At 63.6% G+C, this 115,343-nt stretch carries 80 protein-coding genes, 1 tRNA gene and 4 pseudogenes (1 of these 85 only partly in view); 42 read left to right on the top strand and 43 right to left on the bottom strand.

What is annotated here, in order from left to right; translation table 11 throughout:
* On the bottom strand, positions 1-204 hold the 5' portion of the coding sequence (gene tnpA, locus BUS42_RS11305) for an IS66 family insertion sequence element accessory protein TnpA (protein ID WP_410001703.1). The gene continues 57 nt to the left of window position 1, outside the view; 204 of the gene's 261 nt are visible here — the first part of the coding sequence; its start codon is at positions 202-204; its stop codon lies off the left edge, out of view.
* 850 nt (positions 205-1,054) lie between these two features.
* Here tnpA and BUS42_RS11300 point away from each other — a divergent pair.
* Genes BUS42_RS11300 through BUS42_RS11290 form a run of 3 tightly spaced genes read left to right on the top strand, consistent with a single transcriptional unit; the run spans position 1,055 to position 3,182 of the window.
* Positions 1,055-1,483, top strand: coding sequence for a cupin domain-containing protein (locus BUS42_RS11300; RefSeq protein WP_074307004.1), 429 nt, complete (start codon positions 1,055-1,057; stop codon positions 1,481-1,483).
* A gap of 57 nt (positions 1,484-1,540) precedes the next feature.
* Positions 1,541-2,380, top strand: a complete 840-nt coding sequence (gene sigJ, locus BUS42_RS11295; protein WP_074310967.1) for an RNA polymerase sigma factor SigJ — start codon at positions 1,541-1,543, stop codon at positions 2,378-2,380.
* Between the two features lie 46 nt (positions 2,381-2,426).
* The gene (locus tag BUS42_RS11290; RefSeq protein ID WP_074307003.1) at positions 2,427-3,182 is read left to right on the top strand and encodes an SDR family oxidoreductase; all 756 of its coding nucleotides are present in this window, start codon (positions 2,427-2,429) and stop codon (positions 3,180-3,182) included.
* A 112-nt stretch (positions 3,183-3,294) separates the two neighbouring features.
* Here BUS42_RS11290 and BUS42_RS11285 read toward each other — a convergent pair whose 3' ends face one another.
* The 5 genes from BUS42_RS11285 to BUS42_RS11265 all read right to left on the bottom strand — a co-directional run bounded on the left by BUS42_RS11285 (position 3,295) and on the right by BUS42_RS11265 (position 11,768).
* Positions 3,295-4,653, bottom strand: coding sequence for a DUF1552 domain-containing protein (locus BUS42_RS11285; protein WP_074307002.1), 1,359 nt, complete (start codon positions 4,651-4,653; stop codon positions 3,295-3,297).
* Entirely contained in the window at positions 4,650-7,034 is a 2,385-nt protein-coding gene (locus tag BUS42_RS11280; protein WP_074307001.1) for a DUF1592 domain-containing protein, read from the bottom strand. The genes BUS42_RS11285 and BUS42_RS11280 overlap by 4 nt, the downstream gene beginning before the upstream one ends.
* 201 nt (positions 7,035-7,235) lie before the next feature.
* Entirely contained in the window at positions 7,236-9,989 is a 2,754-nt protein-coding gene (locus BUS42_RS11275; RefSeq protein WP_074307000.1) for a c-type cytochrome, read from the bottom strand.
* Positions 9,990-10,168: 179 nt separating this feature from the next.
* Positions 10,169-11,050 carry a polysaccharide biosynthesis/export family protein gene (locus BUS42_RS11270; RefSeq protein WP_254053442.1) on the bottom strand — a complete coding sequence of 294 codons (882 nt, stop codon included), beginning with the start codon at positions 11,048-11,050 and terminating at the stop codon, positions 10,169-10,171.
* Between the two features lie 265 nt (positions 11,051-11,315).
* Complete coding sequence (locus BUS42_RS11265; protein ID WP_074306998.1) at positions 11,316-11,768, bottom strand: hypothetical protein; 453 nt, start codon at positions 11,766-11,768, stop codon at positions 11,316-11,318.
* Between the two features lie 445 nt (positions 11,769-12,213).
* Here BUS42_RS11265 and BUS42_RS11260 point away from each other — a divergent pair, with 445 nt between their 5' ends.
* The 8 genes from BUS42_RS11260 to BUS42_RS11225 all read left to right on the top strand — a co-directional run bounded on the left by BUS42_RS11260 (position 12,214) and on the right by BUS42_RS11225 (position 22,284).
* A complete protein-coding gene (locus BUS42_RS11260) occupies positions 12,214-12,972 on the top strand; it encodes a hypothetical protein (protein WP_143206292.1) in 759 nt (252 codons plus the stop codon).
* A 264-nt stretch (positions 12,973-13,236) separates the two neighbouring features.
* The gene (locus BUS42_RS11255) at positions 13,237-14,781 is read left to right on the top strand and encodes a YcjF family protein (protein WP_074306996.1); all 1,545 of its coding nucleotides are present in this window, start codon (positions 13,237-13,239) and stop codon (positions 14,779-14,781) included.
* Positions 14,782-14,825: 44 nt separating this feature from the next.
* Positions 14,826-15,014 carry a hypothetical protein gene (locus BUS42_RS11250; protein ID WP_074306995.1) on the top strand — a complete coding sequence of 63 codons (189 nt, stop codon included), beginning with the start codon at positions 14,826-14,828 and terminating at the stop codon, positions 15,012-15,014.
* 31 nt (positions 15,015-15,045) lie between these two features.
* Positions 15,046-16,413 carry an amidase gene (locus BUS42_RS11245; RefSeq protein ID WP_074306994.1) on the top strand — a complete coding sequence of 456 codons (1,368 nt, stop codon included), beginning with the start codon at positions 15,046-15,048 and terminating at the stop codon, positions 16,411-16,413.
* Positions 16,414-16,416: 3 nt separating this feature from the next.
* Positions 16,417-17,853, top strand: a complete 1,437-nt coding sequence (locus BUS42_RS11240; protein ID WP_074306993.1) for a GTP-binding protein — start codon at positions 16,417-16,419, stop codon at positions 17,851-17,853.
* Positions 17,850-18,335 (top strand): hypothetical protein, encoded by a 486-nt coding sequence (locus tag BUS42_RS11235; RefSeq protein ID WP_074306992.1) that lies wholly within the window; start codon positions 17,850-17,852, stop codon positions 18,333-18,335. The genes BUS42_RS11240 and BUS42_RS11235 overlap by 4 nt, the downstream gene beginning before the upstream one ends.
* A 266-nt stretch (positions 18,336-18,601) precedes the next feature.
* Entirely contained in the window at positions 18,602-19,900 is a 1,299-nt protein-coding gene (locus BUS42_RS11230) for a TIGR03067 domain-containing protein (protein ID WP_074306991.1), read from the top strand.
* A gap of 899 nt (positions 19,901-20,799) precedes the next feature.
* A complete protein-coding gene (locus BUS42_RS11225) occupies positions 20,800-22,284 on the top strand; it encodes a thioredoxin domain-containing protein (protein ID WP_074306990.1) in 1,485 nt (494 codons plus the stop codon).
* A 58-nt stretch (positions 22,285-22,342) separates the two neighbouring features.
* Here the strand turns inward: BUS42_RS11225 and BUS42_RS11220 are convergent, their stop codons facing one another.
* Positions 22,343-23,965 carry an adenylate/guanylate cyclase domain-containing protein gene (locus BUS42_RS11220; RefSeq protein ID WP_159452201.1) on the bottom strand — a complete coding sequence of 541 codons (1,623 nt, stop codon included), beginning with the start codon at positions 23,963-23,965 and terminating at the stop codon, positions 22,343-22,345.
* A 335-nt stretch (positions 23,966-24,300) separates the two neighbouring features.
* Here BUS42_RS11220 and BUS42_RS11215 point away from each other — a divergent pair, with 335 nt between their 5' ends.
* The 3 genes from BUS42_RS11215 (at position 24,301) to BUS42_RS11205 (ending at position 26,600) form a co-directional block, all read left to right on the top strand.
* Positions 24,301-25,194, top strand: a complete 894-nt coding sequence (locus tag BUS42_RS11215) for a MotA/TolQ/ExbB proton channel family protein (RefSeq protein WP_074306988.1) — start codon at positions 24,301-24,303, stop codon at positions 25,192-25,194.
* Positions 25,195-25,280: 86 nt separating this feature from the next.
* On the top strand, positions 25,281-25,715 hold the full coding sequence (locus tag BUS42_RS11210; RefSeq protein WP_074306987.1) for an ExbD/TolR family protein: 435 nt from the start codon (positions 25,281-25,283) through the stop codon (positions 25,713-25,715).
* Positions 25,716-25,916: 201 nt separating this feature from the next.
* A complete protein-coding gene (locus tag BUS42_RS11205) occupies positions 25,917-26,600 on the top strand; it encodes a DedA family protein (protein WP_074306986.1) in 684 nt (227 codons plus the stop codon).
* A 49-nt stretch (positions 26,601-26,649) separates the two neighbouring features.
* Here BUS42_RS11205 and BUS42_RS11200 read toward each other — a convergent pair whose 3' ends face one another.
* Entirely contained in the window at positions 26,650-26,946 is a 297-nt protein-coding gene (locus tag BUS42_RS11200) for a type II toxin-antitoxin system Phd/YefM family antitoxin (RefSeq protein WP_074306985.1), read from the bottom strand.
* Between the two features lie 149 nt (positions 26,947-27,095).
* Positions 27,096-27,168 (bottom strand) — tRNA-Ala (locus BUS42_RS11195).
* Positions 27,169-27,318: 150 nt separating this feature from the next.
* On the opposite strand from BUS42_RS11195, the pseudogene surE reads away from it, so the two are divergent.
* Together surE and BUS42_RS11185 are read left to right on the top strand one after the other, a co-directional pair.
* Positions 27,319-28,079 (top strand): annotated as a pseudogene (gene surE / locus BUS42_RS11190) (5'/3'-nucleotidase SurE).
* A 95-nt stretch (positions 28,080-28,174) separates the two neighbouring features.
* Positions 28,175-28,762 (top strand): FKBP-type peptidyl-prolyl cis-trans isomerase, encoded by a 588-nt coding sequence (locus BUS42_RS11185; protein ID WP_074306984.1) that lies wholly within the window; start codon positions 28,175-28,177, stop codon positions 28,760-28,762.
* 198 nt (positions 28,763-28,960) lie between these two features.
* On the opposite strand, the gene BUS42_RS11180 is transcribed toward BUS42_RS11185, so the two are convergent.
* Positions 28,961-29,455: a flavin reductase family protein gene (locus BUS42_RS11180; protein WP_074306983.1), complete on the bottom strand. Its 495-nt coding sequence runs from the start codon at positions 29,453-29,455 to the stop codon at positions 28,961-28,963.
* Positions 29,456-29,753: 298 nt separating this feature from the next.
* On the opposite strand from BUS42_RS11180, the gene BUS42_RS11175 reads away from it, so the two are divergent.
* The 4 genes from BUS42_RS11175 (at position 29,754) to BUS42_RS11160 (ending at position 35,205) form a co-directional block, all read left to right on the top strand.
* Positions 29,754-30,620 carry a serine/threonine protein kinase gene (locus BUS42_RS11175; RefSeq protein ID WP_074306982.1) on the top strand — a complete coding sequence of 289 codons (867 nt, stop codon included), beginning with the start codon at positions 29,754-29,756 and terminating at the stop codon, positions 30,618-30,620.
* Positions 30,621-30,829: 209 nt separating this feature from the next.
* Entirely contained in the window at positions 30,830-32,542 is a 1,713-nt protein-coding gene (locus tag BUS42_RS11170) for a DNA repair helicase XPB (RefSeq protein ID WP_074306981.1), read from the top strand.
* Between the two features lie 118 nt (positions 32,543-32,660).
* A complete protein-coding gene (locus BUS42_RS11165) occupies positions 32,661-32,885 on the top strand; it encodes a hypothetical protein (RefSeq protein WP_015249511.1) in 225 nt (74 codons plus the stop codon).
* A 13-nt stretch (positions 32,886-32,898) separates the two neighbouring features.
* Complete coding sequence (locus BUS42_RS11160) at positions 32,899-35,205, top strand: helicase-associated domain-containing protein (protein WP_254053440.1); 2,307 nt, start codon at positions 32,899-32,901, stop codon at positions 35,203-35,205.
* A 232-nt stretch (positions 35,206-35,437) separates the two neighbouring features.
* Here the strand turns inward: BUS42_RS11160 and BUS42_RS11155 are convergent, their stop codons facing one another.
* Positions 35,438-36,946 carry a class I adenylate-forming enzyme family protein gene (locus BUS42_RS11155; protein WP_074306980.1) on the bottom strand — a complete coding sequence of 503 codons (1,509 nt, stop codon included), beginning with the start codon at positions 36,944-36,946 and terminating at the stop codon, positions 35,438-35,440.
* A gap of 287 nt (positions 36,947-37,233) precedes the next feature.
* On the opposite strand from BUS42_RS11155, the gene BUS42_RS11150 reads away from it, so the two are divergent.
* Positions 37,234-37,716 carry a cupin domain-containing protein gene (locus BUS42_RS11150; RefSeq protein ID WP_254053439.1) on the top strand — a complete coding sequence of 161 codons (483 nt, stop codon included), beginning with the start codon at positions 37,234-37,236 and terminating at the stop codon, positions 37,714-37,716.
* A 309-nt stretch (positions 37,717-38,025) separates the two neighbouring features.
* Here the strand turns inward: BUS42_RS11150 and BUS42_RS11145 are convergent, their stop codons facing one another.
* The 7 genes and pseudogenes from BUS42_RS11145 to gatC all read right to left on the bottom strand — a co-directional run bounded on the left by BUS42_RS11145 (position 38,026) and on the right by gatC (position 45,407).
* Positions 38,026-38,343, bottom strand: coding sequence for a hypothetical protein (locus BUS42_RS11145; protein WP_074306979.1), 318 nt, complete (start codon positions 38,341-38,343; stop codon positions 38,026-38,028).
* A gap of 80 nt (positions 38,344-38,423) precedes the next feature.
* Positions 38,424-39,815, bottom strand: a complete 1,392-nt coding sequence (locus BUS42_RS11140; protein ID WP_074306978.1) for an IS701 family transposase — start codon at positions 39,813-39,815, stop codon at positions 38,424-38,426.
* 54 nt (positions 39,816-39,869) lie between these two features.
* Positions 39,870-40,823, bottom strand: a complete 954-nt coding sequence (locus tag BUS42_RS11135; RefSeq protein ID WP_074306977.1) for a leucine-rich repeat domain-containing protein — start codon at positions 40,821-40,823, stop codon at positions 39,870-39,872.
* A 243-nt stretch (positions 40,824-41,066) separates the two neighbouring features.
* Positions 41,067-41,924, bottom strand: a complete 858-nt coding sequence (locus BUS42_RS11130) for a TIM barrel protein (RefSeq protein ID WP_074306976.1) — start codon at positions 41,922-41,924, stop codon at positions 41,067-41,069.
* A 107-nt stretch (positions 41,925-42,031) separates the two neighbouring features.
* On the bottom strand, positions 42,032-43,513 hold the full coding sequence (gatB, locus tag BUS42_RS11125; RefSeq protein WP_074306975.1) for an Asp-tRNA(Asn)/Glu-tRNA(Gln) amidotransferase subunit GatB: 1,482 nt from the start codon (positions 43,511-43,513) through the stop codon (positions 42,032-42,034).
* A 57-nt stretch (positions 43,514-43,570) separates the two neighbouring features.
* Positions 43,571-45,063, bottom strand: a pseudogene (gatA, locus tag BUS42_RS11120) (Asp-tRNA(Asn)/Glu-tRNA(Gln) amidotransferase subunit GatA).
* 56 nt (positions 45,064-45,119) lie between these two features.
* Complete coding sequence (gene gatC, locus BUS42_RS11115) at positions 45,120-45,407, bottom strand: Asp-tRNA(Asn)/Glu-tRNA(Gln) amidotransferase subunit GatC (protein WP_074306974.1); 288 nt, start codon at positions 45,405-45,407, stop codon at positions 45,120-45,122.
* 304 nt (positions 45,408-45,711) lie between these two features.
* Here gatC and BUS42_RS11110 point away from each other — a divergent pair, with 304 nt between their 5' ends.
* Positions 45,712-46,974 carry a bifunctional UDP-N-acetylglucosamine diphosphorylase/glucosamine-1-phosphate N-acetyltransferase GlmU gene (locus tag BUS42_RS11110; protein WP_074306973.1) on the top strand — a complete coding sequence of 421 codons (1,263 nt, stop codon included), beginning with the start codon at positions 45,712-45,714 and terminating at the stop codon, positions 46,972-46,974.
* Between the two features lie 410 nt (positions 46,975-47,384).
* On the opposite strand, the gene BUS42_RS41845 is transcribed toward BUS42_RS11110, so the two are convergent.
* Positions 47,385-47,585: a hypothetical protein gene (locus BUS42_RS41845; RefSeq protein WP_083670143.1), complete on the bottom strand. Its 201-nt coding sequence runs from the start codon at positions 47,583-47,585 to the stop codon at positions 47,385-47,387.
* A gap of 59 nt (positions 47,586-47,644) precedes the next feature.
* On the bottom strand, positions 47,645-48,082 hold the full coding sequence (locus tag BUS42_RS41840) for a transposase (RefSeq protein WP_159452200.1): 438 nt from the start codon (positions 48,080-48,082) through the stop codon (positions 47,645-47,647).
* Between the two features lie 236 nt (positions 48,083-48,318).
* Here BUS42_RS41840 and BUS42_RS11100 point away from each other — a divergent pair, with 236 nt between their 5' ends.
* Positions 48,319-49,041: a YebC/PmpR family DNA-binding transcriptional regulator gene (locus tag BUS42_RS11100; protein ID WP_074306972.1), complete on the top strand. Its 723-nt coding sequence runs from the start codon at positions 48,319-48,321 to the stop codon at positions 49,039-49,041.
* A gap of 742 nt (positions 49,042-49,783) precedes the next feature.
* On the opposite strand, the gene BUS42_RS11095 is transcribed toward BUS42_RS11100, so the two are convergent.
* The 5 genes and pseudogenes from BUS42_RS11095 to dtd all read right to left on the bottom strand — a co-directional run bounded on the left by BUS42_RS11095 (position 49,784) and on the right by dtd (position 53,467).
* A complete protein-coding gene (locus tag BUS42_RS11095) occupies positions 49,784-51,355 on the bottom strand; it encodes an IS110 family transposase (protein ID WP_074306971.1) in 1,572 nt (523 codons plus the stop codon).
* 146 nt (positions 51,356-51,501) lie between these two features.
* A complete protein-coding gene (locus BUS42_RS11090) occupies positions 51,502-51,981 on the bottom strand; it encodes a type II toxin-antitoxin system VapC family toxin (protein ID WP_074306970.1) in 480 nt (159 codons plus the stop codon).
* Positions 51,981-52,265: a hypothetical protein gene (locus tag BUS42_RS11085; RefSeq protein ID WP_074306969.1), complete on the bottom strand. Its 285-nt coding sequence runs from the start codon at positions 52,263-52,265 to the stop codon at positions 51,981-51,983. Before BUS42_RS11085 ends, BUS42_RS11090 begins: the two co-directional genes overlap by 1 nt.
* Positions 52,266-52,472: 207 nt before the next feature.
* Positions 52,473-52,858, bottom strand: a pseudogene (locus BUS42_RS44995) (transposase); the annotation flags it as partial.
* 159 nt (positions 52,859-53,017) lie between these two features.
* Positions 53,018-53,467, bottom strand: a complete 450-nt coding sequence (dtd, locus tag BUS42_RS11075; protein ID WP_074306967.1) for a D-aminoacyl-tRNA deacylase — start codon at positions 53,465-53,467, stop codon at positions 53,018-53,020.
* Positions 53,468-53,662: 195 nt separating this feature from the next.
* Between dtd and BUS42_RS11070 the strand changes: the two genes are divergently transcribed.
* Positions 53,663-54,700: a Gfo/Idh/MocA family protein gene (locus tag BUS42_RS11070; protein ID WP_254053438.1), complete on the top strand. Its 1,038-nt coding sequence runs from the start codon at positions 53,663-53,665 to the stop codon at positions 54,698-54,700.
* Between the two features lie 16 nt (positions 54,701-54,716).
* Complete coding sequence (locus tag BUS42_RS11065; RefSeq protein ID WP_074306966.1) at positions 54,717-56,438, top strand: ArnT family glycosyltransferase; 1,722 nt, start codon at positions 54,717-54,719, stop codon at positions 56,436-56,438.
* A gap of 59 nt (positions 56,439-56,497) precedes the next feature.
* On the opposite strand, the gene BUS42_RS11060 is transcribed toward BUS42_RS11065, so the two are convergent.
* The 3 genes from BUS42_RS11060 to BUS42_RS11050 form a co-directional block, all read right to left on the bottom strand.
* On the bottom strand, positions 56,498-57,703 hold the full coding sequence (locus tag BUS42_RS11060; protein ID WP_074306965.1) for an amidohydrolase family protein: 1,206 nt from the start codon (positions 57,701-57,703) through the stop codon (positions 56,498-56,500).
* Positions 57,704-57,915: 212 nt separating this feature from the next.
* The gene (locus BUS42_RS11055; RefSeq protein ID WP_074306964.1) at positions 57,916-58,482 is read right to left on the bottom strand and encodes a hypothetical protein; all 567 of its coding nucleotides are present in this window, start codon (positions 58,480-58,482) and stop codon (positions 57,916-57,918) included.
* Between the two features lie 120 nt (positions 58,483-58,602).
* Entirely contained in the window at positions 58,603-59,169 is a 567-nt protein-coding gene (locus BUS42_RS11050) for a hypothetical protein (protein ID WP_074306963.1), read from the bottom strand.
* A 160-nt stretch (positions 59,170-59,329) separates the two neighbouring features.
* On the opposite strand from BUS42_RS11050, the gene BUS42_RS11045 reads away from it, so the two are divergent.
* Complete coding sequence (locus tag BUS42_RS11045; protein ID WP_074306962.1) at positions 59,330-60,103, top strand: ThuA domain-containing protein; 774 nt, start codon at positions 59,330-59,332, stop codon at positions 60,101-60,103.
* Positions 60,104-60,196: 93 nt separating this feature from the next.
* On the opposite strand, the gene BUS42_RS11040 is transcribed toward BUS42_RS11045, so the two are convergent.
* The 3 genes from BUS42_RS11040 to BUS42_RS11030 all read right to left on the bottom strand — a co-directional run bounded on the left by BUS42_RS11040 (position 60,197) and on the right by BUS42_RS11030 (position 64,872).
* Positions 60,197-63,121, bottom strand: coding sequence for a glycoside hydrolase family 38 N-terminal domain-containing protein (locus BUS42_RS11040; RefSeq protein WP_074306961.1), 2,925 nt, complete (start codon positions 63,119-63,121; stop codon positions 60,197-60,199).
* Positions 63,122-63,125: 4 nt separating this feature from the next.
* Positions 63,126-63,854, bottom strand: coding sequence for a YceH family protein (locus BUS42_RS11035; RefSeq protein ID WP_074306960.1), 729 nt, complete (start codon positions 63,852-63,854; stop codon positions 63,126-63,128).
* A gap of 229 nt (positions 63,855-64,083) precedes the next feature.
* Positions 64,084-64,872 (bottom strand): sugar phosphate isomerase/epimerase family protein, encoded by a 789-nt coding sequence (locus BUS42_RS11030; RefSeq protein WP_074306959.1) that lies wholly within the window; start codon positions 64,870-64,872, stop codon positions 64,084-64,086.
* Positions 64,873-65,332: 460 nt separating this feature from the next.
* Here BUS42_RS11030 and pabB point away from each other — a divergent pair, with 460 nt between their 5' ends.
* From pabB to BUS42_RS11015, 3 genes are read left to right on the top strand one after another with little or no spacing between them, the layout of a single operon-like run.
* A complete protein-coding gene (gene pabB, locus BUS42_RS11025; RefSeq protein WP_074306958.1) occupies positions 65,333-66,754 on the top strand; it encodes an aminodeoxychorismate synthase component I in 1,422 nt (473 codons plus the stop codon).
* Positions 66,751-67,584: an aminotransferase class IV gene (locus BUS42_RS11020; protein ID WP_074306957.1), complete on the top strand. Its 834-nt coding sequence runs from the start codon at positions 66,751-66,753 to the stop codon at positions 67,582-67,584. Before pabB ends, BUS42_RS11020 begins: the two co-directional genes overlap by 4 nt.
* The gene (locus tag BUS42_RS11015) at positions 67,581-68,693 is read left to right on the top strand and encodes a Nif3-like dinuclear metal center hexameric protein (RefSeq protein ID WP_074306956.1); all 1,113 of its coding nucleotides are present in this window, start codon (positions 67,581-67,583) and stop codon (positions 68,691-68,693) included. Before BUS42_RS11020 ends, BUS42_RS11015 begins: the two co-directional genes overlap by 4 nt.
* A 118-nt stretch (positions 68,694-68,811) precedes the next feature.
* Here the strand turns inward: BUS42_RS11015 and BUS42_RS11010 are convergent, their stop codons facing one another.
* Together BUS42_RS11010 and BUS42_RS11005 are read right to left on the bottom strand one after the other, a co-directional pair.
* Complete coding sequence (locus BUS42_RS11010; RefSeq protein ID WP_074306955.1) at positions 68,812-69,210, bottom strand: hypothetical protein; 399 nt, start codon at positions 69,208-69,210, stop codon at positions 68,812-68,814.
* 583 nt (positions 69,211-69,793) lie between these two features.
* A complete protein-coding gene (locus BUS42_RS11005; RefSeq protein ID WP_074306954.1) occupies positions 69,794-70,789 on the bottom strand; it encodes a zinc-dependent alcohol dehydrogenase family protein in 996 nt (331 codons plus the stop codon).
* 281 nt (positions 70,790-71,070) lie between these two features.
* Between BUS42_RS11005 and BUS42_RS11000 the strand changes: the two genes are divergently transcribed.
* The gene (locus BUS42_RS11000; RefSeq protein WP_083670141.1) at positions 71,071-73,635 is read left to right on the top strand and encodes a DUF1549 domain-containing protein; all 2,565 of its coding nucleotides are present in this window, start codon (positions 71,071-71,073) and stop codon (positions 73,633-73,635) included.
* A gap of 67 nt (positions 73,636-73,702) precedes the next feature.
* Entirely contained in the window at positions 73,703-75,034 is a 1,332-nt protein-coding gene (locus BUS42_RS10995) for a DUF1501 domain-containing protein (RefSeq protein WP_074306953.1), read from the top strand.
* Positions 75,035-75,060: 26 nt separating this feature from the next.
* Here BUS42_RS10995 and BUS42_RS10990 read toward each other — a convergent pair whose 3' ends face one another.
* Positions 75,061-75,537, bottom strand: coding sequence for a DUF4112 domain-containing protein (locus tag BUS42_RS10990; RefSeq protein WP_254053437.1), 477 nt, complete (start codon positions 75,535-75,537; stop codon positions 75,061-75,063).
* A gap of 168 nt (positions 75,538-75,705) precedes the next feature.
* Positions 75,706-75,969, bottom strand: coding sequence for a GlsB/YeaQ/YmgE family stress response membrane protein (locus BUS42_RS10985; protein WP_074310960.1), 264 nt, complete (start codon positions 75,967-75,969; stop codon positions 75,706-75,708).
* 251 nt (positions 75,970-76,220) lie between these two features.
* Between BUS42_RS10985 and BUS42_RS10980 the strand changes: the two genes are divergently transcribed.
* Both BUS42_RS10980 and BUS42_RS44990 read left to right on the top strand, forming a co-directional pair.
* Positions 76,221-78,245 carry a YjhG/YagF family D-xylonate dehydratase gene (locus BUS42_RS10980; RefSeq protein ID WP_074306951.1) on the top strand — a complete coding sequence of 675 codons (2,025 nt, stop codon included), beginning with the start codon at positions 76,221-76,223 and terminating at the stop codon, positions 78,243-78,245.
* Between the two features lie 1,721 nt (positions 78,246-79,966).
* Positions 79,967-80,731, top strand: a complete 765-nt coding sequence (locus BUS42_RS44990) for a PEP-CTERM sorting domain-containing protein (protein ID WP_074306950.1) — start codon at positions 79,967-79,969, stop codon at positions 80,729-80,731.
* Between the two features lie 564 nt (positions 80,732-81,295).
* Here BUS42_RS44990 and BUS42_RS10970 read toward each other — a convergent pair.
* A complete protein-coding gene (locus tag BUS42_RS10970) occupies positions 81,296-83,320 on the bottom strand; it encodes a class I SAM-dependent methyltransferase (protein WP_074306949.1) in 2,025 nt (674 codons plus the stop codon).
* Between the two features lie 580 nt (positions 83,321-83,900).
* Here BUS42_RS10970 and BUS42_RS10965 point away from each other — a divergent pair.
* Positions 83,901-87,977 carry a beta strand repeat-containing protein gene (locus BUS42_RS10965; protein WP_074306948.1) on the top strand — a complete coding sequence of 1,359 codons (4,077 nt, stop codon included), beginning with the start codon at positions 83,901-83,903 and terminating at the stop codon, positions 87,975-87,977.
* Positions 87,978-88,167: 190 nt separating this feature from the next.
* Here the strand turns inward: BUS42_RS10965 and BUS42_RS10960 are convergent, their stop codons facing one another.
* Positions 88,168-89,418 (bottom strand): hypothetical protein, encoded by a 1,251-nt coding sequence (locus tag BUS42_RS10960; RefSeq protein WP_254053436.1) that lies wholly within the window; start codon positions 89,416-89,418, stop codon positions 88,168-88,170.
* Positions 89,419-90,011: 593 nt separating this feature from the next.
* Here BUS42_RS10960 and BUS42_RS10955 point away from each other — a divergent pair.
* On the top strand, positions 90,012-93,404 hold the full coding sequence (locus BUS42_RS10955; protein WP_074306947.1) for a WD40 repeat domain-containing protein: 3,393 nt from the start codon (positions 90,012-90,014) through the stop codon (positions 93,402-93,404).
* Between the two features lie 606 nt (positions 93,405-94,010).
* On the opposite strand, the gene BUS42_RS10950 is transcribed toward BUS42_RS10955, so the two are convergent.
* Both BUS42_RS10950 and BUS42_RS46395 read right to left on the bottom strand, forming a co-directional pair.
* Complete coding sequence (locus tag BUS42_RS10950) at positions 94,011-95,036, bottom strand: leucine-rich repeat domain-containing protein (RefSeq protein ID WP_083670139.1); 1,026 nt, start codon at positions 95,034-95,036, stop codon at positions 94,011-94,013.
* A gap of 189 nt (positions 95,037-95,225) precedes the next feature.
* Positions 95,226-95,624: a DUF6916 family protein gene (locus tag BUS42_RS46395; protein WP_410001702.1), complete on the bottom strand. Its 399-nt coding sequence runs from the start codon at positions 95,622-95,624 to the stop codon at positions 95,226-95,228.
* Positions 95,625-96,155: 531 nt separating this feature from the next.
* Between BUS42_RS46395 and BUS42_RS10940 the strand changes: the two genes are divergently transcribed.
* From BUS42_RS10940 to BUS42_RS10910, 7 genes are all read left to right on the top strand, one after another.
* Positions 96,156-96,467 (top strand): DUF6916 family protein, encoded by a 312-nt coding sequence (locus BUS42_RS10940; RefSeq protein WP_074306944.1) that lies wholly within the window; start codon positions 96,156-96,158, stop codon positions 96,465-96,467.
* 72 nt (positions 96,468-96,539) lie between these two features.
* On the top strand, positions 96,540-97,061 hold the full coding sequence (locus BUS42_RS10935; RefSeq protein ID WP_074306943.1) for a phage tail protein: 522 nt from the start codon (positions 96,540-96,542) through the stop codon (positions 97,059-97,061).
* A gap of 63 nt (positions 97,062-97,124) precedes the next feature.
* Positions 97,125-97,643, top strand: coding sequence for a phage tail protein (locus BUS42_RS10930; protein ID WP_074306942.1), 519 nt, complete (start codon positions 97,125-97,127; stop codon positions 97,641-97,643).
* Positions 97,644-97,698: 55 nt separating this feature from the next.
* Positions 97,699-98,223, top strand: coding sequence for a phage tail protein (locus BUS42_RS10925; protein WP_074306941.1), 525 nt, complete (start codon positions 97,699-97,701; stop codon positions 98,221-98,223).
* Positions 98,224-98,392: 169 nt separating this feature from the next.
* Positions 98,393-99,511, top strand: coding sequence for a TIGR03032 family protein (locus tag BUS42_RS10920; protein ID WP_074306940.1), 1,119 nt, complete (start codon positions 98,393-98,395; stop codon positions 99,509-99,511).
* A gap of 365 nt (positions 99,512-99,876) precedes the next feature.
* Positions 99,877-104,265 carry a beta strand repeat-containing protein gene (locus tag BUS42_RS10915; RefSeq protein ID WP_074306939.1) on the top strand — a complete coding sequence of 1,463 codons (4,389 nt, stop codon included), beginning with the start codon at positions 99,877-99,879 and terminating at the stop codon, positions 104,263-104,265.
* Positions 104,266-104,517: 252 nt separating this feature from the next.
* The gene (locus BUS42_RS10910; RefSeq protein ID WP_159452199.1) at positions 104,518-106,113 is read left to right on the top strand and encodes a HEAT repeat domain-containing protein; all 1,596 of its coding nucleotides are present in this window, start codon (positions 104,518-104,520) and stop codon (positions 106,111-106,113) included.
* A gap of 208 nt (positions 106,114-106,321) precedes the next feature.
* On the opposite strand, the gene BUS42_RS10905 is transcribed toward BUS42_RS10910, so the two are convergent.
* From BUS42_RS10905 to BUS42_RS10890, 4 genes and pseudogenes are all read right to left on the bottom strand, one after another.
* On the bottom strand, positions 106,322-107,347 hold the full coding sequence (locus BUS42_RS10905) for a sulfotransferase domain-containing protein (RefSeq protein WP_074306937.1): 1,026 nt from the start codon (positions 107,345-107,347) through the stop codon (positions 106,322-106,324).
* Between the two features lie 425 nt (positions 107,348-107,772).
* Positions 107,773-111,537 (bottom strand): annotated as a pseudogene (locus BUS42_RS10900) (caspase family protein); the annotation flags it as partial.
* A 373-nt stretch (positions 111,538-111,910) separates the two neighbouring features.
* Complete coding sequence (locus BUS42_RS10895; protein ID WP_074306935.1) at positions 111,911-114,289, bottom strand: bifunctional serine/threonine-protein kinase/formylglycine-generating enzyme family protein; 2,379 nt, start codon at positions 114,287-114,289, stop codon at positions 111,911-111,913.
* A 161-nt stretch (positions 114,290-114,450) separates the two neighbouring features.
* Positions 114,451-115,320 carry an inositol oxygenase family protein gene (locus tag BUS42_RS10890; RefSeq protein ID WP_074310957.1) on the bottom strand — a complete coding sequence of 290 codons (870 nt, stop codon included), beginning with the start codon at positions 115,318-115,320 and terminating at the stop codon, positions 114,451-114,453.
* Positions 115,321-115,343 lie beyond the last annotated feature (23 nt).

Here is a 115,343-nt window from a genome sequence, read left to right as displayed (position 1 = left end):
GTCGAACCCGGCCCCGACCCGCAAGCAGCGTCCGTTGGCCAGTACGACCTCGATGCTCCCGGCGGGCGACTCAGCCTTGTCGGCGAGCACATGCACAGGAAGAAACGCGGGCTTGGGCTGGTCGCGCCGCTGAAGTTCCCTCCGCCACCAATAAAACGACGGCGCACTCACGCCCTCGGCCAGGCAGAACGCCCGGACCGACAGTCCACTCCGCTTTCACCGGGCCAGAACCAGCCGCCAGTACGGCTCCCGCCCGTTTCTCGATCCTGCCACTCGGCCCATCGTTCACCCCCTTTCGGCCATGCTCCGATCGTAGCATGGGCCACAAGAAGGGGTTCATCGGACGCACACTTATATTCCCCTTATGGGGCAGCCTCTAAGACCGGGATTGCCAGCGGCGCGGCCGGCTCGCCGGGCCGCTAAGCACGTGGACCTGGTCTTACTAGGTATTGAATTATGTGCAAGCAATGTGTGCCACGAGTTGTACCCAACCCGTGAGCCAAAAACCCAGGCGATCGTTCACGGGTTGGGTACAACCCGTGGCACCCAACGGCGATTGCATCTCCACGGTCGCCCATCAGAAAATCAAAGAAAACCGAGACCAACGGCTTAGGTGCGTCGGTTCGACAACACCGACTCGCCCTTCGAGCTTGCCTTTGATCCCACGGCGACTGGATCGGCTATTACGCTGCATAAACTTGTTGTGTTCAATGTGTTTTGCAGATTTTACACTGTGAAGAATGGAAGAGTGAGCATAGTTAAGCTATGCAAAAGACGTAAGTCAAAAATTCAAATTGGAAGTTGCAACTGTTCGCGCATAGACTAAAAATCGACTCTTGGTTTGTCCTTCGGCTGATTTGCCTTTGACGGCTTGGAGGGTGGGTGACAACATGGCTCCTCCGCGAAGCCGAAGGGATTTACAATCAAGGAGATTGAGCGGGAGGCCGTGGAGGCGGAGAGAAATCTTGAGGCACCCGGTCACAAAACCACCCCTCTCGATCGTCCTTGTTGTCGAACGGCAGGCTCGACCCATTCAAGATCGGGAGGAATGGCCATGATTCGGACCCTTTTGACGCTCGCGGCAGGGATCGGTCTCGGAGTTGTCGGCATGGCCGCGGCCCACGACGATGGCGAGAAAGTGGTTACCCTTTCGGAGCGGAACATCGTTGAGAAGTTGGACGGCAAGGAGGCGAAGGCGACGGTCGTGGAAGTGACGCTGGAACCGGGCCAGGCGGGCGTTGCCCACCGCCACCCGGGACCGGGATTTGGGTACGTCTTGGAAGGTGAGTATGAGTGGGCTGTCGACGACCAGCCCGCCAAGGTTCTCAAGGTGGGGGAGACGTTTTACGAGCCGACCGGATGCCTGCATCGGGTGTCGAAGAACCCGTCCGCGAAGGGAAGAACCCGCATCCTTGCCGTGGTTTTGCTCCCGCGGGAGGCCGATCAGATCGCCATCCCCGAGCCGCGGAAGTCACTTCAATGAGGGCGGCGTACCATGCACCCCGCGCCGGATCCATTGGCCGAACACCTCGGGGGTACCATGACCGATTTGAACGGGCAGCGGCCGCGGCTGATGTCGGTTGCGTACCGGATGCTGGGAAGCGTAGCGGACGCTGAGGACGCCGTCCAGGACGCGTTTCTGCGGCTTCAGACGGCGGGGGCGGTCACCTCACCTGAAGGCTTCCTCGTCCGGACCACCACCCGGTTGTGCATCGACCGGCTACGAACCCGTCGGCGGGTGGAATATATCGGCCCTTGGGTGCCCGAACCGGTGGAGACTCGGGGCCGGGATTCGGCCCTGGGTGAGTCCCTCACGCAGGCGTTCCTGCTTCTCCTCGAGAGGCTGAGCCCGGATGAGCGGGCGGCGTTCCTGCTCCGCACTGTGTTTGACTACGAGTACGCGGAGGTCGGGGAGGTGCTCGAAAAATCCGAGGCGACCGTCCGGCAACTCGTCAGCCGCGCCCGCCGGCGTCTCGGCCTGGAGGGGGAATCGCGGTTCCGGGCCACTTCGACTCAGGCGAACGGCTTGGCCGAGCGATTCGTCACGGCTTGCCGGTCCGGGGACCTGAAGGCGATCGAGGCGATGATGACCGAGAACGTGACGGTCCACTCCGACGGCGGCGGCAAGGCCTCGGCCGCGCGGAGAGTGATCGAAGGACGGGACCGATCGGCCAGGTTTCTGGCCGGGGTATTCCGCAAGCGGCTTCGGACCTGCGAATTGCATCTGACGGAAGTCAACGGTGGACCTGGTGTGTTGTTCATCCATGACGGGAAAGTTAACGATGTTGTATCTCTGAGCCTCGGGGAGAGCGTTCAGGCCGTTTACATCACCGTCAACCCGGACAAGCTGGTTCGGTGGTCGGTGGCCGAAATCGATTAGGTCGGCCGTCCAGGACAAGGTACTCACACAGACGAGGAGATTTGGCATGAAGATCGTGGTGATCGGGGGCAGCGGGCTCATCGGCAGCAAACTCGTGAACGAGCTTCGACAGCGTGGCCATGCGGTCGTGGCGGCGTCGCCCTCGTCGGGCGTCAACACGCTCACGGGGGAAGGGCTTGCCGAGGCGCTTGCAGACGCACAGGTCGTTGTCGATGTGGCGAATTCGCCTTCGTTTGAAGACAAGGCGGTTCTGGAATTCTTCGGGACGACGGGGCGGAATCTCCTGGGTGCGGAGGCGGCCGCTGGCGTGGGGCATCACATCGCGCTGTCGGTTGTGGGAACCGAACGTCTTTTGGCGAGCGGTTACTTCCGAGCGAAGATGGCCCAGGAAGCACTGATCAAGGCCTCCAAGATCCCCTATACGATCGTCCGCTCGACCCAGTTCTTCGAGTTCGTGGGCGGCATCGCCCAATCGGCGACCGACGCCGGCACCGTTCGCCTGTCACCTGCCCTGGTGCAGCCGATCGTGTCGGATGACGTCGCGCTCGCACTTGCCGACGTCGCGGTCCAGGAACCGCGGAACGGCACGGTCGAGCTGGCGGGGCCGGACCCCATCCGCCTCGACGAGCTCGTCCGTCGCTATTTGAGCGCAAAGCGCGACGCACGGACCGTGATCACAGACGTCCACGCTCGCTATTTTGGTACGGAGTTGAACGACCAGAGCCTAACCCCCGGCGCCAACCCACGGATTGGAGCGATGCATTTCGATGACTGGCTTGCCCGCTCCGTGGCTCAGGGATAACACGGTCGGAAAGACAGGGAGCTGAAACCCCCTGTCTTTCCCTGCAAAAGCCGAGCACCGTGGCTCGCTGGGACCGCGGGCGAACCACCCTCACATCGGGGATCGACTTCGCTTAGAGTCCTTCGACCCGGCCGGTACTGTCCCCGAACTGATCCACCGGCGCACCCATCCGGTCGAGCAGCGAGAGGTAGAGGTTATTCAGCGGCGTGTTGTGCGCGACCTTGAAGTGGCGGCCGGTCTGAAGCGAACCGCCCCCCTTGCCGGCCACGAGGATCGGCAGGTCGTCGTGGTTGTGCCGGTTCCCATCGCTGATTCCGCTGCCGTAGACGATCATCGAGTTGTCGAGCAGAGTGCCTTCCCCCTCCTTGATCGCCTTGAGCTTACCCAAGACATAGGCGAACTGGCTGACGTGAAGATGATTAATCTTTTTGATTTTCTCATGCTTCTTGGCGTCGCCACCGTGGTGCGAGAGGTCGTGGTGGCCTTCGGGAACGTCGATGAACGGATAGCTCCGGTTGCTCCCTTCGTTGGCAAACATGAAGGTGCTGATCCGGGTCACGTCGCCCTGGAACGCGAGGACCATCAGGTCGCACATCAATCGGACGTGCTCCTGGAAGTCGCGTGGAACACCCGCGGGCCTGGCGAATTGGGGAAGGTCGCCACTGGTCTGGTTGGAAGCGGTGTCGACGCGGCGCTCGATTTCTCGGACGGCCGTCAGGTACTCCTCGACCTTGCGCTGGTCGGAGATACCGAGGCGGCCCTTGAGGGTGGCGGCATCTTCGGAAACGTAGTCGAGGATGCTCTTCTTGTAGAAGGCGCGGCGAGCGCGTGAGGCGGCGGAGCCGGTGGCGTTCTGGCTGGTGAAGAGCCGGTCGAAGACGAGCCGGGGGTTGACCTCCTTGGCCATCGGTGTCGATTCGGTGCGCCAGGAGATGTTGGACGAGTACGCGCAACTGTAGCCGCTGTCGCAATTGCCCGACTGGGCACCGCGATCGATTCCGAGCTCGAGCGAGGGGAAGCGGGTTTGTCCGCCCACCTTGATCGCGGCGATCTGGTCGACCGAGACCCCGGCGCGGATGTTTGCTCCGTCCGTCTTCACCGGGTGGCAACCGGTCAGGAACGTGGAAAGCGCCCGCGCATGGTCGCCGCCGCCATCCCCCAGGGCAAATCCGTTTTTCTGAGCGAGGCCGCTGACAACGAGGAGATCGTCCTTGAACGCGGCGACGGGTTCCAGAATATAAGGGAACGTGAAATCGGTGCCGACCTCTTTGGGAGTCCAGTCGGCCATGTGGGCGCCGTTGGGCACGTAGAAGAAGGCCATCCGCAATGGGGCCGCTTTGCCGGCGCCGGCGGCACCCGCCGGCGTGGCCAGCGCCGGGAGGCTGCTCATGGCCTCGAGCCAGGGGAGCGCGATCGCCGTTCCAAGCCCGCGCAACACGGTTCGACGCGAGATCTGTTTTGCGGTTCTCATCGTCCGGCTCCCCGATTTTTCCGTTTCTGGAATGGATCGCTTTTGACGATCTCGAGCACCAGTCTCGAGAACTTGGATTGATCCGAGCCCGTCGTATCCACAATCTTGTCGATCGCGCACTTGTCAGGATCTTCAATCCCGCGGCCAATGGCGAAGGTCAACATTTTTTCCGCCAGGCAACGCGTGAAGTTCTTCTCACGCGTTTTGAGGATCGCCTTGAGTCCTTCCGGGCCTTGGAACGATTGTCCCGAGGGGAGCGACCCCGAACTGTCGACCGGGAAAGCTCCGTCCTTGTCGCGCCAGGCGCCGATGGCATCGAAGTTCTCGAAGGCGAACCCGAGCGGGTCCATCCGGGCGTGGCAGGACGCGCAGCTTGGATTGGCACGATGCTGCTCCATGCGCTGGCGCAGGCTGCCTGTGAGGACCGTGGACGGGTCTTCCTTCAATTCGGGCACGTCCGGCGGTGGGGGAGGAGGCGGGGTCCCGAGGATTTGCTCGAGGATCCACTTGCCTCGTTTCACGGGCGAGGTTCGCGTCGGGTTCGAGGTCACCGTCAAGATGCTCGCCTGCGTGAGCAGGCCGCCGCGCTGGGTGCCTTCGCTCAGGGAGACCCGACGGAACTCATTCCCCTTGACCCCGTTGATGCCGTAGTGGGCCGCGAGCCGTTCGTTGAGGAAGGTGTAATCGGCGTCGAGAAAGTCGAGCACGCTCCGATCCTCGCGCATCACCGCTTCAAAGAACAACTCCGTTTCCTTCAGCATGGCGGCGCGAAGCGGTTCGTCAAACTTGGGGAATTGCTTGGGGTCGGGGTTCACCGTCTTGAGGTTGCGGATCTGGAGCCACTGATCCGCGAAGTTTTCAACCAGCGCCTTGGCCTTGGGGTCGAGGAGCATCCGGCGGACCTGCTTCTCGAGGTGATCCCCTTCGCGCAGCTTGCCTTCGGTTGCGAGTTGCCAAAGCTCGTCGTCGGGAATGCTACTGTAGAGAAAATAAGAGAGACGTGACGCCAGCTCGAACTCGTTGATCGGATGCGTGCGTGTGAATTGGGTCTTATCGCTTTTTTCGAGACGAGGATCGATCTCGACCCGGAAGAGGAACTGGGGAGAAACGAGGACCGCCTCGAGCGCGAGCTGGATTCCACGTTCGAACGAATCGCCGCTCTGTTCGGCCAGGTCGACGAACTTGACCAGCCGAGCGAGTTCGCCGGGCGTGATCGGGCGTCGGTAGGCCCGGCTGGCGAATCGTTCGAGGATCGCCCGAACGCAGTCGTCTCTCGTCGCTTTCGTCGGTGTTTGGAAGATGATTTTCTGATGCGACGCCGGCAAGGGAGCGTTCGCCGCGCCGGCCGTCCCCTGGATCTCGAGAAAGTCGACGACCAAGTTGCGGTCGCGGCGCTTCGGGTCCTCGGCCTTGGGTTCATAGAAGTCGTTGATGAAGGCGACCGAAAGGCGCCTCGCGCCCTCGCTCAAGGGGAGCTTGACCTCGTAGACCTCGGGGTTCCCCACCTCGGCGGTCACCTCGACCGTCTTGATCACCTTGCCGTCGACCTGAAAGGCCATTCGAGCCGGCTCAGGCCCCGCCTGCTGGCCGAACGCGCGAACCCGGAACAGGTACTCACCGCCCCTCGGGCAGGGGAACGTGACGGCGATCTCGCCGGTCGAGGCGAGCATCCGGGCCCAGTCGTCGTACCGACTTCCTCCCGCGTCAGGCTCGAGCTCCTCAGCCTCCCACGTTTTCATCAACGCGCTGGAGTCCGAATCGGCGACGATCGCCTGCTCGACGATGGACTCGGCCGCCGCCAAATACTGTTCCATCAAGATCGGTGGCAGAGTCAGCACATCACCGATATTGTCGAACCCATAACCGACGTCGTCGGAAGGGAAATCCTCGGCGGCGCGGAAGTCGCGGCCGAACAGGTCGCGAATCGTATTGTTATATTCGGACCGATTGAGGCGACGGAGCGTCACCCGCCCTGGATCACTCTCTTTGCCACAGTCCAGCTTCTCCAGCCGCGCGTCGATCCAGCCGGTCAGGAGCTCAACCTCCGCCTTGGACGGCCGCGGCTTCCCCTCCGGTGGCATGTCACCGGACTCGATGTTCTCGATGACGAGTTGCCAGACCTTCTGGTTTGCAACGAGCGACGCCTCATCGGTCAACTTCGCGAGGTTCACACCCCCCTTGGGCTTCTTGTCGCCGTGGCAGTTGATGCAGTACTTGGCAAGCAAGGGGGTGATCTGGCCCGAGAACGAGGCCTCCGACGACTCTGGCGGTTTCTTCGTCTCAGCCCCCACCGAGGTTGAGACCAAGGAAATCAGGCCGAGCATGATCAAAGCGGCGGGGCGATTCGGGCGCGCAAGGAGCGGGGTTGAACGTCGTCGCATGAATGACCCTCGGGCAGGCAGCGAAGGCGGGCTCGCAATCAAAGATTCTACCAAAATTAAACTTGGCGTTCGAGCTGGGGAGTTCAAAAATTTTCGCGGAGGTTGGATTGATCGATCGGGGCGGTTTGGTTCGGCAAGAGAGGGGGTGAACCGACTGAGTCGTCGTTACCCCTGATGTCTGTTATCGGGTCGTTTATGGGGTCAGGATGAAGGCGCGACGGTGAACCGAAGGCGTTCCCTGAATTGCCGCTGGTCGGCGGGCACGGGCTGCATCAAGAGCCAGCGGGCCGCGGGATCGCCGCTGATCTTGGGGTCGGATAACCGTTGCGGATCCGGGGCCCGGAGGGTGGCTCGCGCCTTGCCGATGGTCCAGGATGTCTCCCCGTTCGGCGGATGTTCGAGCAGCGCTGGGGTGTATCCATCGGGAACCCCGGACACGGTGACTTGTCGATCCCACCCGCCGGTCACGGGCTCGATCTGTTCGCGAACCAGGACTTTCGCGTCGTTCGGCCCGTGGAGGGTGTAGGTGAACGCGACGTTCGCGGCTTCGAAGTTCACCTCTTGGAGGCTGCCGAACCGCTCGCGGATCTCGGTGGGGAAGACGGCAAGGCGGTCGGACCCGACGAAGACGATCGGTGGTTGCCGGTTCGGAGCCACCCAGAGCGATTCGCCCTCGGGATGCCATTCCCAGAGCCGGCCCGACTTGGTCCGGGAGAGAAACCCACCCCGCCACCAGGAGAGCCAGGTCAGGCGGTCGGCATCGAAGAGGAGCGAGTGGTCGTTCTTGAGGCCGATCGCCAGGGCGCGGGGGATGTACTGGGTTTCCGGGGCCTCGGGCAGGAGCACCATGTCGCGCACGACCAAGGCGCGGTCGCCCTCGCGTTTGAGGACCTCACGGGCGCCGGCCGAGGCGACATCGGCGAGCGAGCCGCTGGCGAGCAGCCGCCAGATCTGGTTGAGCTGGTCGTCGAGCGTGCCGGGGAGCGTCTCGATCGGCTTGGCAAACTGGGGCATCGGGGTCCCAGCGATGATCCGTTGCGGGTTGGCGATCCAGCGATGGAAGTAGCGATCGGCCATGCGGCGATGGGCAAGGGCGAGGTCCGGGCCCAGGGTTTCGGGTTCACCACCGGGCGGGATCCGGCCGGCCAACACGTGGCAGGAGATGCAGCCGAATCCGCGCTGACCGATCAGTTGGGTGGCAGCCTCGGTTGCGGGAGCGTCGAGCCGAGCGACCTGGTTCGGGGGATCAGGTTCCGTTCGCATCCGGTCGTGAACCTGGAGAAAGGCGACGATCGCGTCGGCCTCACCGGGTTCGAACGCGAACGTCGGCATCCGGACCGAGAGCCAAGGTCGGGCGTTGGGCGCGGTCGATCGGACCGATTTCCCGAGATAATCGGGGCGGAGTTTGTCGCCGACGGCCGTCAGGTTGGGGGGAGTGAGCGTCCCCTTGAGGCCGCCGAGGTCGGGGTCTTCCGCCAGTAAGGAGGCGATCCGCCCGCCGAGTTCCTCGCCGCCTCGCCCGTCTCGCGCGTGGCAGCCCAGGCAATTGAGTCTCCGGATCGAATCGTCGGTGAGGGTCTGTCGACTGGTCGGCGCGGGGGTAGTCGGCAGGTTGGCGAGGAATTCGCGGAGCGCCCGTCTCTGGTCCTCGGACAGCGAGAAGTGAGGGATGAGCGGGCCGCTCGGTTCGACCGCGAGGCAGCCGGCGTCCGGTTTTGAATCGGCGGTGAGCTTGAGGTCGGCTCGGTTCGGCTTCAACCCTGGGATCGTGTGGCAAGCCACACAGCGGGCTGTTTCGACGATCCGCAGGCCGCGCGCGGCGTCGCCATCCAGGCTGGGAGCGGGACGGGGCAGGGGGGCTTGATCGGCGGTCCCGAGGTAGGCCGCCAGATGAGCCGCCTCGTCGACGGTCAGCCGGAGCTCATGGCGATGCTTCACGACCGTTTTGTTGGCCCGGGCGGGGCCGAGGAATGCGGTCAGCCACTTCACCGACCGCTTGCGGGGGAGGTCGGACAGGTCGGGCGCGGCCGGCGCGCGCGAAGGAGCCTCTCCCTTGGTATGGCAGCCGAGGCAGCCAAGCGACCGAAAGAGCAGGCGGCCTCGAGCCTGGGTGGCGACATTGAGTGCCATCCTGGCTTCCGGGGTAACCGCGAACGATTTTGGAGCAATGCTCACCAGGTAAGCGCGGAGATCCGCGGACTCGGCCGCGGAGAATCCATGACCAAACGACGGCATCCGGCTGCCGGGGCGAACCGCGTTCGGATTGCGGAGCCAGGCGTCGAGCCAGGCTGCGTCGATCGCTCGGCCCGCGTCGGTGAGCGGCGGTCCTAGGTTCGGGTGGAACGGGAGGTCGAGAATCCGGTGGCAATTGGCGCAGCCGATCCGATCGGCGAGTCGTCGCCCTTCCTCGAACCGATCCGGTTCCAGCCGTTTGCTGGAGTCGTGGTAGAAGAGCCGCGCGGGGACCGGCTCACGGCCGAAGCCCGGGCCTTCCCAATCGAGCGCGACGTATGCCTCCCCCTGGCGGTGGCGATACTCCAGGGTGATCGGCGAGAAGCCGGCCGGGAGGTCGATCGGCTCGGCTTTCTGGGTTTCGCCCGCGCCCTTCAGGGCCACCCGTCCGGCGACCTTGAGCTCGATCGCCCCGTCGCTTCGCGCCTGGAATCGATGAACCCCGGGGCTTTGAATCAGGATCAAACCTTCCCAGCGGCCGTCGAACTCCGTCGCCGGGATTCGAGCGTCGGGGGACGCGGAGCCCCAATGCGCGTTGAGGTCGCCCACGATTTGCCTGACCACGGGCTGAGGCGCGTTCGCGGGCGAGAACGAGGCCAACAGGCCGGGACGTTCCGTCTCGAGCTCATCCTCTTGGTTGGCCGCCCGAGCGCGAGCCGTCGACCCTAGGCTCAGGCAGACCAAGAGAAGGAGGAGGCAGCGTCGAACGCAATTCGGAGGCATCGGGCGGGGTCTCTCGGAGGGCGCGTTACGGCTGGCTGTTCGCTCACGAGCAGAGCAAGTTTACGAGTCGCGGCGACGATCCGCAAGGAACCGCCAAGAGCCGGAGCCCCTCCCGTTTGGGAAGGACTCCGGCTCTCGGAAGATCGATGTTCGGGGCGATGCGCGGAGTCGGCGTTCAATCAGCGAGCACCAGGCTGAGCGGCGGGGGGAGCGCCTGAGGTGACTCCCCCGGTGGCAACACCCGTGATCGACGAGTTGATCGTCTTGACCGATCGTGCGGCGAAGCTGTACTGGAGGACCGAGTTCACCACGGTCTGGAACGGTGCGGCGATCCGGTCGATGAAGATCGTGGCACGGACGATCGGGTCGCGATAGACCATGAGGCGGTCGCCCGGCATCAACTGGTAGTTGGTCGTCGGGTCCCCCGCGCTGACGATGGCGGCGAGGTTCACCGGCAGGACCTGCTGACAGCACGCTCCCGGAGGAGCCGGCCGGACGAGCCGGATATTCTGGGGAGCGGCGGTCGCGATCAGGCCGCCCGCATAGTTGATCGCATCGAGCACCGTCTCATTGCCCGTGATCGGCATTCGACCGGGCGCGGCGACGTCGCCCTGGACGTAATAGACTTTGCTGTTGTAGGCGGTGATATCGACGAAGACGCGATCCGAATCCTTGGGATCGACGGGCACCTGCTTGTCGTCGTCCGGATCCTCGGGATCGCCTGGGTCGAGTCTCCAAAGACCGAGGTAGTCGTCGGAAACGTACTGGCGCAGGTGGAGGACGATCTTTTCCTTGATCTCCACCGTCGTCAGGCCGGCCACGTAGACCTCGCCGTAGAAGCCGAGGGAGATTTTGCCGTCCGGCTTGACCAGACGTTCGCCGGAGATCGGCCGTCCCGGAAGGGCCTCCAGGACCTCGACCAAGAGGAGGTCGGGGGGTTCCACGACGTACTCCGGCATGGAGACCTTGGTGAATTCCACCGGAATATTGCTGCTTGCAATTTTTTCTTCCGGCGTCCTGACCGTCTGACAGCCGCATGACACTAGGGCGGCTAAGGTCATCAACCAGCCGATCCGTCGGTGTCCGAACCCATTGAGACCCATACGAGACTCCCTTCCCATCGCCCCAGGACCCGCTTTTGAAGACGACCGACAACATGCCGGCCGCGACCCTGCCATCGCAGCCCAGCATTCGCGGGCCAGGGTCCGTTGTCATCCCGACATCGATTCGAGAGTCGCCGACTGCGTTCCTGCATCATCGGCCTTGACATGACATAAGATCGGCAACGAAGACTCCAACCTTCAGGCGGAAATTCATTCTTCTCCGTTAGCGACCCTTCGATCGGTTATATCGGGACGCACGGTTGAAGTAGCGACCCGCCCCCGTCTCAGGCTGGTAGCTCCGATTGAAGAACTGGGACGCGCCCGCCCCCGGTCGGTCGGTGGCCCGTCGGTCGTCCACCGGTTGGGGAGTCACCGGCTTCGCGGCGCGGGGATCGGGCCGCACTCCGCTCAATCTGCCGGCGCCAATGCCGCCGGTCTGTTGCTGGGCCGCGAATAAGTAGAGCGCGGCGTTGCCCTGGATCGGTTGCTGAGTCATGTACGGGTTCAAGAACGGATTGGTATAAGGATTCGCGTAGGGGTTGGCATACATCCCCGCATAAGGCGAGGCCCCGCCCCCCCCGACCCCGGCAGCGGCCGCCTGGGCGTGCGCCAGCCGAGGCGCCACGCCGCAACCCAGTGCCAGTACCAGGGCCAAACTTTGCCCGAAACGCCCCATGATCCACCTCCTCGGCGAGCTGATTCCCAATCCTGCCGCGATGCTCCGCCCGCGGTTCCCACTGACTATCCCATCGGCCAGCTCAGGCTTGCTCGTTGATCCTTTGCCAATTCCGGAGGTCAGGGACGCGCCGGATTGACGACCGACCCGGCCGTTGCGACTGGTCTGCTAAGGAGCGCTGTCGGTCGGGCGAACGGTTGCGAAATCCTTATAAACCTATTTTTCGTCAACTGCGTCAAATGCGGAGTTTATGCAAACTCTCTATTTTCTCTTCAGCGATTCGTAAACACGATCCGATCGAAGACAACACTGTCCCGCAGTGAGGAGTGCTTAACGAAATGGATTCGTGGCGTTCCAAGCTCCAACCGCAACCCGCGAGGCGAGGATGCTGACAAAATCATGGAGGCGACTACGGTCGCCAGCGGCGTGGGCGTTCTTGTTGATCATGGGTGCACCGATGCTCGCGGAGGCGCAGCAGGGGGGCTTGTTCCCGCTCGCGCCGATCAAACGCCAGCGGGTTCCCTGTAACCAAGAGAATCCGGTCTACGGCCTGTACCGCCACGAGTATTTTGGGTACCACCCGACCTGCTGGCGGAAGTTTCCGGCCGGCTGGGGTTGCCCGTCACCCGAGGCGCCGGACGCGGCGGCCAGTTTCCAGAAGCGACCGCGCGACCCGGCCATGCCGTTGACGCCGGATGATTTCGGGGGACCGGGCCGAGATCGCGAACCGATGGGAGGGGAAGAGCCTGAGGGGCCGGCCGGTCCCGACGACACCAATCTGCCCCCGCTCCCTCAAGGTGGGGTGCGTCGGCCGTTCCAGATCGATCGCGACAAGCCGGATTCCGGACCGGCTCCGCGCCAGGCACCCCCGGCGGGGCCGAACACCAATCCGCTGGACTTGCTGGCTCCTCCCGCCACTGGCCCGGCGGAGCGGTCGTCGAATCCGCCGATGCCCGATCTCCCACCGGTGACCGAATCCGCCGATCCGGCCGCCGGGTCGGGGCCGGTCGAATCCCCGCTCCTCGCGCTTCCCGATCCCGCGGACTCCGCCCCCGCGAATCGCGTCCAGGGCTCGCTGACCGCGCCCAATCCGGCCATCGGACCGGGCGCCTCGAATTTCTCGCAGCCCGCGCCGCGGCAGGCCCCCCGTCGCGTTAGCTTGCTGGGCGGCCTCTTCGGCGGCATGGCCAAGACCCGTCGTTGAGTGGATCGGACCGGTTCTCGTCGGTTGATTTGATCGGATTTCCACCCTCCGCGAGACGTTCCCGACCGGGAACGTCTCGCGGTTTGCTCGTTGGTTTGCGGTCTCGGAGGATCGGTTTTCCCCCTCAAGTCCCGACTTGCGCGGTGAAAGCCATGCAAAGCCACCCGCGAAATTTTACAATTAACGAGGGGTCGAGGACGAATAACGCTATCGATGCCCGGTCCACCCTCGGTTCGCTGGCAACTCCCAAAGGATCCGTACCGCATGCGAACGGCCCGATGGCTCGCTCCTCTCGTGTTGGCGGCGATCGCGCTGGGCGCGGCGGCCTGGCTGTTCACGTCCGTCGGTGAAATGCACGATCGACTGGCGAAGCATTCGTCCTGGCTCGCCCTCGTCTTCCTCGGAATCGCCGGTTTCCTGGCGGTGCTCGCCGGCCTGTCCGCGGCCCGCCTGTTCTGGAAATTGGGACGCTCCGAGGCGCCCCCGGCGAAGGCGCCGGAAGACATTGTCCGCGCGGCCGAAATTCAGGCCGAGCGGGCGGAAGGGGTCATCAATCACGTCCGCGATGATTTGGCCAAGGCACGGCTTCAGAGCGAGCTCTCCGAACTCCGCTCCGATCGCCAGCGCCGGACTTTCCATCTGGTCGTGTTCGGCACGGGGTCGGCCGGCAAGACGTCGTTGATCAACGCCCTCCTCGGGCAACACGTCGGCAAGACCGAGCCCATCATGGGGACAACCCGGCGGGGCGAAGTCTTCACCCATACCATCGACGGGGTCGACGGGACCGTTTCGCTCACCGATACTCCGGGCCTCTCCGAAATTGGAGCGGGGGGGGCGGTGCGCGAGGCCGAAGCGCGAGACCTCGCCGCGCGGGCCGACCTGCTCCTGTTCGTCGTCGATCACGACCTGGTCCGTTCCGAATATGAGCCGATGTCCGCGCTCGCCCGTCAGGGCAAACGCTCGATCGTGGCGCTGAACAAGCAGGACCGACTCGTGGAGGCCGACCGCGACGCGATCCTCGACAAGCTTCGCGAGCGGTTGGCCGGGATCGTCGCCGCCGAGGACGTGGTGGCGATCTCGGCGTCACCCCGTCCGACTCCCGTACGGATCAAGAACAGCGACGGTACGGTGCAGACGGTCCTCGAGGTCGAGGAACCGGAGATCGGCCCGCTTCAGGATCGCATCGCCGTGGTCCTCGGCCGCGAGGGCGATGCGCTTCGCGCGGGCAACCTGCTCTTGAGGGCGCACCTGCTCAGCCAGAAGGCCAAGGTGCAGGTCGGTCGCGAGCGCGATCAGAGCGCCCAGGCCGTGATCGACAAGTTCCAGTGGGTCACGGCGGGGGCCGTCTTCGCCAACCCCATCCCCGCGCTCGACCTGATGGCCGCCGGCGCGGTCCAGTTCCAGATGATCTCCGAGTTGGCGACCGTTTACGGCGTCGAGATCTCGAGCTCGCACGTCAAGATGATCGGCTCGCAGATGGTCCAGATGGTCCTGAAGCTCGGTCTCGTCGAGGCCTCGACATCGTTGATCGCGGGCCTGTTCAAGTCATCACTGGTCGGTTATGCGGCCGGAGGCGCCGTGCAGGCGGTCTCGATGGCCTATTTGTCCCATGTTTCGGGGCACGCCTTCGCCGAATACTTTGCCAAGGGACAGTCGTGGGGGGATGGCGGGATGCAGGCTGCCCTGATCCGCCAGTTTGACCTCAACAGCCGTACGGAGTTTCTCCAGGAGTTCGCCAAGCAGGCTCTCGACCGGGTCGTGAATCGAGCGACGAAAGGGGCGAAGCAATCTGCGGGCAAGGACTCGTAACCGAGGCGGGCCGGGGTCTGACACGGCGAGACAGGGAAACGTTGATGAAAGAATTTCTGTATGTGATCATCGATTTTTATGGAAAATGCTGGGCCATTCGCGAGGGCGAGGCCGAGCGGCTTCCGGGATTGCCGAGCTTGCTCAATGCAGGGTGGCGTCCGCTTCGCGAGACTCCGTTCCCTCAGAGTGAGGGGAGCGACCCCTGCATCTTGATCCTCCTCGAGCAAGTTTGAGCCTCAGCGCGGAAAGGCGAGCGCCGCAACCATGGGATTATTCCCCAACGAGCATGAGACGATCGATGGTGTCGGCCGAGCGTTGCGCTCGGGGCGGCGGTCGTGCGTCGAGGTGCTCGAACAATGCCTGGATCGGATCGCGGAATGGGAACCACGGATCAAGGCGTGGGTGACCGTGGATCGCAACGGAGCGCTCGAGCAGGCTCGTCTCCTGGACGAGGAACTGCGGTCCGGGCGCTGTCGAGGTGCGCTCCACGGGATTCCGATCGGCGTCAAGGACATTATCGATGTGGCCGGGATGCCTACGGCGGCCGGTTTCCGCCCGTGGTCGGGGAGGGTCGCCGGGAACGACGCGGGAATCGTCGCCAGTCTTCGGACGGCGGGAGCGGTGATCCTCGGCAAGACGGTGACGACCCAGTTCGCCTGGATTGATCCGCCCGTCACGCGGAACCCATGGAACCTCGAACGGACGCCGGGAGGCTCGTCGAGCGGCTCGGCGGCCGCGGTCGCCGCCGGCATGTGCCTTGGTGCGCTCGGCACCCAGACGGGGGGCTCGATTATCCGCCCCTCCTCGTTCTGCGGGGTCGCCGGACTCAAGCCCACTTTCACCGGGCCGATGGACGGGATTGTCCCCTTCGCCCCTCACCTCGACCACCCGGGACCGATCGCGCGAAGCGTGCGTGACCTCGGTCTGATCTTCATGGAATTTTTCCGCCTGGAAGAGGCGGTGACTCCGCCGTTGTCGGGCTGCGATGAGGTGGAAAACCTGCTCGCCAAGACGTTCGCCCCGCTCACCCGGCCACCGCGACTCGGCCGGCTGCGCGGACCGTTCGAGAATCGCGCTGACGCCGTCATGCGCGCGGCCTTCGATCGAGCCGTCGATGCCCTCAAGGCGGCCGGGGCTGAGGTCACGGATGTCGCGGACCTTTTCGATTTCGACGAAGTGACCCGCAACCATCGCCTGATCATGGCGGCCGAAGCGGCCGCGGAGCATGCCGGTCGGCTGGCGGGCAATCCTGCCGACTACAAACCGATGATCCGTGCCTTGATCGAAGAGGGGAACGCGATCACGGCGACCGCCTACATCGAAGCGAGGCGGCACCAAGAGGAGCTGCGTGCGAACCTCTTTACTCGCGCCGATGGGTTCGATGCGCTGGTGACACCGGCGACGCTTGGCGCCGCCCCCGATCCTTCGACAACCGGCAGCCCGGCGTTCAATTCGCCCTGGAGCTTTACCGGGGCGCCCGCGCTCTCGTTTCCGATCGATCTCTCACCCGATGGCATGCCGCTGGCGTTGCAACTCGTCGAGCCGCGGTTGCTTCGGGAATGCGACCTGTTCGAGACGGCCCAGTGGTGCGAGGATGTCGTTCGTTCTGCGTTCCGAAGAAGGGGGAACTGAGCGATGTCGACCCTCGACCCACCAACCGGCGACGACGCTTCGTTCTCTCCAGACGACCCGGAGCTCGCCTCGATGCTCGAAGAGCTTGACGTCAACCGGCGAGACGAGATCGTCGAGAAAGCACGCGAGAGCCTTGAGGAAACTCTGAAGGGGATGAACCTCACCCCCGCCGAAGAGCATGCGCTCGGCGACGAGTTGCGTCAGCTTCGCGAACTTGGCCAGAAGCTCGATGAGAACACGGTCGAAATCGCGGCGTTCGGCATGGTCAGCCGCGGCAAGTCGTCGGTCCTCAACGCCCTGCTGGGGCATGAGGTGTTCAAAGTCGGCACCACGCACGGGACGACCGTGTCGCGGACGTCGCAGCGTTGGGAGCATTCGGCCACGTCCCAACACCCCGGACTCGAAGGTGCTCGGCTCGTCTTGGTGGATACGCCGGGCATCGACGAGGTGGGGGGGGAGGTCCGCGAATCGCTGGCACGCGAGGTCGCGCGGCACGCCGACCTGATCCTCTTCATCGTCTCCAGCGACATGCAGCGCTGTGAGATCGAAGCCCTCTCCCAGCTCCGCCAGGTCCAGAAGCCGATCATCCTGGTGTTCAACCAGATCGACCGCTACCCCGAGACCGACCGCGACCAGATCTACGAGAAGATCAAGGATGAGCGGATCCGTAACCTGATCCGCCCCGAAGACGTCGTCATGACCGCGGCCCGGCCCGACCCGTACAAGGTGAAGCTTCAACTCCCCGACGGTACGACCACTATCCAGTGGGAGCGTCCCGCCCCCGTGATCGAACCGCTCAAGCTCCGAATCCTCGACGTCCTGGAACGCGAAGGCAAGGCGCTCGTCGCGCTCAATACGTTGCTCCTCGCGGGCGATCTCCATGAAGAGATCGTGGCGCACAAGCTGCGGATCCGGGATGACGCGGCGAACCGCTTGATCTGGAACTTCGCGCTGGCCAAGGGAGCGGCGGTCGCCCTCAATCCGATCCCAATCGCCGACATGGCGGGGGGCCTGGCCGTCGACGTGGGAATGATCGTCGCCTTGAGCAAGGTGTATGGGATCCCGTTGACCAAGAAGACCGCGTCCAGTCTGGTCAAGGACATGATGCTCGCCCTCGGCGCTTTGGGGGCCGTCGAAATTGTGACGAGGCTGGTGGCGGGGGGCGTCAAATCCTCACTGGCCGGGCTGTCGATCCTGAGTGGTGGTCTGGCGATTCCCCTCACCGCGCTCGGCTATGGAGCCATCGGGCTGGCCCAAGGAGCCACCGCCTCGACGACCTCTTATGTTCTTGGTCATGGCGCGAAGCATTACCTCAAGCAAGGGTGCCAGTGGGGCCCCCGCGGGATCAAGACGGTCATCCACCAGATTCTGGCCGAAGCCAAGACCGACTCGGTGATCGACCGGCTTCGCGAGGACCTGAAACAGCGAGTCACGGGATGATCGAAACTGTTACGGCCCGCTGGAAGGTCGTCGCGCTCGGGTTGGCCATCACGCTCATGATCGGCGGAGCCGTGGTCTTGATGGCGATCCAGACCCGGCCCACGCGCGAGGCCGTGGCCGCGTACACCGCGCTTTTCACCGCGGCCAATCGCCAAGACATTGAGGCCGCGACACGGCTTTGCTCCGCGCGTTACTTACGGATTCACCCGTTGAGGCCCGCGGACGAAGGGGGGATCGTGGGGCTCCCCCGCAATATCCACAAGAATTTCCAGGCCTGGCGGCAAGGTCCGAACATCTGGGTTTGTCCGACCAACCGCGTTGGACCTGTCTATCAATTCGTCCGCGAGCGAGACGCCTGGCGATTTGACGGGCCAGTGGGCCTGCTCCGTGGTCGCGGTGAGTTTTTCCCCCTGTCCGACTTGACCGACGAGGGCGCACCCAGCCTCGACGAGCCCCCAGCGAACCCGGCCCAACCGGACTAACGCCTCTCCGTTTTCCCCTCGGTCGCGTTCCCCTGGGTCGGCGGATGCCCCACCTGCATTTTCTGAACCTGGGACCGCGGGCGTCCCGCCCGCCATTCGATTCAACCTCGTCGGGTGTCTTACTACCGGGATCTTGTTTTGCCGGCTTGGTCCTCAAGCCGCCCGAAAATTCTGATCTTGCCAGGCCAGTCTGATCCGGAGAAAGTGACCCGCGCATCGACTAGTCACTCTGAATCAAGACGTTCCACGAGAAGGATCTCCCACCCATGCCGGTCATCCTCCTGTCACTGCTGATCAGCCTACCAACCCTTGACGACGGAGGCAGAACGCCCAGTCGAACCGCGGTCGAGGAGGCCCATCAACTCCTCGCCGGAACCTGGACCGTCGTTTCGGCCGTGGACGACGGCGAACGCATTGGGGCCGAGTTGATCCGGCAAAAGTTGGCCGCGAACGGCGAGGTGGAGATCTTCTCGCAAACGATTCAGATCGTGAGTCCCGAAACCGGCGAGAAAAAGTCCTGGATCTTTCGGCTCGACATCAGCCAGTCGCCCCATAGGATCGAGTTCATCACCAATGACGACCGGGTCCTTCGGGGCGTCTACAGGTTCGACAACGACACCTTGATTGTTTGCGTTCCGTTTGATGACGACACCAAACGGGCCGATGCTTTCGACGCCCCCGCAAACTCGGGCCTGATTCGGCTGGAGTTGAAGCCCAAGGCCAGCCCGGTCGCCCTCCAGCCCACCGCAAAAATCGCCAGCGCGACGCCGACCGCCCCCCCACGCGCCACCGATGCGGAGATCCGACGCCAGCACGAGCTCCTTTCCGGCGACTGGTCGATTCTCTCGATCCGCAACAACGGCGACGATTACAATGCCGACCTGATCCGCCAGAAGATCGCCGAGAACAACCGACTACACATCGGCTGGCAGGGGCTCTATCTCACGAACCCGAGGACGCAAGCCAAGCAGTCCTACACCATGCGGCTCGATCCGTCGCGCACACCGCACACGATCGACGTGACCAACAAGTTCGACGACTTACTCCACGGAATCTATCGATTCGACGGCGACCTTCTGACCATCTGCCTGAACAAGCGTGAAGGCCTGCCGACCCCTGACCAGTTCGACGCTCCGAGCGGTTCATACCGTGTGCTCTATCGCTTGAAAATGGCTCCGCCGATCGAACAAGTCACGGCGGCGGCAACTCCGCCCCCTTCCCCCACGGATGAGGCGGCCGAGCAGAGAGAGAAGGTGCGGAAACTCCTCGTGGGCTCCTGGCGCTATACCGATGGCAAAGGCACCGTCACCACGGTAATCCGGGCCGATGGCAGTTTCGTCTTCACCCGCGTCCGAACCCGCAAACGCCTCTTCGAGCCGCTTACGGTGACCAGTTGGGGATCCTGGAATTTTACCGGGAACCTCCTGAACATCACGATCAATCGATCCACCGACCTCCTTCTTGCACGCAACTCCTATGTGGCCAGGATCCAGTCGATCGGCGACTCGACGATGGTCGCTTCAGACATCTTCGGCGAGCTTCAGACCTTCCAGCGGCTCCGCTGAGCGGCCCCCCGTCTGCTTGCGTGCTTTCTCCGCGACGCGACGCGATGTCGAGCGGCCGATTGAATCCGCCGCTCGGCAACCACCGCCCTTCCCACCACCGCGCGCCCGCCGCGTACCTCTCCTCCGGCGTAAAGCTTCACCGAACCCGTTTTCTCCCCTTTTTCGGCGCGATCGCCAGTGGCGTTATTGATCGTTGGATGGGCTTCACGCAGGGGTTCACCGGACGCACACCCTGCTTCCACCCTGTTCCTGGTCCCTCGGTTCCTTGCAGCCGATACGATCGCGCAATCCAGGTCCTCAATTGGAGGACTGGTTTTGCTCCTCGGAAAGAATCAGGGGGAATACTAAAGTCGGCGGGAAAAAAGATCGATAACTGATCTGGTACTTCATGCCCACTCCTAGTAAAAGGGGCCAACCGCGGTGAACGCGATCCCCTCCGTTCTCGGAACAGACCTGGCCGGAGGCCGTGGTCTGACAAAGCGCAGGGATGTCGCGATTACTACGGCACCGGTGGACGAACCGCGATATACGCCGGTTTTGTCTGTCGGGACGCGGTCCGCCATGATGGCGTTCCGTGGGGTCCTCGACGCGAGGACCACCCAAGGAAGGGTCGGGGTTCGTCCCTGGCACGTCTCTCACCCACGCATACAGCATCATCTTCTATGGGTTGGTCGGTCCGCCTTGGCGGACGCGATGCGTCGCCGTCTCGTTGCTTCAAGCCAACGCTTGGGCCGGGTCGCGCTGACGGATTGCACCTCCCACTCGCATCGAACGATTCCGACATCGGTGAGTGTCCCTCCTCGCTCCGTGACGCGAGACACCGACCTTGAACGGTCTCACCCGGCCCACCCCCCCGTGCCCGGCGTTTGGCCGTCTTGGCGGAAAGGAGTCCGTGCGGCATGAATATCGCTGCCTTGCTGATCGCCCTCATCACCACGCCGAATCTCGACGAGACTCGCTCGCCGATCCTGCTCGACTTCCAGGCCTCCTGGTGCGGGCCCTGCCAGCAAATGCGGCCGGCCATCAAGCAATTGATCGATAACGGCTACCCAGTCAAAGAAATCGATATCGATAAGTCTCCCGATTTCGCCGCGAAGTATCGGGTTGACGCCGTTCCCACGTTCATCGTGATCGATGGCGATGGGCAAGAACTGGCCCGGTCGAAGGGGGCGCAATCGGCCGGAAAGCTGGCCGCGCTTTACCTCAAGGCGAAGGCCCAGGTCCAGGCGGCTCCTCCCAGCGACGATGGCGTGGGCCGGCAGGTCGAACAAGTCCGCGACGACTCGCAGGATCGCGCTCCCGCGGTCGATCCGGACGAGCGGAGTCAGGCTTTTTCCGATAACCCTGAACCCTGGAAGACCGTCGTCCGGATCAAGGTCCAAGGGGGGAATGGCACGATCGGCTTCGGCTCGGGCACGATCATTCACAGTACCGCTGAAGAGTCGATTATTCTGACTTGTGCTCACATTTTTAAGGTTGAGGGGCGAGCGCCGACGACTCCGGCGAACTTCCGGCTTCCGGTGACAGTCGACCTGTTCGACGGCGTCCTTCACAGCAAAGAGGAGCCGCGGGTCCATTTCGTCGAGACCGTCAAGGCCGAGACGATGGACTACGACTTTGATCGTGATGTCGGCCTCATCCGGATCCGGCCGGGGCGCCGGCTGCCGGCTTCGAGGGTCGTTCCACCATCGTGGGCCGCGAAACCTCGGATGAAAATGTTTACCGTCGGCTGCTCCGAGGGAAACGACGCCACGGCTTGGAGCACCACGATCATTCAATCAGGGGTGTCGCTTTTCAAGAACTCGGTTTATGAAGCGACCGAGTGCAATTATGCTCCGAAGCAGGGACGTTCAGGAGGAGGGCTCTATACCGAGCAGGGGTATCTCGCGGGGGTTTGCGACTTTGCCGAGCCCCAGGGTAAACGTGGTTTCTATGCCACGCCCCGTTCGATCTACAATATCCTCGGCCGAAACGATTTGACGACCCTCTACTTGCCCGCCAAGCAGCCAGGTGGAGCGCTTTTGGCTTCCAATCGTCCGAATCCAAGGGGCTCTCGTCCCCCTTCGATTGCTCGGGCCCAGTCGCCCGATCCCGACGATTCGAGCAAGGTCATGATGCCGCCTCCCGAAATGCTCGGAATCAAAGCTCCTCTGGTCGCCCAGCGTGAGACCCCGAAAGGCGCGGCCAAGAACTCCTGGCATTCGATGAGCACCGATCTCAAGATGGCTCCGGACGTGAATAACGACACGTTCCAGGAGCCAGCCGGGCCGGCCACGGCCTTCGTCCCCGAGAACCGAAACGCCGCGGAAAATCGCATCAAAGGGAAGTGGCGGGCTGTTCAGTCGGCACCCGCGCCGATGATCTCCGACGCGGCGGCACGTTGAAGGGGCACCTTCCACCGGTGGCGCCGACCAGGTCGGCGTCGAACCGCTCGGTGTTGCCTCATTTATGAATATTGAGGACGGGTTCCCAGCCGGCAGGGGGGCCACCGAGCAACAGTCGTTCGCACCGGGGGACATAGAGCCGACTCGGTTCGTCGCCGCCCGGTCTCTGGGAATCGGCCAGTAGAAAGAGATCGCGAGCCAGGTCGAAGTCGTTGCGTTCGAACGCGTCGAGTGCGCGTTGAAACGTGCTGATGAAACTGGTATCTCCTTCCGTGTCGAGGTCGAACGCCTCATAGACGTTCACGGGAGCCGCTTTGCCGGCAACCCGGATCCGGCCCCAACGGCGCCAGGCGAGGTCGGATCGGCCGGTGCAGAGCATAATCGTGTGTTCGCAGAACAGGTTCTTCGTCCCGCACTGGCCGCTCGCCGGCTCGAGCCGAGCCGCCAGGTTGACGGCGTCGCCCAGGATCGTATACGACAGCCGGGCGCTGGTGCCAAAGGCGCCGATCAGGCAATCGTTGCCCGACGCGCCGCCGATTTTCACGCGGTGGAAGTAGGGGTCATCGAGCTCCGCCAGGGCGCGGGTGCTCGCCAGGGCGGCACGGACCGATCGGTAAGCATGATCGGCCGGCTCGCCGTTCACGAGCGGGCCGCCCCGAAAGCTCATGACCGCGTCGCCGATGAACTTGTCGATGATCAGGTCGTACTTGACGATTTCGTTGACCAGACGATCCATGGCCGCTTCCAGGTGCGCTGAGAGGCGATCGGGATCGTGGGCCAGGCCCTCGCACGTCTTGGTGAAGCCGACGAAATCCATGAACAGGATCGTGGCCGGCATCCGGCTCTTCTGGACGTACGAGTGGGGATCGATCAGAAACCGTTCGGACACTTGTTTGGGCAGGGCCAGATTGAGCAGTCCGCGCAATTGCGTCTGGGTGACGTCGAGCTGGTGGTAAGCGATAATGTACATAAGGAAGAGCATCGAGGTCATCATTCCGAGGATCACGAAGAATTCGACCTCATCGGACCGCTCTTCGACGGGCTCCATATCGAAGTAGGCCGTCTGGTGCTGACCGTCGATCACCAGTTCCCGGCTGAAAAAACGGTCGTCGCTCCCCGGCAGCGTGAGGCTTCCGCCGAGTGCTTTCAATGTGGCTGAGCTCACGTTGCCCTTCACCTCGGAATCGATCCGGGCAATGAAGTTGTTCTCCATGTGCTTGCGAGACAATACGATGAAAAGTAAGACCGTGACGGTCATTCCGATCAGGCCGAGATTCATCGAGTGATGAACGGCCTTTTCTTTCTGGCCCGCCGAGGCGTCCTTGACGAACTGATCGAACGCCGGGATCGAGCGGAGCGCCCGGAGGATTCGCAAGCCGCGCAGGATCCGGAGAATCCGGAACCCGCGAACGAACCGGACGGCCCGGATCGGTTTCACGCCGATGGCGATTGCATCGATCAAGGGGAGGCAACTGATGAGGTCGATCATGAACCAGGGGGTCTGGACGTACGACATGCCGTAGACCCGGAGCTTCAAGAGCAGGTCGACCACGAAGATGCCGTCGATGAGCAGGGAAAAACCCAGCCAGGTCGTCCGCCAATCGCCGAGGCCTCGCAGCAGGTCGAAGAGGTAAACCAGGATCGTGAGGATCGCCAGCGCGAGCAGGGGCTTGTCCAGCACCTCGATCCACCGCTCTCCTCGATTTGTCGACGTTTTTTTCTGAGTCATCGGTCGGTGGATGTCCGGCGGTAAGTTTGCCACGGAAGACCTCGAAACGAATCGGAGAGACGCCGGATCTCAAGTCAATGCCGGCGTCGAGTGCCGACCAGGGAAATCGCGTGTGACCATCCTAGCCGAACTGACTGCTTCAATTGACAGGCTAGGGAGGGTCGGTACAATTGTCGCTTCAAGCGTTGTGGCGGTCGAGATGCCGCCGCGCGCCAACTTCGTCACTCCGCGTGAGTCAACGATGTTGGCCCCGCTTTCAGCCGGCGGCTCCATGGAGGATAACGTTGATGGCCCGCGTTCGCCGCCTCGCTCTCCCGGTCCTTATCGTGACGATGCTTGGCGGACTGCTTCCGTCAGGATCGCAGGGCCAGCCGCAGCCGACCGTCCGCGTCGAGTCGAGCGCGACCGAACCAGGGCCCAAAACGGCGAATTCGCCCGAGAAACGGAAGTCCGCGACCCCCAAAAAGAGCGAGGGAATCGGCCGGGGAAGCATGCTTGGCTTCTTCTCGCGGTCCAACCCGATGCTCTGGCTCCTCGGCCTCTGCTCGATCGTCACGCTTGGGTTCACACTCGAACGGATGGTGGCGCTTCGTCGCGAACGCGTGATTCCGCGGGACTTCGTCAATCGTTTCCTCGAGCGGCTCGCGGGCGGAAAGCTCGACCGTGACCGCGCCGCCGAGCTTTGCCGGGCCAATGACAGCGCGGTGGCTCGTGTCTTCGCGATGGTCATCAATTCGTGGGGCCAGCCCGCGGCGACGATTCGCCAGGCGCTCGGCTACGACGCCGCCGGAGAGGTCGCAGACCTGAAACGAAATGTGCGGGTGCTCAACGGCACGGCCACGCTCGCCCCGTTGCTCGGGTTGCTGGGAACGGTCATCGGCATGATCCAGTCGTTCGATGCCCTTGGAGGCCGGGTCGGACCCGCGAAAGGGGAAGCACTGGCGCAGGGGATCAGCCTCGCCTTGGTCGCCACGGCGCTCGGTCTGGCGATCGCCATCGTCTCGGTCACGGCGTACTACTATCTGCTGAACCGGGTCGACCTGTTGGTTCGCGAGCTCGATGACAATGCGCGGAAGGTGATCGACCTGGTTTCGGCTGAATCGCTTCGGCCAACCACCGATCGACGAACGCCCCTGACCCCGCCCGGCGACCTGGCGCGTCACGAGTCGCGCGCTCACTAATTCCCAATCGATCGAGCCGCGCTCGCGCACGGAAACCCTCGTCCGATCGAACCCGAATCATCCCGACACGCGGAGGCACGCCCTCGATGCTCTCGGACCGCCTTCAGGCCGACGAGTTGCCCCATGTCAACATGACGCCGATGGTGGACGTCGTGCTCTGCTTGCTCGTCTTTTTCATCGCGGCCACCCGGCTGTACGATTGGGATGAGAACGAGTTCGTCGTCAGCGTGCCGCAGGTTTCCGACGCCAGTCCGCTGACCGCCGCGCCCGACGACTTGATGTTGACCATTATTCGGCCCGGAATCGTCGCGGTGGGTGACACCACTCACGACCTGCCGACACTGGCCAAGGTGCTTCAGCAGTCGCGCGAACGGTATGAGGATCAAGGGGTCGTGATTCGCGGTGACGCCGCCTTGAACTATCAGGATCTGGCCGACGTCCTCTCGGTCTGCGACGGGGCCGGGATCCATAATGTGCGGCTCCCGGTCCGGCCTCGTGGGGATGAGTCCGCAACAAATTGAAGTCGCGGACGCTTGAGACGTTGGGAACGCATGCTCTGAAGCGTGGGCCGAACGTCGCGCCGCCCGGTCTCGGTGGACGCTGGAGAAAACGTCCGTTCCCTTCGTTCGATCACGGCGCTGCCTGTCCTCGCGCCCGTTGGATTCTGCCTCAAACCAGCGGGGATTCAACCCCGTGACCTTCATTCTTCAAGAGATGCCCGAATGGATTTTCTGCAGCAAGTGATTCACACGCTCTTGCACCTTAGCCCCGACACGATGAATGAGTTGGCTCATGGGGTTGGGCACTGGCTCTATGTCGTACTCTTCTTGATCGTCTTCGCCGAGACGGGCTTGGTGGCGACTCCGTTTCTGCCCGGCGATTCCCTGCTCTTCGCGGTGGGAGCGGTGGCGGCCAATTCCAACTCGCCGATCAGCCTGTCACTCACGGCCGTCCTTTTGATCGTGGCCGCGATTCTGGGTGACGCCGTCAATTATGCGGTGGGGTATTACATCGGCCCGAAGGTCTTCTCACGCGAGAACTCGTGGCTCCTCAACAAGAAGCACCTCGCTGAGGCGCAGCATTTCTACGAGCAGTACGGCGGCAAGACGATTATCCTGGCGCGGTTCGTGCCCATCGTCCGCACGTTCGCCCCGTTCGTCGCCGGCATCGGGCGAATGAACTACGCCAAGTTCGCGGTGTTCAACATCACCGGCGCGGTGGCCTGGGTGCTTTCGTTCCTGGTGAGCGGTTGGTGGTTCGGCGGTCGTGAGGTGGTTCAGAAGAACTTCAAGCTCGTGATCGCCGCCATCATTGTCATCTCGATCCTCCCCGCGGTGATCGAGGTGGCTCGAAATAAGTTGCGCCGGGAACAGCGTGGGCGGGACGATACGGATGTGCTGAACTAAGCGAACGGAAGTGGGCGAACCCTTGAGCGGACGAGTCCGAAGGAATGACTTACTTCGACTTCTGTTCGAGGGCCCGCTCCAAGTCATCGAGCGGCATGGAATTGAGATTTCCACCGAGCAGCGCGCTGAGCTGCAGGCCGACCAGGGCCTCACTTGGGCTCTTGCCGTCCAGCACCATATTCAAATAAGGTTCGGCACCGACGAGAACCGCTCGGGGCTTACCATGAACGGTGAGCACATAGCGGACGGTATCGTTCTCGAGCTCGCGGAGAATACCCGGTAGGTTTTGGTGCAATTCCCTACTGCCGATAATTCGCACCGGCGAATCGGGTGACTTGTCTACCATGAGTCGCGGCCTCCACCCGGGAAGGGGCGTTTGCCCACGTGAGGCCCGTATCTAACTCCGCGAACGCGGAAGGAAGCGATCGAGATGATCGAAGAGCCGACACGAACCAAGAAAAAACGGCAGGTTCAAGAAAAACCTGCCGAAGCGAGTGGAGGATAGGGGACTTGAACCCCTGACCTCTTGCATGCCATGCAAGCGCTCTCCCAACTGAGCTAATCCCCCGCTTTTCTTCTCTTCACTTTTCATTGTCAGTCGCTGTGTCGCACTGACGGAGGTTAATTTATCAGGGCATGGGGCCCGTGTCAACGATCTGGTACGAATATTGTCTCGATTACGGACTTTTTCCTCGGAACTGACCTGAAAAGGCGGGCAATGCGCAACGAGACGACCGCAAACTTTGTTCTTACCAACGATGATGGCTGGGATGCGCCCGGTCTTGTGGCGCTTCGCGAGGCGGCCCAGCAGTGGGGATCGTGTCGGGTGGTCGCGCCCAGCGGGCCGTACTCGGGCTGTGGTCACCGGGTCACCACGCACGAGCCAATCACGGTTCGTGTCGGTCCCGAGGGGCAACAGATCGTCGACGGGACCCCCGCCGATTGCGTCCGGCTCGCGCTTCACCACCTTGTGCCCGAAGTCAGCTGGATTCTTTCGGGGATCAATGCGGGGGGAACCTGGGAACCGACATCTATCATTCAGGGACGGTCGCCGCGGTTCGCGAAGGGGTGCTCCATGGCGTGCCCGGGATCGCCCTCTCCCACTACATTGCCCGGGGCCGTCCCCTCGATTGGGCGCGCGCCTCGCGCTGGGCGGTCGACGTTCTTCGCGTCCTCCTGGCGAAGCCCTGGGAACCGGGGACGTTTTGGAACGTCAACCTCCCCCACCCTGAGCCCGGGGGGCCGGACCCGGCGATCGTCTTTTGTGCGCTCGATCCGTCGCCCTTACCGCTTCGCTATCGGGTCGTGGAGGAGGGCGCCACGTATTCAGGTGACTATCAGACGCGTGCTCGCCGCCCGTCGCGCGACGTCGACGTCTGCTTCGGCGGCCGGATCTCGGTCACTTTGATCCGGCTGGACGGTCTAGCTCCCGAGGAGTCTGGCCATGGACTGGTGTTCGATGGCGGCGAGGGGTCATAATAAGAGGGAGAGCGACCCAGCCCGTCGGCTGGGCTTGCGGATCATCACTCATTTTTATCAGAGAACGGCGCCGATTCCGGCGCGGAGGCGTGTCGATGTTGATGAGGCGTTGGTTCACCCTGGGGATTGTCTGCCTGGCTGTCTGTGGCTGCGAGCCACCGGCGGCGATCGTTTCCTCCGCACCGCCGGGCACCGATCCCCTTCGTAAGCTCCCTGACTCGGAGAAGAACACGCCCGCGGAAGCGTTGGGAGAACAGGCCGCCGCGGCGCGTCCCGGGGCGAAGGCCGATGCCAAGTCGACGGAGGCCGCCGCAATCCCCGCCGCGGTCCCGACAGCCAAGGGAGAAACCAAGACGACGGCGTCCGGCGTGAAGTACGAAACCCTCACGGAAGGGACCGGAGCCGAGGCCAAATCCGGTCAGATGGTCTCGGTGCACTATACGGGCACCCTGGAGAACGGCAATAAATTCGACAGTTCCCGCGACCGCGGAGTGCCGTTCGAGTTCACGATCGGACAAGGAAATGTCATCCGTGGCTGGGACGAGGCGATCCCTGGCATGAAGGTCGGCGAGCGACGCAAACTGACGATCCCCGCGAGCGCAGGCTATGGGACGCGGGCTCAGGAGTCGATTCCTCCGAACTCGACCCTGATCTTCGATGTCGAGCTGGTCGGGATTAAATGACCAAGGGGGATTCTCGACTTCCTCCGAGATTCCGATCGCCTCGGTGTGAGCCGGCAAGTCGGCCCCTGATCGGGGCCTTGGGACGTGATGAATTCGCTTGGTCGGCTTGAGCCTGCCTTAAACTTCAAAGAGTGGTGGCAGGCTGAAGTCGACGCTTCCATCGAACCATAAAATGCAGGCGCGGGCCCTGGCTGGGATTCAGTAGTGGAACCCGTTGGCCCGAACATGAACCAGGGGTTCGGCCGCGAGGTCAAGGAGGTCGCCGGCGATGATTCGGCCGAGGAAGACCCGATGGTCTTCGCCGCTGATCTGGCCGGCGACTTCGACATCAAGGTAGGCCAGCGCCGAGGCCAGGACGGGACCGCCTTGGGCGTCGTCACGGAGCGCCAGTCCCTCAAAGGCATTGGCATCGGGTTCGAACCCACGGCCGAAATGCCGGATCAACGCCTTGCTCCCCGTGGCGAGTTGATTCAAGGTGAATCGGCCGCTGGCTTCGATCCAGTCACCCACGAAGCGATCGCGCTTGACCGCGACGGTGAGCATCGGCGGGTCGAAGCCCGCTTGCTGGACCCAACTGGCGAGCATCCCGGTGGACTGAGCGCCGTGGCGGACGGTGAGAATATAGAGCCCGCTGGGGATTCGGCCCAGCGATTGGCTCAAACCAGTCCCTTCGGGACGAAGATGATCCGCCATGGTGATTGGTCTCTTGGCGTTGAGTCGCGCCGGCAGGCTCCCCAATCCGAGGGAGTGGGCGGGTGGCGACGGAGTGCTTCAGATCCGAAAAAGAGGGGAGCGATCCCGAGGGATTGCTCCGGCCGCGGTCTTGAGCTAAGTTCGTTTGAGATCACACGTCCGCGCGACTTAATAGACTCGTCGCGCAAACCTCGATTCGCCCCGAGGGGACCACACCCACGCTGCTCCAACCCGACCCTTGGTCCACGATAACCCATTCCCTCGGGCGGGCAATCCGCCACGATCATTGAGGAAACGCATGGCAGACGTGTCGAGCAAGCCGAAGCTGAGCGAGATGAAGTATCGGATCGTGAGCCCACTGGGCAATGGGGCAGGGAGCACGATTCTCCTGATTAGCGATAAGACGGCGGGAGGCAAGCGTTACGCCCTCAAGGTCGTGAAGCGACAGGACGCCGACGACGACATCTATATCGCCCAGGCTCGCGTCGAATACGAGGCGGCTCAGAAGCTCAATCACCCCGCGATCGCCAAGATCTATGACATCCGGACCAAACGCTCTTGGTTCCGCCTGTCCGGGGTCGAGCTGCTGATGGAGTACGTCGACGGGAAAACGCTCGACGAACTGGAAGCCCCGGCGATGGATCAGCTCATCCTGGTGTTCAACCAGGTGGTCTCCGCGCTCACCCACATGCATCGTCGCGGGGTCTACCACGGTGACCTGAAGCCGTCCAACATCATGCTTTCCAAGACCGGTCAAGTCAAACTGATCGATTTCGGCACGGCCTGGATCAAGGGCGAGGAGAAGAACCGGATCCAGGGAACCCCCCAGTTCATCGCGCCCGAGCAGGTGGCGGAGCGGATCGTCGATGAACGGACCGATATCTACAACCTCGGCGCGACCATGTATCGCATGTTCACGGGCCGTTTCGTCCAGCAGGGGCTGCCGAAAACCGGTGAATCCGGTTCCCGGAAAATCGCCTCGCCGATCCAGATCAATCCCAACATCCCCGGCACGCTGAACGAAACGATCATGGCCTGCCTGGAGATCAGTCCCGAACGCCGGCCCGCCGGTATGTTCGAGATCAAGAACCAGTTGGCGGCCGTCGCCAAATACCTGGGCCTTAAGGAAGTCGATCTGAAGGGGGCCGAGGACGAGGAGTTTTAGGTGGAGTCGGCGATTCGGCAAAACCTTGAGGGGTGTGCCGTCGGTTCGTCGCATCGTCGCCCGCTATTTTTCTGACCTGTCCGCTCGTCATGACGCGATCCTGTGGTCAAGCCGACCTTGCCAGTTCGCTCAGGCGCGTCTACCATGAACCGGGTTCGGCGGGGGCTACCGCCACTACGTCCTGCTCGTCTTCGCCTGGCAAGGAGCCCATGCAGTACAATCCCTCCAATCCGCTGATCGTGCAGGGCGACCGCACGGTCCTCTTGGAAGTCGACAACCCGTTGCACGCCGAGGCCCGCGATGCGATCGCGCCGTTCGCGGAGCTGGAGAAGAGTCCCGAGCACATTCACACGTATCGCCTGACCTCCCTGTCGCTCTGGAACGCCGCGGCCGCCGGGATGACCGCCGATGCGATGATCGAGGCGCTGGGGATTTACAGCAAGTTTCCCCTGCCGCCGAACCTCGGCACCGATCTCCGAGAACTGGTCAGCCGTTACGGCCGAGTGACCCTCAGGCGGGTCGACGGAGCGCTTCGGATGGTCACGGCTGACCAGGCTCTGCTCGAGGAGCTGGCCCGCCAGAAAGGGGTTCGCGACTTCCTCGGCGAGCGGATCGACGCGACGAGCTTCGTGATCGACGACGCATTTCGAGGGATGCTCAAGCAGGCACTGATCGGAGTCGGTTACCCGGCCGAGGACCTGGCCGGCTATGCCGAGGGTGCAGACCTTGCCGTCGAGCTACGTACGATCGGCCGAAACGGGCTCCCGTTCAAGGTGCGCGACTACCAGCAGGGGGCGGTCGACGCCTTTCACGCCGGCGGAGATGCACGCGGCGGTTCGGGGGTCATCGTCCTACCCTGCGGCGCGGGCAAGACGATCGTCGGGCTCACGGCCCTGGCCGCGCTCAAGAAGAACACGCTCGTCCTGACCACCAGCACCACGGCCGTCGAGCAGTGGAAACGCGAGATCCTCGACAAGACGGACCTCGACGACTCGATGGTGGCCACCTACACCGGTGACTCGAAGGCGATCGCGCCCGTCACCCTGGCCACCTACCAGATCGTCACCTATCGACCCAAGAAGGATGGCGACTTCCCGCATTTTTCCCTGTTCAACCAGCGGGACTGGGGCCTGATCATCTACGACGAGGTCCACTTGCTTCCCGCTCCGGTGTTCCGGGTCACGGCCGACATCCAGGCACGCCGTCGTCTCGGTCTGACCGCGACGCTCGTCCGCGAGGATAACCGCGAGGAAGACGTCTTCAGCCTGATCGGACCCAAGAAGTTCGACGTGCCGTGGCGGGTCCTCGAGTCCAAGGGGTGGATCGCCGAAGCCCAGTGTCACGAAGTCCGGCTGGGACTGCCCGGCGACGCCCGGATGGAGTATGCGGTGGCCGAGTGGCGCGACAAGTTCCGCCTGGCGAGCGAGAACCCGTCGAAGGATGACCTGGTCGCGATGCTGCTCGACGAGCACGATGGGCCCGACGATCGCGTCTTGGTGATCGGCCAGTATCTCAAGCAGCTTCGCCGAATCGCCGCGCGGTTTGAGGTGCCACTGATTACCGGGCAAACGTCCAACTCCGAACGGGAAGACTTGTACGGTCGGTTCCGTCGCGGCGACATCCGCCGGCTCGTCCTCTCAAAGGTCGGCAACTTCGCGATCGACCTGCCCGACGCCAACGTGATGATCCAGGTTTCGGGCACGTTCGGCAGCCGCCAGGAAGAAGCCCAGAGACTGGGCCGGATCCTTCGACCCAAGGAAGGGGAGGTTCCCGCCAGTTTCTATTCGCTGGTGACTCGCGACACGCGCGAGATGGATTTTGCGCACCATCGTCAGCTTTTCCTCACCGAACAAGGGTATAGCTACGAGATTCTCGACGAATCCGATATCGTTGCCCGCGCTTCGGCGTCCTCGAACTCCTAGTGCCATCGATCGGTCCTGGGGCCGATCGGGCCTCAGGATCGGCGTGGTGTCGGCGGAGGGAAGGGTTTCCTCCGAAGACTGATTTATATAAGTTAAAATTCTTTTGGGAGAGCCAGCGATGCCTGCCCCGTCCGCGCGAATCCCAGTCAAGCTCCACAAGCATGTGGCCCTGATCCGCACTGCGGAACCGGTCCTCGCGGAGGAGTTGCTGGCGCGGAAAACGCTGGCTCGCATGGTCGCGGGACGGCTCTCCGAGACCGTGCTGCTGGTCCATTCTGAAGAGGAAGAGGGCATTATCGAGGAGCTGCGGCGGATGGGGCATACCCCTCGAGTCGTTCGCTGAGGGTAACGCGACGATGGTCGATGATGCTCCGGACTGGGAAGAAAACGAATCGACGACTTCCGAGGGCGCCGTACTGGTGCCCGTGGTCGTTACCCCCCCGTTAACCGCCTACCTGCGTGCGCTCGAGCGTTACGAGGGGCTCCGGCTCTACGAGATTCACCGAGCGCTCGGTCTGGCCGACCCAGGAGCGAAACCTCGGGCCCTGGCCGGGATCATCACCGAACGGCTGGCGGAACCGCGGTTCGCCGAGCGGATTCTGGCCACGCTCGAACTCGGTCCGCGGTTGGCGACCAGCCTGTTCATGCTCACGGAGACCACGTCGTGGTCCCTGAACGGGCTCTTCCATGCGCTCAGTTGCCTCGGGGTAGAGCCCACCCCAACGGTGCACCGACTGCTTGAGCTCGGTCTGGTGGCGATCGAGCTGGCGGAAGGCAATTTCACCAATGACCTCGCGCGATTGATCGAACGAGGCGCCGTGGGCGGAGCGCGGTTCCTCGCGCATCCTTCGGTGCTCAGTGCTTCACGGACGGTCCTTCCCGAGCCGCCGCTCACGGCTTATTCAGGAACGGTCAACCGGATTCGTGAGACCGACGGACTCGAACCGATTTTGCGGTTGGCCGCGGTCTGGCAGCGCGTCGACGAAGGCCCGTTGCGACGCACCCAACACGGGACGCTCTACAAGCGAGATCGGGACCGGCTCGAGGACGATCCCGTGCTCGCCGGGCCGATCGCCGATGCTTTGGAGCCGCTCCCCGACATGGCGGCCTTCTGGTTGGCCCTGTCCCGTGGTGTCAGCCTGCTGATCGACGAGGAGAACAGCGATCGTGTCGTGGCGGCCCCGCCTGACTTCTGGGCCGAGAATGCGATTCACTTGCCGCAGATGGTGGCCACGCGCTGGCTTGCGCTGCGGACCTGGCACGAGCAGGGGGGGATCCAGCAGGAAGGGAGCACGGTGGAACTGGCGCTACCCTACCTCAGGCCGGTTGTCCTGCTCTGGCTTGCCACCCTGGCCGAAGGCGAATGGGTCGCGATCGCCGATTTCGATGCCCGGCTTCGCGAGTACTTGCCCGACTGGGATCGCGCCGGCTTCTTGGAAGAGCCGGCGGCAAATCCCGCGGCGCGGGCCAAGGCGCTCCGCGCCGCCAAGTCCGCCCGCCCCGCGCGAGAAAGTCGGACCGAAGGAACAGGGGCGGAGCCCGCGGTTCTCGAGTCGCTCCTGCTTGGCGCGGCGTACCAGCTCGGCCTCGTCAGGGCCGCCGTGGACGGGTCGGCGGACGGCCGGGCGATTGTTCAGCTCTCCGCGCTCGGCCGGTACATCCTGGCGCTCGGGCCGCCACCACCGCCCCGTCCCACGTTCGAGCACTTCCTCTACGTTCAGCCCAACTTCGAGATCATCGCGTATCGCCAGGGGTTGACCCCCCCTTTGATCGGCCAGTTCAGCCGGTTCGCCCTCTGGTCGCAGGTCGGAGCCGCCCTGGAACTCAAGCTGACCGCGGAATCAGTCTATCGCGGGCTCGAAGGGGGACTCAGTCCGCCAGAAATGCTCGACCGCCTGGCGCGACATAGCCAGCGAGTCCTTCCTGCCGGCGTTTCCGAAGCCGTACGCACCTGGGCAGGTCGTCGCGAGCGTATTACCTACTACGCATCGGCGACGCTCGTCGAATTTGCCACCAAGGACGACCTGGAGAAGGCGCTCGCCCAGTGGCCCGAGTCGGCTGGCGCGGCGCCGATCGCGATCTCCGACCGCCTTTTGCTCGTCGAGGACGACTCGTCGATCCCGTTTCAGCGGCTCCGACTCGCCGGCGCTCGCGATTATCGTCGCTCGCCGGAGTCCTGCCTCGAAGTCGAAGCCGATGGTGTCACCCTCTCGCTCGACCTGAGTCGATCCGACCTTCTTGTCGACGCGGAACTCGTCCGGTTCGCCGACGAGCTCCCTCTCGATCCGGCCACCGGGACCCCTGGCAACCCGCGGCGTCGGTTCGTGATTTCACCCGCCTCGATTGCCCGCGGCGCGGCCAACGGGATGACGTCCTCCACCTTGTCGCACTGGTTCGCCCGCCGGACGGACGTCGACACCCCCCCGCCGTCCGCTTACTTCTTTTGGCGAATCAGCAGCGCATCGCTCCGCTCAACACGAGCCGCCCCCTCGTCCTCCACGCCCCCTCGGCCGACCTCATCGACGGCCTGGTCCAACACCCGAGCACGCGCAGCCACCTCGGCGAACGCCTGGGACCGACCTCCGTGGTCGTCCCCGACGAGGAGCTCGAGGCGTTCCGGATCGCTCTCGACCGCCTCGGCCTCACGATCGCCGATCCCGTGACCGCGAAGGAAGCCGAGATTACCAGTCGTCCGGCCGCGGTGAGCCCCCGTGCGCCCAAGAGGAAGTGAGCATCGGTGGAGTCTGTCCACTTACGTATGTGAACGAACTCGAGTGCCGCGGAATGAATTTCGCACGCGGCACCCCCCCGCATTCTTGCTTCCGTTCGCCGAAAGCCGCTCGAAACGCCCAAGCCAACCCAGCCCCAAGGGACTTCGTGGCTCTGAATCCTCGATCATCTCAATAGCCGTCGAAGCGCTTTGCCGGAAACGCTTCGGGGGACCTCGGGGACGAATTCCACTGCCCGAGGGAGCTTGAAGGCGGCAAGTTCGGGCCGCAAGTAGTCCAGGACACCTTCGGGGGTCCAGGCGTGGTCGGGTTTCAGGGCGACATACGCTTTGACGACCTCGCCGAGGTCCGGGTCGGGGATGCCGATGACCACGGCGTCGGCGACGGCGGGGTGTCGGTGGAGGACCTCCTCGACGTCGCGCGGATAGACCTTCGCGCCTCCGACGTTGATCATGTCCTTCACGCGATCGACGATGAAGACGTAGCCGTCCTGGTCGATTCTTGCGACGTCGCCGGTCTTGAACCAGCCGTCGGCGGTGAAGACTTCGGCCGTGAGCGCGGGCTGTCCATAATAACCGGCCGCGATCGCCGTTCCCCAGGCCCAGAGTTCACCCACGGCGCCTGGCGGGACCGTTTCGCCCTCGGCGTCGACCACCTTGAGGATCGTGTCGCCCATGGCTCGGCCGCACGAGCCGGGCCGCATCTCGGTGTGCGGGGTGGTCGTGATGACCGGGCTGGTCTCGGTCAGACCGTAGGACTCAGCGTAGCCCACCTTCCAGCTCCGCCGCATCGTCTCGATCAACTCCAGCGGCATCGGTGCCGCGGCACAGTGGACGACGCGCAGGCTGTCCAGATTGCGGTGCGGGAAACTCGGGGATTTGCTCATGTAGTTGATCATGGTCGCAACGCCGAGCAGGATCGTGGGACGGGTTGCTTCGATCAGTTCGAGCATGGGCTCAGTGCGGTATCTCCGCGGCACGATGGCGGTCGCACCCACGACGAAGACGCTCAGCAGCCCGTTGATCAAGCCCCAACTGTGGAACAGGGGGGCGGCGATCAGGAGTCGGTCGTCGACCGTGTAGTGAATTCGTGCGAAGTTGATGGCGTTGTCGATGAGATTGCGGTGCGAGAGCATGACCCCCTTGGCAAATCCGGTCGTCCCCGAGGTGTAGAGCAGGTTCGCCAGCGCTTCCGGTGCCAATTCGAGCGTCTCAAACTGGCTTGAGGTCTCTGCCAAGGCCGCGTCGAACGATTTGAGTTCGGGGTCTTCGGCTTCGTGCTCGGCGACATGGCCCGTCACCAGCGTCAGGCGTGTCCCGAGCCCAGTGCGGACGGGTTCGAGCGATTCCCAGCGCGTCGGGTCGGTCAGGAGGAGAATCGCCTTCGAGTCAGAGACGACGAGTCGAACTTCCTCGGGTTTGAGCGAGGCGTTGACCACGTTGGGAACGACTCCGGCCTTCAACGCCCCGAAGTAAGCGATGATCAATTCGGGGCAACTTTCGAGAAAAATCGCGATCACGTCACCCTGGCGGACCCCGTGTTGACTCAGGAGGTTCGCGAACTGCCCGGTCAGGCGTTCGAGCTCCTGATAACTAACGGACTGCCCCTCGAACACAAACGCAGGGTGGTTGGGACGCTCGAGAGCGGCTTCAGTCAGCAGCGTGGCGACGTTCATGATTCCTCTTCACTCGTCCGGCCCGGCCGACCACCTTCCTTTAGGACGCGTCAGCTCAAGTGCGTCCATGAACTCACATCTTTTCAGGAGGTGCAACCAAGGAGTGGGAAAAAAAGTGGGGCGGCTCCGGATCACGAGCGGGTGAACTCATTCATTCTGGGACCTTACGGTGGTCGCACGATTCGATTACGATGCCTGGCACAATGGCTATCGGCGTGTCGCACCTGAAATCAGGTCGATTCCGATGGCGAAAGTTTTCTCAATTGAACAGGCCGAGGGACAACATCGTGTCGACGACCAAACGAACGAAGCTCCGACCGGAGATGATCGCGCTGTCCGCCCTCACGCTGGCGCTTGGTCTTGGCTGGGCGTTGCGAGAGTACGCATTCGCACAAGAGAAGGCTGCCGTTAAATCACAAACGGTGACGCTCGATCAGGTCAAGATGAACGACTATAGCGACCGAGGCAAGCAGGTCGGCAAGGTTGGGATCTACGTGGATGGGGACGCTCCGAGGAGTTCCAAGTTCGTAACCGGGCGTTTCGTCCTGGACCCGGGGCAGACGCCACACGTCCCTCATACACACGTCGAGGAAGAGGTCATGATCATCGAAAGCGGTCATGGTGACATCTTCTGCGATGGCAAGACGACCAAGGTCGGGCCGGGATCGGTCATGTTCACCACTCCGAACGACCCTCACGGGATCGTCAACACCGGCAAGACGCCACTGGTCTTCTACTTCATCAAGTGGGAAGCGAAGGCCAAGAATTGATCGTTGCGATCCGGGTGCCATAGATTCGATTGGATCCGGGAGGCTGGTCGTCTCGACTTCGAGATCCGAGTCGAGCGTCATGGGCAGGGCAGTCCCGAACGAAGTCGAGACCACCAACCCTCCCAGGCATGGTGTCGAGTGGATCAGGGGTAACTCGAAAATTGAAGTCCCCCCATCGAAGGGGCCACGTGCGCAAAGACGAGGGTTCCGTCGAAGATTGTCTGCGCTCAATGTTTTGGTTCGGTGAAAGGCTTGCCACGTCGAACCCCCGCTTGCGACTTCTTCGCTCGATCGGTCGCAGGGGCATCATCAACCTTTGAACGTGTGGATCCTCAACCTTCTCAAGAACGACGAGCTCGACCGTAGTTTGGCAAGTCGCTCCTGGTTGAACTGGTTCTCATTGATGTCGATTGAGATGAGGCTTTTTAAGCCCTGTAACCGTATCAGCCCGGCTTCCGTGACGCAAGTTGCCCTGAGCGAAAGGGACTTGAGCTCTGGCATTTTGGCCAGAGACGCCATGCCGGCGTCAGTAATTTTTGTTTCGCTCAAATCGAGCTGTTGAAGCTTTTGGCACCCTTCGATCTCCGTCAACCCCTGGTCAGTGACGCCGGTGCCACTGAGATCCAAGAGTTGAAGGCTTTTTAATACTACAGCGCTAAGTCGTATCCCATTTGCATCGGGGCAACTCTGTGAGTTTGATGCCCAACTCATGCAGCCTTCGCCTTGTCCGCTTGGTGTGGCACCGCTGTGCCACGGCGTTTCGACGTTGCGCCCGCTCGATCTCTTCGGAGGTTCGCTCCAGTAGCTTCCGCGGAGCACTCAGCCCCAACCACCAGAATGGGATCAACGCCGCTACTGCGGTGTGTACCTGGCACTCCGTCAGGCCCAGGTTTTTCCCCCCCGAACTCCTGTCGCATCCGCGACAGGAACAGGTAGCTCAGGCAACTCAGGATCAGGTGGCGTTTGAGCCCCTGGTAGCGTCGGCCCTCGTACTGATCCAGCCCGATCTCGGACTTCTGGTCTTCGAAGCAGCGCTCGACTCGCCACCGCGAAAATGCGACGAGCAACAGCACCTGCACCGACGTCTCCTCGGGGGCGTCGCCGACGAAGAACTTCAACTCCGCCGGGTTCAAGACGTCGCGGGCGGCGACCAGGTGCAGCGGCTCGCCCGGCAACCCGTCCGCGCCCACGGGGGAAAACCGCAGGTGCTTGACTTCCCAGACCATCGGCCCCTTGTGCCCGTCCTTGACCCGCCACCGGACCCAGGGCTGGTTGCGAAACCCGTCCTGATCGAGCATCGCCTCGACCCGCCGGGCCGGCGCACTGCCGCTCGCCAGGCGAGGTGTCTTGCGGCCGCGGCCCCGCCCGTGCTTACGATACTTCCGGGTGACGACACGCGGTGCCTTGATCCAGCCCATGAAGCTCCGTGGCACCTCACCGACGTACTTCTGGCTGCGGCCCCTCAACCCCCGCAGGAACTCGGGCTTACTGCCGTAGCCCTCGTCGAAGGTCACCCAGTCGAAGTGCAGACCGTTGGTGATGGCGCGGTCGTAGAGTTCCAGGGCGATCGTCCACTTGGGCCGGTAAACCATGGCGTCGGGGATGCCAGCCTCCCGGCAGCGGTCGCGGTCAGAGGACCAGGACTCCGGCAGGTACAATTCGCCGTCGAGCAGGCAGTGAAAGCCGTCGCGGGCGTAGGCGAGGTGGACCGTGACGATGCAGTTCTCCTTCTTGCCGACGGAGCCGCACCACTGCCGCTGCACGCCGGGGGTCTTGTTCCCCTTCTTGACGTCGCTGGTCTCGTCGAAGACGCCGATCGCGTTGGGGCCGGCGTGCTCGTCGCGGACGATGTGCTGGAGCCGGTCGCGCGCCCGGTCCTGGTCCCAGCAGTGCTGGCTGAGGAACTCCTGCAGGGTCCTGACGGGGACGCCGGCATTGATGGCGATCGGCTCGACACTCTTTTCGGGGATGTCCGAGAGTTGCCCGGAGACGTACACCGGCAAATGGGACCGCGTGTCCTTGCGCGGGAAGCAGTCATCGAACCGCTTGAGGAACTTGTTCAGCGCGGGTTTGAGCTTGCGGATCTGTGGGATATCCATACTCGTCCCTCCATAAACCATGAAGGCGAGCATACTTTCGCAATGGCTGGCGGATCAAGACGGTACAACTTGGCGCTGTAGTATTAAGTTCCTGAGATGAACGAGCCCCGCGTCGGTGATGCCAGTATTTGTGAGATAGAGATGTTTAAGATTAGCCAATGTTGTGAGATAAAATAGCCCGGCATCATGGACCTGCGTCCTTGCCAGGTTGAGCGCTGTCAACGCTGGTAAATTCTGGACCCCGGCCAATCCCACGTCGGTAATTCCAGTGCGACTCAGTGTGAGAGTACGCAATTTCGTGAAGTTGCTACCTAGCCCCAAGGGGCCAAGATCGGTGAGTCCTGGTTGATCTCCCAGGGTTAACCCAATGAGGTTATGCAACCCGGCAAGATGCACTAAACCCTTGGTGGTTACCTTTCCATTTTTCGATCTTAGTGCACCAGATATGACCAATTCCTGGAGTTTTGTGAGGCCCTTCAGCGAAACCAGGCCTTGGTCAGTCAGCCTTGAATCTTCCAAGGAGAGGTGTTTGAGTTGAGTGAGATACCTCAGGTTGACGAGTCCTACGTCGGTGACTCCAGGGCCTTCGAGATCAAGGCTTTCGACATGGCTTATTCCGCGGAGGTGGATAAGACCGGCGCCGATCTGCGATGAATCCTGGATATAAAGTTTCTTCAGCCGGTTCAGTGCTTCGAAGGCCGTCATCGTGGCCGCTGTCGGCCGTTGCTGCGGGGACATAAAGTAGACGTAGACGACCTCCTGGAAGTACTCGTCCCCAAACAACCCCCTCAGCCAGGCTGGGGCCCAAGGTTTCGTGTCGTTAACGTATTGATAGTCGTACTCGACTTCTCCTCCCGCAGCCTTGATCAGGGCAACAGTTCGCCTTTGTTGGTTCGCCCGGTTACTCCTCCAGCCTATGAGAATGGCTGTGACCAGGACCAGCAGAAGCACCGTCCGGATGCTGAGAGTCAACCGCCGCGGCTTTGGACCTTCGAAGGGCGTGGTCATGTTAGACCCCGAAATCACGAGTCTGTCGCAAGGAAACCGCGCCTTCTGTCTGCCCCGGAGGCCGAAATTTGCGGGAGAAGCTCGTTCCCATGCCGAGCGTGGGAACGAGATCCCGGTCTGCTTGCGACAGTCTCGTAAAGTGAAATCTTTCCCCGTCACACGGACAGACGGCCCGTGCGACGGGGAAAGTCGCTACCTGTTGGTGATTTCCTGGTAGAAACCCCAAGGTGCGGCGGCTGGCGATCAGCTCATTTTCAAGAGCTTGTTCATTCGCTCAACGATGTCGCTCAAGTCTTTTTTGGGCACTTCGGCGGTGATCCACCCTTCGTAGCCCACCTCGATCAGCGCGGCACGCACCTCGGCCCAGTCGATTTCCCCTTCACCGAGAAGGTAGCTGAATCGTCGGTCCTTCTTGTATTCCTTGATGTGAATCTTGAGGATTCGCTTGCCGAGCTCGCGGATCCATTCTTGCGGGTAGCCGAACTCGACCACGTTGCCGACGTCGAAGTAGGCGCCGACCCAGGGGCTCTCGAACTCGTCGATGTAGCGTGCGAATTCGACCGGGCTGAGCAGGAACTTGTTCCAGACCTCTTCAATGGCGATCTTGATCCCGTGCTTCTCGGCGTCCGGGATCAGCTTGCGGATGTTCGCCTGCGACCGCTTGTAGGCGTCGCGATAGGAGATATCTTTGGTGACAACAGCCGGCACGACCAGGACGGTCGTTCCGCCGTACGCCTTGCAGTCGACCATCTCCTGGCGGATGGCTTCCAGGCCGATCTCCACGACCTTGGGGTCGGGGTCGGAAAGCGTATGCTGCCAGTGCTTCGTTCCGCTGACACCATGGATGATCAATCCGGTCTTGTCGCGGGCGCGGAGCACTTCGTCGCGGTCGAGCTCGTTGGGGCTGAGCAGTTCAACCCCTTGGAATCCGGCGGCCTTGAGGGCTTCGAAGTCGGGAAGGATGGGACCCTTGGTGGTCCCGAGCATGAACCCTTTCTTCCAGGCGGGAGTGGCTCCGTCCGCCGCAAGGGCCGGCACTCCCATCGTCGCGGCGGCGATCGTGGCTCCCGTGCCTTTCAAAAACGACCTGCGGTCGATCATCGTCAGCGCTCCTCCGCTCAGACTCTGGAATTGTCGTCCCCCGGGATCGCCCCGGGGGACTACCAGAATAGGAGGAGAGAGACGACCAATCTAGTCGGTCGTGATTCTCACCCCGGGCCGGCCAGTTCCGTGAGCTTGATGTCGAGCAACTCACCGACGAGTGCGGGGTCGGCCTTGCCTCCGGTCTGCTTCATGACCTGGCCGCGGAGAAACCCTTTGACCGCCTCGGGCTTCTTCTTGCCCCCCTTGAGGTCTTCGACGGCCTTGGGGTTGGCTTGCAGGGCCGCCTCGACAGCCGCGGCAATGGCGTCACGGTCGGAAACCATGCCATAGCCGCCGGCCGCGATGATCTTCTCGACCGGGTCGCCGGTTTCGATCAAGGCGGCAAGAACCTCGCGCCCTTGGTTCGTGTTCAGCTCCTTGCGCTTGACCCGGTTGATCAAGTCGGCCAGGACATCGGGGGTCACGGGGAACTCGGCGAGGGTCTGTTTCTTCTCCTTGATGATCCGCAGGACCTCCTGCTGGATCCAGTTACTCGCCAGCTTGTATTCGTCGGTCGCCTTGGCGACGGCGTCGAAATAGTCGGCCACATCCTCGCCTTGCTCGACCAGGACGTTGGCGTCGTAGGCTGAGAGACCGAAATCGGTCTCGAACCGCTGCCGGCGTCGGGCCGGGAGCTCGCCGATCGAGGCGCGAACGCGGGCGATCCAGGCCTCATCGACGACCACGGGCACGAGGTCGGGCTCGGGGAAGTAGCGATAGTCGGCCGCGCTCTCCTTGCGGCGCTGGGGCTTGGTCGCGCCGTCGGGTTCGCTCCAGCCTCGAGTCTCCTTGTGGGCGTCGTGGATCGTCAGGCCGTCTTCTTTCCACTGGCGGAACTGCCGCTCCGCTTCGTAGGCCAGGGCCCGTTCCACCGATCGGAAACTGTTCAGGTTCTTGATTTCGACAATCGGCGTGGCCACCGTCTTGCCGTCGACGTCGATGTGCAGGTTGACGTTCGCATCGCAACGCAGGCTCCCCTCCTGCATCTCGCAGTCGGAGACGCCCAGGTAGCGGAGCGTGAGCCGGAGCTCTTCCAGCAGGGCCTTGGCGTCTTGCGGGTTGCGGAGGTCGGGCTCGGTCACGATCTCCATGAGCGGGATGCCCGCGCGGTTCAAGTCGACTTCCGAGAACCCGGAGTTGCCGTGAGTGAGCTTGCCCGTATCCTCTTCGAGGTGAACGCGCGTCAGGCGGCACCGACCCCCGCCCGAGCCATCCTTCTGGACCGGGATTTCGAGCCAGCCGTGCTGGCTGAACGGGAGGTCATACTGGCTGATCTGATAGTTCTTGGGGAGGTCGGGATAGTAGTAGTTCTTGCGGTCCCACTTGGTGAACGGCGTGATCTCGGCGTTGAGCGCGACGGCCGTCTTGAGCGCGAGTTCGAACGCCTTGCCGTTCATGACGGGCAAGGTCCCGGGGAGTCCGAGCGAGACCGGGTCGGTCTGGGTGTTCGGCGGAAGCCCGAACTCGGTCCCGCACGACGAGAACATCTTGCTCTCGGTGTGAAGTTGGACGTGGACTTCCAGGCCGATGATGATCGTGTAATCCATGTGCCGCCTGCCTTGGAATCAATCGCTTCGTTGTTCGGGTTGAGGAGGAGCCGGGAGTCATCGCGCGGTCGTTGGTCGTCGCGTGTGCCAGTCGGTCGAGCGCTCGAAGACGCGGGCGGTTCGCAGGAGGTTCTCCTCGGCGAACGCCGGCGCGAGCAACTGGAGACCGATCGGCAGACCCGAAGCGGTGGCGCCGCAGGGGATGCTCAAGCCGGGGATTCCGGCCAGGTTGGCCGTGATCGTGTAGATGTCGGACAGGTACATGGCCAACGGGTCGGCCGTCCGCTCGCCGAGCTTGAAGGCGGCGGTGGGCGAGGTGGGGCCGATCAGCACGTCGACCTCTTTGAAGGCGGTGTCGAAGTCGTTGCGGATCAAGCGCCTGACCTTCAGGGCCTGGTTGTAGTACTGGTCGGCATAGCCGGCCGAGAGCGCGAACGTGCCGAGCATGATCCGCCGCTTGACCTCGGCTCCGAAGCCTTCGGCCCGGCTGGCCATCATCATCCGGATCAAGGGGGGCAAGTCTTCCTCGCCGGGGAACTTCGCCGAGAAATCCTCGGCGCGGTGGCCGTAGATGGTGCCGTCGTAGCGTGAGAGATTGCTCGAGCACTCGGCGGGTGCCACCAGGTAGTAGGCGGGGACGCCGAACTTGGAGTGCGGGAGCGAAACCTCTTTGATCGTGGCCCCGGCCTTCTCGTAGACGCGGATCGCCTCGCAAACGGCCCCCTCGACCTCGGGGTCGAGCCCTTCGCTGAAGAACTCACGGACGATGCCGATTCGCAGGGTTTCCGGCGGCGTTTCCAGCGTGGCCGAGTAGTCGGGCACCGGCGTATCGACGCTCGTCGAGTCATGCGGGTCGCGTCCCGAGATGACTTTCAGCAAGAGGGCGGCGTCGGCCAGGTCATGCGCGAACGGACCGACCTGGTCGAGCGAGCTGGCGTACGCGATCAAGCCGTAGCGGCTCACTCGGCCGTAGGAGGGCTTGAGGCCGACCACGCCGCAGAGCGCGGCCGGCTGGCGGATCGAGCCGCCCGTGTCGGTGCCGAGGGACAATGGGGCGAGGTCGGCGGCGATGGCGACGGCCGAGCCTCCTGACGATCCCCCGGGGATTCGCTCCTCGTCCCACGGGTTGCGGGTGGGTCCGTAGGCGCTGTTCTCGGTGGACGACCCCATGGCGAACTCGTCCATGTTCGTCTTGCCGAACAGGATCGCGCCGGCCGTCTTGAGTCGGGCGATGACGGTGGCGTCGTAGGGGGGCGGAAGTTTTCGAGCATCCGGCTCCCGCAGGTGGTCGGCTCACCGTTGACGCAGAGCACGTCTTTGATGGCGACCGGCAATCCGCCGAGGGGGCCGACCGGCTCACCGGCCTGTCGTCGCGCGTCGATCGCCTTGGCCTGGGCGAGCACGGCGTCGCGATCGAGGTGGACGAACGCGTTGAGCCGTTCGAGCTCGTCAACGCGTTGCAGGTAGCCGCCGACGAGTTCCTCGGAGGTGATTTTCCCCGCGTTCAACTGGGCGATCCATTCGCATGCGGTCGTGCGAGTCAGGTCCATCAGCGGTCGATCCTGGGGGCGGGGTGAAGGAGATTGAGCGATGAACGACAAGTCGCTTATTCGAGCACGGCCGGCACGAGGAAGCTGTCGATGTTCCGCTTGGGGGCGTTCGCCAACGCATCCTCTTTCGAGAGGGCAGGTCCGCGCACGTCCTCGCGGAAGACGTTGCGAACCTCGACGCCGTGCGCCAGCGGCTCGACGTTGGTCGTATCCAGTTCCTGGAGCTGTGCCACAAACTCCACGATCGAGTTGAGCTGACCGGTGAACGTTTCCAGTTCGGCCGGACTCAACCGCAGCCGGGCGAGCAGGGCGACCTGGGCCACCTCGTTGATCGACAACGCCATGGGCCGACGAGTCCTCAGAAAAAAAGAGGGATCGATCGCGGCGCCGGGCCTACCCTTTGGGGGTGGGTCTGAGTCGGTCCGCGTCGTCCGGAATGTTCGGGCCGCGGCGTTCCCCATTCCCAAAACCAAAAATGGGCCGCCGATACGACGTCAGTGTGCCAGATCGACGGCGATCCTTCAAGGTTCGCGATCTCGGCGCGGTCGACGTTTGTTTGACGCCGACCGACAACCTCATCTATGATTTTCGCTGGCCCGTGAGGGGTCACGACGTTGGTGTCTTCTCACTCGAAGGTAGAGTCACATCATGATTCAGGGTCCAGTCGCGATCATCTTGGCGGCCGGTCACGGCAAGCGGATGAAGTCGGAAAAGGCCAAGGTGCTCCACGAGGTTTGCGGTCAGCCGATGATTCATTACGTGGTCGAGGCCGCGCGCCAGGCGGGGGCCAAGACGATCATCGTCGTGGTCGGCTATGGCGCCGATCAGGTCCGGGCGGCCCTGGCCGACGAGCCCGATATTCTCTTTGCTACTCAGACCCGCCAACTCGGCACCGGCGATGCCGTGAAAGCCTGCCACACGATCCTCAAGGATTACCAGGGGCCCGCCCTGGTCTTGGTGGGAGATGAACCGCTCATCCGCCCTCAACCGCTTGCCGATCTCCTCCATCGCCAGCATGAGGACGCGGCGGCCTGCCTGCTCGGGACCGCCATTGTTCCCGACCCCACCGGCTTCGGGCGCATCCTGCGCGACTCGGCGGGCCGGTTCCTCCGCATCGTCGAGCAACGCGACTGTAACGCGGAAGAAAGGGTCATCGCCGAAGTCAACCCGAGCTGCTACGTGTTCGATCTCCCGGGCCTCTGGGACGCCCTTGACAAGCTCGATACCAGCAACGCCCAGGGCGAATACTACCTGACCGACGCCCCCTCGTGGCTCCAGTCGATGGGTCGGAAAGTGGTCGCGCTCCCGGTCCTCGACGCCGACGACATCCTGGGCGTCAATACCCGGCAGCACCTGGCGCAGGCCCACGCCATCATGCAGGCGAGGATCCAGGATCACTGGATGACCGAAGGGGTCAGTATCGTTGACCCGCGCAACACGTACATCGACGGGCGCGTCACGATCGGACCCGACTCGGTGGTCTTCCCCTTTTCAGTGATCAGTGGGACGGTGAAAATCGGTTCCCAATGCCGGATCGGCCCCTTCGCCCATCTCCGCGACGGGACGGTGCTGGATGACGGAGTCGAAGTGGGCGCTTTCGTGGAAGTGAACCGCTCTCATTTCGAGGCCGGAGCCCGGGCCCGGCACCTGGCCTACCTCGGTGACGCTCAGGTCGGGTCAAATGCCAACATCGGCGCGACCGCCGTGACGGCGAACTTCGATGGTCGTGACAAGCACCGAACGACCATCGGCGCCAATGCCATGATCGGGTCGGGAGCGATTCTGGTGGCGCCGGTGACGATCGGGGCAGGGGCCACCATCGGCGCCAACGCCGTGGTCACCAAGGGCCAGGACGTGGCCGGCGGCCAGACCGTCGCCGGAATTCCCGCGCGTCCGCTGCCGAACCGGTGAGGTCTGGAGAAAACTGAATCCCACCCGTCGGACGGGCACGGCCCATCATCCCTAACTCCCTACCAAATGGGGGGTAAGATGGTGGGCCGTGGGCCCTGTCCGGGACTTTCTCACCGCCGAGGCCAGGACCAGTGAACAGCGCGGACACTTTGGGCGGCCAAGGCTGCCCGAGGAGCCGAAGCAAGGCTCTGCCGGAGAAGGACTTCCGCGCCACCTACTGCCTACGCGACCACTGCTGAAACTGTCCGCGGTTGTCCACCCTCGCTGAGAAAGTCCCCCCTGCCCACTACGGGAATCGTTGGACCCGCGATGACGCCACAACCGAACGAGTAGGGTTCGCTATTGCGGACCATCGGTCATCTTCGTGGCCCCCACTTCCAACGAGGCCGGGTGAGGAAACGGGGTCGCAGCTAGTTTTCGGTCCGCGACTCAGGTTTACGGACTTTTGGCGGTCGGCCCTCCGGACGACGGGTGTGCTCCAGGCTCAACTCGCTCGCCTTCTGCTTGACCCACTCGTCGGCGCCGTAAGGCCGGCTTCTCTCGAGGCTCGCGTGCAAGCGCTTCCGTTCCTGGGCGCTCAGCGCGGCGTTGACCCGATCGGTCCAGTCCACCGGACATTCGATTGGCCAGGCCGATAAGAGGGCTTTGAGCGGATCCGCTCCGTGCCTCCTCACCGACAGACGACTCCAGCGCCACAGTTCGGCCCGCTCGACCAACCCGGCCGCCTGCGGATTCCGCTCGATGATCGCAGCACGGTCAAAAGATGCTCGTCGCACTGAACCGGGAACCTCTTGAAACGTCCCTGGTAGAGGGGCCCATATCCCACGGTCCGGTGGGCAACTCTCCAACGCATCGCGTGGGTATGCGTGAGCCAGCGGAAGAACTCGGTCAATTGCCCGTCTTCCTCGGGCCAGACGAGGAAGTGCCAATGGTTGGACAAGACGGCGAAAGCCAAGATCCGGATCGGGTGGCGCTGGTGCGCCTCACTCATGACGCGCTGGAACGCCTCGAAGTCGGCGTCCTTGGCGAACAGGTGCCTCTTCCCCGCCGATCGATTCAGGACGTGATAAACGAACCCGCCAGGTGCGACTCGCGCTGTTCTTGGCATAAGGCGGGAGGATCCCCGAATTCCGAGGACGACGTCAATACTAGCTGCGTCCCCGTTTCTTGCCCCCGCGATGCCGCCCGGCCCCCCCAAGAAGCCCTCAGCCGCCTGCACGCCGATCAGCTCGGCCATTCGTCGGCGACGGTTGAATTGCAATCGAAGAGATTTTCTCTACAATGAGGGGACGAAACCACTCGTATGCTTGGCTCCGTTGGGAAAATGAAAAGGCAGAAATTCGAATGGGTAGGATCTTCGAAAAACGCAAAGAGTCGATCTTCAAAACCGCCGCTCAAAAATCAAAGCTCTATTCCAAGTACGGAAAACAATTGTACATGGCCGCCAAGAATGGTGTGCCCGACCCGGAAGCCAATCCGACTCTGCGCAGCCTCGTCGAAAGAGCCAAGCGCGATAATGTCGCGAGCCATGTGATTGAAAAGGCGATCCAGAAAGCGGCTGGCACGGGGGGCGAGGATTTCCAAGCCGCGCGTTATGAGGGGTTTGGTCCCGGCGGCTCCTTACTCATTGTCGAATGCTTGACCGACAACAGTACTCGTACCATCTCCGATGTCCGCAGTTGTTTCTACAAGACCGGGTCCAAATTGGCTGCCAATGGATCCGTTGTGATGTCTTTTGATCACTTGGCAGTACTTTCCTTCAATGGTGACGACGAGGAGAAAGTGATTGAGGCGATGTTCGCTGCGGACGTTGCCGTCGAAGAGGTCGAATGCGAGGATGGCACCGTTACGATCTTCGCCCCTCCCGTCGAGTTCTACAAAGCGAAAACGGCCTTGCTCGAGGCGTTCCCCGGCCTCGAGCTGGAAATCCAGGAAATCAGATTTCTTCCGCAGGCAAGCAAGATTCTCAGCGGGGAAGATTTGGGCTTGTTTGAAAGATTGCTAGGCATGCTCAACGATTTCGATGACGTGCAGGAAATCTTCCACAATATTGTCCTTCCCAGCTAACCCATGTCCAGGTCGGTCACTCGGTGCGCTCGCCGTTTGATCGTGATACCGTCGTCCCGCATCTCATGCAGATATCCATAACATACACTTCCCTAATAAGAAGCTTCCGCAAATCCGCAGCCTCGATTCCGCTCGCGTTTTTGAACTTGAACCCTGTATTTATCGCAGGGTACACGCCAGATGGTGATCCCCAAAGCTCCCAAGAATCCGAGAGTTCACGTAGGGTGCGGGATCTGGCGAAGCCTATTTTTCCCTTCCACACTGCGATACTTGCAATCCGTTAGAGTCAGCAATTCTCTTGTTGTCTCACGCGGATTTGACGTCGCGGAAGTTTAGGATGAGTAGGGGCCGCGATTGCGGTCCATCCGTCATGGGTCATCATAGCGGACGACCCCCCCCAACGATGCCGCGATCGAGGATTGTCCGCAAGCAAGGAGCCTACGGCCGAGGTCGTGGAAAAGACTGCCATACTGGTTTTGAGACGGGGAGCTGAGCGCGTACCTTCATCGGCCTCGCCGAATGGCGAGGTTGCAGGAGACATTTGACCAGGCAACCGCTGGGTCAAGGGACCACCTTTGCCGTGCGTACTGATCACGCTTCGCCATACTGGTTCATCAGGGGAGCGACCCCACGCTGCCGTATCAGGCGTTCGGTGATCCGACAGAGCGCCACGCTTTATTGCCAAGGCTTTCAAACAGCCACGGTGACAGAAGGCGTTGTTCGGCTCCCTGGGCCCTCGCGGTCACGTGAGGTCGGCCTCCCCCTTCGACTGCGATTCTACCATCGGCACCCCCAGTCTGAGCAACACTTCGGGAAGGATCTCACCCAGCCGACACGGCCCGGATCGGCGTCGGCTCGGAACCTGGGTCATCGCGGCCTTCAGCGGCACGGCTTCCGCGCCGCGCTCGGCGAGCGGGATCCACCCCGCGGCGGCGCCCAGGTCGCGCAGGACCTGATCCATTGCTGTTTCATGTTCAACATAAAACGTGCTCAATTTCTCAATAACACAATGCCTTTCGCGACAGCTCGGATGGCGGAACACCTGCCTTCCGGCCACCATCCGGTAGGCGATTCGGCAGAACCGCTTCGCGGCCCACACGCACATGAGACGGCGATTCACGCCCGCCTGGTTCCAGCCGGCGTACAACCCCCGGAAATACGAGTTGCACTGCAGCAGGTTGTCCGCGATCTGAAGGATCGCGTACCGCAAGGCGTGATTGGCCTGATGGACCAAGGGACCGTTGCAGCGATCGACCGTGTCGCTCTGGTAGCGTGCCGGGAACAGTCCCGCGCGGCCCGTGATCGCCCGGTCGCTGGGGGAGTTCTCGATCGGCCCCATCTCGCCGGCGAACTCGGCGGCGCTGACCACGTTGATCCCGGGGATGCTCATCAGGAGCACGTAGGGGGTCTGGACCAGGCCCGCCGCCAGATCACGTTCCAGGGACCGGATCGCCTGGAGCCTGGCGAGGCGTTCTTCATCCAGGTTTTTAAATATTGTCTTGTGAATATCCGCAAGTTCAGTGCCCTCAGGGGCCTGATCGGCCCAGGCCAGGATCCGCACCAGGCTGCGGCGTTGATAGCGCACGGACTGGGCCTTGAGGATCGCTGCCAATCCCTCGAGGCCGAGGTCCCGAATCTCCTGGACCGAGCTGACCTGTCGCGCGATCACGCGGGCCGGTTCGTGGTCGAAGAGGTTGCCGACCGCCGCGGAGAGGCCGGGCAGGAGGGCGTCGAGCTCGACATGGATTTGATTGCGGAGGGTGGCGTTCTTCCGCACGAGGTCGCGACGGTGTCGCGAAAGCAACTGAATGCGATGATATGTAAGATCGCGTTTCGGTTCGATCAGGCCGAAGCCATTGACGGCCGCGCGATGGATGGCGTTCAGGTCGGTGTCGTCGGTCTTGTTCTGGGGGTCGGCGGGGAGGCGGAATTGCCCGCTCGTCAGCGGATGAACGATCCGGGTCTCGAACCCGGCGGCGGTGAAGGCGCGCTGGATGGGCCGGTGATAGACGCCAGTTTGCTCGATGGCGATGATGACATCGCGGAGGTCATGAGTCGCGATCGCTTGCCGGAGCGCGGCGATGGCGTTGTCGAAGCCTTGACGGGAGTGTTCGACGGTGGTGGGGGGGACGAGGATGCGGCCGTAGAAGTCGGCGAGCATCCCTTTGGACCGGGCCTTGGCACAATCGACGGCGACGATGCCGAAATGCTCTGGGCCGGCCTTGAGGACCCTGGGATGAAGGACCCCGGAGGGCTTGGCGACCGAGGAGAGGCGATGGGGACGGCGGGTTCTTCGCGGGGCTGTGGTGGTCATACGGACACCTCAACGGGATCGGAACGGGAAGGTCCCAAAACCGCAGAGTAGTCCGGAATGCTGAGAGAAAAGAGATCTCTCTCAGATTACACCTACATACCAGGGGACGGAGGGAATTATCAATTCGAATTGAGTTATGAAGCGGATTATAATATTCCCTCCGTCCCCTTTTTCGCTCCGGGTTGAATGACGTCGAGCCCTTCCAAGAGAGCGACGTCGATTAACCGCTGGTCGGAGCAAACGAAGTGGTCGAGCGGGAATGAGCGGTGGAGATGGAGGGCGACCGACAGTTGAATCGCATCCATGGCTCGGAGCTGGCGGCTCATCGCGTGCTTGTCGATGAGGTCCCCGGCGAATTGGAAATGGGCGTTCAGGACTCGAATGGGTCGGATGGCCTGGCTTCGGATGTCGCTCAGGAACTTCTTCCGGAGATTTCCGTAATCGGTGATTGAGAAGACACCGGTCCTCACCTTGCCAGCGAAGCCCGAGAGCATCTCGACGGCAGCGAGCCGGGAGATGAAGACGTCCGGACTATCCTGGCCAAGGAGTTGGCGCACAACCTCCGAGCCTGCCTCGGTGTGGTAATTCTTCACGAGCGAGCTGGTATCGAAATAAAGCCGGGCCATCAGAATCTCTCGGCTCGCTCATCCTCGATGATGGCTTCGGCCATCGAGCCCGGGATTTTCGCGGTCGCGGCGAGCACTTCATCGAGGGTGATGGAGTCATCCCCCTCGCGGGCACAATACGCTTCGAATTCGAGGTCAATCAGGTCTTCGAGGGCAGGATTCGACTCTCGGACCTTCATGGCCTTCAGGGCTGCGACCATCACCGCCTCTTCCGAGGGATATTGGCCGGTCTCGATTTTCTTTTCGACCCAACGCTTGAGGTCGGATGTCAGTGGCAAGCTCATCGATTTGGCTCCGAGTTGTCTTCCAGGTCGTTTACCACGAACACGTAATTTAGTACTACGGTTTTTCCTACAACCTACGTTCCGCACGTCTCTGGTTCATTATCTCCAAGTTTCCGGCGGTCTGCAATTTCAGCGATTGAAGTGATCCCCAATGTCCAGACCACTCGGCCCGGTTTTTAAGTGGTGCTTTGGCCCCGCTCTCCCCTCTCAAGGCCCGACCGGCTCGGCACCATGGTAGACCTCGGCGGCGTCCGATAGGCCAAGCTCTGGTGCAAACGCTCGTGGTTGTAAAATGCAAACCACCTTTCAAGGCCGGCTTCCAACTCTCTGGCAATACAATATGCTTTTAAATAAATGTTCTCGTGCTTAAGAGACCGCCGCAGCCGCTCGACGAACACGTTGTCCAACCCCCTCCCGCGTCCGTCCATGATCACCGCGATCCCTTTCGCCTCAAGCCGGCCGGTGAAGGACCGCGCCGTGAACTGCACGCCCTGGTCGGTGTTGAAGATCTCGGGGCGTAACGCCGCGTCCAACGCCTCCAGGCAGAACCGGCCGTTGAGCGTGTTCGACAGCCGCCAAGAGAGCACGAAGCGGACTTGACGTCGCGGAAGTTTAGGATGAGTAGGTGCTGCGATAGCGGACCATCCGTCATGGGTTATCATCGCGGACGACACCCCCGACGATGCCGCGATCGATGATTGTCCGCAATCACGGTGCCTACGGCCGTCGAGCTCCGTCATCCGACTGACTCCTCAAAAGGCCTTCCGGCTTTCGAGGAGGAGGGTCACTGGTCCGTCGTTGACGAGCTCGACCTTCATCATAGCGCGGAAGACACCGGTGGCGACGTTGAGCCCGGTGGCGGCGACTCGATCGACGAAGTACCGATAGAGTCGGTCGGCTTCGGTCGGGTCGGCGGCCTCGGTGAAGCTAGGACGGCGACCACCGCGGCAGTCGCCGAGCAGGGTGAACTGGCTGACGACGAGGATGCTGCCCCCCGTTTCGGCGACGCTGAGATTCATCTTGCCTTGAGCGTCCTCGAAGGCGCGGAGGTTGACGACCTTGTCGGCCAGCCGGTCGGCATCGTCGTCGCAATCGCCCTTGGCCACACCGAGGAGGACGAGCCAGCCGGGCCCGATCTCACCGACCCGCTCGCCTTCAACGTCGACCGAAGCCCGAGTCACTCGTTGCAAGACCGCACGCATTCCCCTGTTTCTCCGTATCACAGAAAAAGCTGGCCTTGAGGCACTATACCACCGGTTCGAGGCCGGGCCAGGACCCCACTTTCAATAGGTGTGGCCGATTTCGCCTTTCGGTGGTAGGCTGACAGCGATAAGTCGGTGCGCAGGCCGAGTTGGGGTTTCGGCTCGTGACGGGAGGCGTCGGAGGCGCTTGTTGACGTGTCGAAACATGTTCGCCTGCGGGTTGGTGTGGTGGGTTTGGGCCGGCTCTGGGAGGCGCGGCACAAGCCGGCCCTGATGCGGCTGCGGGACCGGTTCCAGGTGACGGCCCTTTACGATCAGGTTCTCCGGCGCGCCGAGATCGAGGCGGCCCAGCTAGGCTGCGCGGCGGTCGAGGGGCTGACAGCCCTGATCGAACGTTCGGACGTCGACGTGGTCTATCTGCTCACGCCGCAGTGGTTCGGACTCCATCCGATCGAGATCGCGTGTGCCTGCCGGAAGCCGGTCTATTGTGCCTTGCCGCTGGCGAGTGAACCCGAGGAACTCGAGGCCTTGGCGGCGCTGGTGGAGGCGAGCGGCATCGCGTTCATGCCCGAATTCGCCCGACGATTCTATCCGGCCACGCTTCGGCTCCGGGAATTGCTCGCCACTTCGCTGGGACCACCGCGACTGATCCTCGGCCAGAATCGCCTATTCGGGTTCGATCGGTACGGCCAGCCCGGTCCGACGAATCAGATTGCCCCGGCCCCCTTGATGATCGATCCGGGGAGCTACCTCCTGGACTGGTGCTGCTTCCTCTTCCAGGCCGAGCCGACCAAGGTGCAAGGCTTCGAGGGGACGATCATTCCCACCGGGAGCGAGAAGGGGGCTGGTCCCGACTTCGAGAGCTTCGTGGCCGAGTTCGCCGATGGGGCAATGGTCCAAATCTCGTTCGGGCGGTATGATCGAGCCATCTGGGGAGAGGCAAGCCGGTTCTTGCCGCAGCCTGGTTTCCAGGTCTACGCCGAGCGTGGCGCGGCCTGGCTGGAACTCCCCGAGCGCATCCAGTGGTCGGCCGCCGACGGCACTCACGAGGAACGCCTGCCGCTGGAGCCGACTGTCGGTGACGTGCTCAACGAGCAGTTTCACCGACTCGTTCAGGGCGAGCCCTCGCTCGCTCCCACTATTCGGGATGCCCTCTCCGTCGCCCGACGGGTGAGCGACCTGAGGCAAAGTCAGCGCGAGCATCGCATGATCGTCCGACCGCCGCGCGTCTGAGGAGCCGTTCCAACGGATGGACCCGAACATCGCGATGCCCAACCATGACCATGACCAGTCCGTCGGAGCTGCCGGCCTCATCCGTTCGGGACCCGCCTCGCGCTGGTGTCTCGCCACGGTGGTTTTGGCCGGACTCCTGGGGCTCGGCTTACTGGCCGATTCGATGTATGCGAGCTCGGCCACTTACGACGAGGTGATCTACCTCAGAGTGGCCGCCCAGTGGTGGCGGACCGGGGCGCAGGAAGAGATGACCCGAATGGGGTCTCCGCTTCTCTTCTGGAAACTCCAGCAGGCCCCTTTGCTCTGGATCCTCGACCATTCGGGACATCGCGACTGGGTCGACGCGCCCCTCGAACATCAGAGCCAACTGCTCCCGCTCGCTCGCCTCAGCTCGCTCTGGATCTGGGCCGTCGCCTGGGGTCTGACGGTGGTTTGGAGCCGCTGGCTCTACGGTCCCAGGGCGATGGCGCTGGCCGCCTGGCTCTTTGTGCTCAGCCCCAACCTGCTGGCGCACGGGGCCTTGATTACCATGGAGATGCCACTCACCGCCTGCACGACCGGCATGTTCTTACTCTTCTGGAGATTCCTCCAGACCGGCGACCGACGCGCCTTCTGGGCGACGGCCGCCCTGGGCGGGCTCGCCTGGTCGTGCAAATATACGACGGTGATCGTTCCGCCGATGCTCGGCTTGGTTTGGTGGATTGACCGGTGGCGGAGCGGCGAGCGCCAACCCGCGCGGTTGACGTTCGCCGTGGCGCGAGGAATGGTCGGCTTCCTCGTGGTCATGGGACTCACGAACCTGGTCGTCACCGGCTTCGCCGTGCTCCCGCTCGGAACGCCTCAGGCCGAACATCGCAAGCTCAAGCAGGTCGTGGGCGCGACCCTTCGGCCCTGGGTTGACCCTGCGATGCACCTGCCGATTCCTGAGGAACTGGTCGGGTTTGCCAACCAACTGGTTCGCCAGCGGGAAGGAGGGCCGAGCTATCTCTTCGGCGAACGGCGGATGACCGGATGGTGGTACTACTATTTCGTGGCCTTGGCCGTGAAGGTCCCCCTGACGGTTGGGCTGCTCCTGCTGGGCCGCGGGCTCTTGTGTGGACCGATCGCCGCGAACAATCGATCATGGATGCTCCCGACGATCATGGCCACGTTCATGGCGATCACGGCGGCCGGCTCATCACGGAACTACGGCCTTCGTTACCTGCTCCCGCTGGCCCCGCTGGCGATCGTCTGGGTCTCGGGACTCGCCGAGGGGCGACGATGGGCACGCACCTTGGCGGTACTCGGGGTGCTCGGACAGGCCGGCGCCGTGTTTGGCGTTCATCCCCACGAGCTCACCTACTTCAACCGAATCGCCGGCGGGCCGACCGGAGGCCGGCGGATCCTGGCCGACTCCAACCTCGACTGGGGGCAAGGTCTCAAGTCGTTGGTTCGACTGCAACGCGCGGATCCCGCCATGGCCGACCTGACCCTCTACTACTTCGGTGATACCGACCCCCGGCACTATGGCGTCGCAGGCACAAGCTATGTGCTCAACGCCGTGTCGGTGCCACCCAACCTTCCGGCCAAACTGAGTGCCAAGACCGCTTTTCTTGCGGTCTCGGCCTCACTTCAGTGGGGGCCCTGGGGGCCCGAAGCCTATTTCCAAAAACTCAGAGGCCTGACGCCGGTCCGAATGACCGACGACCAAACGATCGCGATCTACCGGGTTCGCGACCTGCCTGATTCGCGCGAGTGACCGGGCCACAGCATATTTCGCTCGCAGGTCAACAACCGAGACGATGGATTTAGGAATGTTTATTTCCGAATCTGTACGCCATTGCTGACGACGCATTGCCCCGCCTTGTAAACGGAGCGTGGTTTCGGCACTGACACAACGGCTTCAGGAATATGCTCAGCAGTGAGTGTGACGAAATCCGCGCTTGCGCCGACGCGTAAGCCGTAGTCGCTCAGACCAAGCGCCTTCGCACCTTCCTCGGTCACGAGTTCGAAGGCCACTCCGAGTTCCTCGTCCGTATAGAACCCCGAGCGGTAACCGATCATCATGGCACGCCCCAGCATGTCGCCGTCTCCATAGGGCCACCAGGAGTCGCGGATATTGTCGCTGCCGCTAAAGACCGTGACACCCGCCTGTCGCAATTCCATGACTGGCGGAAACGGATGGGAGCCGGGCGCATTGGTCATGATCGCCACCCCTGCCGCGGCAAGCGTGTGCGCGGTACGACGGAGAACGTCGATGGGCACCTCGCCGAGGGCGTACGCGTGGCTGACGGCGACCTTGCCCTGGAGGCCCAGGGCACGCGTCCGCGCCGCGATTTCCTCCAGGACGAAGATACCCAGCTGATTCGGTTCATGCAGATGAATATCGACGCCGACACCTCGTTTTTCGGCGATTCCGAAGACGACGTCGAGATGCGCCTTGGTATCCCGGTCGAATGAAGCGGGGTCGAGACCACCGATCAGGTCACAGCCGAGGTCGAACGCGGCGTCGAGCAATTGGGCCGTACCGGGGCAGGTGATGATGCCGCTCTGCGGGAAGGCGACAAGTTGGATGTCGATCCGATCGCGATATTCCTCGCGGACGGCCAGGATCGTCTCCAGGGATTTCAACCCAACGCTTGCGTCGACCATTACATGACTACGCATCTGGGTCGTGCCGTTGGAGATGCAGAGATCCAGTTGATTCCGGGCACGCTCGTCCATCGGCGCCGCGGCGGCCATGTCCTGACGCTGGATTTCGACCCGCTCGCGGACATCGAAGCCAGCGGTACATGGCTTGTGGGATTTCCAGGTGTCGCCGTACAAACTGATGTCGAGATGAATGTGGCCTTCGACGAAGCCTGGAACCACAAGTGCGCCGCCGAGATCCACGACGTTACGGGCCGACGTTCCGACGTCCGCATCCCGCCCGATCGCCACGAACTTGCCATTTTTGACGACAAGGGCCGAAGGTGTTCCATCGACGAGCTTGGCGCCTCGAAAGATTGTGTCGGCATTCTGCATCTTCGATGCTCCGTATTGCGATCACCCATCAGACGACTTCCAGCGGTTTCCCCTCGAGTGGCTCACGTCTGGGTGGCTGGGATCCGGACTCGGCCCCCGGTCTTCCTAATGGCTCTCGCAACGGGGTCCGAGCATGGAGTACAGACCCGCCACCCAGATTGCTCGACCTGGGGTTGACCCGAACTACGACCAGTTCCTGGCCTCCCAAAGGGTCAATATAGGTCGAGGCCGCGTGACAGGCGATCCTCGAGGCCGTCGGCGGCTTCGGCGATGCGGCGAACCAGGCCGCTTGCATCGAGATGTTCGGCCGACTCAGTGGCGAGGTTCTCGATGACGACGAAATACTCTTCGCCGCGAAGCACCTTGATCGCGAAATGCCCCTCGACGCTTCGCGCGTTGAGTTTGAGGAGGATCCTGGTGTCGCGGTCATTGGCGGGGCCGCAGACCGAGACGAGCGAGAGGATCGAACGGCCTTCGGGATCGGTGCCCGCGTAGCCGAGGTAGACGGCCTGTTGGCGGTCGAGTTGCAAGGGGACGGTCAACCGCCAGCCGTGGCTCGAGGGACTGGCCTCGAAGCCACAGCGTTGCGCGATCTCTTGAATCAGGCGGGACGCATCGGCGTCGGCCGGCTCGGGGGCTTCGTAAGGGCCGAGCGCATCGAGGCCGGCTTCGACGTCGGGGGCCGTCGCTCCCAGCGGGAGCCCACAACCCACGCAGAAACGGTTGGAGTAATGATTGCCCAACGTGCAGCGGGCGCAGGCGATGGTCGACGACGACATTGGAGTGAGACGCTCCCCGCTCGACGAACAAAGAAAAAAAAGGGGAGGGAAGCCGCCACCGAGGGTTGCGAAGGTGGCGACTCTCCCCGTCTGGTCAGGAACCGTGGTAGAGCGCGGAGCTTACTTGGATTCGGCCTTCATCGACGCCAGCAGTTCGTCGAACCCTTTGGTCGCGGCGGTGACGGTCTTGTCGGGGCCGACAAGCTTGAGAAAGTAACCGGTTCCCCCGGTCTGGACGATTCCACCGAGGAGCCGGAAGTTCGGCTTATCGTTCGCTTGCGGGCTGCCAGGGGTGAGCGGGGCGATATAATGGCCGGCGATTTCGACCCGCGTCACCTCGACATTCTTGCCCTTGACGACCTTCTTGTCGACCTTGGGAAGGTTTCCGCCCTCCTCCTTGAACTGAGTCCGCCAGCGCTTGATGTTGTCGTCGACTCCGCCCGCACCTCCAGGAAATGCGAACAGAACGAGCTCGGCCGGTTCGTCGTCTCCCTTGACGGGCGCAACACTCATCTGGGCCCGGCGCATCGCGTTGCCCGGCTTGGTCGACTTCCAGGAGCCGGGCGCCTGGAACGTCAACCCTCCCGCGTCGATGGTCTGGGGCGGGGCGTCGGCCCCGAGGCTGGTCAAGACCACTGCGATCGAGCCCAGTGCGATGCGTCTGAGGAGGCTGCTGCGGATTGGCATATCTCTGGCTCCCTTGGCTTGTTCCATGACCTGACCGTTCTCGGCCTGATTCGAACCCCCGCCGCTCGCTTGCGACCGCCGAGGGGCGCGACTACGATGCGAAGGTCGTCGACTCTTTTACCCGGACGCTCTATCTTTTGGATTCGCGGAGGATGATCCCGTGCGTACCCGTCGATTTCTGCTCTGGACCGTGGCCCTGGTTTGCCTTGCGAGCAATCCGGCCCTGGCCCAGAAGAAGGTTCCCAAAGGGGTGAAGGCCACCCGGATCCTCCTGCTGACTGGGGGCGCCCGTAACCATCACGGATACCGCGACCAGGCATTCTACCTTGCCGGCGTCCTGGAAGACACCGGTCGCTACGAGGTGACGCTCGCCGAGGATGCGTCGATCCTCGAAACCCCCGCGATGAAGAAATACGACCTTCTGATCGTCAACGCTGACCGTCGCGACGAGGAATTCAAATTCACCTTGGATCAACAGAAGGCTCTTCTTGACTACGTCAAGGCAGGGCATGGTTACGTGTCGATCCATGGGGCCGATAACGCCGCGCCCGACTGGATCCCCGAGTGGCGCGAGATGCTCGGCGGGGTTTTCTCGCACGTCGGTCTTCCGGATTCGAAGACGAAGAAGGCGACGTTCAAGATCAGGATCGTCAAGACCGACGATCCGATCATGCGCGGAGTCAGCGACTTTGATATCAAGGATGAGCTTTACTATCACATGCAAATGCAAAAAGGGGTCGAGCCTCTGGCCACGACCGACCATGACGGCGGTACCTGGCCGGTCGCCTGGACGCGAACCTACGGCGACGGTCGGGTTTTCCACACCCCGCTCGGCCATCGTGATTTCGGCCCGGGCAAGGACGACCCCCTGCGCGACCCGAACTTGCTGAAGATGGTCGTTCAAGGCATCGACTGGGTCGCGACAGGAAAGTAAACCGTCGATCGGAGGACCCGGGACAAGTCGTGAAGAGGCGACCGTTGGCCAGTGGCCTTCGCTCGCCTTTTTTAACAACCGTGGCTTCCGGGTTCAGCCCAGGGTCACCTCGATCCGCGCCATCTCGTGGGGCGTCAGATCGATGAGGATGGAATCATCCTCGATCGGGAGGTCGACGACCAACTCGTGGTGAAAGTCGGTCTGGCGGGCCCAGACCGGGTTGCGGAAGAGGCGGAGGCGGCAGCGGACCGGGCGGCCGGCGGTCTCGAAGAGGTGGAAGACGACCCCCCAGCCGTGATTGTCCCCCGTGTTCTCCAGCGGCTCGACCCGGGTGGCCGCGACGGACTTGTTGTCGAGTTGGAAGAGCCAGCCGGTCGGCCCGGTCTTGGGGGGGCCCGACTCGGTCGGGACGACGAGCGCGGGGGCGATGAAGTCCATCGAGGCGTGGAACGGGTGCTCGAGGTCGAGCACGACGCCCAGGCGGAAGGTCCGCTCGGTTTCGCGACCGGCAATCAAGAGGGTGTCGAGCATCCGTTGGCCGTGCCGCCGTTGGTGGGCCAGGCTGCCGAACAAGAGTGCGGTACGCTGACGTCGGGTCGAGATGTCGAACGCGTCGGGCGTCTCCGGCCGATCGGCCTCGGTGATCTCGGGCGAGGAGAAGCAGGTGCGCCTGAGCATCGAATTGGGGTCGGGCCAGGCCCAGCGGCAGGCCAGGTTCTCAGCCCAGGGGTCGGCCTGCGCGATCCGCGCCAGCCAATCGGGATCGAGGTCGCTGAGGGTGACGTCGAGCTCGAGGATCGGCCGGCCGGTCCAGAGCCGATAACGTTGGGTAAACGACGCGAGCCGGCGGTCGTCACGCGGGTCGACGATGACCCCGCGGGAAATCGCCTGGACGAGGGCGGGGCCACCATACTCGACCTCGAACGACTCCCCGCGCATCTTGGTGCTAACCGGGCTGCCGTCCGCCGCCACCAACCCCGATACGACGAGTTGCTGGCCGAGCCGCGCAACCTCTTCGGTGGGGGTCCTGATGCTCCGGATTCCCCCGGTCGCGGAATCGATTTCCACCGCGATCGACTCGTTGCCAAGCAGCCGGCCGCGAACCGAGAGCGCGCCCGTCGGCATGGGGGCGGCGGCCAGGTCGGCGTCACGCGGGACCCAGGCGTAGCCATAGGCCGGGAGGTCAACGACCGCCCAGACTCCCTCCTCGGTGAACTGCGCGGCCCGGAGCGGTCCTTCGGGGCGGAGGTCAAGCGCAGCGTCGGGCAACAAGACAGCGGCCCGTCGCGCCACACCCAGCGGATTGAGCACGAAGTAACCGGGGCGTGACTCCGACGTCTCCCCTTGAATCGCAACCGCTAACCGGTTGGCCGCGATCGGTTCCTCACGCTCGAGCGAGGCGCGTGCCTCGTCGATCCGGCCGGTCTCGAGCGCCGTTTCTAGGTCGGAGGTTGAGACCTTGCCGGCCTCCGCCTCAGTCGGGTCAGGTGCGGTGCCGAGCACGGCCCGCTCCAGGGCGTGGGTGGCATTGAGGGCATCGAGCCGAGCGCGGAGCCGGGCGTGGATCGCCTTGCGGGAGATCGGCCGGTCATCACGTCGGGCCACCGCCTGAGACAGGTAAGGGGTCACATACTCGTCGTGCTCGGGCCGGAACGTCTCGAACGGGCGATCGGTCAGGTGGAAGTAGTCATTGAGCGTGACCCAACGCGCCAGGACCGGTGAGAAGGCGCTCACCCTCCGCAGGTCGAGGTACCACGCGGCGACCGGGTTCGGCCAGTGAACGAACGGGAGGGTTGCGACGTGGTCTTCCTTCATCGAGCTCGCCAGCCGCCAGGGGATGAACGCCCCCTGCGCCGCCCTGTCCGCGCCCAAGGGGGGGCGGGTCAGAGTCTCCAGGTTCGTGCCGTCGGGCCCTTCCCAGAGCCGTTTCGCTTCGGGCCGGATCGGGAATCGACCGGCGTCGAACCCGACGTGGACGGTGAACCGGAACCCGAACCGCTTCGCGAGCTGGGGCAATTCCGGGTAGAGGCTGAAGCGTCGCCTGACGAGCGTCTCGACGTTGCGGTCGTCGAGGTGGCGGCGATAGACCTCCGCGCCTCGGCGGAACTGCCAGAGGACCGACTCCATCGGCAGCAGCGGTTCCTCAGACTCGGTGTATGACCCACCGACAACGTCGGCCCACCCTTCGGTGATCGCCTCGCGAATCGAGGCGATGGCTTCGGGGTCACTGTCGGCGAGCGTCTCGACGGCCAAGGCCGGCGCCACGAAAGTCACCGGCGCTCGAGCCTGGAGCGCGGCGGTGAATGAGCCGGGGGGTGTCGAAGGATCGACCAGGCAGAGATCGACAACGTATGCATCGACCGGATAGAACCGCTCGCGCGCCTGAGTGAGCAACTCGAACGCGGCGCGCAGCCGGTTGGTGGCCGCCGGGTGGTCTCCCTGGCACCATGCCTGTGCACCGGCGAGCACCTCGCGTTCGAGGCTCTCGGTGTCCAGACCGTCGGAGTGTCCCATCGCGATCGTCAGGTCGCGGAGCATCCAACGGGCGGTCCCGAGCGCGTGGTAGTTGTTGGCCGCGGTCGTGAGGCCTTCGTCTTCGGTGTCGAGGGCCGGTTCGACGGCTTCGATCCGCGTGAGGAGGTCGCGGACCAGGGCGAGCCGGTCGGTCCCCCCCTCGAGCAGGATTGTTCCGGCGTCTTCAGCCTGCGTCTGGTAGCCCGAGGGCAGGCGATCGAGAACTCCGGCCGCCACCACGCGCAGCTCGTGCGGGCCGGGTGCGGAGGGGGAGTCGATCGACTCGATCCGCGGCAACTTGCGTGCTTGGGCCAGCAGCGCCGGGTGCCAGAGCGCGGAGAGGGCGCACCAGGTCCCGAGCGCTTCGGCGTCGGAAAGGTTCGCCGGCGGCTCGACCCCGTCGTGGGCGACCAGGGCGATCAGCGACCATTGTCCTCCCTCGGGGGCCGGCGGGGACGGAGCCTCGGATTGCGGCTCCGCCGACTCGGGAGAGGGCATACTCATACGATCAAGCTCCGAGTTCGGTTTTCAGGTCGCGGACCTCGGCCGCCAGGGCCTCGATCGTTTTCCGCAGAACGTCAAGCTCCGCGCGAAGCGCAGTCGTCTCGGCGACCCAGGCGGGAGGGGAAGGTTCCGAGCGAACAGCCGCGTGCCGCACGGGTCGCTCGTCTTCGTCACCGGCAATGGCGGCTTGCGCGAAGGCCGTGCGAACTTTCTCGAATTCTTGCGGAGGGTACAAGCCATGGGTGACCATGACCCCCCGCTTTTGCCCCGGTGGGGACAGGTTGATGACCAGGTCGCGCGCCGCCAACGCTTCGAGCACGACTTGCAAGGCCGGTAAATCGGGGAACGGTTCCATCCGGCTGGCGCGCGAGCGGAGGTCGCCCTCGGTTTGCGGTCCACGGAGCAGCAGTTCGGCGACGACCGCCAGCTCGACCTTACTCACCTTGAGCCAGTCGTAGAGGGTGTGCTTCCAGCGGACGACACGCCCCCCCGCTTCGACCATGATGACCGCCCCCTTGTGCCGAAGATCTTGCAAGATATCTTCGACGTCGTCGGCGTCGTAGTCGGTCACCGGGTCGCGGTTCGACTTCTGGTTGCAGCCGGTCACGATCGCGGCGATGGTCAGGGGGTAATACTCCGGGGTTGTCTTGGCCTTCTCGACCAAGACACCCAAGACCCGTCGCTCTCGAGGCGAAAGGGGGACCCAGGTGCGCTCAACGACCGGGGAACTCATCACGAACCCTCATCGATCGGGGGGGAAGCGATCGTCGTCAGCGGCGGAACCAAGGGAAGGAGGCCTCCGACGGCCTGTTGTATGTCCCTTTGTTGAACCGTTGGAGGCGATCGCGTCAGGGAAATCTCAGCGTCTCTCAACAGCGGGACGCAACGAATGGGAACGATGACCTCATCGTAGCCGCGATCTCACGGGGTTCAAGCACCCAGTCGGCCGATCGGGCTGGCTGTCAGAGTCGCTTGAGCCGTTCGGCGGTCGCGAGAAACTTGGGGCCGGGCTCATACGCGGGGTCGGGCCAGATGGTCAGGAAGCCACGGTAGTTGATCTCTTCAAACCCTCCGAGATACTCTTCCCAGTCAAGGCTGTTGGGGGGGAACCCGTCTCCACGCGACCGGAACACGGTGACGTTGGTTCCGGCGGACGCGGCGTCATTGAGGTAGGCGTGCGCAACCCAGGGGCCCAGAGCGCGGGTCGTCTCCATGGGATCGAACCCACGAACGAGCAAGCTCGCCGGATCAATGCTGGCGGCCACCCCGATCGTATCGAGCCCGTCGAGGATCGGCCGCAGCGCCGCGCCCGGCTCCGTCCCGGTTTCGACGGTGAAGCGGATCCCTCGGTGATCGGCCCGTCGGCTCAGTTCCCGGAGCGCTCCGATCCAGGTTTCGCGCCGCGTCGCATCGGTCTCGGGGGGCAACTCGCCCATCCGGGCCAGGACCAGGCGGGCTCCGAGCTCAAACGCCATGGCAAACGCGCCCTCCGCTCGTCGCAGCCGGTCTTCGAGCTGGTCGGTCGTATCAAACGGACGGCGCGTGGGCAAGCCCACGGCGACGAGCGAAAGCTCGACCGAACGGAGCATCTGCCGGAGATCACGCCGGCCTGTCTCCGAGAGCCGTTCAGGCGCGAGGTCGCCGACGGCATCCAAGACGACCCCCTTGGCCCCAAGCGTGGCGGCCTCGCGGATCTGTTCCCTGATCGGTCGGCCGGGATTAAGCCGAAGTCCCAGCGGAGAGCGGATCATCGTGGGTCGTTCCTTCTCATTCTCATTGAGCCGAAGTCGAAGCGGGGCCGGTCCCTTGGTGAGGCCGGGTCGGAACGCCGTTGGGATTCCGCAACTCGAGGCTTCACGAGGACTCCCATTCCTAACAGCATGCTCTTTGCTTTGTTGGGCCGCAAGGCGAGCAGGGGCCATCTTGTCGATCGCGAAAGGTATTAAGTGTTAAGTTCGACGCGATGTCGGGGAAAACTCGAGTTGGAGAACCGGTGGAGGCGAGGGCGATTCTCCAGCCACTTCGACGAGCAGGAGTTGAGGCTCCTTCGTTTTGATTGGTAGCCAAAAGTCGATCCACTCCGAATCGTCTCTCATGGCGAGGGTTCTCACCGCAATTCCCAGGAAAAGCGCCGTTATCGAGGCCCGGCCGGTTGGGGTATGATGGGGCGATCATCGTCGGCCCCCACTTGAATCATGCCTTGAGGAGTTCGTGGCGATCGCCTCCCAGATTCCCCTCCATTGCCGGCTTTCGGATTGTTCCGCCGAACGGCTTGCGCTTCTGATCGGATCGTGGAGCCAGCCGGCACTGCTCGAGAGCGGCCCTGGCTTTGGTGAGGCCGGTCGCTGGAGCTTTTATACCGCCCGGCCGCGGCTTGTCTTCGAGGTCAACGGCGACTGCTGGACGTTAAGGACCGGCTCTGACCTCCAATCCGGACAGGGCGATGTCCTCCAACCGCTCGAGATGCTGCTCAACCGGTTTGATCTGGCGGATCCGGCGACCGACCCGGAGGCCGGCGCTCCGCCGTTTCACGGGGGACTCGTCGGGTTCATCGGCTACGATTTCGCCCCGAGACTCGAACGGCTCCCTCGCCATGCCGCACCTGAATCGCGGATGGCCGATCTTCGGTTCGTGCTCTATGACACGGTGGTGACGGTCGACCATGCGACGGGCGCCCTGGACCTTTGGGCCCACGACTTTCTGGGCGAAGGGGACGCCGCGCGAGCACGACGGCTCGAGGCCTGGCGGAGCGAGCTCGAGGGTCCTGGCACTCCGCCACGCCCTCGGCCCTCGGTGCTCGGCCCCGTGCAGGGCGATGTTGCGCGTGGCGACTATCTTGAGGCCGTCGGTCGGGTCCTCGAGTACATTGCGGCGGGGGACGTTTTTCAGATCAACCTATCGCAACGGTTCGTGGCGCGGGGGGCGCCCGAACCGCTCGATCTCTACCTTCGGCTCAAAGCGCGGAGTCCCGCTCCGTTCGCGGCCTATCTTCAGTGGGACGACCTGGCCGTCATCAGCGCCAGCCCCGAATGGTTTTACCAGACGCGGGGTGACCGCCTGATCACAAAGCCGATCAAGGGGACACGCCCACGCGGCAAGACCGTCGAGGAGGATCTCCGGTTGGCTCAAGAGCTCGCCGCGAGCGAGAAGGACAGGGCCGAGCTCACGATGATCGTCGACCTCGAGCGGAACGACCTGGGACGGGTCTGCCGGTTCGGCTCGGTTCAGGTCAGTGAACCGTTGACGATCGAGAGCTTTGCTCAGGTTCACCACTTGGTCGCCACCGTCGAGGGCCAACTGCGAGCCGACGCCGGGCCGATCGACGTGGTCCGTGCGCTCTTTCCCGGAGGATCGATCACCGGCGCTCCCAAGATCCGTGCCATGGAGATCATCGACGAGCTGGAACCGACGCGACGTAGCCTCTACACGGGGGCCATCGGCTACTTCGGTCGAGGTGGTTCGAGCGGGTTCAACATCGCGATCAGGACGTTGCTGGTGGAAGGGGACCAGGTCAGCTACCAGGTCGGCGGTGGGATCGTCGCCGACTCGAGTCCCGAGGCGGAGTACCGCGAGACGCTCGACAAGGGCCGCGCGCTACGCGAAGTGCTTGAGGGCGAGGGGGCCGACCGATGATCTGGGTTGACGGCCGGATTGTTCCGGACCAAGCGCTGACGATCAGTGTGCTCGATCGCACGTTCGAGCATGGTCTGGGCCTGTTCGAGACGTTGCGGACCTGGCAGGGGAGCGCACCACTGCTCGATCGCCACCTGGCGCGGCTCACGAAGTCGGCCAAGGAGCTTGGTCTTCCCCTCGAGCCATCGGCCTTGCCCGACCGTGCCGCGGTCGCCCGACTGCTCGAAGCCAATGGGCACGGTGGGGACGCCGCGCTCCGGCTGACCTTGTCGGGGGGCCTCTCCGACGCCCTCGGGTCGATGCTCTGGATGCGGTCGGCCCCCTTGCCGCCGCCGATGATCGCCGGACCCGGAGCCGTCGTTGATTTTGGATCATGGTGGGTCGATCCGACCGATCTGTTGCTCCGGCATAAAACGTTGAACTATTGGCGGCGGCGATCGGCCTACCAGTCGGCCCGGGAGCGGGGCTTCGACGAGATTCTGAGCGTGAGTGCCGGCCTGAATCTCTGGGAAGGGAGTCGGACGAACCTATTTCTGGTCGTGGGAGATGAGCTCGTCACTCCCGCGCTCGACGGACCGATCGTGCCGGGAATCATGCGAAGCTTGGTGCTGGAGTTGGCGGAGTCGTTGGCGCTGAGGACTCGTGAGGTCACGACCCTCGAACCCAACGAACTGCCAGAGGCCCGCGAGGTCTTTTTGACGAACTCGGTTCGCGGGTTGATTCCGGTGGCGCGGATCGGCGACCTGGCCTGGGACGTGCCGGGTCCGCGGACCGTCCGCCTCAAGAATTTGCTGTCCGAGTGGCTAACCGAAGGAGGAACGAGACCATGAGCACCAGCACCGTTGCGGAGGTCGCCCGCTGGCTCGACGCATTCGCTCCTTTGAGCCTTGCCGAATCGTGGGATAACGTGGGCCTGCTCTGGGGAGATCCGGCCACCGAGGTGAGCCGAGTCATGACCTGCCTGACCGTGACGCCGCGGACGGCACGCGAGGCGATCGACAACCGGGCCGAGCTGATTGTGAGCCATCACCCGGTCTTGTTTCGCCCGGTCAAACGCGTCCGGGCCGACGATCGCGAGACCGGTATGCTCTGGGATCTGGCACGCGCCGGGGTCTCGATCGCCAGCCCCCATACGGCGTTCGACAACACGCAAGGGGGGATCAACGACGGGCTTGCCGGCCGGCTCGGTTTGCTCGATGTCGGACCGCTCCGTCCGTCACCGGCTTCGGCGACATTCAAGATCGTCGTCTTTGCGCCTCGGGAGAGTTGCGATTCGATTCTCTCGGCGGCATTCGCGGCGGGCGCGGGTAAGATCGGCGCCTATGACGAATGCTCGTTCACGAGCGCGGGGCAGGGCACGTTTTTCGGCACCGAGGGGAGCCAACCGACGGTCGGTCAGTCGGGCCGGCGGGAGACGGTCCGTGAGCGCCGGATCGAGCTCGTCTGTCCGTCGGCGGAGCTCACCGCGGTCCTTGGCGTCATCCGCAGCGTCCACCCATACGAAGAGCCCGCCACGGATGTTTATCCGCTTCACCCGGGTGAGTCGGGTCAAGGCGCCGGACGCGTCGGTCGGCTGGTCTCGGCGACGACCCTCGGCAAATTCGCGGAATGGATCGGCCAGACACTGGCGGCTCCGGGCGTGCAGTTCGTGGGTCCGGCGGACCGGCGTGTCGAGCGGGTGGCCATCGTCTGCGGAGCCGGTGACGACTTCATCGGCGATGCCGTCCGGTGCCGGGCCGACGTCCTCCTGACCGGTGAGGCGCGTTACCACCGTACCCTTGAGGCGGAATCGGTCGGCATCGGCCTGGTCGTCGCGGGACATCACGCGACCGAACGGCCGGGCGTCGAGGACCTGGCGATCCGGATCGCCGCCGCGTTCCCCGCGCTCGAGGTCTGGCCCAGCCGTCAAGAGACCGATCCGATCAGGACGATCGATTAACCGAGGGCGGAGACCAAAAAAAATCCCCCAGGAAAGACCTGGGGGATGAAAGAAAAGACCGAGAGCCTTGTCTCGGACAATCCAACTCGAGAGCAATGCGAAGCGCCTCGCTCGGAGCTCAGGCTTCGGTTTCGCTTTCAACCTCAGTTTCGGTTTCGGTCTCGATGTCCGTTTCGACTTCGGTCTCACTATCGCTTTCGACCGCCTCGGAGCTGGGAGCGGCGGCGACGACTTCGCTCGCCTCGGCGGCGCTGGCCTTACCACCGCGGGTGGCGGGAACGGCGAGGTAAGTCTGGTGTTCCCAGGTCCCGGCCCAGGCCTGTCCGGCCCAGCGCTGGAGGGAGATGGCTCGGACCGTGGGACGATCCTCGTCACGGATGACTTCGCCCCAGGCTCCGGCATAGGCGGCGCGAACCTGGGAGGAACTCTCACCCACGCAAAGAAGTCGTTCGCCACCGGGAGCCAAGCAGGCAACGGCTCGCCAATCCTGGGCGCCGGTTGATTCTGACATACTCATTTTTCAAGGAATCCCCGCCCGCCGCCCGCGTACAGGGCTGACACCAACTTGTGTCGGAACCCAACGAGTCACCGGGACTTTAATGGACCAAGTGCGGAATCACGTTTTGGATTTCATTCAGAAACGGTAATGGCGATTCGATGGATTCGTCAGAAAGGTTTGGTGCCTCGCAACCCGCCCCCTACTGCGAATAGTATGCCTTGAAAAATCCCCAGGCAACTCGAACCAGTCCATCGGAGTTCCCGAGGTAGGCAAGATTGAAGTCGGTGCCGCGGGCGGCGAATTACCCAATGAGGAGATGCCGGGGGGGTATGTCACCAGGAACCGCGATGCAAACCGGCGTAAAAGCTCACAAAAAGGCGGGACCGATCATCAATCTCGACAACGAATTGTACCCGTCGCTATGACCCATGGCGAATGAATTCCGCGAAAATTCCCAAGAAGAACGCCGTCCGCACACGCTTGATAGTCGTTCACGACGAAGCGGCGTTTGTTCGATTTGAATCGAGTCGATTCCCAAAAAGGGGCATCCGGAAGCCCCGGATGCGCGGTCCCTTTCAACGGGCCGGAGGGTGGGATGCCCTCAGCGGTTTCCGGTTTGCAAGAGCACCTTGCCGTGGCGGCCGACCTGTTCGGCCTCGCGGACGGCGTCGCCGATCGCGTCGATCGGGAACGACTTGCCGATCTCGGTGGCAAGTACGTCGGCGCGGATCAGGTTGGCGATTTCGCGAAACAGGCGCAAGGCGCTGGGGATGCTCCGCTCGCGCATCCAGTGGCCCAGCCAGAATCCTTCGACGACGCGCTTGCCGGCGATCATCAATCGTGGGTCGATCTGGAGCGGTTGCTGCGAGAGTGTGCCGTAAACGAGCATCCGTCCGTCGGCAGCGAGCGATTGGAAGACTCCGGTCCCGGTCTCTCCGCCCACCGGGTCGATCGCGTACTTCACCCCATCGGAGCCGACAATTTTGCGGACCTGGGTGTCGATCGGGCCGTCGGAGGACGAGATCACGGCATCACCGCCGAGCGCTTGCAGCTCGGCCATCGCTTCGCGGCGTCGCACCACATTGATCGTCTTGAAACCGTCGTGCCGCCCCAGTTTGATCATCATTCGCCCCAGCACCGAGCCCGCGGCCGACTGAAGCAGCCATTCCCCCTTCGGGACCACGAGGACGTGCCGCGCCATGGCCAGCACCGTGGCCGGATTGACGAAGAAGGAGGCGACCTGCTCGTCAGGGATGTCGTTGGCAACCGGCCGCGCCTGGCGCGCTGGGATGACGGCGTACTCGGCCCAATTGCCCCCTTTATGGTTGATGACTGTAACCCGTTTCCCCTTGACCAGCCAACCGAGCAGGCCCGACCCGACCTTATCCACCACCCCGACCCCCTCGAAGCCAGGGGTGGACGGCAAGCTCGGGAGCACGCCGTAGCGGCCACGAACCACCAACAAGTCGGACGGATTGACCGGGCTGGCGATCATCCGCACCCGGACCTCGCCCGGCCCCGGCTCTGGAATCGGCACTTCCCGCACCCGAAGGACTTCGGAGGGCTCGCCGAACTGTTCAAATACGACGGCTTTCATTGGGTCTGTCTCATCATTCGACGGATGCAAGCGGCTCCGTAACGGCCGCACGGCGGTTCGCCGTTTACGATATCCACCCTATCACATCCGGGAAACGTGCCGACGACTCGAGCTCGTTTCGTCGTCCGCCGATCGGTCGAATCCATCGGTGAGTTCGACTTCGACTTTGGGAGCTTCCCTTGCAACGGCGGTCTTACGGGATTAGGATCAATCGGAGGCGACGACGTTTGTCATTTCCTCGGTGTGCGGCTTTCCCGATCGGCGGAGAGGGAGTGCGACTCATGACCCGTCGGGGACATGGCTGGAACGCGTTCTTGTGCGTCTGCCTCGGCGTTTCGGGGTGTGCGAAGAGCACAACCCCCCCCGCGGGGCCGACGTCGTCGGTGACTCCCACGGCAAGGATCAAGAAGACGACCCCCACGGGGGCGCTCTGCGACGTACCGAGCCTCTCGCGAGCGAAATTCGCCGCGAGTGCTGCGCCGTCGTTCCAACTGACCCCGGCGAGCGTGACGCTCAAGCCGGGGGATCCGGGGTGGCAACTTCTCGTCGACCGGACTGGGGCGGTGAATGCTGCCACCGACACCTCGTCACGCTTCACCTGGACGGTGGAGCCCGCCGGGGTCGTGACGGTGGATTCGGGAGGGTATTTAGAGCCGGTGGGGACCGGCGAAGCCACCGTCACCGCGAGCCTGGCGGGGGCGAAGGCCACGGCTAAGGTCAAGGTCGACGCCGATTCCGACCGTGGATGGGACTTCGGCGAGGACGTGGTGCCGATCTTCACCCGAGCCGGCTGTAACACGGGGGCCTGCCACGGCAAGGGGGGCGGTCAGAACGGCTTTCACCTCTCCCTCTTCGGGTACGATCCGGTGGCCGACCACCAGGCATTGACCCGGGACGCGGCAGGGCGCAGGCTTTCCTTGTTCAACCCGTCGCAGAGTCTCATGCTTCAGAAGGCGACCGGGCTCACGCCCCATGGAGGCGGTCCTCGCTTCTCGGTCCGGTCGCCTGAGTATCAGACCTTGCTGAGCTGGGTGGCCGCCGGCGCACCGATGCATCGCGGGACCACCCACGGAGCGCTGACGCGCCTGGCCGTGGAACCGAACAACGTTCGCCTGGAAGAACCGGGGACGCAACAGGTCCGAGTGATCGCGTCCTATGCCGACGGCCACCAGCGCGACGTGACGCGGTTGTCGACGGTCCGAGTCAACGATGATTCGGCCGCCAGCATCGACGCCAAAGGGAAGGTGGCCCTGCTACGGCGGGCCGAGACCGACCTGATTGTGCGCTACCAGTCGCAGGTTGTCAGCATCAGGCTCGCGACGGTCATCAACCCGGAGTTGAAGTTCGACTTCGCCGCACTGCCGCGGTCGAATTTCATCGACGACGAGCTCATCAAACGGCTGGAATCGCTCAAGGTTCCCCCCAGTCCGCCGGCGAGCGATTCGTTGTTTCTGCGCCGGGTTTCGCTCGACTTGACCGGTGAACAGCCGTCGGTCGAGCAGATCCGCCGGTTCATGGCGGATGAGGATCCCGACAAACGCGCCAAGCTCGTCGATCGCCTGCTGGCGAATCGCGATTTCGTGCGGTTCTGGCGGATCAAGCTCGGTGACCTCCTGCAAATCAGCACGGCCCGGCTCGGGAACGGGGCCACCCGCTACCAGACCTGGATCGATGCGCGGCTCGCCGAGAACACGCCTTGGGACGTGATCGTGCGTACCTTGCTGACCGCCACGGGGAAGCCCGAGGATTATGACGGCGGTCCCGCCAACTACGCGCTCGACGGCCCCGACGCCATGACCCAGGCCGAACAGACCGCCCAGCGCTTCCTGGCGCTTCGCTTGCGGTGTGCGCAATGCCACGACCACCCGTTCGACGTCTGGACCCAGGACGATTATTTCGGCCTGGCCGCCTGCTTCGCAAAGGTCCAGCGGAGTGGAGGCGGAGGCGGGGGCATGATGGGCAAGACCGTCGTCAGGATTAATCCCGAGGGCCAAGTTGAACATATCAGGACTAAGAAACCGGCCGAGCCGCGGCTGCTGAACCAGAAACGGGTCGAGGTGGCGAAGGATGAGGATCCTCGGAAAGCGCTGGCCGACTGGATCACCGCTCCCGATAACCCCTACTTCGCCCGCGCGATGGCCAACTGGGTCTGGGCGCAGTTCTTCGGCAAGGGGTTGGCCGATCCGCCCGACGATTTGAGCCGGTCGAATCCCCCGGTCCATCCTGAACTGCTCGATGCCCTCGGTAAGCACTTCGTTGCGCACAAGTTCGATCTTCGCGACCTGGTGCGAACGGTGGTGATGTCGCGTGCCTACGGCAGCTCGTCGGCCACGATCCCCGGCAACGAACGGGACACGCGCTTGTTCTCGCATCACCTGCCCCGCCCGTTGAGTGCGCACCAGATGGCGGATGCCTTGGCTCAGGTCACCGACGTGGTGAATCGCTACCCGAACCGGGCGGCGGGGACTCGGGCGATCGATGTGACGGACCCGGCCACCACGAGCACGATCCTCGAGACCTTCGGCCGTTGCGCTCGGACCAACGGCTGTTCGTCGGTTTCGACCCCCTCGCTGAGTCTGCGGCAATCGCTCCTGATGATCGGCGGGGACGTGATCGAGGGGAAGGTCTCGCACCTCAACGGCTATCTGGCGAACCTCCTCGACCTGCAGCCCGAGCCCGAGGAGATCGTCGAGAACCTGTATCTACGGACGCTCTGTCGCCCCCCGACCGCCGAGGAGTCGTCGCACTGGGTGGCCGAGCTCAAGCAGGCCACCTCCATGCGCGAGACGGCCGAGGACCTGTTCTGGGCCTTGCTCGGCTCGCGTGAGTTTGCCTTCAATCATTGAGGCTTGTTCCTTTACGTTCTTTTTTTCATTCCCTGAACCGACCAATCGTCCCCGGGGAGTCTCGACCATGTCTCACTCCGCGAACCAAGGTCCGTGCCGCGGTCCGAGCCGACGCGACATGTTGCGAGCCGGTCTTTTCGGCGTTTCGGGGCTCGGACTCGGCGACTTGCTTCGACTTCGCGCGCTCTCTTCCGAGTCGGTAGGGCAGGGGACCGAGCGGGCGAGCAACTGCATCCTGATCTGGCTGGCGGGGGGCGCTTCGCATCTGGATACGTTTGATCCCAAGCCCGATGCTCCCGTCAATGTCCGCGGGGAGTTCAAGCCGATCGACACGGCGGTGCCCGGGCTCAAGATCAGCGAAGTCTTCCCGAAGTTCGCCACGATGATGGACCGTGTGACCTTGATCCGGAGCGTCACGTCACCCGAGGCCGACCACGATCGGGCCGCGCACCATCTTCTGACCGGGTATCGGCCGTCGACTTCCGTCGTCTATCCGAGCTACGGCAGCGTGGTGGCCAAGGCCCGCGAGGCGAAACGAGGGCTGTTGCCGCCGTACGTCGCGGTCCCCGACGCCCCGCTTTTTTCGTCGAGCGGCTACCTGACCCCGGCCTACGACCCGTTCGCGGTCACAGGCGATCCCAATCAGGCGAACTTTCGGGTGAGTAACCTGACACCCCCGGACCGGGTGACGCTCGACCGGCTCCGCCGGCGCCGCTCGATGGTCAAAACGCTCGACGCCTTCGCGCACGAAGTGGCGACGACCCCCTTGACCGACAGTCGCGATCAGTTCGCCGACCAGGCGTACGACCTCTTGACCTCGAGTGCCGCGCAAGCGGCCTTCCGGCTCGACAACGAACCGGAGTACGTGCGGACCCGGTACGGCCGCACTCCACTCGGGCAGTCTTGCCTGCTGGCTCGTCGCTTGGTGGAAGCGGGCGTCTCGTTCGTCACGCTCAACGATCGGGGGATGGGCCCGCTCGGCTGGGACACCCATCAACAGAACTTCCCGACCATCAAGAACACGCTGGCGCCGCCGCTCGATCAGGGGCTGTCAGCGTTGTTGCAGGATCTTGAGGAGCGTGGCTTGCTCGACCGTACGCTCGTCGTCTTGATGGGGGAGTTCGGTCGTACACCGAAGATCAACGGCAACGCGGGGCGCGACCATCATGGCCGGGCCAATTGCGCTGTGCTGGCGGGTGCCGGTCTGCCGCGCGGCCTCGTCCTGGGCAAGACCGATGCAGGCGGCGATGCCCCGGCCGACCAGCCGGTCACGCCCTCCGACCTTGCCGCCACGATCTACACCGCACTTGGCATCGACCCCAACCTGCAATTTGAAACGCCGGATGGCCGGCCGATCCGACTCGTCGACGGCGGCAATGCGCCTCGCGAATTGCTCTGACGCCGGTCGGCGAACCTGGCGTGAGATTAAAACCAAGGACGCTTCACCAACCAGGCGACGACCGTGACGAATCCGATGAATACCAGGCTCAGCGTGAGGAGGAGGACGCCGGCGATCCCAACCAGGAAGAGGACGGAAGACCTTGATGAGGCCGTCTCGTTGCGCCGCCTTTGCTCGGCGACTTGCTGAAGTAGTTTGATATTGCGTGTATTGGCTTTGAAGGCGACGTCGAAGAGATCGCCGACCAGCGGGATCGACCCCAGCGCGGTATCGAGCAAGACATTCGCGGCCATCCGGGCCGCGACCGGCTTGGGAACGCGATAGCGTTTGAAGGCCACCAACACAAGGCCCACTTGCACGATCCCGGTGAGCAAGTCTCCACCCACGGGAAGTAACCCCAACAGCGCGTCGAGGCCGACTCGGATTTTCGTTCCGGGGATCTGGAAGGCCCGATCCATCAGCCAGGCGAGCTGTTCGAGGCCCTCCATACCGGGTTGTTGCAAGCGTTGGGGCTCGATCGTCGGTTTGAGCGATGGCAGGGTCGTTCCCCCCTTTAATACGTTCGGTCGGTGGAAAAAGAACGAGGTCGGACGATGAACTCCCCCGACCTCGACCCTTGGACGCGTGCGCCGTTCATTTTTTTTCACGAAACGCAACACGATTCATGGCCTTTAAGAGATCGGGTGCGTTCTCGAGGCAAAAAAGCCCATGGCGAGCAACAGGATCGCGCCGATGATCGAAAAGATCCAGCCCGCCGGTTGATAAGGCGACGTCCCGAACTTGAGCACGTACGCAAGACCGCCGCCAAGCAACGACCCGGTGATGCCGAGCAACATCGTCCCGAGCGTCCCCATCGCATCCTGGCCCGGGTGCAGGAGCCGGGCGATACCCCCCGCGATCAACCCAAAGACGATCCAGCCAATCACGCTCATCATGGTGAACTCCTTTTTTGGTTCGCCTGCGTCGGTGATCGAATCGACGTCGGACACCGTCCTCAGGACGGCCTACGTAAGCACTATCTTGCAGACTCCATGCCAATGGTTCGCGATTGTGGTCGTGGGGTACTGGGCCGGAGAGCCGTTGCGACTCGTGCGGATTCCTGCTCTGATCGAGAGCGCGAAATCGTTGCCTGCTGACGAGCGGTCAGCCTCATCATCTGTACGCTTTTTGACTCGAGTCATACGCCATGGCCAGCGCCCGGAATCAATCGCTCTCATTCACCGACATCGTGGAGACCAGCGACGCCGCGACCCTCGAGGTGCAGTCGAAAGCGGAGGGGCCGGTGGGGTCGCTTCCACTCACCGATGAGATGCTTCGCCATTGGCCCTCGGGCGACCTGTTTGGACTCAGCCAAAATGCGGGGATGGGCTGGAGCGCCGGCGAGGTGGACCGCGACCCGTTCCTGATCCTGAGCACTCAAGGGGGCCTGCGCGCACCGGACGGAACCCCGATCGCCCTCGGGTATCACACGGGGCACTGGGAGATCGGTCTGCTCGTTCAGGAGGCGGCCGAGGAGCTCACCAAGCTCGGCAAAGCGCCATTTGCCGGGATGGTCTCCGATCCGTGCGACGGCCGCACCCAGGGAACTCCTGGGATGATGGACAGCCTGCCCTACCGCAACGACGCGGCGATCGTGTTTCGGCGCTTGATTCGCTCGTTGCCGAGGCGGAAGGGCGTGCTCGGGATCGCGACCTGTGACAAGGGCCTCCCCGCGATGCTCCTGGGCCTGGCCGGAACTGGCCACCTGCCCGGCGTCCTGGTGCCGGGCGGAGTGACGCTCCCCCCCCGCGACGGGGAAGATGCCGGTAAGGTCCAGTCGATCGGTGCGCGGTACTCGCACGGCGAATTGACCTTGATGGAGGCCGCTGAACTCGGTTGCCGCGCGTGCGCCAGCCCAGGAGGGGGTTGCCAGTTCCTGGGCACCGCCGCCACGGCCCAGGTGGTGGCCGAAGCGCTCGGCCTCGCCTTGCCGCACTCGGCCCTCTCCCCCTCGGGTCAGCCAATCTGGCGGGACATGGCACGCCGATCGGCCAGAGCGCTGGTGGCCCTGGCGGCGCGCGGGACGACCACGCGCGACATCCTCAGCGAGGCCTCGATCCGGAACGCGATGACCGTCCATGCCGCGTTCGGCGGCTCGACCAACCTCTTGCTCCACATCCCGGCGATCGCCTTTGCCGCCGGCCTGCCTCGCCCGACGGTCGAGGACTGGCACGCGATCAACGTCAAGGTCCCGCGCCTGGTCAGCGTGCTGCCCAACGGGCCCCATTACCACCCGACGGTTCGCGCCTTTCTGGCGGGCGGGGTCCCCGAGGTCATGCTCCACCTCCGTGCCTTGGGCCTGCTCGACGAGACCGCGATGACGGTGACGGGTGAGCCACTCGGACGCGTCCTCGACTGGTGGCAAGCGAGCGAGCGCCGGACCCAACTCCGTGAGCGACTCGTCACCTTGGACGGCGTCGACCCGGAGGACGTGATCATGGACCCGCCGCGGGCCCGTCAGTACGGTCTGACCAGCACCGTCACCTTCCCGAGGGGCAACCTCGCTCCCGAAGGGTCGGTCATCAAAAGCACCGCGATCGACCCGACGGTGGTCGATCCCGACGGTGTTTACCGCAAGACGGGACCGGCGCGCGTCTTCACCCGCGAGCACGACGCGATTGCCGCCATCAAAGGGCAGGGGGCTCATCCCTTGAAGGCGGGCGATGTCCTCGTCTTGATCGGACGAGGCCCGATGGGGGCCGGTATGGAGGAGATTTACCAGATCACCTCGGCGCTCAAGCACCTCTCCTTCGGCAAGGAGATCGCCGTGCTGACCGACGCGCGGTTCTCGGGCGTCTCGACGGGCGCCTGCATCGGCCATATCGGTCCCGAGGCTCTGGCCGGCGGGCCGATCGGCCGAGTCCGCGACGGCGACCTGATCCGGATCGTCGTCGATCGGGTTCGCCTCGAAGGCACGGTCGACCTGGTGGGCGCGGATGGGGTGGAGTTCGATCGCCTGGAAGGCCGTCGAATTCTTTCCGAACGCTCAGCTCATCCGAACCTTTCGCCCGATCCCGAACTCCCCGATGACACCCGGCTCTGGGCCGCCTTGCAGTCGGTCGGTGGAGGAACCTGGGGCGGTTGCGTCTACGACCCCGACGCGATCATCGCCGCGCTTCAGGCAGGGACGGCGAACCGCCTGAACCTGACTGCCGTCGAGAAGACCAGCTAATGGCCGCGACCGCGCGAATTTGATTCATTGATGTGATGCTGTCTTTTAATATGTTCTCAATTCACGGCCTCTGGCCGTGCGGCCCGAACAGCTTCGAGCGATCCGGCGTGCATTCTCACGGGTTTGGGGACACCAACTGACCACTTCGGCATTGAGTGACCCCTCGCCCTGGAGTCGCGATTGGTGCTCCGCAATCACCGAATTCCGCAGGCATGTCGCCAAAATCATTATCAGGAATCGTTTTCCTAAAGATGCGATGGCGAAAAATAAGGGATGAAGACAGGGTCGGTTCCTCTCGCCTCTTCTGCCTTCTCGCCGGTTAATGCGACTTTGGATGGACCGGACGAGGCGGCTCCGCGAATCGGTGGTTTCTCAATCGGGAAATCCTGCTTTAAATAGTGCGAGCGATCACCACGCAGCCTCTAAAGAAAGCGAGTGATTCGAGAAAACGACATGCTTGTCAATTCAATTTGTTAGCCATGTTCTTGTTGGCTATGATCTGCCGAATCTAATCCTTCGCTCACGGTGAAACGGCGTTGTTTTGCCGTGTCCTAAAATTGAAGCGAAGATTACGACATTAATCACGAAGGGCAGCGAGGTTCCCAAGGCTGTCCCCCCCCGCGTTAAGAGCCTTAGTGCCCCGTCACGGCTTGATTTTAGGGTTGCCGAGGCGGATTTGGCCATTCTTTCGTGGCCGAACCCTTACCTACGACCCCAAATTCTAGCGTTGACGCAGCCCTAGGCATAATCGTTGCCACGAATTCAGGTCGAGTGTTCGTCGAGCCATCGCCGTAACCCGTGATCGGTCCACATCCACTCAAATGGATGAGCAAAATGTCGGTTGGACGCCGATCAGGAGTCGTTGATGTGAATGATGGGTTCATGCCGACTCATTCACGACCCTCGTTTCAAATAGCGGTGTCACATCGTGTGCGAGTGCGACTTATGAATCATTGCTTGGCCAGGCGTTAGCGTTGGCGAAGCACCGAAGGACCTTCTCGGCCCGCTCCTTGAACCGAGCATTGAGCCGGCCCGTCCTCCGGTAGCGGGTGCGCGGGTGGCGTTCGCCTACTCATGGACGACCTCAGGAGTCCTACTGAGATAGATCCAGTGGAGTTTCATACGAGCATTGGCGACGCGGTGACCGATTCGACGCCCTCCCGTTCGACGGCGCGACTGGTCAACAGGTTGGCAGTCCAGCGGGCCTGGCCTTCCGGTGCGTTTGAGCGGGCCGGGGTGAGATCATTGCCTTCTGCTTGCCGTCCAGCCTGGCCCGGGCTCCGCTCCGAGGCTTGTCATGTGAAGAGCCGCCCCCAATTCATCGCGGGCGAACCACAGCGGTGCGGGTGTGTGACACCACCGTCACGACTTCTGGCATCGTCCGCTAGGTCAGCGGGCGCACAGCGAAAGGTGCATGGGATGGCCGAAATCGCCTCCGCGCTCCGCTCGAGCGGCTCCCTGATCGGAAACGGAACGCCGGATTGGCAAGGAGGTGACGGTCTAAAGATCTCGTCTACGGTAGTTTGATCGGAATGAAAAGGACTGGGCAGAATGATCGCCCGGATCCAGGAATGCGTTGGGGGTAATACGTTTTGTTGGATTTCGCACGTGATGCCATGGGGGGCATGTGGTGGGATCCTGACTTTACCCTGGGGGTTCGACTCCGAAACGGAGCAACGGCGACTATCTCTTCGTCAACGATCTCGAGAGGAGCCTATTTTATGAACCGGTTTTTGCAATCGACTCTGACAGTGATTTCGGCGGCGGCCATCCTGAGCCTGATGACAACTCGGTCTGCGGATGCCAGTCTCTCGCTCGGAATCAAGGTCGGTAGCAACGCGACGACGGACGTCACGTCGTACTTAGGGGGCCAAGGCGGCGGGAATTTTTCCTTCCACGTCGGCTCTTCCTACGATCTTTACCTCGTCCTCGACCTGTCCGGATCAGTGGTGGGCACTTCCGCCACAGGTACGGGGCTCGGTAGCTCGAGAATTGCGATCAAGGTTGCGATCTCCGACAACTCGCCCGGCGGTACCGTAGCCCAGTTGTTCAATCAGACGACCGATCTGCGAACCAACGGAGGTGGGGGACCGATCAGCAGCGTCACGATTACGGCCACTGAAAACAACTACAACTTGCCGAGCGGCTCTGTGATCCTCAACAGTCTCTTTTCGAATACCGGTGGGGGAGGTAACTCCGACGCTGGATACACAAGTTCCGTCATCCAGGGAGTTTCGACGCTGGCCTCTGTCACCGGGACCGGCGACTCTAGCCCCTTCTCCGTCAGCGGGACGTACTCGCTGCAGAGCGTGACATCCTACACCAATCTTAACGCCAACGAATCGTTTACAACGAACGGTCAGACGAAGCTCACCGGACTGGCCGCAGTCCCTGAACCGTCGACGGTGACCCTCGCCCTGTCGGGCCTCGGTATCCTCGGCTTCGCAGGGTTACGCCGCCGCAGGGCATTGCAGGCTTCGGCCTGAGCGGCCACGGGAGACTTCGGGAAGTTCAGACCCCCTTGGGCCACTCCCGAGAGGATTGAGCGTCAGCGCCCCGGATTGAGTTGACTACCAAGTCAATCCGGGGCCTTTTTGATGCGCCATCGCTTCGCCCCAGAATCCCCCACCGTCGGCACAAGCTGTTTTGTTCTCTGCGTCGTTGGAGGGGGGCGCAAGTGTCCACTCCCCCCAGATTCGTGACGGTCAGTCAATTCACCTGAAAACTCAGGTTTTGGGGACTGAACTGGGGGACGCAGTGGGCCATTTGCTCTTAGCCTCTGCTCGAGAAATTGGGGGCTGGGTCGACTACCGCGATGATTCACTCGCTTGAACCGAGCCGCGCACGCAGCGCAGTAAGCGATCTCACCGCGCTCGGTATCACGGGACATCAGTCCGTGAACGATTACCCCGTCGCACTGCGTGCGCGGCTCGGTTGGAGAAGGCTCGGCTCAAGAAGATCCGACCGCGCTCGGTGTTTCGTAACAAAATTGTATAATTGCGTATTGGTATGTTTGCGTCATCTTGTCAAGTCGCGATTGGTCGCGTTATTCAAGCGTTTTGGCGATGTGCTTGAGTCTCGTCGACCGGTCGAATCCGCCAGCCGACACCGAGCACCTCGCATTGGAGACCCCGCTCGCGGCAGACCGCTTGGACCGCCTGGCGGACACTCTCCCAATTCCAGTCGTCGCCGATGATCCGAGCCTGTGGGAACAGATCGAGCGTGCTTGAAAGGTCGGCACGTACCGCTTCGTACGAGTGGTCGGCGTCGATGAAGATGACGTCGGGCCGTAGGCCGGCGGCGGCGACTTCTTGGAGGCCCTCGACCGACGAGCGGCGAACCGGGATCACCCGGTCGCGATAGAGCCAGCACTCGGCGAGGAAGGTTTCGTAGAGCCGAGGGAGCCAGGCGACCAATTCAGGGTCGTTCGCCATTTCGGGGCTCCCGCGCCAGTGATCGATCGCGATGACGATCGCGGCCGGGGCGTGGTCGGTGAGAAATCGGGTGGATCGGCCGGTGAACGAGCCGACTTCCACGATCACCCGAGCGTCCTCCGGGATGGTCCGTTCTAACACCTCGCGGGTCGAGGGAAACAACCAGTTGCGAATCGGCGGCGGTGGCACCTCGGGCTTCTTGTCGGGCCAAGGGTGGCGAGCGACGAACGCCCGCGCGGCCGGATCGGCAAGATCGGCCAGGCCGGGCGGATCGACCTGGCCCCCGTCGCGAAAGTTGAGGGTGAATGTGGGGAACCGAGGTCGGTCGATCCCCGCGTCCTCCCAACCGTACCGGTAGGTTCCGATGTGCCAGAGCCGGATCGTCGTGTCGGCGTAAATCTTGAATCCGCAGTCGCGCGCCCGTTGGCAGAACGCGTAGTCTTCCGCCAGGTACCAGGACCCATCGTGGTGCGGGCGGATCATCGGCAGGAAGAACGGGATCATCGGTTTTCCGAACTGTTCGTTCGTGGTCGGCAACACCAGCTCGCGCTGGACCTTCAGGTAGGCCTCCCGGCGGACGAGCAGGAACCCCGTGGCCGCGTAGAGCAATTCGACGAGGTTGCCCTCCTGGCCGAAGACCGTCGACGACGTTCCCGGCATCATGTGACAGGCGAGCGAGTGCTTCCCCTTCTGGGGATAGATTCCGCAGACGATCGGCAGGTGATGGCGGCGAAGTTTCTCCACGTCATTGGGGTCGAACGCGATGTCGGAGTCGATCCAGAGGGTCTCCTCAAACCCCTCGAGCAGCGCCTCGGTGGCGAGCACGTTCCGCGCCTGGTCGATCTGCGAGAAGCCGCCGACGCGACGCACCGGATAGCCCCGTCGCTCGAGTTCCTTGAGACTCTGGTCGCAGTCATGCTGGATGAAGCTTGCAAACGGCACGAGGACGATGCACCGTTGCGGATCGAGCGGGTTCGGGTACGGATGAGGCGGAGGCTCAGGGGCCGGATGGACCCTTACGCTCGGACTCTTCCCCGTGACCACCACCTGGTCGGACCAAGGGAATCCACAAAACGCGAGCAGGTCCAGGACCCCTGCCGCGGTCGTGAGCTGCTCGGTGTCGACGACCCGGAATTGCTCCGGAAACCGCCGGCTCCACTCGTCCGCGATCGCATAGTACTCGGCCCAGTACCGTCGGATGCCCGACTCGCGATCGGCGACGTCATACTTGGGAAAAGTCCTCGACCAGAGCAGGTGATGCTCGAACGGAGGCCGCGGCTGTTCGGACCAATGGTCGATCGGCGTCCGTGGGTTCTGGTTCAACGCGGCCAGGAAGCCGGCGACGATCTCGTCGGCGGGGCGCTTGAGGCAGACCATGCGCATCGTCGGGTCGAAGGCGACGGCTTGCTCGACATACGGCAGATAAAACGACGCCACGTCGCCGATGAACCGGTCCGGCGTGGTGGCGAGCAGTCTCGTCAGCCGGTCGCGGACTCCGGGCGCTCCCTCAACCCGGTTCCACGGCAGCAGCGGAGGCTGCTGGCAGGTGACGTGGGTGGAGGGCTGCCGCCCGAGGATTTCCGAGAAGAGTTCGAGACCGCACTGGCCGGCGCCGAGTCCCAATATGATTTGTCGAGCCATGGTCGAAATCAATGACTGTTGATGTTGTGACTGGCGAAAAGGGGAATCCGGTCGATGGTGCCAGGGATCGGGTTGTCGCGACGAGGAATTCGAAAAGCCACGCAGGCCTGGAGTCGGACGTTCCCAAGAGTACGAATTGAGGAGAGCGGTCGCAAGGGACGCGGTCCATATCCGAGCGTTGGCAACCGCCTGTCACTCGACGTGCGAGCCCGCCGTCCGACTCGTGGTCGATCCGGCATGTCCTCAATGAGTGCCGGCTCCGCCCCACCGCCACGATGCACTCAAAGTGCCATGAATGAAATCGACGGCATTCTTGAGTTTTGCGAGGTTTATCCGGTTTAATGAGAATGGGAATTCTGGCCGGCCTCGAGATTATTGCATGTCATGGCTTGCTGGGTTGCGGGATAATTCGGTCGTGCCGACGTCACGGCTTGCCCTGGTGAGACGTTCATTCTTGCGTCTTCTTCCGCTCGCGAGCCGGTCGGTTGCTTGTCGATGTTGACGCCGGGGGTTTTTCGGAGTTCGCGGTAAGAGAGAGTGGTTGGCCCTCCAAGAGTCGAATTTTTTACGAGATTCATTTATGCTTTCTTTTTACGACTGGCGTAACAACCCCTCCGAATCGAAAAATTTGAAGCGGGACCGACCGCGTCGCGTTCTGGGGCACACGGCGAGGTTCGAGTCGCTCGAGCATCGGTGCCTGCTCTCATTCCTGGATATCACGGCTTCCAGCACCTCCTCCGCCGGCCCGCTGACGTATACCGAGTCCACAGGGGTGGGGACGACCAACGAGCTGTCGATCGTTTCCAGCGGTGCGGTCGGCAGTTATACGATTACCGATCTGTCCCAAACGATCGGCCTGTCGGACTCGGCCATCTCACTCGGATGGACCGGCGCTGGCACCAATACGGTGACCGGCCCAGCCTCCTCCGTGACCAGCCTGGCGATTTCCTCGAGCAACAGTCAGGTCAACAACCTGACGATCGGATCCATTGATGCCCCCACGGTGGTCACCGGGTTTGATGCCGTCAATGTCGGCACCACTCCGGGGGGTACTTCGACTCTCCAAGGGATTCGCCAGCCGTTGACCATTGGCGTCCAGCCGGGGCAGACGACGCCGACATCGTTGACGCTCGACGATTCGGGCGGCACCGTCGGGCGGAATTGGACGGTCAATCCCACCTCGGTCTCGGGGGGGTCGCCTGCGCTGATTGGTTGGACTCCGGGGCAGATCGGCCAGTTGTCCATCCGGGGCGGGAGCGGGGGCAACGCGTTCACCGTCAACAACACGAGCGCGGCGACGAGCATCAACCCGGGGGTCGGAACCGATACGGTCGAGATTCTTGGGACCACGAGCAGCCTGGCGATCGACGGCAGCGGGGCGTCCTCGACGACGCCCGCCGATGCGATCCACGTCGTGCTCGGGCCGGCAATTGGCGGAGCGTTGAGCTTTCTGGGTAATGCGCGGAATATGAACCTGGTCCTTGATGGGACGAACACGAAGGCCAATGTCACCGCAACGCTCGCTCAGGGACTGATTTCCGGACTGATGGCCCAGCCGATCCAGTTCCAGAGCACGAGTCTCGCCCGGTTGAGTTACCTAGGCGGTTCCGGCGCCGATACGCTGACTGTCGACTTCTCGGGCGGGAACCCGATTCCCTCGGGCTCCGGCCTGGTCTACAACGGCAACGCCGGGATCAACGCGTTGGTGCTGAAGGGCGGATCGTTCACGGACGAAACGTATGGGGCGAGTAATTCCACCGACGGGTTCATTTCTCTGACGGACACCCGGATTCAAGCGAACTCATTCATTCAATTCCTCAACCTGAGTCCGATCCTCGACACGGTTCCCGCGACCAATTTCACCTTCGTTGCGCCGACCAGCGCGGTCGCCTTGAACGTGGTCAACGGGCCGCTCGTTCAGGGAGTTCAGACGACGGAGATCAACAGTGGTGATACCCCGGTAGGTTTCGAACTGATCGATTTTGCCAACAAGACGAATGTCCAGCTCAACCTGACTCGCGACGGGTCGGTGTCTGGGCTTGGTCAGGTGATTACCTTGAATACGCCCACCGCGGCGGCTGGGCTCGCCTCGCTGACGATCCTCTCGAGCGAAGTCGCGGACCAGATTCGCGTCTTGGCGACGGCTCCAGGGGTGGCGACCGCCATCAACTCAGGGGGGGGCAATGACCAGTTCACGGTTCTCCCCTCGGGCTTGGGGTCTGGGGGCCTTCTGCTCGACGGGGGAACCGGTACCGACACCCTGAGCATTGATGCGGGCGGAGGAACCGTGAAGTTTACGGGGACGACCGTCACCATTGCGAATTTCCCCACGATCACGTTGGCCAATATTGAACAGGTCAACATTGTCAACGCCGCCAATCCGCCGGTGACCCCGATCCCGACCACGATCAGCGGTGAGGCGGGGATTCCGTTGACGAACACGGGCGTCGGCCAGTTCTCCGACTCCGATACCAGGGAACCGGCCAGCAACTTCACCGCGACGATCGATTGGGGAGACGGCACGGCCCCGACGTCGGGGACGGTCACCCAAACGAGCAGCTCCACCGGTTCGACGTTCGAGGTGCTTGGTTCCCATACGTACCAGAACCCCGGTAATTTTCCGGTCAACGTGAACGTCGCCGACCAACCGAACACGACGACCACAATCCTCAGCGGCGTCACGTTCACCGTCACCGACGTCGGCGGCAGCGTGACCACGATCCACAGCACCGCGCTGATTGCTTCCTCGGTCCTCGTGGTGACTCCGTTGCCGATCACGGTGACTGAGGATCAGGCGTTCACGAAGCCACTCGTTTCGTTCACCCCCAGCTTTGTGCTGGGGAATGCGTTACTCGCGGCGGAAACGGGCTTTACCGCGGTCATCAACTGGGGCGATGGGACGGCCCCCTCGGCGGGAACGGTCGTTCCTGACGGGGAGGGGAGCTTCCTGGTCAACGGGTCACATCTCTATCTGAGAGAGACGGCTCCGGGGGTTCCCTATATTGTGACGGTGGTGATCCAGGATCCCCAAGGGGTCATGACGACGGTCCGGACCACTGCCACCGTTCTCTCGAACGACATCGTCACGACCGATGCGGACAGCGGGCCGGGTTCGCTCCGGTTCGTGATCGACGATGTCAACGCGGATCAGATCCCGACGACGATCACCTTCAATATCCCAGGCGCGGGGCCGCATCGGATTTCTCCGCTCACTCCCTTGCCTTTGATCGCGTACCCGGTCTTCATCGACGGGTCGAGTCAGCCCGGTTTCCAAGGGGAACCGCTCATCGAGATCAACGGGAGCCTTGCGGGGGCCGGAGTCGACGGTTTGACGCTTGCCGGTGGCCACTCCACGGTGCAGTCGTTGGTGATCAACGGGTTCGCCGGGATCGGCCTGCTGCTCGAGGGGGCCGGAGGCAACCGGGTCGTGGGCAATCGGATCGGCACCGACCTCTCCGGTACCCAGGCGATCGGCAACGGGGACGGCATCCAGATCCAGAACATCACCGGCAATACGATCGGTGGTCTGACGCGGGCGGAACGCAACATCATCTCGGGCAACCGCGGCGTCGGCATTTACCTGGTCGGTCCTGGTTCGGTGTTCAACCACGTGATGGGTAATTATGTCGGTACGGATGTCACGGGGACGGCGTCGGTGCCGAACTTCCAAGGGGTGGTCATGCTGGGCTCAGCCCAGAACCTGATCGGCGGTGACACGCCCGGGATGGGCAACCTGATCTCGGGCAATGCGTCGGTGGGGATCCAGATCTTCAATGATGCGACGGTCTTCAACGGCCAACCGATGTTCAACCCTCCAGGCGTTGCGACCGGGAACGTGATCCAGGGGAACCTGATCGGTACGGATGCCCTCGGGACGGGCCGGCTCGGCAATGCTCAGGGGATCTTCGTCAACGACGCGTCGGGTAACCTGATCGGCGGGAGCACCCCGGGCGCTGGGAACGTCATCTCCGGGAATCGATCGATCGGGATCCAGATCCTCGGTGACAACGCGACGAACAACGCGATCCTCGGCAATTTCATCGGGACCAATCGCGTGGGGACTCGCGGGCTGGGCAACTCGTTCGGAGTGTTCCTCTACTCGGGACCGGGGAACTTCGTGGCGCCCGCCTCCGCGCCCGCAGGCAATGATATTCGATTCAACACCTCGGGAGGGGTGCAGGTTCGTGAGTTGTCGGAAGGGCCGCAGGTTGAGCGGGTCGGCCTGGTCTCGGGGGCGTCGGCGGGCACGGTGAACGGCCTCGGGGTGATCTTCACCACCTATCTCGATGCTCAACGCGCGATGAATCCGGCCAATTACGTCATCACAACGATCCGGCGGAACTCGCGCTTTGGAGCGCGGATTCCGGTGGCGAACGTCTTTTACGACGATATTTACCGGACCGTCACGGTGACTTTCGCCAGGCCGGTCCCTCGAAACACGGCATTCCGCCTCCGCGTGGTTGGAACCGCGCCCGGCGGCCTGACCGACAAGGCGGGCAACTTCCTGGACGGCAACGATGGTGGCGTGCGCGTGAGAACCGGGTCCGACTATCAGGCGACCTTCATCCAGGGGGTCCAGGTACAAACCGCAGCGTCCGCCTCGTCGGCTCCGACCCGCGGGAGGAAAACGCTCCACCGAGGACCGAGAGGGGTCTAACGCCGAGGCCGGGATTCCCACCTCGAACTGAGGTGGGAGCGGGGGCCCGTCGGGAACTGCCAATCGGCCGGCCCGGCTGGTGGAATTGGACCTGGTGGCATCCCGATCAGCGGGTCACCAGGTCCGATTCCACCGGCCGGGCCGGCCGTACTCGGGGAAGGTGTTGTTGCGTGCTCGGATCCGGTTGGGATCAGAAGAAGGTGTTGAACAGGAGCATGGCTTCGATGTTGAACGGTCGCGGCCCTGTGACCGGTTCGACCACGCCGAACGAGAGGACCGAGTTGTTCTTGAAGAAGACGTTCAAGCCTTCGGTCAATCCGACCACTTGGCTCGTCGCCATGATGTCTCTGCGATCGAACGGGTTATTATGATTGAACGCCACGTTGACGTGGCTTTCGATCGTAGGCGCGATCGACCGGATGAAGCCGTTCGGGTTGGGGTTACGATAGAGGAAGTAACCGAGCGAGAAGTCTTGGTACAAGAGCGTCACGTCACGCGAACTGGTTGGGACATCGACCGAAGTGAAGTTGATGGCGTAGAGGTTGCCCCAGGTCCACTGTCCCGCGATGAACGGCTGCAAGTTGGTGTAGTGCAGCCCTCGAAGGTAGTTGGCTCCGCCGAACGTGGCCGGACCTGTGGGCATGGTGATTGCCAACCCGGTCGAGATCACCCGACCTTGTTCCCGGTCGATCCAGAGCGCGTACTTGACGAAGGCGGTGAGGTCGCCGAGCGAGGTGCTCGTCGATCCGAGGTTGCGGATCGAGCTATTGGCGGTCAACGTATTGAGCGGAAGCCGCATGCCGAACGACGCATTCTTATCGAAAAACGTTTTCTCGAACCCGAAGACGTGGCGATAGGCCTGGATGTCCGAGAGCGGGACGTTGAACCGTTTGTTGATGGCGCCGTTGACGTCGTCGAAGAAGTTGAAACTATAAGTGATCCGATCGACGGGCATCGGCGTTTGATTGTCGGCGATTTTGAAGTTACGTACGCTCGGCACGAAAGCGGCGGACTTCATTCGCTCGGAGGGAAAGCGAGTCGGTCGATTCGGTGGCTCGGGGGGGGGCGGCGGTACGAAGCCCGGTCGAGTGGATTGAAGGATCGCCAAGCGGGAGACCGGCGCCACGTCGCCGAACATATTCAGTGCGCCTTGCGGCTCGCTCAGACCCCCTCCCAATCCCGACGACGGGGCGGGAGGCGTGGCCGCAGTCGCACCCGGCGGGGTCGCTCCCTCGGCGCCGGTGGGCGGGGTCGCTCCCTCGGCGCCGGTGGGCGGGGTCGCTCCCTCGGCGCCGGCGGGCGGGGCTGCTCCCTCGGCCGGTGGGAACTGACTCGCCCCGGGACCACCCATCGAGGGCTGGGTTGACGGACCGACCGGCAAGGGCTCGCCGGGACGAGGCATCGCCATCGGGTTGTAACCGGCCGATGGCGGGGCCATCATCGGAGAATAAGGGATCGGGGCGGGCATCGGCATGGTGGCCGGGCAGGAATGGCCCGACGACGCGAAGTACCGGACGGATTGTCCGCACCGCTGACAGCTCGACGATCGGGTGCGCCAGGGCCACTCGAAGGCCGGGGCCGGAATGGCCGCAGAAAACGCGAGGGCTGATAGCCCAAGGGTTAGGATCCTATTTCGACGTTTCCTCATCGGAATGAGTTCCCCCGTACCCCTGAACCCAGGTGGTCGGTATTAGTTTCGACCTCGTGCCACAGTAATTACCCGAAACCCGGCCTCCGCGTCGGGAGGTTGGGATTATGCTAGAATAATCGGTCGAAGCAGTGGTTCTGATGACTCTTTTGTTGCCAATTGTTAAGGCAAGTCCGTGCGGAAGCATCGGTCGGAATCGGGGAGCTGTGTCACACCCCTATGAGCGGGACAGTAGAATCTGCGATGCGAAACCAGGCGCCGGCTCTCGAACCACGAAGGTATTCCAAGGGGATGAGTTGAGCGTGCCACACCGGCGTGGGCATGAGTCGACGCATCTCAGGTCAACCTCGGGGAGAATTCTCACCGAGGGGAGTGGAATCAGCTTGATGTACCGACACCGACATTGTTGGATTCGTGGCGGAGCCTTGTTCCTGATCTCCGCCGTCTGGGGGGGGCGGGCCGAGGCCCAGGCCAATCTCGGGGACATCACCCAGCCGATTCCGGTCGTCAATAGCGGAGGCCACTCGGCGCCGGTGCGCTCGTTGATCTTCACGGCGGCCGACGGTTCGACGATCCTCTCCGGCGGGATGGACAAGGTCGTCAACGTCTGGAATCTCGGCGATCCCCGGCCTCGGCTTGTGCGGACGATTCGGCCGCGGATCTGGCGGGGCTACGCCGGCTCGATCTACGCCATGGCGCTCTCGCCCGCGGCCGACGCGCGCGGTCAAAAACTCCTGGCCGTCGCCGGCATCGGAGTCGACAGCAACCGGGCCGAGATCAACCTGTTTCGGTTCCCGGGGTTGGAGCATGGGACGACCGGGGAGGTCGATTCTCAGCTCCCGTCGGGGCCACCCCGGGGCCACGGCATGAGCGTCATGTGCCTCTCCTTTGATCCGACGGGGCAGTTCCTGGCCTCCGGGAGCAATGACGCCACGGTCCGTATCTGGGGTCTGCAAACCCGAACCACCACGTCGGTGTTGACCGGGCACAAAGGTCCGGTCAATACCTTGGCCTACACTCCCAGCGGCCGCCGGCTCGTCACCGGAGGGGCCGATGGCTTGCTCAACCTCTGGGATGTCGCCCGAGGCGCGATCATCGCCACCGCGCGGCCGAACCCTGCCCGGCAGAATCCGGCCGATCCCGCCGGAGACGCCATCAATGCGTTGGTGGTCAGTCCCAAAGGGACCTGGGTGGTGATCGGGCGGGAAAATGGGGACCTGGTCCGCTTTGACCTGGCGAACCTGGCGAACGAGACCTTGCTTCCCCGAGGGGAGAACGGCCAAGGGGCCGTCGAGGCACTGGCGGTCAGCCACGACGGGAACCAGCTGGTGTCGAGCGTCCTCAGCCATCGTCTCGTCCGCTCTTCGGATCTTCCGAGCGTCGAGTGCGACGTGGAATTACGGACGATGCCCCAAGGGGCCGTCACGTCGAGGTTGGCTCGCGTCTCGAACCTGGTCAATGCCTGCACCTTCAGTCCCGACGATAAGCGGCTGGCGTTCGCGGGGGGGGACACGCAAGGGATTACGATTCGTGAGCTCGCCGATCCGAATCGGCCGCCGATCGAACTGGCAGGGCAGGGGAGCAGTATCTGGGATCTCGGGTTCGGCCCGGACGGCCGCACGGTCGGCTTCTCGCGGAGTCGCCCCGACCTCCCTGGGCCGGCGCCGAAGTATGAGGATTTCGACCTCAGAGGTCAGCGCGTGACGTTGTTCGATCGCGGGGAACTCAGCCGAGCCGTTTCCACGCTCGACGGTTGGAAGGTTCAACCGATCGATCCGTACACGCTCGACTTGAGGAACGCCCAGGGCCAAGGCTATCGGCTCAAGCTCGATCCCAACACCGACCGGCGCTGGTGGTCGTACAGCTTCATCCCCAAGAGCCCGACCCACCCGCTGCCGATGCTGGCCGTCGGTTCGGAAGTCGGCGTCATCTTCTTCCGGCTCCAAGATGGTGCGCGGACGCGGATCTATGCCGGGCACAGCGGACCGGTTTATAGCTTGGCACCCTCGCCTGACGGTGTCTGGCTGGCCACCGGGTCGGCCGATCAGACGGTCCGTTTCTGGCGGCTGGCGGGTTGCGACACACTGCCACCCCTCGGCGCTCGCTTCGACACGGCGGCCGGCGGCCAGATTTCCGTAGCCGCGGTGGAACCGAGGAGCTTTGCCGAGGTCATGGACCTGCATGTCGGCGATCAGGTCCAGAAGCTCTACATCGCGGCCAAGGAGACGTCTGAGATCGGCCAACTGGACAAGGTGCTCCCCAACACCAAGATCGAGTTCGTGGTGCTTCGGGCCGGCAAGCGGGTCGAGTTGATCACGACCAAACGCGATGCCCCCGCCATCTCCCTCTTCCCCGCCCTCGATCGCGAGTGGGTCCTTTGGACTCCGCGCGGCTATTACGACACCTCGGCCATCGGCGACCGCAAGTATCTCGGCTGGCACCGCAACCGCCTCGCCCCGACCGAGTCGACCGACTACTTTTCGTTCGACAACTTCGAGAAAGAGCTGAGAAAGCCGAGCGAGCTCGACCGCCTGCTCCAGACGGCCGACCTGGGAGCGTTCGACCCCGCGCCGGGTGAACCGGCTCCGTTGCGTCAGCCGGAACAGATCGTGGCCGAAGACCGGCTGCCTCGCCTGGAGATTCTCGGCCTGGCGCGGCCCGGGTTCGAACCGCTCGTCGTCGGGGGTGGGGGCGGGGCGGTGCCGATCCGGGTCCATGCCACCACCGAGGATGGTGTCGCGGGGCGCGGCTTGATCAGTGCGCTTCGCGTGCTGGTCGACAGCGGCAAGGTCAGCGAGCTTTTGTTCGACCCGCCGATCGCCGCCGTCGACCGCGAGTTGACGGTCAACGTGAACCCTGGGATTCACAAGGTGAGCGTGGTTGCGGTCAACAGTCTCGCGAAGGAGCGAACCAACGTTTTCGAGGTGATCGCTCCGGAACCTCCGAAACCGGTTGAGGAGGCGCCCCCTCGGCTGGTCGTGCTGGCGATTGGGGCCGACCGTTTCGGAACGGGCGATTCGGGTCTGCCGCGGATTCCGTTCGCCACGGAAGATACCCGTGACGTCGCGGCCTTCCTCGGCGCACCGGGTGGCGCGTCACGGTTCCAACGCGTGGATGTCCGCCCGATCCTCGGGGCAGACGCCACCACGGAGCGGATCCTTGCGGCATTCAAGACCCTCGATGACGAACGCGATCAGGGGAAACTCGGCCAGGGGGACAGCGTCTTCGTCACGATCGACTCCCACTTCCTGACCCATGGCAAGGACGCGACGATCCTGGCCGCCGATAGCACCCTCCGCACGGCGGCGACGGCGTCGATTTCCACCACGGTCATTGCCGAGACGCTCGGCCAGCTTGCCGACTATGGCTGCACCGTGATGCTCATGCTCGATACGCTCCACGAGAAACGGCCGGCGCCCCCTCAGACGAATCGCGGCCTGAACGAGTGGGCGCGGCTGCTCTATCGCCGCAACGTCATTACGATGGTCTCCTCGATTCATGGGCCGAGCCAGTCCGTCGTCTCGCGCGGCCACGGTGCATTTGCCGTCGGCATTCTCGACTCGCTGAACGTCCAGGGTCGCTCCCGGTTGACCAGCGAAGCCGATCGTCCGCTGACCCTCTTCGACTTCCAGGACCGTGTCGCGCGCAACGTGCAAGGCGTGACCAATCGCCAGCAGCACGCCCGCTGCTACATCCCCGACGCGATCGCGAGCCAGACGGCCATCTTCGACCCCCCTGCGCGAAGCCAGCCCCGGCGGCTCCGTGCGGCGAGTGAATAGAGAGGCGGGCCAGATCACAAGTGTCCGGCGAAGGCAATGCTTGAGGCGGCTTGGTCCTCGCTCGCCTTACAAAGGCGAGCGGGGAGCTGATCGCTCCCTGTCTTCCGCCGGACGAAGCGCCCTCGCTATTGAGTTTCGGGGACGTTGTCCTGGGCTTTCTTGGGCTGCCCCGTTGGGGCTGAAATCGGCGGGAGTATGCGAACTCGTCGGCAAACCGCTCTAAGTATGTGGAAATAGTCTTCTTTAGTATTGAATAATATGCAAGCCCACTGGGTTTTGCATCCCCGCGGTCACCCATCAGAAAATCAAAGAAAACCGAGACCAACGGCTTAGGCTCTGTTTGAGAAATGGGTTCGAGTTCGTCAGGAACGACCAAAGGAGGAGCAATCCCGACTGTCGGGCCGCGGCTTCCTGCGAACCGAGCCGCGCACGCAGCGCAGCGGAGTAAGCGATCGGGTTGCGCCCGGCATGTCGGGACGTCAGTCCTGTGACGGCTTACTCCGCTGCGCTGCGTGCGCGGCTCGGTTTGAGCGAAGATCATCGCCAGAGTTGGACCAGACCCAATTTCTCAAACAAAGCCTGGTCGAGTGCCACGGAGCCGATGATTTATCGAAATATCGTTGTCTTTGGTGATTTCTGATGAAACCGCATGGCCCCAGCGGCGGTCACCTGGGTGTGGGAGAGGTCCAGGGTCTGGAGCTCCCGGAGTCCCTCCAGCCGGGCGAGACCGACATCGGTCACCCGCGAGCGGCTGAGGACGAGCGTCTGAAGCTTGGTCAGCTCCTTCATGTGGGTGAGTTCGGCGTCGGTCACTCTCGTCCGCGAGAGGTCGATCATTTCGAGGGTCGAACAACCTTTCAAGGAAGCCAAACCAGCGTCGCCGACTCGGGTTGAGGAGATATCCAGAGCTTGCAGTCGGCTCAGATCCGTCAGGGAGGTCAGACCGACGCTTGTCACGTTCGTTCCGGAGAGGCGAAGCGACCGAAGCGTGGTCAACCCCTTCAGATGGGCGAGTCCCGCGTCGGCGATCTTCGTGCCCGAAAGGTCGAGCGTTTCGAGGGCGACCAAGCCCTCGAGGTGGGCCAGCCCGACATCACCGAGCTTGGTTCCCGCGAGGTTGAGCTCTTGGAGCCGCCCCAGCCTCGCCAAGGGGGACAGGCCGGCGCTGGTCACGCGGGTCTTCGAGAGGTCGAGCACTTTGAGCCCAACCAAGCCCTCCAGGCCCGCGCCGGCGACCCTGGTCTCGGACAGTCGCAGGGTTTTGAGCTTCTTCAGTCCATTCAAGCGGGCGAACGCGGCGTCGGTGATCTGGGTGCCCTGCAAGTCGAGAGTCTCGAGCCGGCCAAGTCGGGCGAGATGAATGAGGCCCGCATCGCCCACCCGAACGCGGGCCAGGAAGAGATGCTGCAGGTTCGCTAAACCATTCAAGTGAGCGAGCCCCGCGTCAGTCACGGCGCACTGGGTGATCACCAGGGTCTCGATGGTCGGGAGCGCCTTGAGCGGGGCGAGGTCGGCATTGGTGACACCAGGATGGCCGAGGAGGACGCGGACGACCGCCCCCGCCGGTTGGTTCCCCTCTCGTTCGACCCTGCCCGAGAGCCGCTCGATCTCGGCGACGGCGCGCAGTTCCATCGACGAGGGTCGCGTAGCGACGGATTGGCGCTCTTGCGATCGCGCTTGGGGGCTGGCGTTCACCAACGTCAAGCTGAATAGGGCCGCGAGGGTTCGCCACAAGCCCCTCGGAGCGGAGGAGGGGATCAGAGCCCGGCGTTCAGCACCGTCTCGATCGGCATTGCTGGGTCGAAACACGGGGGAGTACCGCTAGCTGAAGATGGCTTCGAAATGTGCGACGTCGGTTTGGGGGCCGATCGGTGCCAGGAAGAGGTCGAGGATGCCGAACCTGCAGTGCTGGACTCGGGAGAGACCTTGCTCCAGGCGGGAATCGACCGGACCCCGGAAGACGACCGAGAACGGAGTCCGAGCGGCCAGGCCCGGAACGGGGACGAGCTGCGGCCGCAAGAGCTTCGCCTCGATCAACGTTAAGGAGAGGGGAGGGGCCGATTCCGGCTTGGCCAAGAATGATTCCCCCACAAGAGGCGAGAAGTCTTGGCAGGTCAAAGCGTCCAGTCTGAATACCCGGATTTCACTTGCGATGGGCTCCTCGGCAAGCGTGGTTGGCCTTAGATTCGAAGGCCAGGTCGAACCGATCAGGCCAGCCATCCCCAAGTCGGAGAGGCCCGTCAAGAACGTCCGACGACAGATGGGTCGCGGTCGCATCATGGTCGTCCTGCTTCCTGACATACGGCGGCGACGCGTCCTTGGAATCGAAGCCTGGATAGGTAGGGTCCAACCTCGAACGACCGGCCGAGTCGCATCTCTATGTGGAAATTGTCAAATTGTGGTTGCACTTCTTAATTTAGGGTTGTTGTCGCGTCTTGATTGTCCACGAGCTCACGGGCCTGTCAAGGATCGAAGTCGGAAAGTTCGCCGGAGTGGGTTCGAGCCGGGGGCGAATCCTTCCTTGTTGAAATGTGCCGAACCACGAAATTCCGTTATGTCCGCAGCCTTCAAGGGAAAAAACTTCCTCAAGTTATCTTTGGTACTTGACTCTACAGAATGATTGACGTTAACTGCGAGCTTATCTTGTCGCGGCGAATTTTCGAGCACCTCTGGGTGCGGATTGTCAATCACCGCCACCGGCGATAAAAAAATAAGATGTCGCGATGAAAAACATGTCGGGTAAGGTGACGCATGAGCGATCGGCTCTCAATCTCCGATTTCATGGGGCACGTCGACCCGTTGTTCCGGGTCATCCGAGAGACCGGCGAGACGGTGGAACTCCGACTCATCGAGGCCAAGCCGCTCAGGTTGCATAACGCGCCCCCCGCGGCGGGGGAACGGGAGCCATTCTCCCTGATCTTCCGGGGGCCGTTTCAGGTCGGCCTTCCGCAACAGATCCATTCCCTGAAGCACGAAGCGTTTGGCGAGCTCACCTTGTTCCTGGTGCCGCTCGGCGCGGAGGGAGACCCGGAAGGGACCCACTATCAGGCGGTCTTCAACTAGGCGGAATTGGGAACGGTGAGGACGTTGAGCGGCGTCGCTCGACCACGGTCTTGAGGCACCGGAGCGCGAGACATGGAACCATTCCTCGGCGAGATTGGGCTCGTCGCCTTCAATTTCGCGCCCCGGGGCTGGGCGTTCTGCAACGGCCAGATCCTGCCGATCAACCAGAACCAGGCGTTGTTCTCACTGCTCGGGACGACCTTCGGAGGCAACGGGGTCACCACCTTCGCCCTCCCTGACTTGCGGAGCCGGATCCCTGTCCACTCGGGCCAGGGGCCCGGTCTGAGCAACTACAGCTTGGGGGAGACTGGGGGGGCCGAGGCGGTCGCGCTGACGGTTGCTCAACTTCCCAGCCACTCCCATGCGGCGCAAGGAGGCTCGGGAGTCGGCAGCAGCGTCGGTCCCGCGGGTCAGGTCTGGGCCGGCTCGGCGATCAACAGCACGCCGTATCGCTCGGGAGGCGTTCCCACCGCAACCATGATACCCGGGTCGATCACCGCGACGGGAGGCGGTCAGGCCCATGAGAACCGGCAGCCGTACCTCGTCGTGAACTTCGTCATCGCTCTGGTGGGAGTCTTCCCGAGTCGGGACTGAAGTTCGGCGGCGGTCGCGCCGCTGCGATGCCAGAGCGCTTGCCAACCCACCGGAGATCCTCGGATGGACGAGCCGTTCCTCGCGTACATTGCCCTGGTCGCGTTCAACTTTGCGCCTGTGGGCTGGGCCATTTGCAACGGGCAGCTCTTGTCGATCGCCGAATATAATGCGTTGTACACGCTCCTGGGAACGACCTATGGGGGCGACGGGATTACGACCTTCGCGCTTCCCGACTTGCGCGGTCGCGTGCCGATTCACAATGGCCAGGGGCCCGGTCTGAGCGCCTACAATCTGGGGCAGCGAAGCGGGGCTGAGGAAATCACCCTCAATCCGAACCAGATCGCCAGTCATGATCATGTGCCACAGTGCACCACGGAGCCAGGCAACAGCGCAGGCCCCGGCGGTGCGGTCTGGGCGAGCACCTCCGGCGACAATCTCTACGCCGCGTCAGCCCCCGCCGCCGCGATGGCGGTGCAGGCGATCGGTTCGGTCGGTGGGGGCCAGCCCCACGAGAACCGGCAGCCCTACCTGGGCTTCAACTACATCATTGCTCTGAATGGCTTGTTCCCCACCCAGAACTGACGTCCCTGGGGGCTCCGAGGGGGCGTCAACGCCCACACCCGGTGGAGGAGTGTCCATGCTGAATCCGTTCCTCGGTCAGATTCTGGCCGTTCCGTACAACTTCGCCCCGCGGGGCTGGGCCCTGTGCAACGGCCAGATCCTGCCGATCAGCCAGAACACCGCGCTGTTCTCACTTCTGGGGACGACCTACGGCGGGAACGGTCAATCGACCTTCGCTCTGCCCGACTTACGGGGCCGTGTGCCGATCAACGCGGGCCAAGGCCCTGGCCTGAGCGACTACAGCATGGGCGAGGCCGACGGGTCGGAAGCCGTCACTCTCCCCTTGGCCGGCTTGCCGAGCCACTCCCATGGCGCGGTCGGCTTCGCCCGTCGTGGCCGCGCCTCGTCCCCCGCCGGCGCCGCCTGGGCCGCCTCGTCCGCGGGCGATACGACCTATACCGGTGGGGCGGGGGCCAACGCCCCGATGTCCCCCGTATCGACCTCAGTCGCCGGGAGCGACCAGGGGCATGAGAACCGGCAGCCGTACCTCGCCCTGAATTTTATCATCGCCCTGCAGGGAATTTTCCCGGCCCGGGGCTAGCCGGCATCATTCGGCGGCGGACCTTCTCGTTCGCGAACCGGAACGGCACTGATGGGCTCCCCGTCAGTTCCTCTCGCCCCTTTGGTAAGATTTGGGCGCGACTTCGCGTGAGTCTGGTGAACGAACGATCGATTGTGGATGATCCGGGCTCGGGGCAGAAAAACGGTCGATGAATCAACCCCGTCCGCATTCAACCCCGGACCCTCGCGATCAGGTGATCGGTTGCGCGGTCTCGGGCGCCTTCCCCCAGTGGCTCAGCGAGGCGGGGGGCACACTGGCCCTGACGACCTACCAGGCCGGCAAGGTGGGGCTGATTGGCTGGGATGGGCGGCAGGTCACCCTGCTCTTTCGCGACTTCGACAAGCCGATGGGACTGGCCAGGGACGGCTCGCGGCTTCTGCTCGCCACCCGCAATCAACTCTTTATGTTTGCCGACGCACCCCTCCTGGCCAACGACTTTCAGGAGCATCGCCGTGGCGCTTATGACGCCCTCTACCTGCCACGGGTCGCCTATTTCACCGGCGACCTGAACGTCCACGACGTGGCCTTCGGCGCCGAGGCGCTCTGGATGGTGAATACGCGGTTTTCCTGCCTGGCCTCGCCGAGCCGTGACTACAATTTCGTGCCTCAGTGGCGTCCGCCGTTCGTCACGGCGACGGTGCCCGAAGACCGTTGCCACCTCAATGGATTGGCGATGGCCGAGGGGCGACCCAAGTTCGTGACCGCGTTGGGCCAGTCCGACGCCGTGGGGGGCTGGAGGTCGAACAAGGCGTCGGGGGGAGTCGTCGTCGATGTGGAGACCAACACGGTCGTCCTCCGCGGCCTGAGCATGCCCCATTCGCCCCGCCTCCACGACGGTGCGCTCTGGGTCCTCAATTCGGGGGCCGGCGAACTCTGGCGGGTCGATCCGGCGACCTTCCGACACGACGTCGTCTGCACCCTGCCCGGATACTTGCGGGGTCTCTGCCTGGTCGGGCCGTTCGCCCTGGTGGGCCTGAGCATGATCCGCGAGACCCACATCTTCGGCGGTCTGCCGGTCCAGACGCGGCACCCCCGGCTTCATTGTGGAGTGGCCGTGGTCGACCTGCGGACGGGACGCGAGGTGGGCCGGCTCGACTTCACGTCCGGTTGCACTGAATTGTTCGATGTCTGCTTCCTCCCCGGTGTCACTCGCCCCATGATCCTCCATCTCGGCAAGGACGAGACCCAGCAAGCGTTCACCACGCCCGATTTTTCTTACTGGCTTCGTCCCAGCGCCTTGATCCCCGATCCCGAACCGCGCGGCTGATCGCTGGACAAACCTCCCGATTGAACGCCACGCGTGCCCGACCGTGGCCTTGGGGGCCGCCGGATGGATTCCACCCCGTCCGTGCTCGGTCCCACGGCGTTCTGCTCGCTCGGTGGAAATCCGCGGCGGTCGCGAATCTCGAGCACGATCGCATTCAGCGGCAGGATCGATAGAACCTGTTGGACTGAAATCTGAAATCGTTTGTAAGAGTCCGTATTGATGTGCTAGATTAATCGTTGATAGCGTGTTGTCGCGAATGTGGCGACTTCTCCACGCCCACTGCGCCGGGATTGGGGGCGAGACCGGCCCGCGGATTTACCGTGCGGCCCATCACCGAGCCATCGTCTGGAACCAGGGACACGCTCATGCGCCTGCCGAAGCTTCCGTCCGTTCGCTCGCCTGGCCGCCCGGCGCGCCGTCGGCCCGTGCATCTCTTGATCGAGTCCCTGGAAGACCGCCTGCAACTTTCTCTCGCGGCGTCCGGCTCGGAGTTCCACGTCAATACCGCGGTTGCCAACGAGCAAAAATTTCCCGCCGTGGCAATGGACCCCAACGGCGATTTCGTGGTGGCCTGGCAGGGGGGGACGGATTTCTCAGGGCCCGATCCGTTCGATATCTTCATCCAACGGTACAACTCGGTGGGCACGCCCCAGGGAGGCGAGGTCCGGGTCAACACGACCACGGGCGACGTCCAAGCGAACCCGGCGGTGGCGATGGACGCCAGCGGGGACTTCGTCGTCACCTGGGAGAGCTACACCGGCGCAAGCGCCTACGATATTTTCGCCCAGCGATTTAGCGCGGCCGGCGTACCCCAGGGGGGGGAGTTCCGCGTGAACACGACCACCGCGAACGACCAAACGAACAGTGCCGTGGCGATGAACCCCGACGGCGACTTCGTCGTCACTTGGGTGAACGGTTCCGGTGCCAATGCCGATGTGCACTTCCAGCGTTACAACGCCTCGGGGACGCCGCAAGGGAGCGAGACCGTCGCCAACACGACGACTGCGGGAGCTCAGCTCAGCCCGTCCGTGGGGATAGATTCCGCGGGCAAATTCGTCATCGTCTGGCAGGACAGCAGTGGAAGGGACGGCAACCTCAATGGGGTCGTCGGCCGCCGATTCGACGCCTCGGGAGCGGCGATCACAGGCGAGTTCGTTGTCAACACCACCACGACCGGCCGCCAGGATTTCCCTTCGATCGCAATGAACGCGTCGGGCAACTTCTTCGTCACCTGGAGGGCCGATGGCGTCGGCGCGGACGATATCTTCGCCCGGGGGTTCAACGCCTCGGGAGTGGCGCTCGGCAATGACTTCCGGGTCAACACGACCACCGCGAACTCACAGACCCTACCGGCCGTGGCGATCGACCCCCAGGGCAACGCCCTGGTCGTCTGGCAGAGTGCCCTGGGGCAGGACGGTAGCGGCGACGGCGTCTACGCCCAGCAGTTCGGCCCCACCGGCGTGCCCTCGGGAAGCGAGTTCCGCGTCAACTCCACCGTCGCCGGCAACCAGAATCAGCCCGCGGTGGCGGTGGACGCCACTGGCCGTGCCATCGTTGTCTGGCAAGACCAGGATCAGGAGGGGGCGGGTAACGGCTATGGCATCTATGCCCAGCGTTATCAGCCCGTCAACGTCGCACCGACGCTCGCCTCCCTCTCTAATGTGAGCTTGCAGGCGAACTCCGGGGCACAGACGGTCAACCTGACCGGAATTTCGGCGGGTCCCGGTGAGACGCAGGCCCTCACGATCACGGCGACCTCCAGCAACCCAGGCCTGATCCCCGATCCCACGGTCTCGTACACCAGTCCCAACGCCACCGGCTCGCTCTCGTTCACTCCGGCGGCCAACCAATCGGGCACCGCAACCATTACAGTGACCGTCACCGACGATGGCGGCACTGTCAACGGCGGCGTCAACACGTTCGCACACTCTTTCACGGTGACAATCACCGCCGCCAATCGTGCGCCGACGCTCGACGCGATCAATGACCCGGCGGCGATTCTCGAAGACGCCGCGACGCAAACGATCAACCTGAGCGGCATCACGGCGGGCCTCGGTGAGTCGCAAACGCTGACAGTGACGGCGACCTCCAACAACCCGGGGCTGATCCCCAATCCGACGGTCAGCTATACGAGCCCCAACGGCACCGGTTCGCTGGGCTATACGCCGGTCGCCAATGCCAGCGGGACGGCGATCATCACGGTCACGGTGACGGACAACGGCGGCACGGCCAACGGCGGCCTCAACACGATCACCCGTATCTTCACCGTGACGGTTACCGCGGTGAACGACGCACCGACGCTCGACCCGATCAATGACCCGGCGCCGATCCTTGAGGACGCCGGGGCGCAGACGATCAACTTGACGGGCATCACGGCGGGTCCCGGTGAAATTCAGACGTTGACGATCACGGCGACGTCAAGTAACCCGGGCCTGATCCCCAATCCGACGGTCTCGTACACGAGTTCCGACGCCATCGGTTCCCTGAGCTATACGCCGGTCGCCAATGTGAGTGGGACAGCCACCATCACCGTCACCGTATCGGATGATGGTGGCACAGCTGACGGCGGAATCAACACATTCACACGCACGTTTGTCGTGACGATCACCGCGGTGAATGATGCGCCGACGCTCGACCCGATCCCCGACCCAGCCGCGATTCTCGATGACGCTGGCGCCCAGACGATCAACCTGAGTGGGATTTCGGCAGGTACTGGCGAGTCGCAAACGCTGACGGTGTCGGCGATCTCCAGCAACCCGGGGCTGATCCCCAATCCAACGGTCTCGTACACGAGCCCGAACGCCACTGGCTCACTGAGCTATACGCCCGCGGCCAATGCCAGCGGGACAGCCACCATTACGGTCACCGTGATGGATAACGGCGGCACGGCCAACGGCGGTCTCAATATGGTCACTCACACCTTCACCGTGACGGTGACCGCGGTGAACGACGCGCCGACGCTTGACCCGATCACTGACCCGACGTCGATTCTCGAAGACGCCGGGGCGCAGGCGATCAACCTGAGCGGCATCTCGGCGGGTCCGAGTGAGTCGCAGACGTTGACGATCACGGCGACGTCCAGTAACCCGGGGCTGATCGCCGATCCGACGGTCTCGTACACGAGCCCGAACGCTATCGGTTCGCTGAGCTATACGCCCGCTGTGAATGCGAGCGGGACGGCGACCATCACCGTCACGGTGACGGACAACGGCGGCACGGCTAACGGCGGAATCAACACGTTCACACGCACCTTCACGGTGACGGTCATGGCAGTGAACGACGCGCCGACGCTCGACCCGATCTCCGACCCGGCGCCGATCCTCGAAGACGCCGGGGTTCAGACGATCAACCTGACGGGCATCACGGCGGGCCCGAGTGAGTCGCAGACGTTGACGATCACGGCGACGTCGAGCAACCCGGGGCTGATCGCCGATCCGACGGTCTCGTACACGAGCCCCAACGCCACCGGTTCGCTGAGCTATACGCCCGTTGCCAATGCCAGCGGGACGGCGATCATCACGGTGACCGTGACGGATGATGGCGGCACGGCCGATGGTGGCCACAGCGTGACGACACGGACTTTCACCGTGGTCGTCAACGCGGTCAATGATGCACCTAGCTTCACGGGGGGATCCGACCAGACGGTTTATGCCGGCAGCGGACCGCAGGGCGTCCTCGGGTGGGCTACGAACCTTCGCACGGGTCCACTCGATGAGGCCGGTCAACGCCTTGATTTCCTCGTCACCAATGACAACCCCGGTTTGTTTGCCGTCGCTCCATCGATCGCGCCCGATGGCGGCTTGACCTTCACACCCGGGAACGACGTCAGTGGGACAGCGACCGTGACCGTCCGATTGCATGACGATGGCGGCACGGCCAGTGGAGGCGTGGATACCTCCGCCACGCTAACGTTCACCGTGACCGTGGTCCCTCGGCCGGTGGTGTTGAGCGGTAACCTGAGCTTCGAGAGCGATACGGGCACCTCACACAGCGATGGGATCACCAACGATCCTTCGCCTGAGTTCACCGGCGCGGCGACGCCCGGCTCGCTCGTCCTCGTCTTCGCCCGGACGACGGACCAGTCCGCCCCCACTGTGTTGGGAGCCGCGCGGGCGGGGGCCGACGGAATCTGGCGACTCAACTCGATCGCACTGGCCGACGGAACCTATTTCCTCAGCGCGAATGCCTCGGGCGCGAGTGGTGCCACGGGACCCTTGAAGGCGCTCGGAGCGATCACCGTCGACACCGTCGCTCCGCGCATCCTTTTCGCGCGGCTCCGGCCGAGGGCAGGCAGGGTGCTCCTTGCCCTCCAGGACGACCGTTCCGGGCTCGATCAAAGCAGTGTGAGCGCGACGACTCACTACATCGCGGCGCGCGTCAGGCCGATGCGGTCGAGATCCATTCCTGTGACCAACATCATCATGTCCGGAAGTGGGGTTCCGACGATGTCCGAGTTTGCGACCGTGGTCGTGAACGGCGGCCGCAGACTCCCAAGATCCGCCCGGATCTTCCTGGAGGTCCGGTCGGGCGGGATCGCCGATGTCGCGGGCAACGCACTCGATGGTGAATTCCGCGGCACCTGGCCGTCCGGCGATGGCACTCCCGGCGGCAATTTCGCGGCCCGACTCCGCCTCAATCGAATCAGGCCCCTTGGGCCGAGGCCGCTCAGCTCGGGGGCCGTCGGAGTGAGCGCATCGTCGATCACGAGAGGTTCAATTCCGGCAGGTCCCCACAAGCATCTCGCGGGTCGATAACAGGTCTCGCTTGCTGAAGCATCCATTACGGAAATGGATAACACTAAACGAGTTTCATTCACGGCCAAGTGGCGATACAGTAGAAAGAGTTTGCCTGGGTCTTGATGATCGCCGCCAGTGGATGCGGGTATGTGAATTCATTTGGTGTGTTAAGGGGGCCCGGCCGGGGCCGCGGGAGAACCCGCCGGTGGCGATTGGTCGACAACCGTGCGCGTCCCTTGGGGCATGCGAAGGTCCTCGGGGGAGGGCGACTTGATCCCAGTCGGTAGACGCCCTTCGGAGCCTGCGGCGGCCGAGCTCAAACGGCCCCGGCGCCAGCTGACCGGCATGCGCGCGCTGATCACCCTGGTTGCGTGTTGCGGACTGATCCTGTGGGCCGCCCGCGTGGTCTGGGAGTACCGAGACCCTACCCTCGCCGAGGATAAGGCGGTCCAAGCCCGTGCGCTCCGCGCGCTTGGTTCGCGGAAGGCGACCGAGCGGGTGGATGCGATTCAAGTCCTTGCACGGCTTCATTTCGCCGACAGTGCGAGCGCGATCCGCCCCCTCACCCCGATGCTGGGGGACGAGGATTCCGCCGTCCGTGCCGCGGCGGTCGAGGCGCTGGGCCCGATCGGCTCCCGTGCGGTCCAGGTCGGCTTGGACCCAGACGCCGTCCGCGCCGCGGTGTCGGCGCTGATCCGCGTGTTGAAGGACCCGGACCCCGGCCTGCGGAGGGCGGCGGTGGCCACCCTCGGGACCATGAGCTCCACGAAGCCCGAGACCAGCGCCGGCCCCCAGGTGGGACCTCCGCCAACCCTTCCCGGCGGAAAGACCATGGGACCCGCGTCGGCGCTCCCGACCCCGGTCGATCGCGTGGCGGTGATCGCCGCTTTCACCGAGGCGCTCGGCGATCGGGAGGCGGCCGTTCGCGGCGAGGCCATCGTCGCCCTGGCCTCCGCGTGTTCGGCGGGCGACCCGCCGGAGTCGCTCGCCGCGGGCCTTGGGGATGAATCGGCCGAGAATCGGAAGGCGACCGTCAGGGCCCTGGCCCGGTTTCGGCGCGGCCTCGATCCCTGGATTCCGCGCCTGCTCCGGATCGCGGAGCACGACGACGACCGATCGGTCCGCGCGGCGACCGTGGGCGTTCTGGGCGGGCTGACCGGGCCGCCCGGGGCCACGGCGGCGGCCGTCCCGACCTTGATCGAGGCCCTGGGGAGCCGCGACCCGCGGGTCAGGGCGGCAGTCGCGGAGGGCCTCTACCGGTTCGGGCCCGAGGCCGCGGCGGCCATCCCCGCGCTGCTTCGCGTGTTCACGGAGCCGATCGACGGAGCGGGAGGGAGAGCAGGGGCCGGCTCCGCCAACGACAGCAGAGCCCTGAGCGGGGTGGCCGCCGCGGCATTAGGGAAGATCGCACCCGGTTCGGCGTCGGCCAAAGGGGTCGTCACGGCGTTGACTGAAGTGGTGCGCTCGGGCCAAGGCGCCCGGCAGGCCCAGGCGGCCGCGGCGCTGGCCCAATTCGGACCGGCCGCCGCGCCGGCCATCCCTGCCCTCGTTCGGATGGCGAGGGAGGCCGGCCCGACCCACGCCCCCGAAAGCGAAAACGAGCAAGCGGCGGCCTGGGCCCTGGGAAAGATCGCCCCGGGCACGCCGGCGGTCGACGAGGCGGTCGCGGCCCTGGAGGACGTCCTCCGGTCGCGTCAGGCCCCGTCCCGCGTCGCGGCGGTCGAAGCGCTAGGGCGGCTCGGGCCGAATGCCGCGACCTGCCTCCCCATGCTCCGTGCACTCCGCGAGGACCCGGACGCCGAAGTCAGGCGGGCCGTCAAACACGCACTCGCTGTGCTTGTACTGGGCGACGAGGGCAAGCTGTAGCCGATTGAACGATTGTAAATCATGCCGACATGGAAAGGACGAAAAAGGGACGGAGCGGGATGGCGGGAAGAGAGTCAATGCCCCTTCGCCGGCAACGACTTGCGCAGAACTGCTCGTGATTTTGGTTGGGACTGTCGCTTACCTCTGCGATGACATGAGGCGATGGAGCCGGCGATCAATGGCGCGTCGCCTGAAGGATTCGAATCGCTCAGGAGGCGTCGTTCGCGACCGTTTCGGAACGGCCCATGCGACTGGATTTGGTGGGTTGGCTGTGCATGGCTCCGGAGGTCTCGGTCGCAGCCTCCCTCGCGGAGTCGATCCGGACGTTGGCCGGGACGGCGGCGGTGGTTCGGGTCGACATGCCGAGGATCCGTTTGACGGCCCGGGCACTCCTGGGATGGCGAAGTGAGGCACACCGCAAGGCGCAGGCAAGCCAGGCACGTGCCAGCTCGAGCTCGCGTTGGAGAACGTCCGAAGGGGACTGGCGTGGGGCGTCGGGGGCGAGCGTGTCCGCCTCGTAGCCATGCGCAACCAGCCACTTATCGCAGAGCCGGGAAAGGATGGCACGCTGACCGGGGGTCGCGTGGGTCCGCCAGTTGCCGGGCCGCCCCTCGCGGAGGTGGTTCCAGTGCAGCAGGGTCTTCTGATCGTAATACTGCAAGTTCGACGGGTCGCTGAGGTCGACCCCTTGAGCTTGCAGTTGTTCGACCAGTTCGAGCGTCCGGCGGCGATTGGTCTGGAACGAGTACTCACCCGCCACTTCAACCGCTTCTTCGCGGCTGATCGGCAAGCCGAGGTGGGCTCCCAGCTCGAGGACGCCGGTCACCGGGTCTTCGACCAGGTTCTCATAACCTTGAACGATGACGCCGGGCTGCTTCGACCAGAACCGGTCGTTGGCGAAGATCTGGTGGATCATCCCTTGGCGAACGAGGAGCTCGAAGCTCACGCCCCGCTTGTGCATCAGCGAGAAGACGACGTCGCGGACGTCGCGATAGGCGTAAACCGCGATCGCCTGCCGATCGGCAATGGCCCGGGAAAAGCTTCGATCCCCTTCATGCGACTTCAGGACGCTCCAGCCCGCGTCCTGCTCGCCGGCTCGATACTTGGCGGTGAACTCCTCGCCGGTCAAGTAGCCGAGGCGCTCACCCCCCCGGTGCTTATCGAGGAGGTGCGTGATCACCTCGTATTGCCACGTCGAGCAGGCGCGGTACATGCCGGCACACAGGACGTACATTTTTGCAATCCTTCATGCTAGCCGAGGCCGTAAAACGGCCTCGGCCCGATTGGGGGGCGCAGCGACAATAGTTTTCGTATCGACCGCGCGGAAGGTTGCAATCAAATCTATTTCTCGCTTTTCAGCGAAGATTCCTCATTTTCGGGCTTTGCGGGGGCCGGCAACTCGAGCAATGGGAAAGAAACGACCGAACCCTGGAGCTGCGCGTTCTGCGTAAGGTTGGCAGTCGGGCGAAACAGGGTGGCCTGGGCGTTTGCGCCCGTTCGCATGACGAGCTGCGGGAAGTTGGCGGCAAGCCGGGGCACGGTCAAGCTGGTGTACCACCGCAGTTCGTCGGTCGTGATCATTCCATCGCGGTTCTTGTCGGCGGACGGCAACTCGTTGAAGAGCGTGAGCCCGGGGATGGTTTCGAGGTTGGGGTCGCCCATGCCTTTCAGGAGCGCGTAGGTCATCAACCCGTGTGCGAGCGCGGCCACTTCGCCGGCCGGCTCGCCACGTCGGGCGGCGAGGAGGTAGGCGGTCTTGGCGCGGTGCGCTTGGGTGTCGACCAACTCTTGAATCATGCGGACTCCCGGGTCGTCCCGGATCGCCTCGGCCTGGCAGGCATCGATCATCACGACGCGTTGCAGGGCCCCAAGGCGCGACAGGTTTCGATAGACGGCAACATACGGGAGGACGCTTTTGGAGGCGAGATCAAGTGCGGCCAATCCCTGCTTCGGCCTCCCCGTTTTGGGGTCGACGTTGAAAAATGGAAAAGAGGGGAGAAGGAGGTGGAATTGGCCGTTCAGCGTGTCGGCGTGGCCGGCCAGGAAGATGGCGACGGTGTCCTCGGGGCGGGTTTTCACCCGGTCGCGAATCTTGGTGAAGGCCTCGTCGACCTTCGCCTCGGTCACGTCGGCGTTGGTCAGGACGATCTGGAGGCCCGGGGTACCCGACGCGCGGTTGCCGCTCTTTTCGAGGTAGTCGGAGAGGTCGACGGCATCGCGGTCGGCGAACTGGAGGGCGTGCCCCTTGTCATCGTAGTGGCTGACCCCGACGGCCAGGATGTGGATTTGCCCCGGGGTGTCCGGACCATCAAAGCGGATCTCGATCGTTTCGGAGCGGCCCTCAACCTCGGTGGAGTCGGGCCGGCCGGCCATGACGTGGAACCGGTTCAGGCCGTGGCGGAGCTTGATCGGAGCGGTGACGACTTGCCGCTTCGCGTCGGGGCTGAGGTCGGCGCCGGAGAGGACGGGAACGCCGTTCTGGTAGAGCCGCAAGTTTGTGACATCGGGCTCGGCCACCGAGATCTTCAGTTGCGTGAGCCGCTGGGCGGCCACCGGTTCAGGGGGCGGATCGATCGTCAGCCGCGGGGGCTGGCGGCGCGGGGGGGCGGGGGCCTTGGGATGGCTCCCTTGGCGGAGCTGATCGGTCAGCTTGAACACGTGGAAGCGGTCGTAGACTTGTTCGAGGGTGAGGATCACCTTGTTGTCGAACCAGGTGACCTGGCTTTCGCCGCCGATCGAGCAGTCGAAGAGGCCGTCGGGGGTGTAGGCGACCCAGTCGCTCGACCCTTGCTGGGCCGAGAGGGTTCCGAGCAGCGAGCGTTCGTCAGGCTTCCAGAGCCGAATCGTGGTGTCGTCGCTGCCGCTGGCGATGATCCGGCTGTTGGGCCAGGCGACCAAGGCATTGACTTGCTCGGAGTGCTGCGGCACCGGTTCCAGTCGCAGTCGCCGCTGAGGCTGGCTCGCTTCCCAGAGCCAGACCGACTTGTCGGCGCCTGCCGCCGCGATCCAACGGCCGTCGGGCGTAAAGGTCACCGCGAGGATCGCGTGGCCGAGACTCCCCAGGTCGATGGGCCGGGCGTCGCCGTCCCAGAGGAAGAGCTGGCCGTCGATGCCACCCCCCACCACCTTGCGAGGCGTCGTGGGCGAAAGCTGGGCCGCGGTGATCGGCACCGGGTCGCCCGACTTGGGGTCGGTCATCGTGTAGGTGGCCACTGGCGCTTGGGCCGCGTCGATGTTCTCGCGGTCCCAGACTTTGACCGACCCATCCTCGCTCGCGGTGAGCCAATGCCGGGAGTCACCGGAGAAGCCGACCGAAGTGATCGGGTGGGGATCGAGGTGGCCGCGAACGGTCTGGACGAGGGTTCCGCTCGACGCTTCCCAGAGGCAGGCGATCGGCCCCTCCAGGCTCCCGGCCGCAATCCAGTGGCCGTCGGGAGAGAGGGCGAGCTTGCCGAACCGTTGCGGGGTGGCTTCGGGTCGTTTGAAGACCGTCGGCAGGATCCGGTTCTCCTCGCGATCGATGACGACGATCTCCCCGTCCTTCTCGGCGGTCAGGTAAACCCGGCTGCCATCCGGTGAGAGCACGCCCGCGATCCAGTCACCATCAAGGGAATTGAGGCTCCGCCCGTTCTCGAGGTCCCAGACTTGCGCCTGCCGGTCCTGGCTGACTTGGAGGAGGTAGCGGCCGTCGCCCGAGACGCTCAGGCTGGCGACCTGGCCGCGGCGGGCGGGGACGGGCGGACGCTGGTGGCCGTCGGGGAGGTTCCAGGTTCGGAGCCCGCCGTCCTTGTCGCCCGAGACGAGCTTGCGGCCGTCCGGCGCGAAGGCGAACGTGGTGGTCTGCCCCTTCGTTCCGACATTCTCAAGAGGGAGTAACTCGGCGGGCTTCGGCCCGGTGAGCTGCCAGAGCCGCAAGGCGCCGGTGGCCGTGCAGGCGGCCAGCCATTGCCCGTCCTTCGAGAAGGCGACCAAGTTGGCGTTGTCGGGGAGTGCCAGGGTTTGCTCGGCGGGAGCCGTCGCATCGACGGTCAGAACGCGCAGTTCCTTGCCCGAGGCGACCGCGATCTGGTTCGAGGGCGAAATGGCCAGGGCATCAACGCCGGCCCCGGTCTTTTGTTTCAGGGCTTCCTTGGTTCCATTGGCATCCCAGACCAAGAATTGGCCACGGTCGTCGCCCATTGCGACCAGGCCGCCGTTGGTCGCCAGCCGACGGCTCGTGACGATCCCGCCAGGGCCGTCGATGGTTGCCAGCGGTTTTCCGCCGGGTCCGAGGAGCGCGACCTTGCCGTCGTCCTCCGCGATGGCCAGCGCAACCGGCCCCGGGCCGCTGGCCGTGGCGATTCCGGTGCTCTGGTTGGAGAGGAGGCGGTTTTGCCCGGCCGGATCGTCCGCGTTACGGAGCCAGCTCTTGCCGTCCATGTCGAGCGAGGCGATCAGGTTGCTCTCGAGCAGGAAGTTGACCTGATCGACGCCGCGCTCATGCGGCGGTGCGGGGGCGACCTCGCCTTGCTTGATGAGGTCATAAACCCGCAACCAACCTGAGCCGTCGCCGCTGGCCAGGCGATCGCCGCGGGCGTTCAAGCCCAGGCTGGTGACGCCGACCATGTGGTACGCGAGCGACCGGAGCAGCTTCCGATCCGAGACCGACCAGATCTTCACGGTCGAATCCTGCGCCCCTGAGATCATCCGCGTGCCGTCACTGCTGAAGGCGAGGGCGGAGACCGCACCTGCGTGCCCGCGTTGGAGCAAGAGCTCGCGTTTCAGGAGGCTTGCCTGGCGGACGGTCGAGGCCCAGAGGTCGAGCCCCGGGTCAATCCCGCCGAGCGTGCGGAAGCCCTGGTCGGCGAGCGTCTGGTTTTGCTGAAGCCGGTCGAGCGACGCGAGCAGGTTGTTGGGACGTTCCGGGGTGCCGAGTGAATCGATCAGGGCCGCGGTGAACGGGCTCAAGGCGCCGACTCGTGTCGCCTCGACCGCCGGCTTGCCGTCGGCGGCCAGCCAGGCGGTCACGCCGGGCCAGCGCACGAGCTTTTGAAGCAGCGGGGTGGCCGACGGGGTCTGTTTCGACTTCGGGTCGATCCGCTCGCCACGACCGAGCAAGGAGGTGTCGAGCCAGCAGACCACCGGACTCTGGCCGGTGGCCGCCAAATCATCGATCGCCTCGTCGAGGGCCCAGCTGGTTTTGTCCCACTGAAGCCGACGGGCGTCGATCGGGAGCAGGTACTCACGTCCGGGGCTGCCCGGTGGGGCCTCGGCGCTGGGGGGCAGGCCCAGCGCGTGCCCTGCGAAGTAGATGACCACCGAATCGTCGGGCCGGACCCGTGCGGGGAGCCAGGTCTTGAACGCCCAGTTGAGGTTGGCGAGGGTTGGCAGTACCCCGTCGGGATTTTTCCCCTTCGTCGGCTCGGCCGCGCCTCGTTCGTCCATCACGAGCACGTTGTCCGCACTCCAGCCCGCCGTCTCGCCAAACCAGGTGGCCACAGCGCGGGCGGCTCGCGCCGCTCCATGACACGACGGGATCGTGTTGTCGCGATACTGGTCGATCCCAATGGCGACGACCCAGACTTGCGGGGTCTTGGACGCTTGTTCCTGCTTCTGAGGAAGCGAAACGTCGGAGCGCTTCTCGACCACCGCGGGGGGTGTCGGGCGTGGTTTCATGGAGATGCGAGCGGCGACGATCGCGATCCCGGCCACACCGAGAGCCGCGATGGAGATCACCAGGGCGCGGGCGGGAGAACGAGGCGTAGATTTCATTGGGGCCCGATTGCAAAGGGGGAAGATTGAATCGCAGCCGTCGGTTTCAGGGCTTCGGCCACTCGATGACGACGCGGAATCCCAGGTCTTCGGCGGTCTGATCCTCGGCCAGTTCGGACGTCGTCTGATCGTCCGTCTCGGGTCGTCTCGGCCGTGTCGTGCGCGTCCGGTCGCTCCAGACCGCAAAGGAGCCGCCACGAATCACATACTGCAGTGATCCCGTGTTTGGGACAGTCGTGACGACCGGATTCTTGATCGGGTCGGTGGAACTGGCATAGGGAGCCCAAACATCCCGGCACCATTCACGGACGTTGCCGGTCAGATCGACGATTCCTTGCTCGGTCCGATCCTTTTGATAAGCTCCGACCATGGACGTTGGGATCGGGCCAAGTTGGCCGATGCTGTCCACGTTCGCCATGCTCAGGCTGGGCTTGGGCTCGGTTCCCCAGACATAGGGATTCGGCTTGCCGCGCGAACGGGCGGCGTACTCCCATTCGGCCTCGGTCGGCAGCCGGCCGCCGACCCACCTGGCGTATTTCTCCGCCAGTTCCCGCGTGACCCCGGTCGCCGGATAAAGTGTGGGGTAATTGCCACTGCGATCGATCCGTTGGCAGGCCCTCGTCCAACGCTTCGGTCGATCCGCCTCTTTGACATGGTTCGCAATGAAATAGGCTTCCAGCTCGCCGTTGGTGACCTCGGTCTCCTGCAGGTAGTAGTCGGAGAGCACGACGCGATGGGCCGGCTGATCCTCGTCGTTCGGACCGGCCGAACTGTCGAATCCGTCATTGCCCATTTTGAACTCGCCCCCCTCAAGGAGGATGAACTTCGTCTTGTCGCTCTGGCGAACGATCAGGCTTGGATGGCCGTTGACGATCCTCGCGCCTTCGGCGGCCACATAGCCTTTGGGGAGACCAGGGGCCAAGCCGGGGACGCCTCGGCGGGGGAAAAATACGAATGCAGCCAACCCCAAGCTGGCGAGAACCACGACGATCAGACTCATTGGGAGGAGTCGCCTGCGCTGCGCTCGACCCGAAGGGGGAGCCTCGACGACGAGCGCGGGATGCCCCCAGTCCGTCGAGTCCAGGCCCGCCGAAGGCTTCGTCGCCTTGGGGATCCCGTAGCCTTGGGTCGGCGGCGAAGGCAGGTTGGGGTATTGGTAGGGGACGCGATCGGCGTCCTCGGTCAGCGCCTGGGTGCGGACGTCTCCGGAGGGGTCAACCAGGCCCTTCCTTGGAGTCGCGGGCGTTCGCTTGGTTGGTAGCGGGTGAGTCGGATCGCGCTCGGTTTGAAGCAGGGCGTGGGGGCCCTCGTCAAGGTATCCCGCCGGGAGCGCGGCCCGGAACTGCTCGAACAGCTCGAGTGCGGTCTGAGGGCGTTCGTCCGGGTTTTTGGCAAGGCAGCGGGCAACGACCGCCTCGACTTCGGCCGGAACGTGGCAGTCGGGGTTGCGTTCGACGAATGGCGGAGGAAGTGTGTAGAGATGATCGTAAACTAAACGGGTGATCGGGCCGGTGAACGGTCGGTGGCCGGTCATCATCTCGTAGAGGATGACCCCCACTGAGTAGATGTCGCTCCGGCCGTCGATCGCGCCGCCGCTGGCCTGTTCAGGGCTGGTGTACGGCGCCGAGCCCAGGAAGCTGCCGGTGTGGGTATGGACGTCCGCCGTGTCCGACTCGGCCTCAAGGATCTTGGCGATGCCGAAGTCGAGCACCTTCAGTTGCTCGCGACCGACCGGGCGGCCTTCCAGGAGCATGAGGTTGGCGGGCTTGAGGTCGCGATGGACGATCTTTTGATGATGGGCCTCTTCGAGCACGTCGCAGAGCTGCTCGAGGATCCGCGCGATCCAGTCGAGCGGCATGGGGACACCGGGGGTCATCGCCTTGTTCAGGCTCTGGCCGCGGATGTATTCCATCTCGATGAACGCGGCGTCACGCGCCATCCGGGCGTCGTGGACCACCACGGCATGGGGATGCGAGAGCCGCGCCATCACGCGCGCCTCGCGTTTGAATCGGGCCTGAGCCTGAGGATCGAAGGCGATGCCCGAGACGATCAGCTTCAAGGCCCGGAGCGTGTCGAGCTCCAGGTGCTTGACCAGCCAGACGGTCCCCATCCCGCCTTCGCCCAGGAGCTTTTCCGCGAGGTAGCGGCCGAACAGGACCTGGCCGGGCTGGAGCGTCCCTTGAACGCCGATCGATTCGTCCGAAGACTCCATGCCCGATGAAGGGAATGGCTGCGATTCGGCGCCGGAGAGCGAGCCGAACGCCGGGATCGTCCCTTCGATCGGCATGAATGAGGCCCGCGGGGGCGACGTCGGTACCGTCCCCGCGCCTTCGGCCCAGGTGCCGAACGGGCCGGCTTGAGTCGAGCTGGAGCCTTGCGACTCGTCGTCGGGCTTTTCGTCAGGATGGCTCGGTCCCTGCGTCATGAAGGTCGCCTCACTGCAGTGCGTCTCCGGGCCATCGTCTGGGAATCAACGTCGAGGTCGATGAATTCGGCTGAGCCTGTCTGCTTACGACTCGATTCTAGCCTGTCGCCCCATCGATCGGCCAGAATCGGCAATTCCCCGGCGAACGAAACGACGACGTCTCACCAGGCGAGTTGAGCGGGAAAGAACTCGGCGATCAGGTCTTTGTAGTACGGGGTCAAGGCGGCGACATCGGGGCGATCGTGCCCTTTGGAGTAGAGGTCGAACGGGTTGAACGCGCGCACCCAACTGAGTTTCCTTCGGTCATGCTCGTTCATCAGGTGGTTGTACTGATTCTCATGGTGCCAGGCATAGAAGGAGTGATAGCGGATCATCGCCAGCCCCTCCTCCGGCAGGTAATCCTTGACGACGTGGTAGAGGTACTCGTCATGGCCCCAGGAGAGGTGGACCTGGTCGAGCCCGCAGCCCTCGGCATAGATTCCGTGGCGGGTCCGATACTCGGGCACGGCCGAATCCGGATTCTCCGCGAAATACTCGGAGAAGACGATCTTGTCGGAATAACGGCAGCCGACCGGGAAGGTGTCGCCGACGACCGCCCATTGCGGCTCGCCGTAAAGACAGAGGATCTTGCCGAGGTCATGGATCAGGCCCGTCAGCACAAACCAGCGGGGATGGCCCGCGGCCCGGATCGCCTCGGAGGTCTGCATCAGGTGCTCGATCTGCGAGAAATCGGCGTCGGGATCGCTCTCGTCGACGAGCGTGTTGAGGAACTCCATCGCCTCCCAGATCCCCATGGATCGACGCGACTTGGCGAGGAACTCCTGCTTCTTCTCGAGAACGAAGCCCAGCGTCTGGTGACGATGATTGAGCTGATAAAACTCGCGAACCCCCGCGCGCACGTTCTCCCGGTAGTCACGAAACGTCGATTGCGGACCGGTCTCGTCCCGTGCGCTCACCTGATGCACGGACTCCCAATCGTCAAGGTCTGCTAGGGGACGATTCGTGGTCTCGGAAGCGCGCGACTCTCCCATGATCGGTTTCCCTTTTTTTTCTG

This window comes from Singulisphaera sp. GP187 (assembly GCF_900129635.1).
In the GTDB taxonomy this organism is placed as follows: Bacteria; Planctomycetota; Planctomycetia; order Isosphaerales; family Isosphaeraceae; genus Singulisphaera.
This window is presented reverse-complemented; position numbering and strand designations above follow the sequence as displayed.

Bases quoted from the DNA above. Each gene is read 5' to 3' on its own strand.
- BUS42_RS10895 (WP_074306935.1), bottom strand. From the start codon at position 114,289: ATGACGCAGGGACCGAGCCATCCTGACGAAAAGCCCGACGACGAGTCG.
- BUS42_RS10935 (WP_074306943.1), top strand. From the start codon at position 96,540: ATGGAACCATTCCTCGGCGAGATTGGGCTCGTCGCCTTCAATTTCGCG.
- gatC (WP_074306974.1), bottom strand. From the start codon at position 45,407: ATGGCGTTGTCGATCAACGAGGTGGCCCAGGTCGCCCTGCTCGCCCGG.
- BUS42_RS10890 (WP_074310957.1), bottom strand. From the start codon at position 115,320: ATGGGAGAGTCGCGCGCTTCCGAGACCACGAATCGTCCCCTAGCAGAC.
- BUS42_RS11215 (WP_074306988.1), top strand. From the start codon at position 24,301: ATGGCCCGCGTTCGCCGCCTCGCTCTCCCGGTCCTTATCGTGACGATG.
- BUS42_RS11085 (WP_074306969.1), bottom strand. From the start codon at position 52,265: ATGAGCTTGCCACTGACATCCGACCTCAAGCGTTGGGTCGAAAAGAAA.
- BUS42_RS11110 (WP_074306973.1), top strand. From the start codon at position 45,712: ATGATTCAGGGTCCAGTCGCGATCATCTTGGCGGCCGGTCACGGCAAG.
- BUS42_RS11095 (WP_074306971.1), bottom strand. From the start codon at position 51,355: ATGACCACCACAGCCCCGCGAAGAACCCGCCGTCCCCATCGCCTCTCC.
- BUS42_RS10995 (WP_074306953.1), top strand. From the start codon at position 73,703: ATGTCTCACTCCGCGAACCAAGGTCCGTGCCGCGGTCCGAGCCGACGC.
- BUS42_RS11140 (WP_074306978.1), bottom strand. From the start codon at position 39,815: ATGGATATCCCACAGATCCGCAAGCTCAAACCCGCGCTGAACAAGTTC.
- BUS42_RS11135 (WP_074306977.1), bottom strand. From the start codon at position 40,823: ATGACCACGCCCTTCGAAGGTCCAAAGCCGCGGCGGTTGACTCTCAGC.
- BUS42_RS11090 (WP_074306970.1), bottom strand. From the start codon at position 51,981: ATGGCCCGGCTTTATTTCGATACCAGCTCGCTCGTGAAGAATTACCAC.
- BUS42_RS11155 (WP_074306980.1), bottom strand. From the start codon at position 36,946: ATGAACGTCGCCACGCTGCTGACTGAAGCCGCTCTCGAGCGTCCCAAC.
- BUS42_RS10905 (WP_074306937.1), bottom strand. From the start codon at position 107,347: ATGTACGTCCTGTGTGCCGGCATGTACCGCGCCTGCTCGACGTGGCAA.
- BUS42_RS11055 (WP_074306964.1), bottom strand. From the start codon at position 58,482: ATGTCGTCGTCGACCATCGCCTGCGCCCGCTGCACGTTGGGCAATCAT.
- BUS42_RS11205 (WP_074306986.1), top strand. From the start codon at position 25,917: ATGGATTTTCTGCAGCAAGTGATTCACACGCTCTTGCACCTTAGCCCC.
- BUS42_RS10985 (WP_074310960.1), bottom strand. From the start codon at position 75,969: ATGATGAGCGTGATTGGCTGGATCGTCTTTGGGTTGATCGCGGGGGGT.
- BUS42_RS11000 (WP_083670141.1), top strand. From the start codon at position 71,071: ATGACCCGTCGGGGACATGGCTGGAACGCGTTCTTGTGCGTCTGCCTC.
- BUS42_RS11175 (WP_074306982.1), top strand. From the start codon at position 29,754: ATGGCAGACGTGTCGAGCAAGCCGAAGCTGAGCGAGATGAAGTATCGG.
- BUS42_RS11290 (WP_074307003.1), top strand. From the start codon at position 2,427: ATGAAGATCGTGGTGATCGGGGGCAGCGGGCTCATCGGCAGCAAACTC.
- BUS42_RS11165 (WP_015249511.1), top strand. From the start codon at position 32,661: ATGCCTGCCCCGTCCGCGCGAATCCCAGTCAAGCTCCACAAGCATGTG.
- BUS42_RS11065 (WP_074306966.1), top strand. From the start codon at position 54,717: ATGGACCCGAACATCGCGATGCCCAACCATGACCATGACCAGTCCGTC.
- BUS42_RS11240 (WP_074306993.1), top strand. From the start codon at position 16,417: ATGTCGACCCTCGACCCACCAACCGGCGACGACGCTTCGTTCTCTCCA.
- BUS42_RS11030 (WP_074306959.1), bottom strand. From the start codon at position 64,872: ATGATCCGCTCTCCGCTGGGACTTCGGCTTAATCCCGGCCGACCGATC.
- BUS42_RS10920 (WP_074306940.1), top strand. From the start codon at position 98,393: ATGAATCAACCCCGTCCGCATTCAACCCCGGACCCTCGCGATCAGGTG.
- BUS42_RS11100 (WP_074306972.1), top strand. From the start codon at position 48,319: ATGGGTAGGATCTTCGAAAAACGCAAAGAGTCGATCTTCAAAACCGCC.
- BUS42_RS11170 (WP_074306981.1), top strand. From the start codon at position 30,830: ATGCAGTACAATCCCTCCAATCCGCTGATCGTGCAGGGCGACCGCACG.
- BUS42_RS10930 (WP_074306942.1), top strand. From the start codon at position 97,125: ATGGACGAGCCGTTCCTCGCGTACATTGCCCTGGTCGCGTTCAACTTT.
- BUS42_RS11280 (WP_074307001.1), bottom strand. From the start codon at position 7,034: ATGCGACGACGTTCAACCCCGCTCCTTGCGCGCCCGAATCGCCCCGCC.
- BUS42_RS11005 (WP_074306954.1), bottom strand. From the start codon at position 70,789: ATGAAAGCCGTCGTATTTGAACAGTTCGGCGAGCCCTCCGAAGTCCTT.
- BUS42_RS11160 (WP_254053440.1), top strand. From the start codon at position 32,899: ATGGTCGATGATGCTCCGGACTGGGAAGAAAACGAATCGACGACTTCC.
- BUS42_RS11060 (WP_074306965.1), bottom strand. From the start codon at position 57,703: ATGCAGAATGCCGACACAATCTTTCGAGGCGCCAAGCTCGTCGATGGA.
- BUS42_RS11255 (WP_074306996.1), top strand. From the start codon at position 13,237: ATGCGAACGGCCCGATGGCTCGCTCCTCTCGTGTTGGCGGCGATCGCG.
- BUS42_RS11185 (WP_074306984.1), top strand. From the start codon at position 28,175: ATGTTGATGAGGCGTTGGTTCACCCTGGGGATTGTCTGCCTGGCTGTC.
- BUS42_RS11275 (WP_074307000.1), bottom strand. From the start codon at position 9,989: ATGCCTCCGAATTGCGTTCGACGCTGCCTCCTCCTTCTCTTGGTCTGC.
- BUS42_RS10965 (WP_074306948.1), top strand. From the start codon at position 83,901: ATGCTTTCTTTTTACGACTGGCGTAACAACCCCTCCGAATCGAAAAAT.
- BUS42_RS10925 (WP_074306941.1), top strand. From the start codon at position 97,699: ATGCTGAATCCGTTCCTCGGTCAGATTCTGGCCGTTCCGTACAACTTC.
- gatB (WP_074306975.1), bottom strand. From the start codon at position 43,513: ATGGATTACACGATCATCATCGGCCTGGAAGTCCACGTCCAACTTCAC.
- BUS42_RS11230 (WP_074306991.1), top strand. From the start codon at position 18,602: ATGCCGGTCATCCTCCTGTCACTGCTGATCAGCCTACCAACCCTTGAC.
- BUS42_RS41840 (WP_159452200.1), bottom strand. From the start codon at position 48,082: ATGCCAAGAACAGCGCGAGTCGCACCTGGCGGGTTCGTTTATCACGTC.
- BUS42_RS11035 (WP_074306960.1), bottom strand. From the start codon at position 63,854: ATGAGTTCCCCGGTCGTTGAGCGCACCTGGGTCCCCCTTTCGCCTCGA.
- BUS42_RS11250 (WP_074306995.1), top strand. From the start codon at position 14,826: ATGAAAGAATTTCTGTATGTGATCATCGATTTTTATGGAAAATGCTGG.
- BUS42_RS10950 (WP_083670139.1), bottom strand. From the start codon at position 95,036: ATGGAACTGCGCGCCGTCGCCGAGATCGAGCGGCTCTCGGGCAGGGTC.
- BUS42_RS44990 (WP_074306950.1), top strand. From the start codon at position 79,967: ATGAACCGGTTTTTGCAATCGACTCTGACAGTGATTTCGGCGGCGGCC.
- dtd (WP_074306967.1), bottom strand. From the start codon at position 53,467: ATGCGTGCGGTCTTGCAACGAGTGACTCGGGCTTCGGTCGACGTTGAA.
- BUS42_RS11265 (WP_074306998.1), bottom strand. From the start codon at position 11,768: ATGGGGCGTTTCGGGCAAAGTTTGGCCCTGGTACTGGCACTGGGTTGC.
- BUS42_RS46395 (WP_410001702.1), bottom strand. From the start codon at position 95,624: ATGGCTGGCCTGATCGGTTCGACCTGGCCTTCGAATCTAAGGCCAACC.
- BUS42_RS11300 (WP_074307004.1), top strand. From the start codon at position 1,055: ATGATTCGGACCCTTTTGACGCTCGCGGCAGGGATCGGTCTCGGAGTT.
- BUS42_RS11010 (WP_074306955.1), bottom strand. From the start codon at position 69,210: ATGAGTATGTCAGAATCAACCGGCGCCCAGGATTGGCGAGCCGTTGCC.
- BUS42_RS11050 (WP_074306963.1), bottom strand. From the start codon at position 59,169: ATGCCAATCCGCAGCAGCCTCCTCAGACGCATCGCACTGGGCTCGATC.
- BUS42_RS10960 (WP_254053436.1), bottom strand. From the start codon at position 89,418: ATGATGGCCCCGCCATCGGCCGGTTACAACCCGATGGCGATGCCTCGT.
- BUS42_RS11235 (WP_074306992.1), top strand. From the start codon at position 17,850: ATGATCGAAACTGTTACGGCCCGCTGGAAGGTCGTCGCGCTCGGGTTG.
- BUS42_RS10980 (WP_074306951.1), top strand. From the start codon at position 76,221: ATGGCCAGCGCCCGGAATCAATCGCTCTCATTCACCGACATCGTGGAG.
- BUS42_RS11225 (WP_074306990.1), top strand. From the start codon at position 20,800: ATGAATATCGCTGCCTTGCTGATCGCCCTCATCACCACGCCGAATCTC.
- BUS42_RS11180 (WP_074306983.1), bottom strand. From the start codon at position 29,455: ATGGCGGATCATCTTCGTCCCGAAGGGACTGGTTTGAGCCAATCGCTG.
- BUS42_RS11285 (WP_074307002.1), bottom strand. From the start codon at position 4,653: ATGAGAACCGCAAAACAGATCTCGCGTCGAACCGTGTTGCGCGGGCTT.
- BUS42_RS11020 (WP_074306957.1), top strand. From the start codon at position 66,751: ATGATCTGGGTTGACGGCCGGATTGTTCCGGACCAAGCGCTGACGATC.
- BUS42_RS11200 (WP_074306985.1), bottom strand. From the start codon at position 26,946: ATGGTAGACAAGTCACCCGATTCGCCGGTGCGAATTATCGGCAGTAGG.
- BUS42_RS11260 (WP_143206292.1), top strand. From the start codon at position 12,214: ATGGGTGCACCGATGCTCGCGGAGGCGCAGCAGGGGGGCTTGTTCCCG.
- BUS42_RS11210 (WP_074306987.1), top strand. From the start codon at position 25,281: ATGCTCTCGGACCGCCTTCAGGCCGACGAGTTGCCCCATGTCAACATG.
- BUS42_RS10970 (WP_074306949.1), bottom strand. From the start codon at position 83,320: ATGGCTCGACAAATCATATTGGGACTCGGCGCCGGCCAGTGCGGTCTC.
- BUS42_RS10915 (WP_074306939.1), top strand. From the start codon at position 99,877: ATGCGCCTGCCGAAGCTTCCGTCCGTTCGCTCGCCTGGCCGCCCGGCG.
- BUS42_RS11245 (WP_074306994.1), top strand. From the start codon at position 15,046: ATGGGATTATTCCCCAACGAGCATGAGACGATCGATGGTGTCGGCCGA.
- BUS42_RS11015 (WP_074306956.1), top strand. From the start codon at position 67,581: ATGAGCACCAGCACCGTTGCGGAGGTCGCCCGCTGGCTCGACGCATTC.
- BUS42_RS11270 (WP_254053442.1), bottom strand. From the start codon at position 11,050: ATGACCTTAGCCGCCCTAGTGTCATGCGGCTGTCAGACGGTCAGGACG.
- BUS42_RS11130 (WP_074306976.1), bottom strand. From the start codon at position 41,924: ATGATCGACCGCAGGTCGTTTTTGAAAGGCACGGGAGCCACGATCGCC.
- BUS42_RS10940 (WP_074306944.1), top strand. From the start codon at position 96,156: ATGAGCGATCGGCTCTCAATCTCCGATTTCATGGGGCACGTCGACCCG.
- sigJ (WP_074310967.1), top strand. From the start codon at position 1,541: ATGACCGATTTGAACGGGCAGCGGCCGCGGCTGATGTCGGTTGCGTAC.
- BUS42_RS10955 (WP_074306947.1), top strand. From the start codon at position 90,012: ATGTACCGACACCGACATTGTTGGATTCGTGGCGGAGCCTTGTTCCTG.
- BUS42_RS11040 (WP_074306961.1), bottom strand. From the start codon at position 63,121: ATGAGTATGCCCTCTCCCGAGTCGGCGGAGCCGCAATCCGAGGCTCCG.